Raw genomic sequence first — 89707 nt, 5'->3', positions numbered from 1 at the left:
TGATTAATCCTAGATCTGAACCTTACAAGTAAAATTTAAATTAAACGGACTTGAAATGACATCAGAAGACTTAGACAAAATTTTAAAAATGAAGTGCCCAAGAACGCAAACACCGCTAAAAAGAGTCATAGTTGGTAAAGTTCCTGTCTATTACAGCAAAGCATGTGGCGGTGTCTTACTCGAAAATCAAACATTAAGTAACTTTGAAAATCCGCAAGAAAAAAGAGGGAATGTGTTAGCAAAGCACCTTAGCCAGTTTCATTACGAGCTCGATTCTCTAAATAAACGGATTTCCTGTCCTAAATGCCCTGATACCGTGATGTTGCGCAGGTTTTATAGCCCGCTCCATGCGGTAGAGATAGATGAGTGCCCAAGCTGTGGTGCAATTTGGTTAGACACTGGCGAACTAGAAAAAATACAGTCATTAATGCTAAATGAAAAAGAACGTGCACTGTTAAGAATAGAGCTAATGAAAAAACATGAAAGGATTGAGGTAAAGGGCATGCCTCATACTCATGATAACTGGAACAAACGCGGAGATAAGGTCGATGCTTTTTTTGATTTAGCATCATACATCTCTAACAGTTGGTAGGTTCAACTACTTATAGATATATACTCGTTCGTAAACGGGTACTCATTTCGGGACTGACTTACCATGAAAAGCACACTGTCTCTTGCGCAATATGTTAAAAAACGAAATGGGGTTCCATTAGGGGCAAGTGGCTCCATGACAAACATGCTTTCCCGCGCTTTCGGAGCAAGGTCCTTTCAGGTGTTTTGGCGGCATTGGAATCCTATCTGGGGTTACTATTTATCGCGCAATATTATGCGTCCACTTGCGAGTTTTCTGCCTGTTTCTTTAGCTATCCTTGTTACATTCCTTGTCAGCGGTGCTCTTCACGATATCGCAGTATCAATTATAAAGTGGAAAATCGTTTTATTTTTCACGCCGTGGTTTGGACTAATGGGCTTGGTAGTTATAGTTTCAAAAGCGGTCGGGATATCGTACGGCCAGTTTAGTTGGATTGCTCGTGCAATAATTAATGCATCGCTAGTATTTGTCTCGTTAGGTATAACGTACTTTTTGGAGTCATTGTATGCTTAGCAACATACATTCAAATATACATGGAAAGTAAAATGTGGTTTAACGATGTAGAGTTAGAATCTGAAAATATAACGCTTACTCCCTTAACAATGGGACATGCTGACGCCTTAGTGAATGCAGCGACGGACGGTGAATTGTGGAAGCTATGGTTCACCTCTGTACCAAGCGCTGAAATTATTGATGACTATATTACGTCAGCATTAGAGCAGAAAGCCAAAGGGCTATCGTTACCGTTCGTGGTTATAGACAAAGCGAGCGGAGAGGTTATCGGCTCAACACGCTTTTGTAATGCTGACCTTTTAAATCAAAGGGTGGAAATTGGTTACACCTGGTACAGCAAAAGCTATCAGAAAACATCATGCAATACCGAATGTAAGCTACTTCTTCTTACCCACGCTTTTGAAAGTCTCGGAGCTATCGCTGTAGAGTTCAGAACAAACTGGCATAACCAAGCTTCACGTACTGCTATTGCGCGTTTAGGTGCTAAACAGGATGGTGTGCTAAGGAATCATCAAAGATTGCCAAATGGTGGTTATAGAGACACCGTTGTATTCTCAATTATTAATACAGAGTGGCCCTCTGTGAAAGAGAACTTAAAGTTTAAATTGTCAGTGCGTTGCTAACACAATGTTCAACATTAAATAGGCAATTAGGGTTACATTTTTATAGAGTCAGCAATCATGCCCCCTAATGTTAAAAAGTTTAATAACAATAAAAAGCAGGAGAGAACATGCACCCAAATAGACATGCTATAGCTTTCGGAAGTCTAGTATTTTTGGTGGTATCAGTTGTATTGATTATTGCAGCATTATTTTGGGGTTGGCCAAAATACAAAGTATATAAAAAAGAGATGGACGGTATTGCCGCACTAAAAGAAGCAGAGTGGAGCAAACAAATACTGATTGAAGAAGCCAAAGCTAGAGAGCAGGCGGCCCTGATGCAGGCGAAAGCGAGAGTAACATTGGCTCAAGCAGAGGGTGAAGCGAAAATTGTACAAGCTAAAGCTGAGGGACAAGCGGATATTGAGCGTGCAAAAGCTGCTGCTGAGGCTAATAGAATCATCGGTGAATCTCTTAAGGGAAATGAAGAATACCTTCGTTACGTATGGATTAAGGGGCTTCAAGATGGAAAGGGTGAACGCATCTATATTCCAACCGAAGCTGGTCTTCCAATACTTGAAGCGGGTAAAGCAGGGAATTAATCGTTGGCAGTAGCTAAAAAATGTAATTCTTCCATTTGAAATTAGCGTGGGGCCGCTAAAGCTCTCGGCTGTTCGCAATCGACTTATAAACTATAGAACAAACCGCAAGGATGAAGTCATGAGCAGACCCAACTTTTCAAGTTATACCATTGAAGAATTATTAGACTGTAAGCAAAATATTGACAAAGAGCGCTGGCCTGAACGCTATCAAGAAATACTCGATGTCTTAGCTTCACGCGTCGAAGACCCAACTAATAAGGCCGAGCATGACGAGCTTATTTTCACTTCGTTTTGTGAAGAACTAAGAGACGACTTAACGATTACTATCGATGATAACCTCTGGCCTATCATTACGTTTTTTTCAAAGCGCTTAAGGCGTAGCGTTCCGAGTACCTTTCTTGATGAAGTTTGTCCAATATGTGCTGGTGAGTTAAACATTACTCAGCGGCTCGGTAGTTGGAACATTGCTTGTGAAAAGTGCGATATGTCGTATTCTATTCGTGAAAGACGCGCATATTTTTAGCTTTTACGGCATCTACGATATAAGTTGTATCTCTTAACTAGCGACAGAGAAAAATCAATGGAACCCATCAACAAGTTCTGCCCTAGATCTGGCAAACCAGTAAAGCCTGACTCGCTTACAGAATACAGGGGCTATACCGTTGGCTTTTGTAACCCTGGGTGCAGTAGCGATTTCGCCAAAAACAGCGACGAATGCGTAAACGATACCCAGTACTTTGATGTGTTAATTAAAGAAAGGTATGGAAAATAAACGCTTAAAAGCGTTCTTCTCGCAAGTACCTAATGGCTTTAAGATGGGACCGAGATTTGACTAAAATTTTAATATTCGGAAACTCCGGTTCTGGCAAATCTACGCTAGCGCGCCGTTTGTGTGAAACACACGGTTTAGCACATTTAGACCTCGATACCCTTGCATGGAAACCTACAAGCCCGCCAGAAAGGAAGTCGATTAAAGAATCGGAACAAGAGATCCGAGCTTTTACCGCTTCTAATAAAACCTGGGTAATTGAAGGGTGTTACACAGACCTGCTTAAGCTTGTAGAGGCACAGTCTACTGAAATAATATTTATGAATTTACCCGTTGAGTTGTGTATTGGTAACGCGAAAGCACGGCCTTGGGAGCCCCATAAACACAAGACCAAACAAGCTCAAGATGATAATTTATCCATGTTAATAGACTGGATTGGCCAATATACAAAAAGAGACGATACGTTCTCTTATACTGCACACAAGCAGTTTTATGAAAACTATAGCGGCAGTAAGAGAATGATTACGCAAAATACCTCAGACTTAACAGCATAAACCACGTTATAACCGCACACAATGCGATAGCTATTTCATATACTACAACGAGTACGGGCATTCACCCGCAAACTAAAGCGCTAATTGAACTGCAGTATCAAACATTAGAAGTGTTAGAAATTAAAGGTGGTAAAGTGGCAGTGATAAGAAAGTATGAGGAGTAGTGGTAAGACGTTGAACTTAATGTTACTTTTTCACCGAGATTTTGAGTAGAGATTAGTATTTATGAAAAATTGGATTTTTATCTTTGCCGTTTGTTTTCTTTTGATTGGCTGTGCCTCTACTAATAAGCCACCGAAGTCAGCTGGGAAAGGCATGTTGTTAATGTCTACAGATACTAGCTATATTGTTGACGGTAAGCAGATTGATAGAACCAATGGTGAAGCTTTCCTTTCTGCGATAGATGCAACAGGTTTTAAAAAACTAATAGTGATTGAAAGAGATATAGAGCACCTTTTAACGCTGCGAGAACAATTAAAAGCTAAGGGATACTCACTTTACTACATTGACAGTGAACGGCGTGTTAAAGCAGTTTCTTTATAGAATTATAGAACATACCGGTACTATGCAGCAGTTATGAGCACACTTCTCACTCCCGTGTTCCTTCACATCGTTTGGTGTACCTTGCTTTATGCGTTATTAACCGTAACTCGCGCACCGGCTGTGTGGGGAGTGGGGCAAAGCAAAAACGGCTCAAACCTTTTTCACACTATTCAGCCTAAAATCAGCGCGAACTTAAGCAACCAATTTGAATGGCCGATATTTTTTCACATTGCCTGCGTGTTGCTTATCGCAACGGGTGAAGCAATAGATAGTATGCAAATCTACTTGGCTTGGGTGTTTGTGATTGGCAGAGTGCTGCACAGTATTGTTCAAATATTTACAGATAACATCAGGTTGCGTGGTATGGTGTTTACCATCAATTTTATTGCAGTGTTGGCTATGTGGACCTTGATTTTTATTGGTGAAATTGGCTTATAGTCCCGCCGTTAGACGAACGAGAATACCGAGTAAAGGGCGTCGTTAGCGACAAAATTAAAAGACAGCCACTATTCAACAAAAGCACTTGTGATTGAGCACGTATAAGGATTTAGGGCAATAAAGTTATGGAAGACGTTTTAGAACCACTGGGCCGCTTTATACTTCGGATACTCAAGTGGATAGTCGTAGAGGCTATCATTGAATTTGTTTTAAAAGGTACAGGTCACGTGGTACTTAATCTCTTAACATTGGGTAAATATCCTCGTGCGGGAAGAGATGAAGGAAGAACCGTTGCTGTTGGTTTTGTTAGCTTAATAGTTGTTTTTGTTTGCCTTGTACTGATTGCGTAATATCTAAAAAGGATAGTTTCATGAATATGAATAAGTGGGCGAAAATACGAGAAAAAGGCAAACAGCGCTTCGTTTTAGTAAACGGTGTTTTGGGGTGGGGCGTGTCTACAGCCATCCTCTGGGTCTTTTTGATGGAATTTCTTGAACCATCGGAAAATATTTGGGTACGCCCAATTACTGCTTTAATCATCTTCCCTATTGCAGGTGTCGCTTTTGGCCACTTAATGTGGAACAAATCTGAGAAGGCTTACGCAAAAGCAACGAGTAATACTCTGTAACTTCTCTAGGCTGGCTATTTACTTATAACCCAGTAAAGTAAAAGTTCTAAATTCTACAAGCTAATTCAGAGAAGTACATGGAAGTATCGAAAACAAGTATTCAAAAAGCAGTCGCGAAGAATATCATCTCTGAACAGCAGGGCATTGACCTCTACAGCTTCTTTCAGGCAGAAAGCCAGCATGCTCCCGCTTTCACCTTTACTCACATTCTTTATTATCTGGGCGGTCTTATCGCTATTGGCGCCATGACTTTGTTCATGAATTTAGGGTGGGAAGAGTTTGGGGGGCTGGGGATCATCTTCATATCATTGCTCTACGCTGGCGTAGGGTTAAAACTTACTAACTCTTTAGCAAATAAAAACCTAATTATTCCTGCAGGTATTTGCGCAACATTTGTCGTATGTCTAACGCCGATTGCTATTTATGGTTTTCAGCAATGGCTTGGCCTTTGGCCCGAGGACGATACAGTCTATCGTCAGTTTCATACACGCGTTAAATGGCTGTGGTTGTACATGGAGCTAGGCACATTGGTGACCGGCATGATAGTAGCTTGGCGCTACAAGTATCCGTTTTTGATAATGCCTATAGCAGTAACACTGTGGTACATCAGTATGGATGCTGTCATGCTTCTCATCGACCAAGACGATATCTGGAATTCCTATACATGGGAATTTCGCGCACAAGTATCCATGTACTTCGGCATGTTTATGACCTTACTGGCTTTTTGGGTTGACTTGCGGTCAAGGCACACTGCCGACTACGCATTTTGGTTATATTTATTCGGCGTTATTGCGTTTTGGGGCGGGCTTACTAGCCAAAACTCAGACAGCGAAGTTTCAAAGTTTTTCTATTTCTGTATAAACCTAGTCCTAGTAGGGCTAGGCGCATTATTGGTTCGAAAAGTATTTGTGATATTTGGCGCATTAGGCTGTTGTTTTTATCTTGGGCACTTAGCATCCAACGTGTTTAAGGACAGTTGGCTTTTTCCCATTGCGTTAACGGCAATTGGGTTAGGCGTGGTGTATGTAGGAATATTATGGCAAAAAAATGAAGTTAGGATCACTCGTAAGGCCCGTAATGCGTTGCCAAAGCCGGTTCAGGAACTTTTAGAGAACAGACTAAAATAAAAAACTTAATTAAACGCCAGGGAGTAAATAAACGCTCTTTAATCGTGATAGCAGTAGGTATTGAATAATAAAAATAAACAATAGCATCGGCGAAAGCAGATAAATTATCTTAGAAAAGTGGCAAATACGAAAGGTAGCAAATATAAATGTCAGATAAAAAAGAAGAATTCAAAGACCCTACAAACCTTATAGCGTGGATTAAATACTTTCTATGCTTTCAAGTTGTTCTGGCTTTTGTGGCTATCGGCTCAAATTTAATGGAGTACCAGCTTTTAACAGACTTCCAAAACGGCGTTTATTTTAGCCAAGAAATGGCGGTGGCCGATGCGGAAGCTAATGACATGAGGCAAGCCGTTATTGCTTTTTCTTACCTTGGCGTGTTTATCGTTTCTGGCGTTTTAATTTTAAGATGGATTTATCAAGCAAATCAAAATGCACGTCAATTTGGTGCGATAGATATGGTGTTTTCGCCAGGCTGGTCGATAGGTTTTTATTTCATTCCCATTGTTTCGCTGTGGAAGCCCTATCAAGCGATGAAAGAAATCTGGCAGGCAAGTCAAAACCCAACTAATTGGCCAGTAGAAAAAGTAAGCTCTATCTTGGGAATCTGGTGGTTTTTCTGGATTGCGAATAGCATGGTGGGGCAGGCGGCATTTAGAATGTCTAGAAGAGCGGAAGAAATCTCTGAAATTATGAATGTGAACTTGGTGTCACAGGCCTCAGAAGTTATTTCAATTCCTTTAGCATTAGTAACCTGGTTAATGATTAAAAAAGTTTCTAATGCTCAGTTAGCAATGCAGGAGCGAAGTAATGAACAGTCAGAAATTGACGAAGTATCAAACCTAGAACCAGCAAAGTGAAATTCAACAGCATTTTCTCGCTAAAATTATGATGGTTAATCAAATGCCAGCCATTAAAGATGGTCAGTCTGTAATGGCGATTGGTGTAGTAAAATCTTGATAACATTGTTTATGTAATAAAAAGGCTGGGTGATCTAATTCTCCTACTCAATCAAATAAATGATAAAGTTGAATCACAAAACTGTGATTAGGGAATAACATGGACTTTCTTTTTAACGTATTGATTTGGGTAGGCGTGGTTATCTTCGCCATTTTTATTATTGGTTTTATGGCAGCAGCGAAGCTGAATAAGCGCCAAGATGAAAATAATGATTAAAGGCATGCTAAGCTTGCTTTAAAAGCTGTAAGGCCAATTGCAGGAAAGTAATAAATATTTTCACCCCTTTTCTTTAGTTCCTCCGTTTAGTGAAAAAAGGGGGGAACAATATGCAAACAACAATCCTACCACGCGCTAACTCACAAGGTCTGGTACAACCTAGCCTACTACCTTTCGCAAAAGCGCCTTTCCAGAAGCGGGCTATCAACGCAACCACTATTGCTCTTGCAGGGGGAGTGGTTACTGCTGGTTTATTCGTTTTAATGGCAGAGCTGATAAGGCAAGATAAGGTGAATATAAGCGAAGCGCCGCCTGTGTTTTTTGAACCCATCATCTATCAGCCTGAAGATCAACGAACTATTACTAAAAAGCCCATTGCGCCTATTGAGCAAGTCATCAAAACGCCGCCGCAAAAAAAGGTCGAGATCGACCCTGAGCCAAATGACGGCCCAGGTAATTTCGAAATAAACACACAGGTTCCTAATACGGCGTTAGATTTATCAATAAATCTCAATAGTGCTCAAAGTGATATGCAGGCTACGCCTCAGTTCAGGGTTGATCCTACGTATCCGCCAGAGGCGAGTCGAGATGGTGTTGAAGGTTGGGTAAAGCTTGGGTTTACGGTAAGTGCTAGCGGCGCTGTATCGGATATAAAGGTATTAGATTCTGAGCCCAAGCGTGTGTTTGACAGAGCAGCACGCCGCGCGCTAAAAAAATGGAAGTACAAGCCTAAGCTGGACGGCGGTAAACCTGTTAGTCAACCGGGTATGGTTGTAGTATTAGATTTTAAACTAGAACAATAAGGATAGCCTATGAGTATAGGCGCAAGCTTGCAAAGCCTGTTTCAAGGTAAGCGCGAAAGAGCGCTGGGAGTGAGTGAAAGGCTAATGCTGCAATATAGCGCAAAAGGTGATGAAGCATCGTTAGCCGCACTTTTTGATTTACACAGTACCAAGCTATTTTATTTTCTTAAGGTATTAAGCGACAGCTCCATAGCTGAAGATATATGTCAGCGTACATGGATAAAAGTTATTGAGCACCGCCATTTATTTAAAAGCGGCGATAATTTTCAAGCTTGGTTGTTTACCATTGGAAGGCGAGCCCTTATTGATGAATTCCGTAAAAACGCCAAGCTTGAATATAGTAACGAAGCTGTAGAAGCATTTACCGTTTCTGAGTTGGTAAAGCACGCGCAGTCTTCGGTAGAAGATGACGTGGCTAAAGGGTTAGAAAAAGACGTTTTAAAGCATGTTTAGCGCAATTGCCTTACAAACAGAAAGAGGCGCTCTCACTGCAGTTTGAAGGTTTTAGTTTATCGCAAATAGCTGATATGTGCGGCGCTCAAAAAGAAACGGTTAAAACACGAATTCGATATGCTAAAGACAGTCTTAAAATTATGCTGGAGAAATTGTAATCATGTCTATCTCAGATAAAGAACTACAAGAAGCGTTCAGACGCAGCCAGCTGGTACAAAAGCAAAATGATTTAACAACTCAAAAGGCAAACGCGCGGGTACGTACCAATGTGCTCGGACATAACAAAGCTAGAGCAAACGGAAGTGACACAGAACGTATGTTCGCTGCGGCGTTTTCGTATCTCCGCGCCTATTTCGCGTCATCAACTCTTCGATTTACCGCTGTGGCTTTCGCTATTGTTGCCATGCTCGGTGTGTACAACATCGGAACATTTCAAAGCCGTCACTCGCAAGGTATGCAAACTGCTGCACATAGTGTAGATATTGTTCATTATCACGGTTTTGAAGGTGAAGATGAATTGTTGGCTAATAATCTCAATGACGACTATCAAGCCCGCTTTAATGCCTATACTCGCCAATATGTAGAGAGTAGTTTGGTTGCTAGAGCTGTTTCTCAGCAGCCAGCTACATTGCAATCGCAAGATGGTTATTGGCTATTGGTGAATTGTAAAAATCAGCAAGTTATCGTTTCTGAGAGTCTTATTACATCGTTGAATATCAATGGTCGTATAGAGGGGGATATCAACGTAGGGACTCAAGTTGCGCTAGGATTCGATGGTCAGGGAAGAATATTGTCTATTAAACAGTCTACTAAGCCGTTAATGTGCTGATATATAAGTGCGTCGTACAGATGTATAGAAACGCAAAAACGAGGCTGGCTGGTTTGGAAGCGGCCTGAGCCTCGTTAAATGCAGAATATGATTATTTAAAATTACTTGTCTAAATCGTGCGCCCTAAAGGCATTGGGAAGCAATTCGCCGATGGTGGTTTCAAACTTCTCTCCGCTTTGACTAACCATGGTTACCGGGGTTTCATCTGGCGCGAACTCTGCAATTTTTTGTCTGCAACCGCCGCATGGAAAACAAAATTCTTCGTTTGGGCTGGCAATAACGATGTGTGAAATGCGCTTCTGGCCTTGCGCAACCATATTGCCAATAGCAGTGGCTTCTGCACATTGCCCTAAAGGGAAGGCCGCGCTTTCTACGTTACACCCAGCAAAGGTTTCTCCACTCGGGGTAAGCACTGCGGCACCAACTTTAAAATTGGAATAAGGTGAATGAGAGTTTTTCTGTGCGTTAAAAGCAAGTTGTGATAGTTGTTCTAAATTATTTTTCTTCATAGCTACCTGTGTTAACCACCCAATACGCTTTACTTTTATCATCAAATGCGAGAAGGTTGGCGGCATTAGCGCCGCGACAAGCGTATACTTTATACTCAGGCGGTTTTTTCTTTTTTTATAGAATGCTTTTTTACCATGTGCAGAAACGTTAGTCTCATCTTTTTTTCTTTATTCGCTGCTATTTTAACCGGTTGCGCGCAAACACCTCCTGTTTCTGAAAGACCTCAAATGGGAAATCTACTTTTAGCAGAGCCTGCACCCGTTAATCCACGTTCTGAAATGGCCATTGTTCGCTACAACCAAGTGCTTACCAGCCCTGCGCTTTCCGACGAAGATAAAGCAGAATTGCACTTTCAGCGTGGCATGCTTTACGACAGCGTTGGCCTACCGGGTCTCGCTCAGTTCGATTACACCCAGGCCATCAACTTTAAGCCAGACTTGGCCGAAGCCTATAATTCTATGGGTATACACTACATTCAACAAAGTGACTTTATTCAAGCGTACGACGCGTTCGACTCAACCCTTGAAATTAACCCAGAATATGATTTTGCGTTCTTAAATCGCGGGATTGCGTTGTACTACGGGGGCCGTGCTGAGCTTGCAACTAACGACTTAAACCTTTTTTTTGAAAAAGATGATAGTGACCCGTTTCGTGCATTGTGGGCCTATTTCGCTCACCACGATGTGTCTGCGTTAGAAGGGCAGACTTACCTAGCTTCAATTCGACCAACGTTAGATAACGAGCATTGGGCCACGACATTAGTCGACTTGTTTCTAGGTACTGTTACCGAAAATGACGTACTGAATTCTCTGTTAGACGGCGTGAAAAGCCAAAAAGCACTCACAGACAGGCTTTGCGAAGCGTATTTTTATCTGGGTAAGTTTCATATGCAACAAGGCAACAGTGGCGTGGCATCTAACTACTTTAAACTTGCGCTAAGCACCAACGTGTTTGATTACGTTGAACACCGATACGCTCGAATGGAGCTAAACCGCTTGCGCGATAGAGCATCGAGCGCGCCGGTAAGCGAAGAGTAATCGACCAAGGTTATGCGAGGCTTATTTTTAGCAGTGTTCGCACTGCTTATTGTTGCGGGCGACAGTGGACGTTACATTCCTCAGTTAATAGCAAACGCCCTGAGCGTGATCCAGCCGATAAACGATAGCGAAGGGCTAACACCTGCCAGCTCATCCAATAACGAAGCCCCAAGTGTATCAACCCCTTTAGCCACTCAAACTGATGAAGCACTAGCGCTACTTTGGCTTGCGGCCAAACAAGGCAGCAAAGACGCTCAGGCTACATTACTCCAGCAGTTTGAAGCAGCATATAATGCCAAATTTTCCTCAACTCGCGGCATCGAGCAAGCTACCGCTACGTATTACTTAGAAAAGTTGGTAAATCTTGAAAATGCAGATGCTGCCTGGCTGCTTTACCAAATACTTGGCGAAGAGGGAGCATCGCAGCGCTTTATGCGTTTGGCGGCGCTAGGTGATGTGGCCGAAGCCCAGCTTGCTTTTGCAATGTCTACTGAGTCGCCAGAAAAGCGCGAGAAGTGGCTGGTTCGAGCGGCGTCGCAGCAATACTTACCTGCGCAAGCTGCATTGGCAGACTGGTACTTGCTACACGGCCAACAACATTTGGCCAAGCCACTTCTAGCGGCCACAGCGACATTAGATATGCAAAGCGCGTTTAAATATGCGCGATTGTTGTGGGATGAAGGTGAACATCAACAAGCGAAAGAACATTTTACGTTTGCTGCTAAACAAGGGCATGCGCAGGCTGAAAAGGCGTTAGAAGCTGTGCAACTTTACACGCCGTACACTTTAGGTCAGTTGGCAAGTCAGCCCACACCGCCAACGTGGTTAGATAACCCTGACTGTCTCCAGCGTATACAGCCATTTGCCACTAGCTTAGCTACCATTATGCGTGCTCACAGCCTTTATAGCTCGTTCAAAGCGGATACACGGCTTCAAGCGCTTTCAATATGTTTAGCTAAGCCTATCTGGCTTCAAGCCGATGCCCTTAACTGCCACCCGAATTACCAAAATACGGGGGTTTTAGGATGCAATATTACTCCTTTATCGAACATTGCTAAAAAGCATAAATTTAGTCACGCTGTTGTGGTTTCAGAGCAGGGGAAAGCCAACGTTCAAAATGGTGTAATGTATTTAGATATTAGTGATGCCTATTCTGTGTTTGTCCATGAGTTGGCACACTTTGCCGGTTTTGCTGATGAATATCCTATTGGGCGCAGCATGGCGAATAAGCTTTGTGACGAGGATGGCATTAGCGATTTTATGCCACCGAACCTGATCGTAGACTCTGAGTATTGGTACGCACCTCATAAAACGGTAGAGGGTTGGTTAGCAATAGACCCTAATACGATCATTGCGCGGGCCAAAACCTGCTCGGTACTGGGGAAAAACAGCTATAAACCCAGTCGCAGAATAACGTTTATGGAGCATCACGATAGCGGTGTCATACCGCCTCTCTATCTAGTGTTGTGGCAGCAGCAGTTAGAAAAAGAAAACGCACAGCGACCAATTTCTATGAATTTCTTCCAAGCATTTCATCGCAATGGCAATCAGAAAGAAGCGGCGCATTGGTTGGCGGAATATGAAACCTTTAACGGGCAGTAGCCGTAAATTTGTACCTAACAAAGCTCAAAATTACTCTGCACTTACCTAATACAGGTGAGTGCAGAGCATATCAGATACAACGCAGTCTACTTATTGAGCGTGTGTTTAAGTTCTCGAACCCACATAGACGTAGCACCGCAAATCGCAACCGGCATGATAATAAAGTTGACGACAGGAATAAGCGAAAAGACATTCACCATCATACCAAAAGTCAGTGCTTTACCTTTGTGTTCGCCTAGGTGCAATCGCATGCGAGTGAAGTCGACCTTATGATTGTCGTAAGGGTAGTCGCAATACTGTATAGCCATCATCCACGCATTGAACAAAAACCACAGCACTTGCCCAATGATGGGTAAAAAGATGAAAAGCAGAAGGAAACCGATTGCCCGGGGGATGTACCAAATAAGCTTAGTGAGTTCTCTGCCTACGGTACGAGGGATGTCCTTTACAAGCGACATGACACCTTCATCACCTAAATCTTGACCGGTAAGATGGCGCTCAACTTTTTCAGAGAGTACGCCGTTAAACGGTGCGGCAATCCAGTTCGCGAGTGTGCCGAAAATAAGCGCGAATATTAACAAAACACTTATAACCGCCAAAGGCCACAAAAAGAAGCTAATGGCTGTTTTAATCCAACCGAGCCACTCTGGGACAAGGTCGATGACATAGGCAATGCCCATTTCAATTTGACCAAACAGAAAATAAAAGGCCACTGAAAATAGCACTAGATTTATAGTAAGGGGCACAAATACGAAACGCTTTAGCCCTTTCGTTTTGATAAGCGAAAAGCCTTCAAAGAAATAATGTACACCACCTGAACTCATTAGGACTCCTTTTGCGTTTTAAGTATTTAAATGCTCTATCATACGCTTACTGGGTTGCGTATGCCTAACTTGCCGAAATGGTAATTGTTACAAGCTGTTAGATTTGGTAGAGTCGATGAATAATAACAAAAGAATCTTCCGTGTGATTGTATCATTTCTAACCCATCAGCTTTTTCGGCCGGTTTTTGTGCGATATCGCCTGCCAGCTCTGTCTCTCAGAGGGTTGATGCGTGCGGCTTAAAAAGATAAAGCTAGCTGGGTTTAAGTCCTTCGTAGAGCCAACCACTATCCCGTTTCCAGGTGAAATGACGGCGATTGTAGGTCCCAACGGCTGCGGTAAGTCCAATGTTATAGACGCGGTACGTTGGGTGCTTGGTGAAAGCTCTGCCAAGAACCTTCGTGGTGATGCCATGACAGACGTCATTTTTAATGGTTCTTCTTCGCGTAAACCGGTTGGCCAGTGTAGTGTTGAATTAGTTTTCGACAATAGTGCGGGGCGCATTGCGGGCGAATTCGCCAATTATAACGAGTTGTCGGTTAAGCGCCTCGTGACTCGAGATGCTACCTCTACCTACTTTTTAAATGGCACTAAGTGTCGAAGACGGGATGTAACTGACTTATTTTTAGGTACAGGACTTGGGCCGCGCTCGTACGCCATTATAGAGCAAGGTATGATCTCGCGGCTCATTGAGTCTAAGCCTCAAGAGCTTCGAGTGTTTATTGAAGAGGCTGCGGGCATATCGAAGTACAAAGAGCGCCGGCGAGAAACCGAAAACCGTATTAGACACACCCAGGATAATCTTGAGCGCTTGAATGATGTGCGCGACGAGTTAGGTAAGCAGTTGGAAAAGCTACAACGCCAAGCTGCCGCCGCAACACGTTATAAAACGCTTCGTGCACAGGCAAGAGAATTAAAAGGTCAGCTTGCTGCTATTCGCTTTTTAAAGAACAGTGAACACATAGAGACCTTGCAAAAACAACAGCAAGCTTTGCAGGTCGAGGTTGATGATTTAACTGCTCGGCTTCAGGGCGATGAAGCAGGGCTAGTGTCATACAAGAATAAGCAAGGCGAAACCAAGCAGGCAATTGACGACTTGCAACAGCAGTTGTTTTCAACAAGCAATGCGATAACTCGGCTAGAACAAAATGCACTTCACGCTAAACAGCGCAAAGCCCAAGTTGAGCAAGAGTTATCTCGTATAAATGAACAGCATGAATTGCTAAATCACTCTATCGCCGAGGCGCAAGAAGCGCTAGCCGTGTCAAATGATGCGCTTGATACTATCGAGCCTGAAATAGCGTTAAAAGAAGCCGAACTTGAACAAGCAAAAGAGCGCTTCGAGGATGCCGAGCAAGCACTTAGAGAGTTTAATATAAAAGCTCGAGAGCAAGAGCAAACCTACAATCAGCTTCGCCAAAACGTGCAGCAATGCCACAGTCAGATTCAGTCAACGATGAGCATGCAGCTTCGCACCTCTCAGCGCATTAGTGAATTAAACGATGAACTAACCCAATTAGATGATGAGGACTACGCGTCTCAGATAGCGCTTGTTGTTGGGCAAAGCGAAGAAATTAGTGCTCAGATTGACGAAGATAGCGACAAAATCATCAGTATTAGCGAATTGGAAAACGAACAAGAAAGCCTTGTTCAAGCACAACAATCAAAACTTCGCACAGTACAAGGTGAACTGCAAACCGCCCAATCAACCAAGTCTGCCTTAGAAGCACTTCAACAAGATGCCATGAGCAGCGAAGATATTGTTTTAGAAGGTGTTGAAAAATTATGGCAGCAATTTAGTTCAGGGGCTGCACTGGCACCGTGCGTTGAGTCTATTTTACAGCACGTAAAAGACCCCGTTGTCGCTAAATCCCACGGTATTTATGACTTGCTATCGCAAATAGAAAGCGTACCAAGTGGTGTGAAAGTGTTTACTGGTGAAGCGTTTGTAACTAACGCCAAGCCCGGCACGCTAGCAGACGCACTGTTGCGTGAAGAAGGTGCGCCCACACCAAATCGTCGCGTTCCTGCTATTTTCAACGATATTTACCTTTGCTACGATGATGATGAACTTATACAGCTTATTGGTAATTGTGCGTTACATAAAGAGGGAAATCAGGCAGGGAAGGCTCATAATGGGACCGGTGAACTGCGAGGTAAGGAGAGCCAGGGTTGGGATAATTCGCGCATTAATGGTTGCGCCAGCGTCATCTCGCCAACTGGCTTGTGGGCAAGCAGTCAATGGGTGGTAAGACCGGGTAAAGCAAATGACGGTGCACTGCAGCGCGCCAACAAAATTCAGGCATTGAGCGAATCAATCTTGCTTAGCGAAAGCGTGCTCGATGAAGTAAACATGTCTCTAAACACTGCCCAGCATGCGTTAACCGCTACAAAAGCGCAAAAACAGGCGTTACAAAGCGCCTTGAGCGAAAAAGAAAATCAGCTTACACAATTTAAAAACAAGCTATCGCTACTTGAAATGCAGCAAGCGCAGCAGTCCACACGCGCGGAAAAGCTCAATCAAGAACTGAGTAAGCAAAAGCAAATGCTAGCGAAAGAAGAAGAACAACTCTCCCAGCTATCTGAAAAATTAGAGCTTCAAGAAGCGCAGATTTTAGAGCATGAAGTTCATATTGATGAGGTCAACAGTAAGCGAGAGTCTAACGAGCGAAATACCACCGAGTTAAGAGCCCGAGTTGATAACTTAACATCACAAAATCATGAGCTTGCATTAAAGAAGCAACAGCTAGAGAACCATCAGAATTTATACAGCCAACAGGTGTCTCGGAACCTTCAACAGCGTGACGAATACATTAAAAACAAAGACAGGCTAACAAAGGAACTTTCTCAGCTAACGTCGCCTCAAGAAATACAGGAAGCCGAGCTTCAAACACTATTAGAAGCTAAAGCAGAGTTAGAGCAATTAAAAGCCTCTAAGCAACGGGCTTTGGAAGATATCGAGCAATGGCTGCGAGAAGCAGAGAAGGGCCACCAGTCCCTTGGCAAGGATATTCAAGCCCGGCAGACCAATATTGATAAATTAGCTATAGATATTGAGGGCTACCGCGTTCGGGCAAATACCATACTCGAGCAGCTTGATGAAACCAAACAGTCTTTAAAAACGATTTTGGAAACTTTGCCAGACGAGGCGAATGAAACGGGATGGCAAGATGAACTTGAGAAAACCCAAGCAAGTTTGCAGCGTCTAGGAGCGGTTAACCTTGCGGCCGTTGAAGAATACGAAACCCAGTCTCAGCGCAAACAGCATTTAGATACACAGCATCAGGACTTAACGGACGCGCTAGAGACACTGCAAAGTGCCATAAGAAAAATTGATAAAGAAACGCGCACGCGATTCTCAAATACCTTCGAGCAAGTTAACGAAGATTTAAAAATGCTATTCCCTAAAGTCTTTGGGGGCGGTTCAGCGTACCTTGCACTTACCGACGATGATTTGTTAGAAACGGGGGTGACGATTATGGCTCGTCCTCCTGGCAAGAAAAATAGTACGATTCACCTCTTAAGCGGTGGAGAAAAAGCATTAACCGCTTTATCATTGGTGTTTGCTATTTTCAGATTGAATCCAGCACCATTTTGTCTGCTGGATGAAGTAGATGCACCATTGGATGATGCAAATGTAGGCCGCTTTTGTAATTTAGTGTCAGAAATGTCACAAACAGTGCAGTTTATTTATATCACCCACAATAAAATAGCGATGGAAATGGCCAGTCACCTTACCGGTGTTACCATGGCGGAACCTGGGGTTTCACGTATGGTAGCGGTAGATGTAGACGAGGCAGTAGCCTTCGCAGAAGCATAACAAAGGGCGAAAGAAATTAAATGGAAGATCAATTACGTCTATTTTTACTCCTTGGGGGCACGGTTTTCATTATTGCCGTGTTAGCACATGGTATTTGGAAAATTCGTAAGAACAGCAAGCCTTCAGAAAAAGCGCGTGTTGAGCCACGCCAGTGGAGCGACATGGACGATGACGTTGAAAATGAATTAAATAACGAACAAGAAGGCTTCGACGAGTTAGGGGTAGGCGCTGTAAGAGTGGTTAGTCATGCTAAAAGCGCTTCCGACGAGCCGGCTACGCCTCGTGACAAGCGCGCTATAGAAGAGACTGATAATGTGTTTGATACTAAGGAAGACGATATTGCTGGTGCTCACCATATGAACGCTAATAGTCAAGACAGTGAAGTAGACACCTCGGGCTTATCTAAAGCTAGTAGTAGTGATACCAATGAAGAGCTCGATGCGCCAGAAGCGCAACCAGAAGAGCCAAAGCTTTACGGTTCAGTGGTCACCAACCCGAAACCGCATATGTCAGGGCAAGCTCGCGCCAATGAGACGCCTGCACAGAGCGGGTCTAAAAAGGCTGGAGATAATGACTTCCCTGAACCACCGGGTTTTCTGCTTCGTGAAGGAGAGAGTGATGACGCTGCGGGTGAAGGGCATTCCGAGAATACACAGTCAGCGCACATACATGAAAGTAGTAGAACTGATTCGGCGCACTCTGGGGAAAGCGTGCATTCGGATAATGAACAAGCCGTTTCATCTGAAGCGCAAAACACTACTCGAGTAACGGCTGCCGATGAGCCGCCGCGTACAGAAACAAAACGCGCGGCGCAAAAATTCTACGTAGATCCCACGCAAGAAGAGGAAGAACACCAACCCCACGCTGAATCGAGTAGTCAGCGCGACGTTGCCGACTTTAGTTTAGACGCGCCGCAAGAGTCTTTTGCCTCAAACAACAAGCAAGAAGAAAGCGGACAGCCTAAGCGCTTTTCTCGTTCAAAGCGAAACAAACCAGGTATTAAAAAGCGAGAAGAGCCAAATTTTGGTGATGATCAAATGCGCATTGATTTTGACACCAGTGAGGCAAGTGCATCTGATTATGAACGTGAAAGCTTTAGCGCAGATCATGATGCAAGCCGTTCGCAAAATACTGAGCGATCAAGTGCTAAAGGCGAGGCGAATACACCTCAACCTGAACAGGAAGTGTTAGTGTTGAACGTAAGAACGCCAGAAGGTGAACCAATTTTAGGTGCCGCGCTACTGCCTATGTTGCTTACTCTTGGCTTCAAGTTTGGCGATCAGGATATATTCCATCGACACGTCAACTCTAACGGCAAAGGCCCGGTATTATTCAGCCTTGCTAACATGTTTAAGCCCGGTGTTTTTGATATCGACAACCTTGAGAATTTTGAAACACAAGGTATCTCACTGTTTATGATATTGCCCATAGAGGGTGACCCGCATCAAGTGTTTAACATGATGCACAATGCAGCGCGAAAACTGGCTGATGAATTCGGCGCTCAGGTTTTAGATGGGCGTAGAAGCGTATTAACCAAACAGGGCCTGCAGCAATATGTTGAGAAAATTCGCGAATTTGAACGCAAACGCATGATTGCGCGTAGCTAGCCACCATTAAGCAGCTAAACGCGTTTAGCCTTCTTTGGCTTTAATAGTTGGCAGCGTTGTTAAAAAGGACTTGGCTTATACCCAAGTCCTTTTCTGTTAATAAGCGAAGTTTGGACATGCTTATTAATGGGCATTTTGGCTGAGTACTTTAAAGCCACGTTCAGTATACAGTAACCATTGGTTTGTTGACCTTTGCTATACATTGTTAAACTTTTAATTATTTAAATGGCGTGACCACAATTCCATGTCTGACACTTTAGAACAAGCTCGAAAAAAAGTTGCCGAACTGCGCAACACCTTAAACGAATATAACTACCATTATTATGTATTGGACGACCCCTCAATACCCGACGCGGTATACGATAGGGATATGCAGTCACTTATTGCGCTTGAAAAACAGTATCCTTCTTTACAAAGCCCTAATTCCCCAAGTCAAAAAGTGGGGGGGGAGGCATTATCGGCATTTGAGCAAGTCACCCACGACGTGCCTATGCTTTCGCTTGACAATGCTTTCGATGAGGAATCTCTTCTTGCTTTTGAAAAGCGTCTCAAAGATAGAATAAAAGACACATCAAGTTTGCATTTCAGCTGCGAGCCTAAGTTAGATGGCCTTGCCGTAAGTATCCTTTATGAGAACGGTGAACTTGTTCGTGCGGCCACACGAGGTGACGGTCAAGTCGGTGAGAATATTACGGCGAATGTACGCACTATTTCTAACGTGCCGTTAACGTTGCGCGGAGACGCTCACCCCGATCGCGTAGAAGTTCGCGGTGAAGTATTCATGCCTCGCGAGGGCTTTGCCAAGTTAAACGAACATCAGAAAAACGCCGGTGGTAAGGTGTTTGCCAATCCACGGAATGCCGCAGCGGGAAGTTTACGTCAGCTTGATTCAAAAATAACCGCTAAACGCCCGTTGATGTTTTATGCATACTCGCTAGGCGTAGTACAACCTGATAACTTTACGCTACCTACCACCCATAGCGAACGTCTCTCACAATTAGGTAAATGGGGGCTGCCCTTGTGCCCCGATATTGATACAGCTGAAGGTGGGCGAGGCTGTCTCGATTACTATCATCATATATTAGAAAAGCGTGACAACTTACCTTACGACATAGACGGCGTTGTCTTTAAAGTTAACCGTATTGATTTACAGGCTGCGCTAGGGTTTGTAGCACGTGCGCCAAGGTGGGCAATTGCACAAAAGTTTCCTGCCCAAGAAGAAGTGACTAAACTGCTTGATGTAGAGTTTCAGGTTGGCCGTACCGGTGCAATTACCCCTGTCGCAAGGCTTGAGCCCGTCTTTGTAGGCGGTGTAACCGTGTCAAATGCGACCTTGCACAACCAAGATGAGATTACTCGTTTAGGCGTTAAAGTGGGTGACACTGTGGTTATCCGTCGTGCAGGTGATGTTATTCCGCAGGTGGTGTCTGTGGTTGATACAAAACGTACAGGCAGCGAAACCGACATAGCTTTTCCCAGTCAGTGCCCTGTGTGCGGCTCACAAGTAGAAAAGCTTGAAGATGAGGCAGTTGCTCGTTGTACGGGTGGGTTAATCTGTGCAGCGCAGCGCAAACAAGCGCTGAAACATTTTGCTTCTCGAAAGGCATTTGATATTGACGGTTTAGGGGATAAATTGGTCGATCAGCTAGTTGATGCCGATTTAGTTCATAGCCCTGCTGACTTCTTTACTCTATCACTTGGTGATGTAGTTGGTTTAGAACGCATGGCTGAAAAATCAGCGAGTAAGTTGTTATCCTCTTTAGAGGCATCTAAACAAACTACCTTAGCGAAGTTTCTATACGCACTTGGTATTCGAGAAGTAGGGGAAGCGACAGCAGCTAATTTAGCGGCGCACTTTGAAACCCTCGATGCAATTCGCGACGCGTCGATAGAGGCGCTGGTTGAAGTACAGGATGTGGGCGAGATAGTAGCAACACATATATTTAACTTCTTTAATGAGTCACACAATACTGATGTGATTGATGCGTTGTTAAAAGAAGGCATTAACTGGCCTGCGATTGAAAAACCTGACGCGGATAACTTACCGCTTGAGGGTAAAACCTGTGTGATCACCGGAACGCTTAGCGAAATGGGCCGCTCGGATGCTAAAGCGCGCTTACAACTCTTAGGGGCTAAAGTGGCGGGTTCGGTAAGTAAAAATACCGATTTTCTAGTTGCTGGAGAAAAGGCAGGCTCTAAATTGACGAAGGCCCAAGAGTTAGACGTTGAGGTGTGGGATGAAGCCAAACTTATTGCTTTTCTCGCAGAAAATGAGAAATAACGTGTCTTAGCTAACACCGTGAATTAGATAACACCATGAATTAAAAGGCACCGTGAATCAAAAAACGCCACTTCAAAAGTGGCGTTTTTATTTTTACGAATGACATTAAAGAAAAAGCACTCGGTTACATTTAAAAAAGTGCATTCCGCACGCTTGTAACATATCGCCTTTAGGCTTGTTGGTTACGCAACTGACGACGTCTCTCCCACGCTTTTTTGACTTGGAAGCGCCATACCCAATTTAGCGAAAAGTAACCCGCTAAGCCGAAGACCACTGAGCAAATACCACAGCCGACAAGGAACGCTGGGCCTATGGTGTTTATGCTTTCAACCACCCATTGCCAACTAAATTGAAATTCAAAATGCTCAGGTTTGGTCCCAAGTACAGTAGTGCCGACTTTGTACGCCCCATAGAATATAGGAGGAATCGTGAAAGGGTTTGTTACCCAAACGGTGGCCACTGACAAAGGTAAATTAGCCCGAAAGGGAATGGCTAAACCGGCAGATAACCACATTTGAAACGGCACAGGCCAAAAAGCGAAAAATAAGCCAATACCAAAAGCCCCAGATGCTGAACGACGGTTTAAATGCCACAAATTTGGTTCGTGCAGAACGCTACCGAATATCTTTAAAGCTTTGTTTTGCTTAATACTTTGGTGGTCTGGCAAAAAACGTCGAATAAATTTCTTAGGCATAAATATCAATGCATCTCGAAAATAAAATCAAAAATGACAAAACGTGGGTTATTGCAACGTGCTTTGTGCACATGTCACGTTCACTAATTGTCAATTGCTACGTGATAACATGGTCAATCGTATCACAATTTGGTTAAGCTGTTTTTGCGCTGGCGCAATAAGTGCGGTTTTTTGGTACCGACTTCCCAGCGCAAACACCATGGCAGTGATGATTGCCATAAACGTCGTAGCAAGCACCATCCCTATGCTTTATCGACGTAAAAGTCGTGCGTGCCAACACACCGCTTTCGAAGCACTGCTGTGTTGGATTATAAGTGGTCTGCTTACAGGTGTACTTTGGGTGGCGAGTGTAGGGCATTTTTACTACGCTTGGCAACTGCCCGAAGGGAAAATTCAACAAGATGTCACAATTTCAGGCCAAGTTGTGTCAGGAGGCTGTGTTTCTTCGAACACAGACGCGGTTCAAGCTCACTTTCAATACTTTGTTACCATTGAATTACTTAACAATGAGCGCACCGCTGCGTTTTTAAATAGGGCTCCGTTTTCAGCGTTTTTTAGTCAATACACGAGTTTTAACGCGCGGCTCTCGCATACCGTATATTCAGGCGCGCAAAACCAAAAACCAAGCTACATCTACCCACAGGGAAGAGCGTCGATAGATCTGCGTTCGAATGACCAAGGTAACCGGCAGCACGATATAAAAACGGTTGCCGGTGAAAAGGGCAGAAATAACATTAAGGCGCTAAAAAAACCGGCTACCTGTTTGCACAATGGTGACAGGTTTACTGCGGTAGTTAAGCTTAAGCCCGCTTACGGCACGGCCAACCCGGTTGGGTTTAATAGGCAGCAACAATTCGCGAGTAAACTCATCCATGCTACCGGGTACATCAAATCATTAGATAATAAAAAAACACAGCATAGTCATAATGAGCGATTTGGTTTAGGGAAAACCCTCGTGGGTTTAGGCCTTGATTATCAAAGGTGGTGGCTTGCCTTATTACTTGGCAATAAAACCGAATTAACTGATACCGACTGGGAGCAATTACAACGCACAGGTACTGGGCACTTGTTTAGCATTTCTGGCATGCACTTATCGATTATTGCTGGTGTTTGTCTGCTGATCATTAACCCCGTAGTGCTTACCCTAGCAATGGTCGCTAGCGCGTTAGGGAACATTCACGCAATCTTTAAATTGCGTGTTTTAAGCCTGTTTAGCCCGCCACAAAGGGCAGCCTTGCTAAATAATACAGGCAATGATTGCACGCGTATTGGGGGGCAAGTACTCATCGCACCGGTAAGGTTGATAGTATTATCCTGCACTGTCTTAGCGTGTTTTTTGTATTCAGGGTTAAGCGGTAACGCGCTTCCTGTGGTGCGGGCTTTCATATTACTAGCCTTAGGCTGCTTGTTATCTGTTTGCCAATTAGCATGGCGGCCGTTGAACATTGGTGTCGCTATGCTTGCCCTTAGTCTGTTGATATTTCCTTTATCCATGTTAAGCGCTAGCTTTTACCTTAGCGTTGGGGCAGTGGGGTGTATATGGTTTCTTATCACCGCTTTTGGGTTACAGCGTAATGCTTGGTATGTTGTTTTGATAAAACTTCAGCTGGCGCTTACCTTCATTATGATGCCGTTAACGCTCATTTGGTTTGGTAGCGCTAGCTTCATCGCCCTTGTCGCCAACTTAATTGCCCTTCCTTTTGTGACACTTATACTTCCCATAGGCCTCCTCTCGTTATTGGCGATTCACTTTTATGACAACACTGTTGTGGCGTTCTTAGGATCGCTCATACTTAAACAAAGTGACTATTTGTTTGGCTATTTACTCGAATTTTTAGCCTATTTAAGCGAGTATGAACTCAGCCTTGTATATGCGCCTATAGAAAGTGGCACAGCGCTATGTTTTTTAACGGCTATTGTCGTGACTTTCTTGCCAACGTGGCGCTATAAAAACGTGTGCGCTGTGTTACTGTCGTTGCCTCTAATTGTTGAAGTCTGTTGGTGGGTATCGCCAAATGATAGTGCCTGGACGTTGCATGTACTCGACGCAGGGCAAGCGACCGCGCTAATGGTGACTAAAGGCAATAGAGCTATAATTATCGATTCAGGTGCGAAATACAACGGTAAGGCCGTTACCGCCACACACGCTATGATGCCTTTGCTAGATAAGCTTCACATACGTCATATTGACCATATTATTCATACACACAGTGATAACGATCACGCAGGAGGCGCAGATACTTTTAATACTCATCCTAACGCGCAACACGCTAAATGGTACTCACCTACGCGAGGCTGCGAGCGCGGCAAAACCTTTAACTGGCAGGGTTTGCACGTTGACTTTCTTTGGCCGCTTAAGGGAAATAAGAAAAATACGAACGCCACTTCTTGCGTAGTGAAAATAGCTAACTTTGCAGGAAGTGTGCTTATACCAGGGGATATTGAGAAAGAGAGCGAATATGCGTTGATAACGCGTGAACTAGAGAGTCAAACTAACGCATTGCACGCAGATGTGCTGGTTGCTCCGCACCACGGAAGTAAAACGTCTTCTACGAACGTTTTTATTGAACAGGTATCGCCTTCGGCTGTTATTTTTACGCAGGGGTATGAAAACCGCTGGCAGTTTCCGGCTCCAGTGGTGTTCGCACGTTACCAAGAAAACGGCGTAGCAACTTATCTAAGCAGTTTTCATGGATATATCAGCGCTACCTTTGAAGATAAAGGGGTTACAGTTAACACCCAGCGCGGTAATTACAAACGCCGTTGGTATTTAAAGGGCAGGTCGCCTCGTCATTTACCCTCGTTCCGTTAGCGTGTTCTAACGCAAACGTACGTTGAGCCGTAATTTTTGCAATGCCGCTCATCCTCAATTGAAACACTGACCAAAGAACAACATTGTGTTGGTTTTATCGTTAGCCTTTAAATAGCAAGCGAGTGACCACACATTAAGCACTTAGCTGGCAGACTAATCAATTTTGCCGCTATATTAGTGAATTAGAGAGAGAACGAGTACAATATCCGTAACGCGTTTTAGTTAACGTTTCAAACAGGTTAAAAAAACTACATGCAACAAGCCGACAACTCGGATTTTCAAATAAAGCGCTTTTTGAATTATCTCAAAGCGTACAAAGTCCCGTTCGTATTTGCCATTATCGGAATGATTGGTTATTCCGCTGTTGATACCTTTGTATTCGCTCAGCTCCAGCCAATGATTGATGAATCGCTAGGCAAGAACGATCACGATTACCTTCGTTTAGCTGCTTACGCCATTGTGCCGCTGTTTTTGCTTCGCGGTACGTTTAATTTTATGGGCAGTTACACGCTTAGCTGGATTGGTGCGCAGGTTGTCATGCGCATGCGACAACAGCTGTTCGACAAATATATTCATTTACCTGTGTCTTTTCACGACAATCATTCTGTGGGTGGGTTAATTAGTAAGGTTACTTACGATACCGAGCAGGTAGCTAATGCGTCGGGCAAAGCGTTGCTTACCCTTGTCCGAGAGGGCGCTCTTGTTATCGGTCTGCTTTGCGTAATGTTTTATTACTCATGGCAATTGTCGTTAATTTTTCTTTTAATTGGCCCTGTGGTTGCTGTTATTGTCTCTTTCGTTAGCAAGCGTTTTCGTGTTGTGAGCAAAAACATACAGCACTCTATGGGTAACCTTACCTCGTCGGTCGAGCAGGCGGTGAAAGGGCATAAGGTAGTGATCATGTTTGGCGGTCAGGAAATAGAGCAAAACCGTTTTAAACAGAAAAACAACCACAATCGACAGCAAACCATGAAGCTTTCCGTCACATCAATCCTAAGTGTCTCGTCTATTCAAGTTATTGCGTCGATAGCGCTGGCGGTAGTGTTATACATTGCCAGTACGCCGGGCATGCTCGAAAAATTAACCGCGGGTGTGTTTATCAATGTGGTGTTTTGTATGGTAATGCTGTTGAAACCATTAAAACAGCTCACCACCATTAACAATCAATTTCAAAAGGGCATGGCTGCCTGCGCCAGCATCTTCGAAATACTCGATGAAGCTGACGAAGAGGACAGTGGCCGCACAAAAATAGAGCGAGCAACTGGCAAGATAGAATTTGATGACGTTACCTTTTCATACCCCGGCAAGCATACGCCGGCACTATTTAATGTTAGCTTTACGGCAAACCCAGGACAATCGGTTGCACTGGTTGGGCGTTCAGGAAGCGGAAAATCAACAATTTCATCGCTGCTTACGCGTTTTTATGTGCCGCAAGAGGGGCAGATACGTTTAGACGACATGCCGCTTAACGACGTAGACTTAAAAGCATTGCGCGCTCAATTCGCCGTGGTATCGCAAAATGTCACGCTGTTTAACGATACCATTGCTAATAATATTGCGTACGGTGCACGCCAAAACGTGTCTCGCAAAGAAATTGAAAATGCGGCTAGAATGGCCCACGTAGAAGAGTTTCTTGCAAATTTACCGGATGGGTTAGACACGGTGATTGGTGAAAATGGTCTAATGCTTTCCGGCGGTCAGCGCCAGCGTATTGCCATTGCAAGGGCTATTTTGGCAGAAGCGCCCATACTTATTTTAGATGAAGCAACCTCGGCGCTAGACACCGAGTCGGAACGCTTAATTCAAGATGCCTTGGAAAAGCTACAAAAGCGTTGTACTAGTATTGTGGTGGCACACCGGCTTTCAACCATCGAGAATGCAGACTGTATTATGGTAGTTGAGCAGGGGCGTATTATTGAAAAAGGTAAGCATGATGAATTGCTTGAAAAAGGCGGTCATTATGCGCAGCTCCACGCACTTCAATTTGGTGAGACTAAGTGAGCCAACCACAAAGTAAAACCCTGCACGACAATTGGTATTTTGGCCATGGATTAGTATGGCTGCTCGCACCTTTTGCTCTGCTATTTTACTTTGTTTCGGCAATTCGACGTTTACTGTTTAAAGTGGGTGTGAAAAAAGTTTTCAAAGCCGAAGTACCCGTTATTGTAGTGGGTAATATTTCGGTGGGGGGAAACGGCAAGACACCCGTTGTGTTAGCTTTAGCCGATTATTACCAAAGTCACGGCATAAAAGTAGGCATTCTTAGTCGAGGTTATGGCGCTAAATCAGCGGTTTACCCCCGACGAGTAAACGGCGACGACAATGCCGCAGAGGTGGGGGATGAGCCTAGACTACTGGCTATTAGAAGCCAGTGTGATGTGGTTATTGACCCAAATCGCGCTCGCGGCGCCGCCTATTTAACTGAAGAATTACAATGTGAATTGATTATTTGCGACGACGGACTGCAGCACTATGCATTACATCGTGACATTGAGCTTGTTGTTATGGACGATAGGAAAGTAGGGAGCGGTTATTTGCTTCCTATGGGCCCTTTGCGAGAGGGGCAATGGCGTTTAAGCACCGTGGATGCGTTAATTCACAATAGCCGCTCCATGCCGACGTTTGACCATGCCGTCGCCCCGCAATTTTTAATGACACTGGTGCCTGGCGATTTTACATCGGTATCTAACCGAGTAAAAACTTGTACGGTTGAAGAAATAAGAAAACAGGTACCTTGTAGTGCGATTGCTGGAATTGGGTCTCCCCAACGCTTTTTTAATCAGCTAAGGGATATGCAAATAACGTTATCACATACGCAGCCTTTGGCCGATCATCACGCGATGACACCTTCTGATATTCCTCAAGGTACAGTCTTGATGACCGAAAAAGATGCAGTAAAGGCGGCGTCATTCGCTCATGAAGCATGTTGGTTTTTACCCGTCAGCGCTCATCTCGCCCCAGACTTTTTTAATTTAATAGACGTAAAACTTGCAAAAGCGGGTTTAACGTTTAACAAAACGGACAGGAATAATAACAATGGCATTTGATAAAAAGCTTTTAGAGGTCTTGGCTTGCCCCGTATGCAAGGGAAAGTTAGTACTAAACGAAGATATGACGCAATTGGTATGTCGGTTTGACCGCTTAGCCTTTGATATTAAGGACGGCATACCTGTTCTTATTGAGAGTAAAGCAACCGCTTTATCTTTAGATGAAGTCGACGCTACACGTTAATTCAGTATTTGTCTTCAGCGTCAGTTAAAAGCTTTGATTAAAGGCAGGAAAGATATGTCATTCACCGTTGTTATTCCCGCACGTTTCGGTTCAAGCCGCTTTCCAGGTAAGCCATTAGCGCTTATTGATGGAAAGCCCATGATTCAACACGTAGTAGAACGGGCTAAAGAGGCGGGCGCGGAAAACATAATAGTGGCAACAGACGATGAACGTATTCAAAACGTTGTCGAAGGGTTTGCTCAAGTATGCATGACGTCTGTGGATCACCAGTCGGGCACAGAGCGCATAGCAGAAGTTATTCAAACGCAGAATATCTCTGGGGATACCATTGTAGTGAACGTCCAAGGGGACGAGCCATTTATTCCCGCTGAAAATATAAAACAGGTTGCAACTAATTTAGCTAACGCGCCTCAATGTCAAATGGCCACGCTTTCCACTCCGATTGTGAGTGTCGCGGATGTATTCAACCCAAACATAGTGAAAGTGTTGGTGAATGAAAAAGGGGAGTCTATCTACTTTTCACGCTCGCCCATTCCATTTGAACGAGACTATATGATGGCGAACCCAAACAAAGCGAATACGGCCCTTTATAATCGTCATATTGGGATTTACGCGTATCGCGCCGACTATGTAAACCAGTACGTTAATTACGCGCCCAGTGCTTTAGAACAAATCGAGTCACTCGAGCAACTTCGGGCTATTTGGTACGGTGATAAAATTCATTGTGAGGTAGCCGTAGCGCCACCACCTGTTGGAATTGATACACCGGAAGATCTGGAACGCCTTTTAGAGACTATATAAAAACCAGATGGCTTTTGGAAAATGGTTTACCACGGCGTATTGTCGGTTAAAAGCCATAAAAGGCGCCATAAAAAACGCTAGAATCAAGCATGCCGAACAGGCAAGAAATCTAAATAACGCATATACACAGTAACAAGGGAATCGTTATGAACGTAGTTATTACGGGCGGTAATCGCGGTATAGGGCTTGCGCTTACCAAGCAATTTAAGGCACGTGGCGCAAAAGTCTATGCCACGTGTCGCAATAGTTGTGATGAGTTGAACTCTGCAGGCGTTACCATCATCAAAGGCGTTGATGTCTCTCAACCTGAAATGCTGGCAGAAAAACTCGCACCATTAATGGATGTGAAAATTGATTTGCTCATTAATAACGCTGGGGTTCTGGGCAAAGAAAGCCTAGATGACTGGGACCCAAACACCATAGATTATCAGTTCCGTGTTAATGCCATGGGGCCGCTTCTTGTTTCCCAGACTCTCTTACCGGCGATGGCAGACAACAGTAAAATCGCGATGATCACAAGTCGTATGGGATCGATGGCTGATAATGGCTCCGGTGGTTATTATGGCTATCGCATGTCTAAAGCTGCGTTGAATGCAGCCTCCGTATCTTTGGCAAACGATCTAAAGCCAAGAGGGATTGCTGTAGGTATTTTTCACCCTGGGTTCGTGCAAACTGAAATGGTTAATGGTGCAGGCGATATTGATGCTGATACGTGCGCCGAACGTTTGTCGCAGCGTATTGATGAGCTTAACGTGGATAATGCAGGGCGCTTTATACATTCAAATGGTGACGAGCTACCTTGGTAGTTTTCACGTTGATGACCCAGTAACCGAGGTATAAAAACCGAGGTATAAGGTATGAAGAGTAGATAAAATAAAACCCTATCGTAAATACGCCACCGATAGGGTTTCTAGACTTAAGCTTTTTAGCTGTTAGGCTCTAGTGCAAAGTGTAAGGCTACTCTGCGCCTTCCGTTGCACGCGCTTCTTCATCGTCTTGGTCTTCAGACAGTACAGCCCATACATCGTGCTCGTTAGCGTGAATGACTTCAGCCCATACACGATCGCCCGGTTTTACATCGTAAACCCCGTTTAAGTGAACGAGGCCGTCCACTTCAGGTGCATCGGCATACGTTCGCCCTACCGCACCTTCGGCGTCAACGCTATCAATAACCACTTGATACTCATTACCAATTCTGGCTTTTAATCGCGCAGCGCTTATTTCACCCTGAACTTCCATGAAGCGCGCAAGGCGTTCTTGTTTTATATTTTCTGGTACTGGGTCGGGTAGGTCGTTTGCTCTTGCCCCTTCAACAGGTGAATAAGCGAATGCACCAACGCGATCAAGCTGGGCTTCCCGTAGAAAGTCTAAAAGTTCTTCAAACTCTTCTTCTGTTTCTCCTGGAAATCCAACGATAAACGTAGAGCGAATTACCAATGACGGGCATTGTTCACGCCATTTTTTAACGCGCTCTAGTACTCTTTCTGCACTACCTGGGCGCTTCATAAGTCTAAGAATGCGCTTATTGGCGTGCTGGAATGGAATATCAAGATAAGGCAGAATTTTACCATCATTCATCACTGGAATGAGGTCATCAACATGGGGGTAGGGGTAAACGTAGTGAAGGCGTACCCAAATTCCCATTTCACCCAGTTGCTCGCAAAGCTGTTGCATGTGAGTCTTCACCGGCATGCCGTTCCAGAACCCTGTTCTGTGTTTTACATCTACACCGTACGCACTGGTATCTTGAGAGATAACCAATAGCTCTTTCACGCCCGCCTCTTTTAATCGTTTGGCCTCATCAAGCACGTTGCCTACAGGGCGGCTAACTAAATCTCCACGCATTGAGGGGATAATGCAGAATGTGCAGCGGTGGTTGCAGCCTTCTGAAATTTTTAAATATGCGTAATGGCGGGGCGTTAGTTTCACACCGTGATCAGGAATAAGATCTGCAAACGGATTATGCTGAGGCTTCGGTAAATGCTCGTGTACTTGCTCTACTACCGTCTCGTATGCATGAGGGCCGGTAATAGCCAAGACATTTGGGTGTAGCTCTCGAATTTCGTCTTCTTTTACCCCTAAGCAACCCGTTACAATAACTTTGCCATTTTCTTTTAATGCTTCACCAATGGTATCTAACGATTCTTCAACTGCGGCGTCAATGAACCCACAAGTGTTGACGATAACGAGATCAGCATCGTTGTAGGTAGGCACTACGTCATAACCTTCGGTGCGAAGTTGAGTAAGAATACGTTCAGAATCAACCAAATTCTTAGGGCACCCTAAGCTGACAAAACCAATTCTGCTACCTACACCTTGTTGTGAAGATTGATTGTCACTCAGTACTTTGACCGGTGTTTCAAGCGTTGTGGTTTTGTTTGCGACTTTGTTTGGATCAAACGTTTCTACTGTCATCTAAAATATCACCCGAAAAATGACTGTGCTTAAAATGGCCGCGGATTATACAGGAAGTCATACCAATGCGCAGTAGTTTTAGGTTACAAATGCGCTTTTAGCTAGACAAAGTTCAGCAGGGGTACAACCAACGTTACCGCGTTAATTAAAGGCTAAGCGCTATATTTTTAAAAAAGCCATTATTATTCATGAAAAAAGGTAACGCGGCGCGGTAGAGGCGCGGTCTGACATTTTGCGACCTTTTAAATAAAGGGCTATGAGAAGAAATACTAAAACCCTGCCTGTTTAAAATTTTGAAGTTATCCCCACTTTAGTATCTTCCTGATACAAAACTTCAATAAAGAAGCGTATTAAGCGCTGTTCAAAAGTGGAAATGAAAAAAGTGAACCCATGTTAAAACTCCCACTTTCTTATTACGACGAATCTGGGCGCATCCTTCCTCCTCGTTGGCTGTATAGCGTATTTATTCTTTTATGCATCGATTGGCTAGCGTTTATCTTTTCCTTAGCGTCTCGAACACAAACCAGTGAGTTACTTGCGTTTTTCTACCCACAAAAAGAAAGTTTAGGTCTTGGGCTTTTGGCAAGCCTACCGGTTTTTCTGGCACTGGTGTTAGTCAGTCAGCGAGAGAGACTGTGGAAAAAAGGTTACCTCAACTGGCGCCGTTGGGTAATTCCGCTAGCACAAATTGGCGTGGTATTATTGCTGTGTGTACAACTCTATTATGCTATGCATCATCATTGGGGGTTTGAATACATTACCGGTGTTAAAATGGCATTCTATAGCATTGCGCTTTATGCCATATCAAAAAGCCGTCACTTGAAGTGGATGGTAGAAGATTGGAAAGCGCCTAACCCTTAAAGGTAAAGGCGCTTAACGAGATGAAAGGGGCTGGCCCTTAGTGATGCGCTTTGTGGTTGGCAAGGGCCTGTTCATAATAAGCAAACACACTAATTTGACTATCGTTAACCAGGCGCTCGTAACAGATTCCAGCGAGTGCATACGTATTATCGCCCACTTTTAAAAATACTGAAGGCGCTTTAGGGTTAGATTGATCGTAAATCCACTCACCATCTAATTGCGCTTTCAAAATCTCACCTATATACGCGCCAAAAATATTGCAGATGGTAAAGACCGCTTCGTCTTCTAGAGCTAAGTCGTGGTATTTATCAACAAAGCTAAGCAGAACGTCATCAACTAAAGCAACACTCTCTGGTGAGTTGTCGAGTACTATATTGAACTCATCGGCTGCGGTTACTGCTGCGTCTTTAGCGCAGTCTGACATTAATTTATTGAGTTCATCTGGTGACATCTTGTTCTCCTTCTCACCGAGAATGGCATTGGTATTGTAACCAATAATTGAATAAGTAAACCTGGTTGCTAGTCAAAATTACATTAACTTGCGCATAAAATTAGCTGATAGAAAGCGTTTTGTTTTCATTAACAGAAAATGCGCTACATCGAGCAAACGCGCACTAAGCAAGCCCTTACTGTTTGGTAGCTATTGTGCGTAAGTTATCGGCCAAAGTCTATTTTTGTCCAGTTAATCTGTTAATCACACTCGCCGCTGCGAACATACCAAATGTCGCAGTAACAGTAACAACAGCCCCAAAACCGCCTGCACAATCGAGTCGAGTTCCTCCCTCCATTGCCGACTTGTTATAGCACACTGAGCCATCTGGTTGCGGGTAACGCAACTGCTCAGTAGAATAAATGCATTCCACACCAAAGCGGCGCTTAGGGTTCTTGCTAAAATTGTAGTTTCTGCGAAGTTCACTGCGCAATTTGGCAGCTAGCGGGTCTTGCGTCGTCTTAGCTAGGTCGCCTTTGGTCACCTGTGTGGGGTCTATCTGGCCGCCAGCGCCACCTACCGTAACAATAGGGATTTTGTTGCGTTTACAGTGAGCAATCATAGCGGCTTTTGCACGTATGCTGTCAGTAGCATCAACCACTGTATCCATTTCTTTGGTCAAAAGCGTGGCTGTATTGTCAGGCGTGACAAAATCTTCAACACAGTTTACTTTGCAATTAGGGTTTATTAGCGCAATACGCGACGCAATGGCCTCGACCTTGGGTTCGCCTATCGTATTTGAAAGTGCGTGAATCTGACGGTTTGTGTTAGTAACGCAAACATCGTCTAAATCAATAAGTGTGATTGTGCCAACGCCCGAACGGGCTAGCGCTTCGGCAGTCCAACTTCCTACGCCACCAATACCTACTACGGCGACGTGGCTATTGGCTAAATTATTGGTTTGTTGTGCGCCGTACAAACGCACAATACCACCTAAACGAGGATCATCAGACATGCTTTACTTCACTTAACAATTAAACAATACGGACGTGGGTTAGCGATAAAACGCGTAAACACACTAGCAGGGCGCGCATCATCTCAAAAGTGAATACCAAAGATCAATACACTCCAGTTTTTTCGAATAATAAATCCGATTTTAAGCAACATACGTTCTACACAATACATGTTTTAATAAACTCATTGTGTAATGAGATAGAAAAAAGGGGCAGGCAAATGGGCTTACTCGTTGACGGAAAATGGCAAGATAAGTGGTACGATACCAGTAAAAGCGGTGGGAAATTTGAACGCCAGGCATCCAAATTTCGTGACACAGTTAACAGCGATGACAGCGGAACATTCACAGTTGAATCAGGCCGTTATCACCTATACGTATCTTTAGCTTGTCCATGGGCGCATAGAGCACTCATTTTTAGAAAGCTAAAGGGGTTGGAAGCGCATATTGATGTCTCTGTTGTTCACCCTGAAATGCTTGATAACGGGTGGGAGTTTAAAGACTACCCTGGGGCAACCGGAGATAAGCTTTACGGGTTTGATTATGCCCACCAGATCTACACGAAAGCCGAACCCGAAATAACGAGTCGTGTTACCGTTCCCGTTTTATGGGACAAACAAACCGAAACCATCGTTAATAATGAATCGGCCGAGATCATTCGCATTTTCAACAGTGGATTTGACGCACTCACTAACAACAACGACGACTATTACCCTGAAGCCCTTCGCGAAGAAATCGATACCATTAACAACATGGTATATCACGACATCAATAATGGTGTGTATAAGGCGGGGTTTGCTACAACACAAGAGGCTTACCAAGAGGCGGTGAATGCTTTGTTCCATGCTTTAGATATGGTTGAAGAAAGACTGAGTAAACAACGCTATTTGGTTGGCAGTCAAATCACCGAAGCCGATTGGCGTTTATTTACCACGCTAATTCGCTTTGACGCGGTTTATCACGGTCACTTCAAATGTAATAAGAAGCAAATTGCAGATTATCCGAATATATTCGGCTATATGAAAGAACTCTATCAGGTGCCGGGTGTTGCTGATACGGTGAATTTTGATCATATCAAGAGACATTATTATTACAGCCATACCATGATAAACCCAACGCAAGTCATCCCGGTAGGGCCCGAGCAAGACCTTATGTCGGCCCATGGCCGCGAAAGTATCGAGTAATGGCTTTTTAGTAAGAATTTAAGGTAGGTACAAGCTATGTCGTTCACAGTTAACGCGCAAAAAACGATAGAAAAAGTCGTCACGGGTATGCCAACCAGCGACGGTGCAGGCGTGTCACTCACACGTATCATCGGCCAGCCCGATCTGCCTCGATTAGATCCATTTCTCATGCTAGATTTTTTTGGTTCAGATAACCCTGGTGAGTATATAGCGGGTTTTCCACCTCATCCTCATCGAGGGTTTCAGACCGTTACCTATATGCTTGCAGGTAAAATGCGTCACAAGGACTCTGTGGGTAATGAGGGCGTGATTGATGCAGGGGGAATTCAATGGATGAACGCAGGCAGAGGCATTATTCATGAGGAAATGCCGGAGCAAGAAGAGGGTTTATTGCAAGGCTTTCAGTTGTGGGTAAACCTACCCGCAATTGAGAAGATGTCAGCGCCCAACTATCAAGATATTCAGCCGGATAGTGTTCCAATGGCGCACATTCAAAATGCAGACGTAAAAGTATTAGCAGGAGCGATTGAAGGAGTACAAGGGCCTGTTAAGACAACCGCCGTATCGCCCACCTTTTTAGACGTGGCATTGAAAAGCGGGCCTTCTGAAATTGCCATGAATTCAGATGAATCTGCATTTATCTATGTTTACGAAGGTGATGTCGTCGTTAATAAAGGTGATCAGGGCAACGAAACTACTCTGGAACAAGGAGAGCTTGGCGTTTTATCACAGAAGGGAACGCAGCTTTGTGTTTCGACTGATACGGAATGTAAGTTTATAGTAGTATCGGGTAAGCCTATTAACGAGCCTGTGGTTCAATATGGCCCTTTTGTGATGAACTCTCAGCAAGAAATTGTTCAGGCGTTTAATGATTATCAAAGCGGTGTATTAGCAAAGTAAGGGCATAAGCTTTTTTACTTTAGAACCGCTTGGCTTACAACAGGCACTTTCCTATTATTCAAAATAATCGTCATTAACGTGCCTCTTAAAACCGCGTGTACTATGAGTTAACGCGCTAAGTACGCGCATTTGAGCCCGTATGTGGGCAATTGCTGCCTTTTCACAAATTGAAATAGTAATTCACTCCCCCTAATGATTTAATATCACTATGTTTAAATACATGTTTTCTTCTCTTTTACGATGTCATCAAAAAGGCGCTTAGCGCTTTAAGGTCGTAAAAAGCATTAAAGTAATCATAAATAGTTAAAACACAGGGAATTTCGATCCAAATGGCAACCCCAATTACCTGCTTTAAAGCATACGATATTCGTGGCGAACTTAACTCACAGCTAACCGAAGAGGTAGCGTACCGAATTGGCTATGCTTTTGCTCAAGAATTAAATGCGAAAACCGTTGTCGTTGGCAGTGATGTGCGTCTTACGTCCACGCCATTAAAACTAGCGTTAAGCGCAGGCCTCATAGACGCTGGTGCAACCGTTACTGACATTGGCATGGCAGGAACCGAAGAAATTTATTTCGCTACAAAGCACCTTGGTGTGGACGGCGGTATTGAAGTAACAGCAAGCCACAACCCCATCAATTACAACGGCATGAAGCTGGTAAAAGCGGGTTCTGTTCCTATTAGCGGTGACACAGGCTTAAACGCAATAAAAGAGAAAGCGGAAGCGTTAGGCGACGATTACGTGTCAGAACGGTTAGCGCACTACACTAACGGTGTAACGATCGATGCCGACGCGTTCTTTAACGGTACTGCTCATGTAAACGAAGTTAAGCTTTCTAACACTGGTAAATACGCGGTTAAGTCGTGTATGTCTGACTATGTTTCTCACATGCTGTCTTATGTGAATTTAAGTAATTTTACGCCGCTAAAAGTTGTGGTGAATGCTGGTAATGGCGCCGCAGGCCCGGCACTAGACGCTATCGAGAAAGAAATGAAGTCGCAGGGCGTACCCATTGAATTTATAAAAGTACACCACGACGCAGATGGTACATTTCCAAACGGTATTCCTAACCCATTACTACCAGAAAATCGTGCCGATACTGCTGATGCGGTTAAAGCGTCGGGTGCTGATTTTGGTATCGCGTGGGATGGAGACTTCGACCGCTGTTTCTTGTTTGATGCAGACGGTGAATTTATTGAGGGATACTACATTGTTGGCTTGCTGGCTGAGGCGTTTATCGAGAAAAATACCGACAGCAAAATTATTTACGACCCACGCGTGTATTGGAATACAGAAGATATTGTAGCGAACGCGGGCGGTACCCCCATCAAATCAAAAACCGGTCATGCGTTTATTAAAGAACGTATGCGCAAAGAAGATGCGGTGTATGGCGGAGAAATGAGCGCGCACCACTATTTCAGAGATTTTGCGTACTGTGATTCAGGTATGATCCCTTGGCTACTCATTGCTGAACTTGTTTGCGTGAAAAAACAAACGCTAGCAAGCATGGTTAAAGCGCGTATTGAAGCGTTTCCATCATCAGGTGAAATCAATAGCAAGCTTAAAGATGCTGACGCAGCACTTGAGCGTGTAACGAGTAAATATAAACCTCAGGCTAGCGTTATAGATACAACGGATGGCTTAGGTTTAGAATTTGGAAACTGGCGCTTTAATTTGCGCAAATCGAACACTGAACCAGTTATTCGTTTAAATGTTGAAAGTAAAGGCGACATTGCCTTGATGGAAGAGAAGACAGAGGCGCTGCTTACACTTATTCGCGATGAGTAATCATCGCGATTAACGGCAGTTTGTTCATTTAAGTCATGTGAAAACGATAGGGCGACAATACTTTTAATAGTTTGTCGCCTTTTTTGATTTGAGAAAATAAAATCATAAAAAATTCAAAAGCTTAGTCTGGTTACGTGTAACCGATATAAGTTTTTTAAGATGACTAACGCGCAAATAATTTACGTAACGTGTTGGCTTTTTTAAGCGATTAAATAAATCATCCACGCGTGGCAAACTACCACAACGCTAGTTAGCCCCATACGAAGGCTAATGTAGCTTACCACTTGCTCTTTAGGTAGGCTAAGGGTGAACTTGTCATACATGAGCACAGCCACATAGCTTAATGACAATACACCAAACACTTTGACATCATTTGAAAATACCAAGCACAGCCAGCCGATAATGGTAGGCAACATGGCAATGAACATCTGTTTGTCATAACGCTGATTGCTAATTGCATCCCACCAATGAATACCACCGAAAAAAGACAACAATACGGCAGAGTACTGTACAAAATAAACCGCACTTTGAGTAAGGGGCAATAAATTGAATTGGTATGCTAATGGCATAGCGACAAAGGGGATAAGACCTGCAATACCTAGCAAAACGGCAGAATAGGGCATTGATGTTCCTTTAATACAAATTTCTAAAACAAAAATAGCGCCATAGAGGCGCTATTTTTACTATCAAGGGTAATACTTAGTTCCGTATTACTTGATTGGCGTGTACTTACGCTGGCTGTGACCAGTGTATAACTGACGAGGACGACCAATTTTTTGCTTAGGGTCGCTCATCATTTCATGCCAGTGAGAAATCCAGCCTACTGTACGAGACAGGGCGAAGATACAGGTAAACATGTTTGTAGGAATACCAATGGCTTTTAGTACGATACCTGAGTAGAAGTCTACGTTCGGGAACAGTTTCTTCTCTGCGAAGTAAGGGTCGCTCAACGCAATTTTTTCAAGTTCCATTGCTACTTCTAGCAGTGGGTCTTTCACGTTAAGTTCGCTCAATACTTCGTGGCAGCTTTCACGCATTACTGTAGCACGTGGGTCGTGGTTTTTATAAACACGGTGACCGAAGCCCATCAGACGGAACGGGTCATTCTTGTCTTTAGCACGAGCAATAAACTCAGGAATGCGGTCAACTGTACCGATTTCTTCTAGCATGTTAAGACATGCTTCGTTTGCACCACCGTGAGCAGGTCCCCAAAGTGACGCAACACCTGCCGCAATACACGCGTAAGGGTTAGCGCCAGACGAACCAGCAAGGCGTACCGTTGAGGTAGACGCGTTTTGCTCGTGGTCAGCGTGAAGGGTAAAGATACGGTCCATCGCACGCTCTACAGCAGGGCTGATTTGAAATTCTTCTGCAGGTACAGAGAACATCATGTTCAGGAAGTTAGCTGCATAGCTTAGGTCGTTACGTGGATATACGAAAGGCTGACCGATGTTGTATTTATAACACATAGCAACAAGGGTAGGCATTTTCGCAATTAGACGGTGAGCGCTGCGAACACGCTGCTCTTCGTTAGAAACGTCTAAATCACTGTGATAGAACGAAGACATAGCGCCAACGGTACCACATAGCATTGCCATAGGGTGCGCGTCGTTGCGGAAACCGTGGAAGAACATGTTAATTTGTTCATGTACCATGGTGTGACGAGTAATTGTCTCTTTGAATTCTTCGTACTGTTCTTTTGTTGGTGCATCACCGTGAAGAAGCATGTGACAAACTTCAAGATAGTCTGCGTCACGCGCTAGTTCTTCAATAGGGAAACCGCGGTGTAATAATACACCTTGAGCGCCATCAATGTAGGTAATTGAAGACTCGCAAGATCCTGTCGCCATAAAACCTGGGTCGTACGTGAAATAACCGTGTTGGCCTACCGTACGGACGTCGATTACATCTTGTCCTTCAGTGCCAGACAAGATAGGAAGCTCGATTTCCTTACCGCCGGCTTTAAGAATGGCTTTCTGATCTGCCATAAAATGCTCTCCTCAGAATGGTTCTGTTTGCAGCGAAAACGGACGAAAATATCCGCTTCGTTGGGAAAAGTGGGCGTATTTGTACTTTATTATGCACCAACAAGTCAATTTAATTGCATATTTGAACAATAAATATTCCAAATTGCTTAAAAAAATACTAGCAATCGGATAACGATTAATTAACTTGCTGGGAATTCACTTTGCCCGATACGGTGCAATTATCAATGGCTTTTCGACAAAGGTAAACCACCGAACGATAAATATATTAACAGGTTAGTTTAAAAAGTAATCTTTTGATGAGGAATAATTACCCATACAGATTAAAAGTGCTTAATTTCTTATTGATATGCATAGTTATTCCTAGTGCCTGCTGTTAAACTTCAAGACGCTGTAATTGCAAGCGTTTCGACATGTTGCGCTCAATTTTGAACTCTTTTTAATCAAAATAATGACTATAAAAGTACAGATAAAGACTAAAGTCTTACTACGGCACAAAAAATTGTAATTATATACTACGCTGGATATACTCAGCGGTGCTTTGGAATCGGAATAATTATTCTGTTACAAGCATTAAAGAATAATTCACAAATTGTTAACAACTCAATGGATGAGGCAATTAACAGGTTAAAAATCGAATTCACTTACTCAGGACATAATAAAGGTAAGAAATTCATTATCCCCTACGGATTAAACAGGCATACATTGTGAAAAAGCAAAGACCAGTAAATTTAGAACTCAATACTATTAAATTTCCGCCCTCTGCTATTTCGTCAATTCTCCACCGTGTAACCGGTGTTGCAATGTTCTTCGCGCTTCTTTTCGTTATTTGGGCTTGGGCAGTTTCTGTTCACTCGGCTGAAGGTTTCGCGAACGTACAAGCAATCATGGACGGTTTCCTTGGAAAATTTGTCGCAATTGGCACAGCCTCAGCGCTGACGTATCACATTCTAGGCGGCCTAAGACACGTTGTTATGGATTTAGGTCACTGGGAAGAACTAGAGTCGGGCAATACAAGTGCTAAAGCAGTTATCGCACTTTGGGTTGTACTGACCGTAGTACTGGGAGTTGCATTATGGTAACCAACCAAGCAAGCATAAAGCGTGACGGCGTACAAGACTACGTATCTCTTCGCGCAACAGCAGCGATAATTTTCGCGTACTCGGTTTTCATGGCGTGGTTTTTTATTACCACCGATAACTTAACGTTTATCGAATGGCGAGGTTTGTTCTCTGGCCTAGCTATGAAAGTTTTCACATTGGCAGCACTAGTAGCAGTGATGATCCACGTGCGTATCGGCCTTTGGCAGGTACTTACAGACTATGTTAAAGCGACAGGTCTACGTGCGGTACTACAATATATATTAAATATCATCGCGTTCGGCTACGTAGCTGTGGGCCTATTCGTATTGTGGGGAGTGTAAAATGAGTTTACCCGTTCACGAGTTTGATGCAGTAGTAATTGGTGCCGGCGGTGCAGGTATGCGCGCAGCACTCCAGATTTCAGAGTCTGGTAAATCTTGCGCTCTGCTTTCAAAAGTATTTCCAACCCGTTCTCACACTGTGTCTGCACAAGGTGGTATTACCGTAGCATTGGGTAATTCACACGAAGACAACTGGGAATGGCACATGTATGACACCGTAAAGGGGTCAGATTATATCGGTGACCAAGACGCTATCGAATACATGTGTAAGACAGGACCTGAAGCAATCATTGAGATGGAGAACATGGGTCTTCCTTTCTCTCGCTTCGAAAACGGTAAAATTTACCAGCGTCCTTTTGGTGGTCAGTCTAAGAACTTTGGTGGCGAGCAGGGTGCTCGTACGGCAGCAGCGGCTGACCGTACCGGTCACGCACTTCTTCACCTTCTTTACCAACAAAACGTAAAGAATAAAACAAAAGTATTTTCTGAGTGGTACGCGCTAGATTTAGTGAAAAACCAAGACGGTGACGTAGTAGGTTGTACAGCAATCGACATCGAATCTGGCGAAGTAGTTTACTTCAAGTCGCGCGCTGTTGTACTTGCAACGGGTGGTGCAGGGCGTATCTATGCGTCTACCACAAACGCACACATCAATACCGGTGACGGTGTGGGTATGGCGCTTCGTGCAGGTGTTGCAGTTCAGGATATGGAAATGTGGCAGTTCCACCCAACGGGTATTGCTGGCGCAGGTACATTGGTTACCGAAGGTTGTCGCGGTGAAGGTGGTTACCTACTAAACAAAGACGGCGAGCGCTTCATGGAACGTTATGCGCCAAACGCGAAAGACCTTGCTGGTCGTGACGTTGTTGCGCGTTCAATGATGACAGAGATTCGCGAAGGCCGCGGTTGTGAAGGCCCATGGGGTACACACATTAAGCTTAAGCTTGATCACCTTGGTAAAGACGTTCTTGAATCGCGTCTACCTGGTATCCTTGAGCTATCCCGTACGTTTGCACACGTTGACCCAGTAAAAGAGCCAATTCCAGTAATTCCTACTTGTCACTATATGATGGGTGGTATTCCAACGAACGTTGATGGCCAATGTCTAACGGTTGATGAAAACGGTAACGACAAAGTTGTTAATGGTCTATTTGCTTGTGGTGAGATTGCTTGTGTATCGGTACACGGCGCTAACCGCCTTGGCGGTAACTCGCTACTTGACCTTGTTGTATTCGGTCGTGCGACTGGTTTACACCTTGGTAAGACATTATCTGATATGGCCCCAACGCGCGACGCGTCAGAATCTGATCTTGAAGCGTCAATGGCTCGTTTCAATCGTTGGGAAAATTCAGAAAAAGGCAAGGGCGAAGACCCAGTCCAAATTAAGAAAGATTTGCAAGAATGTATGCAGCTTAACTTCTCGGTATTCCGTGAAGGTGACGCAATGGCGGAAGGACTTAAAGAGCTTAGCGAAATTCGTGAGCGCCTCAAGAATGCTCGCCTTGACGACAAGAGTTCAGACTTCAATACCCAACGTATAGAGTGTTTAGAACTTGATAACCTTATGGAAACCGCGTACAGCACGGCAGTAGCAGCGAATTTCAGAACGGAAAGCCGTGGCGCACACAGCCGCTTCGACTTCCCGGACCGAGATGATGATAACTGGCTATGTCACAGCATTTATGATCCGAACACGGATAAAATGATTAAACGTGAAGTGAATATGGCGCCTAAGCTTAGGGAAGCATTCCCGCCTAAAGTGCGTTCATATTAAGAGAGGCAACGATCATGCAATTAACTTTTTCGATTTATCGTTATAACCCAGAAGTAGATGCGAAGCCTCGCATGCAAGACTACACTCTAGAAGTAGAGGAAGGTCAAGACATGATGGTGCTAGATGCGCTACTTGCACTTAAAGAGCAGGATCCGACGCTTTCTTTCCGTCGCTCATGCCGCGAAGGTGTATGTGGTTCTGACGGTGTAAACATGAACGGCAAAAACGGCCTAGCATGTATTACTCCACTTTCTGCGCTGGGCAAAGGCAAAATAGTCGTTCGTCCACTTCCAGGTCTACCTGTTGTACGTGACCTTGTTGTTGATATGACGCAGTTCTATACACAGTACGAAAAGATTAAGCCTTTCTTAATTAACGACAGCAAGCAGCCGCCGGCTCGTGAGCACCTTCAGTCACCTGAAGAGCGCGCTAAGTTAGATGGTTTATATGAGTGTATCTTATGTGCATGTTGTTCGACGTCTTGCCCATCATTTTGGTGGAACCCTGACAAGTTTATCGGTCCGGCCGGTCTACTTCACGCTTATCGATTCTTAATTGATAGCCGTGACACTGCGACAGAAGAGCGTCTTAACGAGCTTGACGATGCATTCAGCGTATTCCGCTGTCACGGTATCATGAACTGTGTAAGTGTATGTCCTAAAGGATTGAACCCAACAAAAGCTATTGGCCAAATCAAGTCAATGCTTTTACAACGGGCTGTTTAGTACTATAGTCTGATAACTTCCTAAGTTATAGATGCGATACGCTAAATAGCCATCCAATAAGGATGGCTATTTTTTTATATATTCTCCGTTATAACACTTGGTTATGCTGAGAATAACCTTATAATACATCTTGATTGTTAACTAGATTTTATAAAACGTAGCAAGGCAAATTAAATGCAAGAAAGCGTGATGAAAGCGTGGTGGGATTCCTCGCACATGGCAGGTGCCAACGCTGCCTATGTTGAAGAGTTGTATGAAACCTATTTAGAAGACCCGCAAAGTGTCTCTGAAAATTGGCGACAAATCTTCGATAACCTCCCCAAAGTCGATGGCGTAGAGTTAGAAACCAATCATACAACTATTAAGAATCAATTTAGGCAACTTGCTGCGTTAGGGCCAACCGCCCGCATGTCTAGTCCGTCTTCTCCTTCTGCTAATGTCTCAGACGACAGGCAAGTTAAAGTCCTTCAGTTAATTAACGCGTTCCGCTTCCGCGGTCACCAACACGCAAACTTAGACCCACTTGGTCTATGGCAGCAAGAGCGTGTGCGCGACTTAGAACTTTCTCACCACAGCCTATCTGAGCAAGATTTCGATTCGGTTTTCAACGTGGGTTCTTATGCTATCGGCAAAGAGTCAATGCCACTTGGAGAACTGTTTAAATCGCTTAACAGAACTTACTGCGGCTCTATCGGTGCAGAGTACATGCACATTACCGACACTGAACAAAAGCGTTGGTTACAGCAAAAGATAGAATCTGTTCAGGCCAAGCCTGAAATTTCTCGTGATGAGAAGTTAGGTATTCTTAAAGGCCTTACTGCGGCCGACGGCATGGAAAAATACTTGGGTTCTAAATTCCCAGGTGCAAAGCGTTTCTCTCTAGAAGGCGGCGATGCGCTAATTCCTATGCTTAAAGGCTTGATCACAAAAGCGGGCACTGCGGGTACCAAAGAAGTGGTTATCGGCATGGCTCACCGTGGTCGATTGAACGTATTGGTAAACGTACTGGGTAAAAACCCGTCAGTACTGTTTGACGAATTCTCTGGTAAACACGACGACTCGCTAGGTGCGGGTGACGTGAAATACCACGCCGGTTTCTCTTCAGACTTTGCAACGCCAGGTGGCAATGTTCACCTAGCGCTAGCGTTTAACCCGTCTCACCTTGAAATTGTTAACCCGGTAGTTATGGGGTCGGTACGCGCTCGTTTAGCACGTCGTGATAACGACACTAACACAGTGTTGCCAATAACTATCCACGGTGACTCTGCTATTGCGGGTCAGGGTGTAGTTCAAGAAACCTTTAATATGTCACAAACTCGCGGTTTTGCTGTGGGTGGCACCGTTCGCATTGTGGTAAACAACCAAGTTGGCTTTACCACGTCGAAAACAGAAGATACCCGTTCAACGCAATACTGTACCGACATCGCGAAAATGGTGCAGGCGCCAATTTTCCATGTTAACTCAGATGACCCAGAAGCGGTTGCCTTTGTTACACAGCTTGCGCTTGAGTATCGCAACAAGTTTAAGAAAGACGTGGTAATTGACCTTGTTTGTTACCGTCGTCATGGTCACAACGAAGCGGATGAGCCGAATGCAACGCAGCCGTTGATGTACCAAAAAATTAAAAAGCACCCTGTACCGCGTGTGCTATATGCTGACCAACTTATAGCTGAAGGCGTAATTGAGCAACGGGATGCAGACCGCTACCTTGAAGAGTATCGTGAAGCGTTGGATCACGGCGCTTGTGTTGTAGAAGAGTGGCGTCCAATGACCGAGCACAGTGTTGACTGGTCTCCGTATCTTGGACACGACTGGGATACGCCTTACGATGGCGCACTTTCAGTTGAGAAGCTTAAAGAGCTAGGTGAGTCAATCACTACTATTCCTGAAGATCATAAGCTTCAGTCTCGTGTAAATAAGCTGTACCAAGACCGTAAGGCTATGGTTGCAGGCGAGAAGAAGTTAGATTGGGGGATGGCTGAAAACTTAGCCTATGCCACTATCGTTGACGCCGGCGAAGATATTCGCATTACGGGTCAGGATTCTGGCCGTGGTACTTTCTTCCACCGTCACGCGGTATTACACAATCAAAAAGACGCATCGACGTATATGCCTCTGCAGCATATTCGCGAAGGTCAGGGTGAAATTGAAATTTACGACTCTGTGCTTTCGGAAGAAGCAGTAATGGCATTTGAATACGGCTATGCGACGGCAGAGCCAACGTGCCTGACCATTTGGGAAGCCCAGTTTGGTGACTTCGCTAACGGCGCACAGGTTGTATTCGACCAATTCTTAAGTTCAGGTGAAGCAAAGTGGGGCCGTTTGTGTGGTCTAACCGTTTTACTTCCACATGGTTATGAAGGTCAAGGCCCAGAGCATAGTTCTGCACGCCTTGAACGTTTCCTTCAGATGTGTGCTGATCACAACTGGCAAGTGTGTGTGCCTTCTACACCTGCACAGGTATACAACATGCTTCGTCGCCAAGTGGTTCGCCCAATGCGTAAACCGCTTATCGTCATGTCGCCTAAGTCATTATTACGTCACCCAATGGCGGTATCTTCGTTAGAAGAGCTAGCGGAAGGTAAATTCCACAACGTGATAGATGAAATTGACGACATTGATCCGAAGAACGTGAAGCGTGTTGTTATGTGTTCGGGCAAGGTTTACTACGATTTGTTAGACCAACGCCGTAAAAATGAGCAAACAGACGTTGCAATCATCCGTTTAGAGCAACTTTATCCATTCCCACAAGAAGAATGCGCTAAAGTTGTGGCACAATACAGCCATGTAAAAGATTGGGTTTGGTGTCAAGAAGAGCCTCAAAACCAAGGCGCTTGGTACTGTAGCCAACACCATTTCTGGCAAGCAATTCCAGATGGTGCGAAATTAACATATGCAGGCCGTGATGCATCCTCGTCACCTGCAGTAGGTTATGTATCCGTTCACAACCAGCAACAGAAAGCCCTGGTTGAAAACGCACTCACAATTAAATAAGGAACAGTAATGACAATTGAGATAAAAGTTCCGGTTCTACCTGAGTCAGTTGCCGATGCCACCATTGCAACCTGGCACGTTAAGGCCGGTGACGCAGTTAAACGAGACCAGAACCTGGTTGATATTGAAACTGATAAAGTGGTTTTAGAAGTTGTGGCGCCAGCGGACGGTACAATTGGTGAAATCCTAAACGAAGAGGGTGCAACAGTTTTAGGCGAGCAAGTAATCGCAAAGCTAGAGAAGGGCGGCGCAGCTGCAGCTTCTGAGCCGAAAGCTAAGAGTGAGTCTAAAGAAGAGTCTAAAGAAGAAGCTGCTCCAGCGGCTTCTGGCAAAGCATCTGACGTGAAAGTACCTGTTCTTCCAGAATCTGTTGCTGATGCAACTATTGCTACTTGGCATGTTGCGGTAGGCGAAGCGGTGTCTCGTGACCAAAACTTGGTTGACATTGAAACTGACAAGGTCGTACTTGAAGTGGTAGCGCCTGCAGATGGTTCTCTTGCAGAAATCATCGCTGAAGAAGGCGCAACAGTGACAGCTGAAGAAGTTATTGCCAAGTTTGTTGAAGGCGCTGCAGGCGGTGCATCAGCACCAGCGGCTTCAGAAGAGAGCGATGACAACGACGAAAGCAGCGATGCGCTTAGCCCATCTGTACGTCGTCTTCTAGCTGAGAAAGGCGTAGATGCGTCTAAAGTTAAGGGTACGGGCAAAAATGGCCGTATCACTAAAGAAGACGTTGAAAAGTACCTAAAAGGTGGTGACAGTGCTCAAAAATCAGCGCCTGCATCAACCGAGTCAGCGCCAGCGGAATTGCCAACGGGCAACCGCACTGAGAAGCGTGTACCTATGACGCGTCTTCGTAAAACAATTGCTAATCGTCTTCTTGAAGCGAAAAACTCAACAGCAATGTTGACTACGTTTAACGAAGTCAACATGAAGCCTATTATGGACCTTCGTAAGCAGTATCAAGAAAGCTTCGAGAAACGTCACGGTATTCGTCTTGGCTTTATGTCTTTCTACGTGAAAGCCGTAACTGAAGCGCTTAAGCGTTTTCCTGAAGTTAACGCGTCTATCGACGGTGATGATATTGTTTATCACAACTATTTCGATGTATCGATTGCTGTTTCTACACCGCGTGGCCTTGTGACACCAGTACTTAAAGATACTGATACACTGGGTATGGCGGGTGTTGAAAAAGGAATTAAGGAACTAGCACTTAAAGGCCGTGACGGTAAGCTGTCACTCGCTGAACTACAAGGTGGTAATTTCACAATCACCAACGGTGGTGTGTTTGGTTCACTAATGTCTACACCAATCATTAACCCGCCACAAAGCGCAATTCTTGGTATGCACAAAATCCAAGATCGCCCAATGGCAGTTAATGGCAAAGTAGAAATTCTACCAATGATGTACCTAGCGCTTTCTTATGACCACCGTATTATCGATGGTAAAGAATCGGTAGGGTTCTTGGTAACCGTTAAAGAGATGCTAGAAGATCCAACACGTCTATTACTAGACGTTTAAGGTTTTCATCTCGCGGAATTGTGGTTGGGTGCTTCGCATGCGTAAGTTTGCTTAGCACCTAACGCAACGCTGATATTTGCCCTATAATATCAGTCAAACTAATCAAGTCGCATTTGCGGCTTTTGTCTTACTAAAAATCGGATAGAAACACCATGAATTTGCATGAATACCAAGGTAAGCAGCTATTCAAAGAATACGGCTTGCCTGTTTCTGAAGGATACGCAGCAGACACTGCTCAAGGTGCTGTAGAAGCCGCTGACCGAATCGGCGGAGAAGAGTGGGTAGTTAAGTGTCAGGTACACGCGGGCGGTCGCGGTAAAGCTGGCGGTGTAAAGCTAGTTAAAAACAAAGACGACATTCGCGCTTTCGCTGAAAACTGGCTTGGCAAAAATTTGGTGACTTTCCAGACTGACGAAAACGGTCAGCCTGTGAGCAAAATCCTAGTTGAATCTTGCACAGATATCGCTAACGAGCTTTACCTTGGTGCAGTAGTTGACCGTACAACCCGTCGCGTTGTATTTATGGCATCTACTGAAGGTGGCGTTGAGATTGAAACTGTTGCAGAAGAAACCCCAGAGAAGATCCTTAAAGCTGAAATCGACCCAATCGTAGGTCCTCAGCCTTACCAAGCACGCGAAATGGCGTTTGCTCTTGGTCTTTCTGGCGTTCAAATTAAGCAATTCACTCAAATCTTCCTTGGCCTAGCTAAGATGTTTGAAGAGCTTGACGTTGCACTTATCGAAATTAACCCGTTAGTTATCAAAACTGACGGTAACCTACACTGCCTAGACGCAAAAGTAGGTATCGATGGTAACGCGCTATATCGTCAGCCTAAGCTGAAAGATATGCAAGATCCTTCGCAAGAAGACGCCCGTGAAGCTCACGCAGCTCAGTGGGAACTAAACTATGTTGCACTAGACGGTAACGTAGGTTGTATGGTTAACGGTGCTGGCCTTGCAATGGGTACTATGGACATCGTAAACCTACACGGCGGCAAGCCAGCTAACTTCCTAGACGTTGGTGGCGGCGCGACTAAAGAGCGTGTAGCTGAAGCATTCAAAATCATCCTTTCTGATGACAATGTTAAAGCGGTATTGGTTAACATCTTCGGTGGTATCGTACGCTGTGACATGATCGCAGAAGGTATTATCGGTGCGGTTAAAGAAGTTGGCGTAGAAGTACCAGTAGTAGTACGTCTTGAAGGTACCAATGCAGAGCTTGGCCGTGAAGTTCTAGCGAACTCAGGTCTTGATATCATTGCTGCTGAATCGCTAACTGATGCAGCACAGAAAGTTGTTGCTGCAGCGGAGGGCAAATAATGTCTGTATTAATTAATAAAGATACTAAAGTAATTTGCCAGGGTTTCACTGGCGGTCAGGGTACATTCCACTCTGAGCAAGCAATTGCTTACGGTACGCAAATGGTTGGTGGTGTAACACCAGGCAAAGGCGGTACTGAGCACTTAGGTCTTCCAGTATTCAATACTGTACGTGAAGCGGTAGAAGCAACTGGTGCAACTGCAACAGTTATCTACGTACCGGCGCCTTTCTGTAAAGATTCAATTGTTGAAGCTGCAGATGCGGGTATCGAGCTAATCGTATGTATCACTGAAGGTATCCCAACGCTAGACATGCTTTACGTTAAAGAATACGTTGAAGCTAAAGGCGTTCGCATGATTGGTCCAAACTGCCCAGGTGTTATCACTCCTGGAGAGTGTAAAATTGGTATCATGCCTGGTCATATTCACAAGCCTGGTAAAGTAGGTATTGTTTCTCGCTCTGGTACACTTACGTACGAAGCGGTTAAGCAAACTACAGACGAAGGTTTCGGCCAGTCTACCTGTGTTGGTATCGGTGGTGACCCAATTCCTGGTTCAAACTTCATCGACATCCTTCAGATGTTTCAAGACGACCCACAAACTGAAGCTATCGTTATGATCGGTGAGATCGGCGGTACTGCAGAAGAAGAAGCGGCTGCGTTCATCAAAGAGAACGTAACTAAGCCAGTTGTTTCTTACATTGCAGGTGTTACGGCGCCTCCGGGTAAGCGTATGGGTCACGCTGGTGCAATCATCGCAGGCGGTAAAGGTACTGCTGATGAGAAATTCAAAGCACTAGAAGACGCAGGCGTTAAAACAGTACGTTCACTTGCCGAAATCGGTAAAGCGCTTCGCGAAACTACAGGTTGGTAAGCTAACGCTTAACAATTTTGTGATAAAAGCCCGCTTTAAGCGGGCTTTTTTGTGCGCGCTTATTAACAACTCTGCAGAAATGCATGTAACAAAATTACAACTATCTGCCGTAAAAGCCCCGGTAAATCCACATTGTGTTGTTAAATTACATAAAGGCCTGCGTATCCTTTGTTAACGGCGTGTTGCACAAATTTTATTGAATACGTATGCAGGCAATTGTGTAAACCCTAGGTCCTCTATAGCATTATGCCGACGAGATGTATTGTCATTTAATTGTCATAAGAACAACAAAAAGACAACAACTATAACCGTATGGGACACCCGTTTTATGAAACAATTTAAACCCAACCTAATTAAAGCTGCGCTTATTTCAGGCGGTATGGCGTTTGGTAGTGCACCAGCATTTGCACAAGATGCAAACACTGATGCTGTTGATGAAGCAAATCTTGAAGTAATTCAAGTGAGCGGTATTCGCGGCAGCTTACAGCGTGCTCAAGCAATCAAAATGGATAACACCTCAATTGTTGAAGCGTTATCAGCAGAAGATATTGGTAAGCTACCAGATACCAGTATTGCAGAATCAATCGCACGTCTTCCTGGTGTAACTGGTGAACGTCGTAACGGTCGTACAAGTGGTATCTCTGTTCGTGGTTTTAACGAGAACTACGTTGGTACGTCACTAAACGGTCGTGAACTTCTAGGTATGGGTGATAACCGTGGGGTTGAGTTTGACCTTTATCCAACGGAAATCATTTCAAACATTCTGGTATACAAAACACCAGAAGCGGGCATGACTACCCAAAATATCGGTGGTTCAATTGACCTTCAAACGGTTAAGCCTCTAACGGCAGAAAGCACGTTTACCGTAAACGGCACGTTCGAAAAGAATGCTGAAGACTCTCCAAACCCAGATTTTGACAACGACGGTCACCGCATTTCTGTTAACTTTGTCGATCAATTTGCCGACGATACCATTGGTTTAGCGTTAACTGTTGCGAGCATGGAGTCGCCGCGCCAGGAGCAATACTTCCGCGGTTGGGGTTATGCAGATGTCGGTTTTGATAGTGAACTACGTGATTTGGATTCAGTGGAAGTACCTGCTGGAACTGTAGTCCTTGGTGGACATGACTCATTCCAGCGCTCAGCGATGCTTGAACGTGATTCAATAGCGGCAGTAGTTGAATGGGCTCCAACTGATAAATTGAATATTCAGCTAGATGCTCTTTACATCGACTTTGTTGAAAATGATGTGCGCCGAGGCGTTGAAGAAGGTGGCCCTGAGTGGGGCCCTAATCCGTATGTAATTACCGGTGTTGAAAATGGGCTTGTAACGAGTGGCTATACAAATGGCTTTTATAGTGTCGTTCGAAATGATGCGCGTCAACAAGATGCTGACTTAACAACGGTTGGTGTTAATGTCGAGTATCAAATTAATGACTCATGGACAGTAGAGCTAGACTACTCCACTGGTAAAGTAGAGAAAGAGATCATAGAGGTAGAGAGCTATTCTGGTGTCGGTCGTGCCGGTATTGACGGACGTCCCCTTACTGCACGCAGTTGGGAAATGACGTCTTCTGGCGTACTGTTTTCTGACCACCCAACCATTGCACCGGTTGACCTTACCGACCCAACACTTATTAGCCTTGCAGGTCCGCAAGCCTGGGGAGCACCACCTTTACTAGAGTCTGACGGACAAGACGGCTTCGTAAACCAACCGTTTTTTGAAGAAGAGCTTGATACCCTTCGTTTCGACGTTAAGGGTTATGTAGATTGGGGTGTGGTAACAGGCCTTTCTGCAGGTGTTGTTTACTCTGACCGCTCAAAATCTAAAGATAACAATGGTGCATATCTTACAGCGCCTTCTTATCCAGATGATGCAGCAATTCCCGATGTGCTTGGTGTAACTAACCTTAATTTTATCGGCATTAATGGTGTGCTTGCATATGACTCACTGGCGTTATATGAAAGTGGATATTACATTGAAAACGATGCGAGCCGTGTTCAAAATGACCGTCTAGGTGATACTTACACCGTTGATGAAGAACTACTTACTTTATACACCAAACTAGACCTAGAGATGGAATTTGGTGATATTTGGGTGCGCGGTAACGTAGGCCTGCAAGTAGTAAGTGCGGATCAAGAATCTACAGGCTTTGCTACTACATCAGATACAGTAGGGTACACGATTGCAAACCCTATATCGGGTGGCACTGATTATACAGATGTGCTTCCAACACTTAATTTATCTGCAGAAGTTGCTGAAGGTCAATTTGTACGCTTGGGCTTAAGCAAAGTAATTTCTCGTCCTCGTATGGATGATATGCGTCCGAATACACAAGTTACATTTGCTTTCAATGACGGACAGATAACTAGCGATAGGCTTGAAAATGGCCCATGGAGTGGTAGTGCGGGCAACCCTGAGCTGCGACCACTTGAGGCTAATCAATTTGACTTGGCGTACGAAAACTACTTTGCGGATACGGGCTATGTGGCTGTGTCTTTCTTCTATAAGGATATAAAAAACTGGCATCGCGACACTTCAATTGTAGAAGATTTTAGTGAATTTTATATTCCAGATTTGCACAAAGGCTCTGAAGGTCAAACTCCAGTGCTATTTGAGGGGCAAGTTAACCGAGTATTGGATGGGTTCGAGGGGTTTGTGCGTGGTTACGAACTTCAGGGTTCACTACCCTTTGACATGATCCACAATTCACTCGAAGGTTTTGGCTTGTTCGCGAGTGCAACCTTCATGGATGGTGAAGTTGACGCGGCACCTGGCCAAACTGAAACACGTATTCCTGGCTTGTCTGAAGAGTCGTACAGTATGACTTTCTTTTATGAAAATGCTGGCTTTGAGTTCCGTTTGGCTGCAACAAAACGTGATCAGTTCCTGACTGAGGAAAGAGGTACAAGTCTTGCGCTTGTTGATGCAACAAAGCAAGGCGGTACGCTTGTTGATGCACAAATTGGCTATGACTTTAGCGAGTCTGGTATCGAATATCTAGAAGGCCTACGTGTTACTTTACAAGCACAGAACCTGACCGATGAAGATGATATTCAAGCGTCCGCGGCTGACGGCCGTCAAATCACGCAGTTCCAAACTTATGGAACGAACTACTTGCTAGGATTTAACTACAAGTTCTAATTTCTTCGTGTGTGTAAAGCCACCTGCTGCTTTTTGTTTTAGCTTGTGCTAAAAGAGAGAGCAAATGGTGGCTTTTCTTTTTGTATGAAAGGAACCCTTCAAAATTTTTGGTACGAATTGCGAGAAGTTTATGCAAGATCCTCATAATAAACCGATAAAGCGTGTAGTGATTGCCGGCGGTGGAACGGCTGGTTGGTTAGCTGCATCATTAATGAAAAAGGTGTTGGGTAAAGCAGTTGATATTACTCTGGTTGAATCTGAAGCGATTGGTACGGTCGGTGTTGGCGAAGCTACCATCCCCCCAATACGCCTAGTAAACCAAGTGTTAGGTATCGACGAAGCACAGTTTCTTCATGATACTAAAGCAACGATAAAACTTGCTATACGGTTCGAAAATTGGAAAACGAAGGGTGAAAGCTACTATCACACCTTTGGTGCGCCGGGCAAAAGCATGGCATTTTGTCATTTTCATCACTATTGGGTAAAGGCGCGCCAGCAAGGCCTAAAAGACGACCTGTGGGATTTTGACCTAAATTACCATGCCGCTGAATCGGGACGATTTGCGCAGATAAATGCCAAAGACCCAGTCGTTGAGCTACCTTTCGCCTATCATTTTGACGCCAGTTTATACGCTCAGTATTTACGAAAGCTGAGTGAAAATATGGGGGTTGTACGCAAAGAAGGTAAAATTTCACGTGTTCAACGTTTTACCGACAGCGGTTTTATTCAAGCACTTCACTTAGAAAGGGGGGACGTGGTTGAAGGGGACTTATTTGTTGATTGCACGGGCTTTAAGGGGCTATTGATAGAGGAAGCGCTGGGCGCTGGCTACGACGATTGGTCTCACTTACTTCCTTGTGATAGTGCCATTGCTGTACCGTCTGAGCGACATGAAAAAACCGCGCCTTACACGCGCTCTATTGCCCACGATGCGGGTTGGCAATGGAGGATCCCACTGCAACACAGAAATGGTAATGGCCACGTATATAGTTCACGCTATATCAGTGATGATCAGGCCTGTGAAACCTTGTTGTCAAACTTAGATACCAAACCATTGGGCGACCCTAAACTGATAAAGTTTACGACGGGCAGACGACGTAAGCAGTGGTACAAAAACGTAGTAGCAGTAGGTCTATCAAGTGGATTCTTAGAGCCACTTGAATCTACCAGTATTCACCTCATTCAATCTGCAATTGTTCGCTTAATTCAGTTGTTTCCCCACAACGGCTTTGCACCGAGTTTGGAAACGGAATATAACAAGCAGTCTGAATTAGAGTTTGAACAAATCAGAGATTTTCTTGTTTTGCATTACACCGTAAATGAGCGAACCGATAGCGCCTTTTTCAATGATATGCGAAATATTACTTTACCCGATTCCCTTGCACATAAAATTGCGTTGTTTAAAGAAAGCGGAAATCTGCTACGAGAACAAAATGATCTATTCCTTGAAAGCTCATGGCTACAGGTCTTGTACGGTCAGGGGATTACTCCTAAGGATTATCACGGTCTGGTAAACAGTGTGCCTGAAGTTCAGTTAAATCAAATGTTAACAAGGTTGTTGGAAATCAAAAAAGAGCCCATTGCTAAGTTGCCGACACATGACGAGTATATAAATGGGATGGTTGCAAAGTATAAGCGCGCAATGAGTTGAATAATTTCATATGGTTAGAAGTGCTGCGAACGAACGCATTAGCTAACTAAACAGGTAAAGGATAAAGCAGCCAAAAGGCTGCTTTATTCGTTTTTAAGGATGAATTGTTACAATTACGCTGGTTTTTTACTGGTAAATTAAAAATATGTTGCGCCGATGTAAATGAATACGTATGCATAGCATTGCTCCCTTTTTATACAAAACAGTAGTATTTGGTGTTGAACCATAAGAGGCATTTTTGGGGGTGGTAGTCCTAAAAGTGTCGATAATAAACAAGGAATGGGACACCAATGAAAACATTCAAACCCAGCACTATCATGGCGGCCTTGATAAGTAGTGGGGTCGCGTTTAGCGCAGCTCCTCTTTATGCCCAAGAGTCACCAGACACCTCAATAGACGAAGTTGAACGACCACAAGAAGATACCCTAGAGCGTATTGAAGTACGTGGTTTTAGTACCAGCTTGATCCAATCACTAAACCAGAAACGCTTCTCCGATACGGTTTCTGAACAAATATCTGCAGACGATTTGGGCGGACTTCCCGATGTGTCGATGGCGGATGCACTGACCCGCTTGCCGGGTATCTCTGCGGTAAGAACCGGGGGGCAAGCCGCGCAGATAAACATTCGTGGTCTATCCGGTGACTTTGTGTTTTCTACATTAAACGGTAGAGAGCAGGTATCGACCAGCGGAAGCCGGGCAATTGAGTTTGATCAGTATCCTTCAGAGCTTATTAGTGAGGCGGCGGTTTATAAATCTCCCAAGGCATCGCTTATTGAGGGGGGTATAGCGGGTACGGTAGAACTTAAAACTGCATCACCACTTGCCATTGAAGAGCAGCATAAATTCAGCGCCAACATGCGTGGCATGTACAACGATAGAGCGTCAGAGGTGAGTGATGCTACAGAGTATGGACATAGACTGAGTTTTTCATATCAAGGTAAATTCCTTGACGATACGCTAGGTGTATCACTAGGTTATGCTCGTTTATTCCAACCGAGCGTTTCTACTCAATTCATTGGTTTAGCTTATAACGGTCAAGTTGATGTAGACGGACTTGAAGGTGATATAGACGGGCCAGCAGATTGCCCCAATTGTGAACTCATTTCAGAAGGCTTTGAAATGCAGCACAAGGGCGGGGAAGAGACTCGCGATGGTTACGTTGCCGCGTTTGAATGGGCACCTATCGATACCTTTACACTTAAAGCTGATGCTTTTATCTCGAAATTTGACTCCGAAGCCTTTGCACGTGGGTTTCGCGTTAATCTAGGTGGAATAAACGCTGGTATAACTAATCCTGTAGTAGTAAACAACAGCGTAATTGGCGGCACATTTTCTCGTGCAGACAACAGCTTTACCCGTGTTGAGTTGGTAAACGACGACAATCAAGATTTCGACAGTGTTACCAACTTGGGCGTGAATGCTAGTTGGGAGATATCGCCAGATTTAGCGGTTCAGTTTGACGTCTCCCGCTCAAGTGCTGAAAGCGACTTTAGAAACGGCTTACTGTGGTCGCTTGTTGGCGAAGACGCGACAGCGGCAAACCCCGTGTTCGACGAAAACGTTCAAATTTCTTATTTGCTCAACGGACTAAACTTACCTGATATCGGTTTTAATCAAAGTGATGCTTTTACAGACTTAGACCGTGTAATGGTAAGTAAATACGGCATTTATCCGTATGAAAACAAAGATGAGTTAGACGCCTATCGCGTAGACTTCCAATATTATGTCGATGTGCCAATCATTTCAGGCTTTGAATTTGGCTATCGTTATTCAGACCGGGAATATAACAATGACCGCTCTGTGTTTGAATACGGCAATGACAGTGCATTTTCAGTCAGCGAACCGCCACTTCAGTTAACTTCTGATATGGTCGAAGAGGTAAATTGGAGCGGTGATTTTGGTTATTTTCCAAGTTATCTTTCCGTTGATCTAGACAGTGCACTTAATGCTTGGTTTCCAAACGGTAGGCCACACCCTGTTCAAACGTGGGGACCTGGCGCTGCCGGCGTTATTAATGGTCCAGGTACAGGGCCAGCTACTGCGTGGACGCTACAAGAAAGTGGCGATGTATTTGAAACTGTGAATTCTGCTTACTTGATGGCAAACATTAATACAGAAATTGGCAGTATTCCTGTTACAGGTAATGTTGGTGTTCGTTACGTTAAAAGTAAACAAAGTTCAACGACGCTACAGCGTGCTACTCAGTTAATTGAAGACCTTGAGACCGGAACGTCGGTTGAAGTTAGTGACCCTACGGCTGGTGCACAAAACATTATCGACGATGTTGGTCTTATTAATAACTTCTATCGACCGGCGCTACTAAGCCACGAATACTCGGACGTACTGCCATCGATTAACCTGAATTTCAAACTTACTGATGATACTCAGCTTCGTGTGGCAGCCGCGAAGGTGATGGGCAGGGCGCCTATCAACCGTTTCGCTGCGAATGCGTCAACCACTATTGAAACGGTCACTGCTTTCCAGGACCGAGACTCTGGTGAGATTACCTTGTCTAATCCTACCGCAAGAGTTAGCGGGAATGCGCGAAACAGCCCGTATTTAGAGCCATTCTATGCAACTCAATACGACGTTTCGTGGGAGTATTATTTCTCAGATACGGAAGGCGCATTAGTTGTCGCTGGCTTTTATAAAGACATTGAATCGTTCGTAGAAGACATCGAAATAGAGCCTTATGATTTTGAAGCAAACGGCATTGTAATTCCTGACAATGTAAGTGTGCCGGTTTACTTGACGCCAGAGTTTGCAGGACAGGAAGCCGAACTAGCGCTTGATGAAAATGGCGACCCTATCTTTATTACCGTCCCTACTGAAAATGGTAGCTACAGCACAGCCGTAAACAATGCCGAAGGCGGCTATATTCGCGGTTTAGAAATCGCCTATACGCAAATTTATAGCATGCTGCCTGGTATGTGGTCAGGCTTAGGCGTTAGCGCAAGTTACTCTTACACCGAAAGTGAAATTCAACGCACGCTAGGTGATGACGTGTATGCCGCTAACTTACCAGGTCTTTCTGAAAACGTTGCTACGCTAACCGTGTTTTGGGAATACGAAGGTTTTGAAACTCGCTTGTCTAGCCGATATCGCGACGCATTTGTTTCGCAGCAAGTAGCGGTAAACGATCAGGTGGTTAATTTTGATGAAGAATTGGTTATTGATTACCAAGCGTCGTACGAGATTAACGACAATTGGAGCGTACTATTTCAAGTTAACAACCTAACAGACGAGCCAACGAAGAGCTATTTCTCATCAGAAGAGCAAACCGGCACTATCCAATACTTTGGTACGCAATATTACCTAGGGATGACATATCAACTATGAAAAACAGCATCTTAGGTAATTTATTTAGCAACACGAAGGAATATTCGGTTGCCAAAAGTAGCGAAAAAATTCAGGAGAATTCTATGTTTACTAAAAAAAGAGTAGTGCGCGCTGCGTTACTCGTAGTAGGCGCATATACACTTGCAGGTTGCGGTGGCTCGGGCGTAGAGTCGGGCACGAACGATCTGCTTACCTGTGAGGTTCCAAATGTACCTAATTCAACCGGTACGGCTTGTGAACCGCCACCACCTATTCAATGCGATGCGCCGCTCGTACCTAATGAAGCGAACGATGCATGTGAAGCCGGTGCTGATCCAAGTTTACCTGCACCTGTATTTACCCCTTCATCTAATCAAGCTGTACTTTATTATAATCGGGCTGCTGTTGACGCTGATAACTCAAGTAACGATGCAGCTTATGAAGGCTGGAGACTACATACTTGGAACAATGACGAGTGTGATGCTTATGCTGACGCAGACACGGATTGGGCCAACGGTCGCATTCATAGCGGTATCGATCCTAACTATGGTGCGTATTGGATTCTAGACCTTAAAGAAGGGTATGGAAGCTGTCACAATTTCATCATCCACAAAGGCACTGACGATGCCGGAAAAGAAATGGGGGGCGGAAACTTCCAGGGTTCTTTAGTACAAGATGATGAAACATTTGTACGCATGAATTTTACCCTCTCTGGCGAGGCAACCATATTCGAGTTTCCTATCATGTCTCTTGGTCCTCAGCCTGTTGATATCGAGGGTTTTGGCGCGCATTGGTTAGATGCCAACACTATTTTATGGGACGTACCTGAAACCGTTTCAGAGGTGAAACTTCACTATTCAGCAGAGGCTGACTTAGAGAGTACGCTGGAAGAGGGTATTAACGGTACTCAAGTAACGTTAATGAGTACAACACTTACCGAAGAGCAATCTGCCCGTGCGCCGCACTTATCTGCTATGCAGGCTTGGGAAGGCGACTGGTCGGTTGAAGATGCTAAAACCGTGTTGACGACACAAGCCGTAGTAGGGGGTTACGATGCTGACGGTGCGCTTGTTGTTGCGACCGGGATCCAACTGGCTAACGGAATAGACGCACTATATACGCTCGGTGAAGACGATGCTGACGAAGCTCAACTTGGTGGTATCTACTCTGATACAGGTATTACTGCCGCATTGTGGGCGCCTACTGCTTCAAATGTTGATCTTCTGATTTATAACGACAACAAGACATTAAGCCAACGTATTGATATGGTTCGCGATGATACGTCTGGTGTCTGGCGTCATGAAGGCGATATGTCCCTTGACCGTCAGCTTTACCGTTATGAAGTTACCGTCTATCACCCTATTACGGGGAATGTAGAAACGCTGCTTGTTACAGACCCATATTCTGTGTCACTAAGCACAAACGGCCGTTTCTCTCGCTTCGTAAATCTAGCTGATGATGATTTAAAACCACAAGGCTGGGATACTCATACTATTCCGACGGTTGAAAATTATGAAGATGCAGTCATTTACGAAGGGCACGTTCGTGACTTTAGCGTACGTGATATGTCTACGTCTGAGGAAAATAGAGGTAAATACCTTGCCTTTACTGAAGAGGGCACAGCACCGGTTGAGCACCTTAAAAAGCTTGTTGAAGCAGGGCTTACTTACTTCCATATACTCCCAGCAAATGACATTGCAACCATCGATGAGGATCCAACAAAAACGGTAGATTTATACGATACGGTAGGCAAACTGTGTCGCTTAAATAGCAGTGCTGCTGTATGTGAAGAAGAAAGCGCTGATGCATTGCTAATTGACGTTTACAACGGTTACGATCCTTTATCTCAAGCGGGTAAAGCTCAGCAGCTTACTAATGATTTACGTAATCTAGATACATTTAACTGGGGCTATGATCCTCATCACTTTAACGCGCCGGAAGGCAGCTATGCGTCGAGTGCAGAGGGTGTAGAACGCATTGTAGAAATGCGCGCCATGATCCAAGCACTTCACGAGATGGGGCTACGTGTTGCACTTGATGTAGTCTATAACCATACCAATGCGTCGGGTGTTTTCAGTAAGTCAGTATTAGACAAAGCGGTACCGGGCTACTATCACCGATATGAAGTGGATACGGGTGCGATTGTTCGTGAAACGTGCTGTGATGACACAGAGCCTCGCAATGTCATGATGGAAAAGTTCATGGAAGACTCGCTGCTAATGTGGACTGAGCATTATAAGTATGATTCATTCCGTTTCGACATCATGAGCCAAGCTACAAAAGACACTATGGTACGCTTGCGTGATGCAGTCCAAGCTATCGATGCTGACAACTATTTCTACGGTGAAGGCTGGACTAAAATAGACCGCGGTTACGAGCAAGCGAGCCAGCTCAATATGGCTGGTACCGAGATTGGTACCTATAACGACCGTATTCGCGAAGCTATTCGCCAAGGCGCTATCTTTAGGCCGGAAGATGAAGGGCTATTAAGCGCGCAAGACCGTGTAAAAATGGGCATGATCGGAACGTTAAAAGACTATGTTTTGGAGACGTCTTCAGGAAGTGCAGGCGCTACCAGTAACTTAGGCGGCTATGCAGAAGATCCTGCGGATATCATTAACTACGTGTCGAAGCACGATAATGAAACATTGTGGGATCAGTTAAACTACACGCTTCCACAAGATATTACTCTAGAACAGCGGGTTCGTGCCCAAAATGTAGCAATGGGTATTAATCTAGTGTCTCAGGGAATTCCATTTTTACAAATGGGCGGCGACATGCTTCGCTCAAAATCAATGGATAGAAATACCTATGATGCGGGCGACTGGTTTAACTACGTCGATTTCACCTACGAAACGAACAATTGGAACGTAGGTTTACCGTTGGCACAAGACAACGAAGCCCGTTGGGAAGAAATGGGTGAATTCATTTACAATCCAAATCGCGCGGCCTCAATGGCAGATATAATGTTTGCCTCTGATGTGTTTGCAGAATTGCTTAATATTAGAATGACAAGTCCGCTGTTTAGATTAACCACCGCTGAAGACATCATCGACCGTATAGGTTTCCATAATATTGGCGAACGCCAGCAGCGTGGTCTTATAGCGATGAGTATTGATGACGGCATATCTGAAAACAGCGAAGTACCTCGCCAAGATTTAGACATGATGAATGATGCGGTTATGGTGCTAGTGAATACAGGGTATGAAGAGAAGTCTATCACGGTAAACACAGCAACAGGTTTTTCGCTTCACGCCACACAAATGAATTCTGTCGATGCTGCGGTACGCGGCGCCACATTTGTAGAAGGTGAAGATGGTAATGGAACCTTTACCGTTCCTGCACTAACTATTGCTGTGTTCGTAAAACCACAGTCTGGAGCCCAAGGTTATGGACTATCAGCGTATGCCACGTCTGGTGCGCCTGATGTTGTTCCTTACGGCGACACCATCGCTTACCTGCGTGGAGATATGAATGGTTGGTCAACGGATGATGCATTTGCCTATCAGGGTGACGGTAAGTACACCGTAACAGCTACACTTGAAGGTGGCGTTACATATGGATTCAAATTCGCATCTGAAGATTGGAGTACAGTGAACTTTGGCGCAGCGGATGGTGAAGAAGGTACGGTAATAGCGGGTGAAGAAAAGGTTCTTGCACGTACTAATACCAACCTTTCATTTACACCAGCGACGAGCGCGACCTATCTGTTTACTATTGATGCGACTGATAGCGAAGCACCAATCCTTATGGTTGAGAACGAAGAGCCCTATGTTGGCACACCAGTGTATCTTCGTGGTGCAATGAACGACTGGGGTACGGCTGAGGAGTTTGCTTACCAAGGCGGACGTGTTTACACTTTCTCTCGTGATGTTGAGCCAGGGACTTACGAGTTTAAGGTTTCTTCAGAAGATTGGAATACCGTGAACTTCGGTGCGATCTCAGCCGATGATTCAGATCGCAACCTTGCGCCTGGTCAGACATTGGGACTCGCCGCCACTAACGACAATCTTATTTTGAACATTGAAACCGCAGACCGCTATGTGTTCGTATTCAACGTCACTGATTTAGATGCGCCAACCATTGGTGTATTTAAAGAAGCGTTTTGGGGCGACACTCAAGTTTATATTCGTGGTGGTATGAATGGCTGGGGAGCGGTCGATATGTTTGAATATCAAGGAGAAGGTGTTTATACCGCAGACATTGAATTGAGCGCAGGTAGTATTGAATTCAAAGTAGCTTCTGAAGACTGGTCGACAGTAAACCTTGGCTGTCCGAACGATGCAGCAAGCAACGTAGTAACGCCTAGCGAGCCGAAAATACTTGGCGCAAGTAACAATAATCTCATGATTGAAGTTGCGGAGTCTGGGCTTTATGAATTTAAAGTGTCAGGCCCTGATGGAAATGCGCCAACGTTAACGATAACGATGAAATAAACGACCTCGTTATGAAAAAATTGTAAAACCGCGACATCGTTCGCGGTTTTTTATTTTGGTACCTCTTTTAACATGGCACATCTCTTGTACTTTGAAATTCTGTAAAATCATGTAGGATGAAGTTTGTCATAGGTGGTCTTACCAGATAAAAGCGTATTTCAAAAGGAGATGGAAAATGAAAAGTGCACTGGTAGTAGAAGGGGGCGCGATGCGTGGCATATTTGCAGCTGGCGTACTCGATAAATTTATGGAGCATGATTATTACGCGTTCGATTTCACCCTGGGGGTTTCGGCGGGCGCAACTAACCTCTCTACGTATGTATCTAAAATGCCGGGTTTGAGTAAAACCATCATTACTCAATATGCCACCAAACGAGAATTCTTCAGCCCATTACGCTTCATCAAAGGCGGGCATATGACGGATGTCCACTGGCTTTGGCATCATTCAAAACAGTCTATGAATATCCCTGCACCTGGCGAGAAAAGCTGCATGCCCTTGTTTGTTGGAATTACTAATGCAGACTCTGGAGAGTGCGAATATATTCAAGCGACAAAAGATAATGTAGACGATTTGATGGTGGCATCATGTGCGTTACCAACGGCGTACCGCGATGAAATAACCATTAACGGTACGCGTTATTTAGATGGTGGTGTCGCTGACGCTATTCCCGCTATACAAGCGTATAAAATGGGGGCGAGAGATATTACTGTAATCTTGTCTCAACCCGTGGGTTTCACGAAGCCTGAAGTTAAATCGCCATGGTTGATGCAAAAGATGTACAAAAACCAACCCGCATTGCTTGAAAAAATGCTGCAACGGGCCTCCATTTATAACGACACCCTTGCGTTTCTTAACAGCCCTCCTAGCGACTGTACCATTCGCGTAATTGCACCCGATGAGGCGTTTTGTGTAAAACGGTTAACCATGGACAAAAAGAAACTTTTAAAAGGTTACGGGCAGGGTAGGCGTATGGCAAGGCGCTATCTTAAGCTTTCAAGTGGGAACGGTTTTAGACATCAAAAAAAGGTAGCGTTGTAAAAGCAACCTATCTTTATCAATTATTTGTGTCTGCAAACAGCAACAAATCGAACAAAAGCCCACGTTTCTACTGGGCTTTTTTGTTAACGTTAAAAAATTTGCTATTTTTCAGATTCTTACGATGTTTCTTTTTTGCAACAGCTGCGGGGAGTAAGTTGCTTTAACGTGTCTGAAGTGAATTATTCTTAAACGTATCACCGCCTACTTTCCTTAAATTTTCCCTCGAATACTAACCGGCTGCCTACTTTTAACGCTATTGCGTTGAAAAGACTAAACCCTAAGCCTCTGATCTCATGACTATTTACATAATTGTCACCGTGTAGGTATGTAAAGTTTGCACGCATTGTGTAATTCTTTCATTAACTTGGTCTGCAAATTGCTCAATACGATGTGTATGCACACGTGAGAAATGTCGCGAAGTAATCTGACATTAAAAAATTAGCTTCTCGTCTCGTTGTAGCCTTAAAACATAAGAACAAGTAGAAAAATGGGAGAACGTGGGGCCTTCTTATAAAATCGGTAAAAATAGCGCGATTAGCGCTTATCTAGGCTTTAGAGTGTTGAAAATGCGCTGTTTTAGAGAGCGCTTATTATACTTAAGGTTACTTTTTACGCGTTGATCTAGAAGCATTAAGTCATACGTGGCACTATCAAAATTAAATAAGAAAAAAACAAAAAACGTGCAAATAAAAAATCAAAAAATATCAATTGGGTTAGTGAACCCTAAAAATCCAGTAAATGTTGCATCAATTCTACGAGCGGCGGGTTGCTATGGCGTAGCGAGTGTATTTTACACAGGCCAGCGCTATCGCTTCGCTAAGGATTTCAATGCAGACACTAAAGCGTTTCATAAAACCATTCCAACGATAGGTGTAGATAACCTGCGCGATGTTATTCCGCAACATGCGTCTGTCGTTGCAGTGGAGTTAGTAGAAGGCGCAACGCCGCTTCCCTCATTTGAGCATCCGGAAAATGCGTTTTATTTACTTGGTCCGGAGGATGGAAGTATTGGTGAAGACATCTTGTCTTGGTGCGATCACGTCGTGTACGTGCCCACCTATTCGTGTATGAATTTAGCGGCCACTGCAAATGTATTACTGTATGACCGCTTAGCGAAGTCTGATTATGTAAGCGGGGATGCGCTTATCAGACAAAGCCGAGATACCAATAACAAAGCAAAAATAAATTAAACGTTAACTAAAGGCTGTCGTTGCGACCAGGAAGTTACCCACAAGCCTAATAACAAATTAATTCAGGGGAACTTTACATTGAAGATAAGAACAGTGAATGCAATGCGTGCATTTAACGGTGCTGTATTAAGCACATTAAATAAACTGCCTACGCAACTTTCAAAAGTGCTTCCAAAACGACTTTCGCTTGAGCAAAGTATTTCCGATTTCTTCTTTAGCCGTTATGAACTAGTGATTGCTAACGAAGAAAGCGAAAAGCAAGAAAGTTATAAAACACGGCATAAGGTTTATTGTGAAGAGATGAACTTTGAGCAAACCAATGCTACTGCTCTTGAAAAAGATAAGTTCGACGACCGCGCTATAAACTGCTACATCAAACATCTTCCAACAGGGGAGTGCGCAGGTACAATACGTTTAGTTTTACCGACCAATGCTGGTCTTTCACTTCCCTTAGAAGAGAAATGCAAAGATGCATTTAAAGACGGTACGTTACTTCCCTCTAATTTAGCACCGCAAAGTGTATGTGAAATATCGCGTTTAGCGATACCAAGAGAATTTAGAGTACGCCAGATGCGCTCTAAGATTTTGCCCTCAGAGAAGTTAGAAAAAGCTAAAAAGAAAAGTACTACATCGTTTAACCTAGAACATTTTCCCTATCTTTCTATCGCGCTTTATTTAATGGCAACCAGCGTATGTCAGCACCTAAATGTAGAGCATGCCTATGTACTTATGGAGCCAAAGCTTGCGCGACGTATGAAAGCATTTGGTATTCATTTTGAGCCTGTGGGTGAGGCTATTGAGTTTAATGGCAAACGAATGCCATATCGATTGTCGCCTAGCGTGCTTCTTGAAGAGATTGCAAAGCCTTTAAAAGGTTTTCATATGAAGATTCACAATAGACTACAAAACGCCCTTCAAGCTATGGATACTTCACTGGTACCAACTGTACAGTATACACCGCAACCCCTACGCGTTGCGCACGCAGCCTAGTTAGTATTTAATATCTAACAGCAGAAGCCGCCTACACTGGCGGCTTTTTTAGTTTTGAATACGTATGCATGTTTTTTAACAAACGGTTAACGCGTATCCTGTTGGCATTATTAATAGTTACTATGATGATTACAATGCCAAGAATTCAACGTCGTTTTTGTCTCAAACCATTATCTTTTGTTGTGCTTTCCATTGGACTGGCTGCGTGCTCAGGTCCATCACCCTCTCAAAAGTCAGTAGCTGGAGAAGCGACCTCGACAACTGCTAACTCAACGCAAAATGCAGAGATGATTGCACCTAATACTTCTGACAAAACACAGGGAAAACCGGTTGTATACCAGGTTTTTACTCGCTTATTTGGCAATACTAATAACGCTAACCACCCCTGGGGTTCGATAGAACAAAACGGAGTTGGAAAGTTTAGTGATTTTACGCCCCAAGCGCTGGCAGCGATAAAAGCCCTAGGTACTAGCCATGTTTGGTATACAGGTATTCCGCACCACGCCGTTATTAACGACTATACCGCGTTTGGTATTTCAAATGATGACCCAGATGTGGTTAAAGGCCGCGCAGGTTCACCTTATGCGGTTAAAGATTACTACAATGTTAACCCCGACCTTGCCGATGATCCGGCCAAGCGTTTAGAGGAGTTTGAAGCTCTCATTGCCAGAACGCATGATGCGGGAATGAAAGTTATCATCGATATTGTGCCTAATCACGTGGCCCGCGACTATGAATCACTGTCAGCCCCAGAGGGAGTCAGCGACTTTGGTGCCCATGATGATACCTCTGTGGAATATGCCCGCGACAACAACTTTTATTATGTTGTTGGCGAAGCGTTTGAAGTTCCTGATGGCGGCGACTATAAGCCCCTTGGTGGTGACAGTCATCCCTTATCCGATGGCAAGTTTGATGAGTTTCCAGCTAAGTGGACGGGTAATGGGGCACGTGCCGCTCAGCCCGATATTAATGACTGGTATGAAACCGTTAAGGTTAATTATGGCGTAAGGCCCGACGGTACATATGATTTCCCAACCCTACCTGAAGGTTTTAGCGAAAAGTCTTTTGCGGAACATGCGGCGTTCTGGGAAGGAAAAGACGTACCGGATTCCTGGTACAAGTTTAGAAATATAGCGCATTATTGGCTCGATAAAGGGGTAGACGGGTTTCGCTATGATATGGCCGAAATGGTACCCGTTGAATTTTGGTCATTTTTAAACAGCAGCATAAAACAAAAGGCGCCAGACGCCTTCCTGTTGGCTGAAGTTTACCAACCAGATAAATACCGTGCTTATATCCAGCAAGGTAAAATGGATTATTTGTACGACAAAGTAGGTTTCTACGATACGTTGAAAAAGATTATGCAGGGCAGTGGTGCAGTAAGTGATTTGGTCGCTATCCATGAAGAAGTTCGCGATATTGCGCCACATATGCTGCATTTTTTAGAAAATCACGATGAACAGCGCATAGCCAGCCCAGATTTTGTCGGCGACGCTGACAAAGGAAAACCTGCCTTAGCCGTAAGTGCACTAATTAGTAGCGCTCCTACCTTGCTTTACTTTGGACAAGATGTTGGTGAAGACGGTAGCGAAGAGACTGGGTTTGGCGATCCAACACGAACCACTATTTTTGACTATGCAGGCGTACCGGCTCATCAACGTTTTATGAACAACGGCAAATTTGATGCAGGGCAGTCAACAGAGAAAGAAAAAGCGTTGCATCGCTTTTATAAAGACGTCATGAACATCGCTACAAGCAATAGCGCAATTACTGGGCGTTATCAAAGCCTGCATGCCCTGAACCTAGGCGTTGAAGGATCTGCGTATTCTGAGCAGCAGTTTGCGTTCATAAGAGAGAAAAACGACCAAGGTTTTATTGTTATTGCTAACTTTAGCGATAACGCTACAGGCCCTATTTCACTGACAGTACCGGCTTCTGCGATAGAAACCGCGGGCAACAAGCTTGAGCTTAAACCTTTACTTTCTCATGACGGTTTAACGCTTGAGCAGGGCGAGGTGAACTACCGCGCTACAACAACGTTAGACGCGTTGGAAACCAAGGTGTTTGCTTTTTAAGCAAGCTCCGTAAGTTTCATTAAGTTAGCGCAGGCGTACAACGTGGAAGGCTATTGTTTTTTACATGGTATTTTGACCAGGTATTCTTAAAAGGTCTTCGGTGAATACGTATGCAGAGCGTTGGTATGAATAAGTGTACACGGTAGTATCTCGATATAATCTTGTACTTAACGTATTTTTAACATTGGTGTTCATGTGTTCAATTTTAACAGCGTAAGCCATTCTATTTGTTTAAACCGCTATCGCGCGTTACCGTTAATTCTCACTTCGGCTATTTCACTAGCCGCGGTTCCCGTTTATGCATTGCAGCAGGGTGAAATTGAAGTATACCCACCTAATTGGTGGGCAGGTATGCAAAATCCCGAAGTCGAGTTGATGATTTACGGTGAAGACGTAGCTGATGACGCCGTCTCTCTTGCTACGGGAAATGTAAAAGTTAGCCGAGTTAAGGCACTTGATAGTGAAAACTATCTTTTCGTAACGCTTGATACTTCAGGCGCCCAGGCGCAAGACCTCGTGCTTACATTGACTGACAATGATAGAAGCCAACGTACGGTGCATTACCCGCTTGAAAAACGCAAAGAAGGCTCTGCATCAAGAAAAGGCTTTGGACCAGAAGACGCTATCTACCTTATTGCACCTGACCGCTTTGCAAATGGTAATACCGCAAATGATAATGTTGACGGTTATCAAGATAAGGTAGACCGCCAATTTAAAGGTGGCCGTCATGGCGGCGATATCCAAGGTATCGTGGACAACTTAGATTACATTAAAAGCATGGGCTTCACGCAGATTTGGACCATGCCTATGCTTGAAAATGCGATGGACAAGTACAGCTACCATGGCTATTCAACCACAGATTACTACAACATTGACCCGCGCTTTGGTTCTAATGACGCCTTTATAGATTTCAGTGAAAAAGCAAAATCCGAAGGGGTTGGCGTTATCATGGATATGGTGCTTAATCACATCGGTAGTAATCATAAGTGGATGGAAGATACGCCATCAAAGGATTGGATCAATAATGAAAGAAAGTTCGTCGGCACCACCCATAAACGAGAATCTCTGCACGACCCTCATGCCATAGAAAGCGATATCAAAGGGTTTAGCGATGGGTGGTTTGTGCCTACGATGCCAGATTTAAATCAACGCAATCCACACTTGGCGAACTATTTAGTCCAAAATGCTATTTGGTGGGTAGAGACTGCAGATTTAAGTGGTATTCGTGTAGATACCTACTCTTACCCTGATAAAGCGTTTTTAAGTGAATGGACAAATCGCTTAATGGACGAATACCCTAACTTTAATATCGTGGGTGAAGAATGGTCTGTAAACCCCGCAATCACGGCCTATTGGCAAGCGGGTAGTCAGCGCCACGATGACTATGATAGCGCGCTACCATCCGTGATGGATTTTCCATTGCAGGCTGCCGTTGTTAAAGCATTAAATAGCGATGAAAGTTGGAACTCTGGTTTTATTACGGTTTATGAAACCCTGGCTACCGACTTTTTATATGGCGACCCGAACAATCTGGTTATCTTCCCCGATAACCACGATATGAGCAGAATCTATACGCAACTTGGACACGATAAAGCCAAGTGGAATATGGCGATGACTTTATTGCTTACAACCCGAGGGATCCCACAGGTATTTTACGGAACGGAAATTCTAATGGGTAACGAAGGCAGTGACGATCACGGTATTATACGCTCTGATTTCCCTGGCGGGTGGCCTTCAGATAGTGATAAAAACGCCTTTACGGGTAAGGGGCTTAATAACGATGAACGTTGGGCTCAGCAGCGCATTAAAGCCTTATTGCAGCTGCGCCAAACATACCCGCAACTATTTCAAGGCAAGTTAAAGCACTATGCGCCCGTTGACGGTGTTTACACCTATTTTCGAGAGGCTGAAAAAGGGGCTAAGCGCAGTGCCCAATCAGATAACGGAAACAATGTTGAAAAAATCATGGTAATTCTTAACAAGAAAGCGGTAGATTTGCCTTTATCGACCTACACAGAAATGCTTAAGACCAACGATTCGATAACAAGAATAAGTGACGGTAAAACGTTCAAGTCAACAGATACCATAAGCCTGTCTGCTATGTCAGCTAATGTTTTCATTGTGCGTTAACGGTATCCATTAAAATAAAACAATAAATAGAGTAAAGTATGCAAGCAACTCAACCACGCCTTTCTTTTTGGCAAATATGGAACGTCAGTTTTGGCTTTCTCGGTGTTCAATTTGGTTTTGCACTGCAAAACGCAAATGTTAGTCGCATCTTGTCAGACTTAGGGGCCGATTTACACTCACTCTCTCTTTTCTGGCTTGTAGCGCCCATTATGGGGCTTATTGTACAGCCCATCGTTGGTTCAGCTTCAGATAGAACCTGGAACCGTCTAGGCAGACGCCGCCCATTTATTCTAGCAGGCGCTATTGCAGCAGTATTGGGAATGATTCTGTTACCAAACGCCCCGCTATTTGTGGCGTTTCTTGCGCCCATGCTAATGGGGGCATTGATGGTGGCACTAATGGACGCATCGTTTAACGTGTGCTTCCAGCCATTTCGCTCGTTAGTTTCTGACATGGTACCGCCGTCGCAACGCAATGTTGGGTACTCTATCCAATCGCTACTTATCAATATTGGCGCTGTTATCGGCTCTATTCTTCCTTTTGTCCTAACGAACGTCATTGGTCTTGAAAATACGGCACAAATGGGGCAGGTTGCTCCTTCCGTCATTTGGGCGTTTTATATTGGCGCAACAGTGTTGTTAGGTACTGTCATTTGGACCGTGATCCGCACTAAAGAATATGCACCCGAAGACTACAATCGTTACAAAGGCCTTAGCGAGACAGCTTCTGTAACAACTGAAGAGAAAAAGGCGCCGCTAGGGCAGCGTCTGGCTGAGTTTTTTACACTGGTAAAAGACATGCCAACGACCATGAGGCAATTAGCTGTAGTGCAGTTTTTCTCTTGGTTTGCACTGTTTATTATGTGGGTTTACACCACGCCAGCCATTACGCAACATATATGGAACGTAGATAAGCAATGGTTTGACCCTACTTTTATCGCAGCAGCGCCAGTTGTGCCGGAAGCGATAGTTATGGCTAAAGGTGCCGCAGGTGATTGGGTGGGGATCTTGTTTGCTGCCTATTCTGTGTTTGCCGCCATATTTTCTATTTTTCTTGCAAAGCTTGCAGATAAATTCGGTCGTAAAACCGTTTATGCCGGTTCCCTCGCATTAGGCGGTATCAGCTATGTAAGTTTCCTGCTTTTCCAAGACTTAAACATGGTAAACGTTAACCTACTTATCACCGAAGTAACGGTGCCGCTTGGCGCTGTTAAGTTACTTATTCCGATGATAGGTGTAGGTATCGCGTGGGCGGCCATTTTAGCGATGCCATACGCTATGCTTGCGGGTGCACTACCTGCAAATAAAACGGGCGTTTACATGGGAATATTTAATTTTACCGTTGCAGCGCCACAGATTGTCTCGGGTTTAACAGCTGGATGGATTTTAAGTAGCGTCTTCGATAACGATGCTAAATACATCATTGTTGTAGCGGGTGTGTCTATGTTGATTGGAGCTGCCTCAGTCTTTTTTGTAAAAGAAGCCGATAAGCAAGACCTTGAAGCAGCAAAGGGAGCGTAATATGAAATTTAATCGGACAGCTATCGCGTTGACTGTAGCAGGTGTACTTTGCTCAGCGTGCGCAAGCACTGTAAATAATGAAGTAAGGTCAAAGGTTGCCGCTGACCGTATTGTCGGTACGGACACGCCGTTTGCCAGTGAAGCGGTGTACTTTGTTGTTACCGACCGATTTGTTGATGGCGACCCTTCAAATAACCATGAGACACAAGGTGGGGAATACCCCACTTGGCAACTTCCGCTTGAAGGCCCTGAGGGTAAAAAAGCGTACGTGGGCTACATGGGCGGAGATCTAAAAGGCATTTTAAACAATGCTGATTACATCAAGGATATGGGTTTCACTGCAGTGTGGATGACGCCTGTTCACGATAACCCTGATTACGCCTTCAATGGCGATGAACCTATTACCTATGGTGGCGCCTTTAAAGACGGTGGCAAAACAGGGTATCACGGTTATTGGGCAACAAATTTCTACAAAGCCGACGAGCACCTTGTTAGTGATGATTTAAGCGTGAGGGATTACACCGCTAAAATGAAGGCTAGCGGGTTAAAATCGGTGTTTGATATCGTGGCAAATCACGGTACACCAAGCTTTACGATGGAGGAAGACTTACCTGGGTACGGTGAAATTTATGATAAAGATGACAACTTGGTTGCTGATCATCAAAATTTACCCCCTCAAGAATTAGACCCAGAAAACAACCCGCTTCACCGTTTTTTTCATGACTATCCTGATTTGGTAAAGCTGTCGAACCTTGATGATGAGAACCCTGAAGTTCGTGATTATCTCATAAATAGTTATCTATATTGGATTTCACAGGGCGCCGATGGCTTTAGAATTGATACGATTAGACACGTTCCCCACGCTTTTTGGCGAGAAGCTTCCGATAGAATTAGAGAGCGTTACCCAGACTTCTTCATGTTTGGTGAAGCGTTTGATTACGAGGCCAATAATATTGCTCAGCATACACTGCCAAAAAATGGTGGGGTAAGCGTTCTTGATTTTCCGATGCAAAAAGCCATGGTCAGCGTATTTGAAAAGCCACTGGAAAGCGATTTTGCTGATTTAGAAAATGCGTTACATCTTACGCATGGACCTTACCATAACCCGTACGATTTAACGACGTTTTACGACAACCATGATATGGCGCGTATCAACGCGACGGACAATGGTTTTATTAACGCACACAACTGGTTATTCACGGTAAGGGGAATACCTGTGGTATACATGGGTTCTGAAATCGGGTTTATGCGCGGCACTGCAGAACATGCAGGGAACCGTAATTACGTAGGGCAAGAAAGGTTAGATGCAGCGGTTAATCATCCTATTCAACAAGCCTTAACCGACATAGCAAACGTTCGTAAAAATACGCCTGCTTTACAACGTGGTATTCAGGTAAATGTAGCGCTTAGCGGGCACACGGCAGCGTTTTACCGAGTGATTAATACGGAAGAAAGCCAGCAAACTGCTCTGGTTCTGCTTAATAAAGGCGATAGTGCACAGACGTTTAATGTTAATCAATTCATCCAGTCGGGTAACTGGGTTGAGCAGTTAACGGGGCGCGAATTAACCATTGCTGAAGGCGGGAAATTAAGCGCTACTGTTGAACCAAACGGGGTGCAGGTGTGGCTGCGCGAAGGGAAGGTTGAGAACGAGGCACTGCTTGCTCAAATTAAGTATCAGCTATCGCGTCAGTAAAGGTCTGTTATTTTTTATTACCTTGATGTTATCGCGTGACGCCCATGCTTTAACGAACATTCAGGTGATACTCACCTGATTACTGATACAAAAAAGCCCCGATAGACATTTTTCGGGGCTTTTTATATTCGCTACGTCACTATTCAATAACGATAACTAACGGTCAACTCAACTGCGCTATTCGCTACCACAAGATTGGCGAATAATAATATCAGCAGGCATTAAGTAATCTTCTACCTCTTCATTATTAATAGCTTTAAGCAGTGTATTAACAAGTAATTCGCCGGCAAGCTTCGTATTTTGCTGAACCGTGGTTAGCGAAGGCGTGGTGTATGCTGACACCGCAATATTATCATACCCCACCACGGCTACATCGTCGGGTACATTGACTTTAGCTTGCCTAAGCGCCCTAAGCACGCCCATAGCGATAAGGTCAGATGCACAAACAATAGCTTGAGGCAGCGCTTTGTTTTGAAGTAGCGATTTTATGGCTTCTGAGCCTGCATCTTCTGTTGAATTCGCGTTTTCTTGCACACTATTTTTATCCAGGCCATGAGCCATAAGGGTTTCAAAATATCCGTTATAGCGCGCTTTGAACTCGGGGGCATGTTCACCATTGTCACCAATAAAAGCAAACGAGCGTTTACCTAATGCAATCAGGTGTTCAGTGATGCTTTGACCACCTTGGTAGTTGTCACACCCAATGCTAACGCCCGGGTGGGCTTCATCAGGTGCACCCCAGCGAACAAAGTGCGTACCTTGAGATTCAAGCTGTGCAACTTTGTTTTGGTAGTCGGTGTAGTCACCATAACCCAACAAAATAATGCCGTCAGCTTTATTAGAATCTTCGTATTCTGCGTGCCAGTCATCTTCTAAGTTTTGAAAAGACACGAGGAGGTCATAGTTAGCCTGAGCGCAGGCTCGAGTAATACTGCCTAGCATTGCCAGAAAAAACGGGTTGATCATTGAGTCATCAGACGTTGGGTCTTCAAACAAGAGTAAGGCAATTGTACTGCTCTTTTGCTTTCTCAAGTTACTTGCGTTCTTATCAACTTTGTAATTGAGTTCCCTAGCAATACGCTGAACGCGGTCACGAGTTTCTTGATTAACCAACGGGCTATTATTAAGTGCCCGAGAAACGGTTGACTGTGAAACCCCTGCCAGATGGGCAATGTCAAAAGAGGTTGCTTTTTCTTTCATAAATACCATGATTTGCTGCTACGACTTTGTTGTCGCTGCACGTAGATTACCATATTTTTCTTTTTACGCGCGCTTTTTGAATGCCGAAAGCGGGAATCGTAACGCAATGGCAAGCAAAGGCGTAGTGTACCTGTGTGGCTTATCAACGCGGTGCATACATTTACTCTTAGGTTTGCTGGATCGCTGCTAATTCAACCACTTGTTATGCTTCTTTGAATAAAACATGGTTGAACCAATTGTGACAGTGTTATACTCAAACAGATTTTGAAATTATACGTGCATAAGGGGAACCTGCGAATGGCCGAGACTGAACACCGTCCGACCAATTTTATCCGTCAGATTATTGATAAAGACCTGTCTAATGGTCTGCATGACGCTATTAAAACTCGATTCCCGCCGGAACCAAACGGGTTTCTTCACATAGGCCATGCTAAGTCTATCTGCCTAAACTTCGGTATTGCAGAAGACTACACCGGGTCTTGTAACCTTCGCTTTGACGACACTAATCCAGCGAAAGAAGACATTACTTTCGTTAACTCAATCAAAGAAGACGTAACCTGGCTTGGGTTTACGTGGGATGGCGAGGCGCGCTATTCATCAAACTATTTCGATCAACTTCACGCTTATGCGGTTGAACTTATTGAAAAAGGCTTAGCCTATGTAGACTTTTCTGCGCAAAACGTTATGCGTGAAATGCGTGGTACGTTGAAAGAGCCAGGCCAAAATAGTCCTTATCGCGATACAGACGTGGAAACAAACCTTAAAGAGTTCGCCAAAATGACAGCAGGCGACTACAAAGAGGGCGAGTGTAGTTTACGCGCTAAAATAGACATGACATCGCCATTTATGTGTATGCGCGACCCTGTAATCTATCGGGTTAAACACGCTCATCACCACCAAACAGGTGATAAGTGGTGTGTCTATCCGATGTACGATTTTACCCACTGTATCTCTGACGCCATTGAGGGTATAACACACTCTTTGTGTACACTAGAGTTTCAAGATAACCGTCGTCTTTACGACTGGGTAATTGAAAATATTTCTATCGACTGTACGCCCCGTCAATACGAATTTTCTCGTTTGAACTTGGAGTACACGGTATTAAGTAAACGTCGTCTTATTCAACTGGTAGAAGAAAACCACGTAAGTGGTTGGGATGACCCGCGCATGCCTACAATTGCGGGCTTGCGTCGTCGTGGTTACACACCGGGTTCTATTGTTGAGTTTTGTAAACGAATTGGCGTAACTAAAATGGACAATATGGTTGAGATGTCCATGCTAGAAGCCTGCATTCGCGATGACTTAAACGCTAATGCGCCACGTGCTATGGCGGTACTTGACCCAATAAAGCTCGTTATCGAAAACTACGAAGAAGGGAAGACCGAAACACTCGTTGCGCCAAATCACCCTAACGATGAAAGTATGGGTACGCGTAACATTGGCTTTAGTCGTGAGGTTTACATTGAAGCGGAAGATTTCCGTGAGTCGGCTAACAAGAAATTCAAACGCTTAGTGTTAGAAAAAGAAGTACGACTACGCAACGCCTACGTTATTAAAGCTAATCGGGTCGAGAAAGACGAAGAAGGGAACGTTACCACAGTATATTGTACTTACGATCCTGATACATTAGGTAAAGATCCAGCCGATGGCCGCAAGGTCAAAGGCGTTATTCACTGGGTAGATGCGGCAACCGCACAAGCGGCAGAATTTAGACTTTATGACCGCTTATTTAATGTGCCAAACCCAGCGGCAGAAGAGAACTTTACCGACGCAATTAACCCTGAATCTCTCGAAGTTAAGCAGGGCTGGGCAGAAGCTGGCTTAATTGGAAATGTGCCAGAAGTAGGTGCATGGCAATTCGAACGCACGGGCTACTTTTGTGTAGACAAAGACAGTACTGATGCAAAACCGGTGTTTAATCGCACTGTCGGCCTAAGAGACACATGGGCTAAAATAGGCGAATAATCTAGTTATATACGCCACATGTATCGGCTTCATTGTTAAAAAAAACCGCTTAAGCTAGCTTAAGCGGTTTTTATTTTTATATTGGTAGCGCTCGTTTTTAATTTAATAGATATCGTGTGTACGCGCTATTTTCTTGGCTGACAATCGAGTGACTGCCCGTTAACTTCGATGCTGTCATTCCCCATTAAGTAAAGATACATAGGCATAATATCTTCAGGCGTTTTTAATGTATCTGGATTTTCTGCCGGAAACGCTTGAGCGCGCATTTGCGTGCGAGTACCGCCAGGGTTGATACAATTAAACCTTAGTGTTTTGTTCTGGTACTCATCGGCGAGGGTTTGCATAACGCCTTCTGTCGCAAACTTAGAAACCGCATAGGTTCCCCAAAACGCACGGCCTTTTCGGCCTACACTCGATGTGGTAAAAATCACTGATGCATTCTCGGCTTTCTCTAACGCCGGAATGAGTGCTTGAGTCATGTACACCATACCATTTACGTTAACTTGCATCACGTCTTGCCACTCTTCGGCGTCGATATCTTTAAATGCGCTTAAATGCCCAAGAATGCTTGCATTGTGTAGCACCCCATCTAGACGGCCGAACTGGTCAATAATCGTCTGGGTCATCTGCTGATAGTGAGAGGGGGTAGCACCTTTAATGTCTAAGGGGACAATCGCAGGCTCTTGGCCACCAGCTGCAACAATGTCGTCATAGACGGCTTCAAGTTTTGATACAGTACGGCCTAATAAAATACAAATAGCGCCATGAGCAGCATAAGTTTTCGCGGCTTGTGCACCAATCCCATCGCCGGCACCGGTGACAAGAATCACTTTGTCGCGTAACAAATCTACTGGTGCGTTGTAATCGTTCATCGTATTCCTTTAAAAGGTTAATTTTTCATTCGCGAAAGTCGAAGCTTGTTGCCCTTTAATAAGTTTTAAAGGTCAGTAACGCTTCGCTTTTTAAGTCCCCAGATCATACTCAGCCTGACTCACAAGTAAAACATTGAATGAAAAAACTCTTCAAACGTAAAAAAAGTTAACATTAATAGTTAACAAAACTTTGCAAAGTTGCAACAAAGTCAATAAGATTGAGGAAGATACAACTGGTCTAACATGTTTAAAACTATTAACTACACCTGTAAAGACAGGATAGTGCAGGCTACTTTTATAAGAGTTGAGTTTTAGACGCAGAATAACAACAATGCTTGTAGGGAGTAGAGATGAGAAAACTCGTATTAAGTTCCAGTGTGGCCCTTGCGCTGGGTCTAGCAGGCTGTGGTGGCTCCGATGAAACCCTTTCCGACATTCAGGCCGAAACAGAAGTCCAAACCCCATTTTCGCGGATCCTTTTTGACCCAGCAGCAGGGAACCTCAACATTCCAAACGACCTTCTTATGCTTCCGGGCGATGACGGTTTCTTCGATTACACACTAAATATCCCAGTGGCTGACCCCACAGACTTTGCTGACCCGCAAAATGCGCTTAACGTGTTAGATGGGTGGTCTACTCAGCACCCGTTCGTTATCAACGTAGAAACACCGCCGGGTGCTTCGTTAGACGAGAGCACGCTAGCATCTGGCGTATTGTTGTATGAAGCAACGCTAGGTCTTGACCAAAGCGACCCAGATTGCGCGCAAATCACCACGCCATCAGCGGGTTGTAAGCTTGGTGACCAACTTACTTTCGGTGTTGATTATGTATTAAGCCTTGCTGATAGCAACACGATTACTTTTGTGCCTTTAAAACCACTTAAGGCTGCGCAAGGTTACATGTTGGTCATGACTACTGATTTGAAAGATTCTTCAGGCAAGTCAGTACAAGGCTCAACTACGTGGGACTTGGTAAGGCAAGATATTAATGCCAACCCTTTAGGAAGCGATGCACAGCTTCAATTACAAGGTTTAGTTAATTCTTTAGTTAACCCTCTTCTAGGTGCCGGCTTTGCCCGTGAAGATATTACTTATGTGTCTGCTTTTACCACCCAATCTGTTGCTAATTCGCTAGATACGATTAAAAAAGTCATGATTAGTGGTTTTGCTCAACTTGCAGCAGGCGGTGATCCTTCTGCGCCTTCAGCACTACCGGCGATTACAGTTGGTGATGCAGCAGTAGCGCCAAATGCAATGGAAGCACTAGGGCTTGTAAACTCTACGGTTGTTGCAGGTGCGGTAGAGCAGGGCAAACAGGGGTTATCTGAGCAAGTACAGGCTGCCATTGATGCAACTGATTTTAGCGCGTTGGAAACGTGTGCAGGTCTGGCTGGTACAGTTTCTGGCCAATTGTCTGCGCAGTGGGGCGCACTAAACGACTTTGCTGTTGGCGTATCTACGGGTATCTTGGCGCAAGCAGGTCCATTCTGTGCGGCACAGCGCTTAGAGGGTAATATTGCACTGCCTTATTTCCTAGGTGTTCCGAGTGCTGAAAACCCATTAGCACCAGTAAATGACTTCTGGAAAGCAGCGTGTGATAGCGGCATTGTGCTAGCAGGCGCACCGCAAGAATTGCTTGCTAATGCTGAGCCAGGTCCAAATGCAGAAATGTGTTCTTCTCTTGGCCTTGCCGATGTTCGCATTAATGGTGAAATGCTAGATAGCGCTAGAAACATTACGAAGTTCAATCCATATCCACAGCCTACCGGCGGTAACATGGGAACGGAGACGCTAGACGTGCAGGTAACGATTCCTGATCCAGCCATTGCTGGTGTACTAGGTTTCCCAATTAGTATGCCAGAAGCAGGATGGCCGGTCGTTATTTTAGCGCATGGCATTACTAGTCAAAAAGAAGATATGCTTGCCATTACGGGTACGCTGTCGCTGGCAGGTATTGCGTCTGTAGCCATTGACCAACCGCTACACGGTAGCCGTGGCTTTGATTTAGATGGCGATGGTACTGACGACCTTAACGCTACAAGCGTAAGCGCCACGCACTATATGAACCTAGCAAGCCTGCCTACGGCGCGGGATAACTTGCGCCAAAGTGTGTCTGATCTTCTTGGCTTACGTTTAGGCTTAAATGCAGTGATTGATAATACAACAACACAGAACGTTAAGTTCGATATGGGTCGTGTTTCAATCATGGGGGTTTCTTTAGGGGCCATTACTGGCGGTAATTTCGCTGCGGTTGCAAATACATCAATGGGCGGTGATTTAGCAGCACTTGATGGTATGTTTGCTGTTAGAGAAGCGTCTCTTGAATCACCGGGAGGCGGCGTGGCACAATTCTTACTAGAGTCTGCTGCTTTTGGTCCCCTGATCAAAGGGTTACTGCTTTCACAGGCATCAGAAGATTTTGTTGCTCTATTACAGCAGTTGTATGAAACAACTGACGTAAACGAAGAACAACTTGCAGCGGCAGTCGCTATCTTTGAAGAGGCGTTAACAGAAGAACAGGCTGCTGAAGTAAATGCGGTATTTGCTGAGTTTGCTTTTGCTGCTCAAACCGTCATGGATGCGGGTGACCCAACCAACTATGCACAAACGCTTGGTAGTAATACGCCTGTTCACATGATGACGGTAGTAGGTGATGGCAGCGAAGAGAACTTGCCTGACCAAGTAATTCCAGTGTCTACAGCCTTACCACTGTCGGGCCAGTTACCGCTAGCTGCTACTATTGGCCTAGAGCAGGTAACAACGACTCAAGGGCCAGGTACTGACCCAATTAGTGGCTTGGTATTGTTCAACAGTGGGGCTCACGCATCTAGCTTAAGCCCAGCGGCGAGCGCAGCGGTTACTACCGAAATGCAAAAAGAAGTGGCTGGCTACATAGCTTCAGATGCGTTAGCGTTACCTATCTCTGATGAAAGTGTGGTTGCAAACTAAAAGTGCACGTTACTTTGGTAACAAGGTGTAGTTAAAACAACACCATTAAACAATGTTATAGCCGGTTTAAAGTGTTTCTTTAAACCGGCTTTTTTGTATATAAATTATAATGTTGTTTGAAAGTTGCAGGTTGTTAATGTAGTGTTAACAGAGGTCAGATCAGTATAAATCTCTCTGCGTAACACACTCATTAAAAAAACGTGTGAGCAGCATAGAAAAGGGCCTATTCATTCATCATTAGGGAAAACATGCGATGATTAATAAAACCACGTTTACTAGTAAACGGACGCTTATTGCACTTTCTCTCACAGCGCTTCTAAGTGCTTGCGGAGATAACGACAACGATTTTTCAAACATACAACAGCCGGCACCAACGCCCCCAACTTCACCAGCGCCAGCACCTGAGCCTATTCCCGCTTTTTCACCTGACGGAACGTTATCGGCAGACGTAACCTGGACTAAGTACGGTGTGCCTCATGTTAAAGCCGATACTTTAGAGAGCATGGCCTACGGTGTTGGCTATGCTTTTGCGCGTGACAATTTATGCGTACTGGCCGATCAAATTCTTAAATATAATTCAGAGCGTGCTAAGTATTTCGGACCGGATGCAGTACCAGGCAGCGGAGACTCAGAGCATCTCATTAATGATTTTGGTTTTATAACTTTAGGCATAAGAGAGCTAGCAGAGGAAAACCTCCCCCGGTTATCTGCAAACTCACGAGCTATGTTTCAGGGCTATACTGCTGGGTACAATCGCTACTTAAACGAAACGCCCGTAGATGAGCAAGATCAAAGCTGTGCAGGTCAGCCTTGGGTTACTGAAATCGACAGTGTAGACCTATTAACCTATTCATTAGGCGTAGCGCTGCTACCTGGTGCCGCTAACTTTTTAGGCCCAATGTTTATCGCAGCGCCTGAAGGGGAAAGTTACTTACCAACCCCAACTGCATCTTCAACTGAGTCCACGGCGTCCATTAAGATCGCTCCTACCGTTAAGGTGCCCGATCGCAATCCGCAGGAAATGGGCTCAAATGGGTGGGGTTTAGGCAGTGATAAAACAACGAATGGCAAAGGCATGGTATTGGGTAATCCACACTTCCCACATACTGGCAACCTACGTTTTTGGAACTTTCATGCGCAAGTTCCCGGTCATTTAAACGTAACGGGGGGCTCATTAATGGGGTTACCTGGGGCAGTGAACATTGGTTTTAATGAAAACGTCGCGTGGACACATACCTTTTCCACGGCAGAACATTTTGTGGTTTATCAACTAACGCTAGATGAAAACGACGAAGCAGGGCTAACCCATGTTGTCGATGGTAACCGACGTACTATCTACGAAAAGCCAATGCAAATCGACGTGGCTGTGGGCGGTGGACAAACAATAACGCTAGAAAAAACGGCTTATTATACGAATTATGGCCCTATGATAGAGGTGCCAGGTAATTTTGATTGGAGCGACACCAACGCGTTTGCAATAAAAGACGCTAACTTGCCTAACTTTGATATTGTCGACCACTGGCTAGCCATGAACATGGCCACGTCAATGGACGAGTTCAAACAAGCCTTTAAAGACTATGACGGGGTAATATTTAACAATACGATGGCGGCTTCTAGCGACGGCCAGGTATTTTATATCGATGATTCGACGGTGCCGAATTTAACAGAAACGGCTATTGAACAACTCACCACTAACCCGTTGCTTATTCAGACGAAGGCTGCTGCGGGTTTTACGGTCTTACCCGGAAATATTTCTCAGTTCGACTTCGAGGGGCCTGTACCTTACGAAGAAGCGCCTAAATACGAAGGAACAGATTCAGTTCAAAATTCAAATGACAGTTACTGGCTGACAAATTTGAATTCACCTATTGTTGTGAGCAACCCGCTTTTTGGTAATGTCGACAACCAGCAAAGCCTGCGTTCACGAATGGGGCAGCAGTTTATCGAAAATGAAGCGGGGAGTGACGGTACCTTTACGCCACAAGAAGTAGAAGGTTTATTGTTTAACAACCGAAGCTACTTGGCTGAAAATATTTTACCTTCTTTATTAGAGGCGTGTGCGAATCAGGGCGATACGCCTGTGAATGTAGACGGTACGGCAGTGGATATCTCTGTATCTTGTGCTGCACTGGAAGACTGGGATGGAACCATGAATCTTACCAGTACCGGCGCTCACGTCTTTAGAGAGTTTGCGTTCCAATTTAACCAAGCGCCACAGTGGGAAACACCGTTCTCATTGGAAATGCCAGTAACCACACCTTCAGGCTTAATGCAAAATGATGTAACGCTTCAGCAATTAGCGCGTGCAACGCAGGTAATTGAAGAAGCAGGTATTGCTTTTGATGCGCCACTTGGCGATGTGCAGTTTGTTGAACGTAGTCTTCCTGATGGAACGGCTTCGGGTGTAAAACTGCCGTGGGCTGGCGCACACAACATTGAAGGTGGCTTTAACGTATTCGATGTTAGTAGCAATAGAAATGGAACGCTGTTGCCTAGACATTCCTACGAGACAATAAACAACAATACGGCAATGAGTGCCCAAGCCGAGGGTTATCACATTAACTACGGCACGAGCTGGGCTATGGTAATCAATTTTACCGATGAAGGCCCGAAAGGCCGTGGTATTTTGACGTATTCTCAGTCTCGAAAATATGGCAGTGAACACTTCTTAGACCAAACTCGCCTCTACTCAACGCAACCAACGCTACGAGATATCTATTTTACGGAAGAAGAGATCGAGGCCAATAAGATTGAGCACGTTACACTATCGTCAGACTAAGGTGAGACTGGTATTATAGCGCAATGAAAACAGCGACTTTGCCATTTATTGGTAAAGTCGCTATTTACGTGTTGGGTAGATAACGTTGCTTACCCGTTTATTTTACTAGGAGTAGAGTTTGGAGTTTTTGTACGAATACGGTTTGTTTGTTGCCAAAGCAGTAACACTCGTCGTTGCTTTTATCGTGGTTGTATCAACCATTGTCGGTGTGGCAAGTAAGCAGAAGCAGGGGAAAGGCCAACTTGAAATCGTGTCTATTTCTGAACAGTTAAAAGACATAACGAATTATGCAAAGCAGGTACTTTTAGATAAGAACGCGCTTAAAAAACTGGCAAAGGAACAAAAGAAAGAAGCTAAGGCAAAAAATAAGGAAAAGGGCGTAGACGCGAACAAGTCCCGCTTATACGTCATCGACTTTAAAGGCTCGATGGACGCAAACGAAGTTGAACATTTACGCGAAGAAGTTACCGCTATTCTTTGTGTTGCTAATAAAGAGGACGAAGTGTTAGTTCGCCTTGAAAGTGGCGGCGGTGTGGTACACGGGTACGGACTTGCAGCATCACAGCTTCAGCGTATTAAAGAAAAAGGCCTTAAGTTAACTATCGCTGTGGATAAAGTAGCGGCGAGTGGCGGCTATATGATGGCGTGTGTTGCTGATAAATTACTTGCTTCTCAGTTTGCTTATATTGGCAGTATTGGCGTTTTGGCGCAGCTTCCTAACTTCAATAAATTGCTCAAGAAGAATGACATTGAGTTTGAGCAACACACCGCCGGTGAATTTAAACGAACGCTGACGATCTTTGGTGAAAATAACGACGAAGGTCGTGCCAAATTTAAAGAAGAAATTGAAGAAATTCATGTTCTTTTTAAAGACTTTGTTCAAAGCCAACGCCCTGATATGAACATTGACAAAGTCGCTACAGGTGAGTACTGGCCTGGTATCAAAGCTAAGACGCTAGGTTTGGTCGACGAGATAACCACATCAGATGATTATATTCTCTCTCATTATCCAGCACGGGAAATATTTAGCGTTAAATATTCAGTGAAGAAGAACGTCGCTGAAAAGCTAGGTATGTCAGCAGCAAGCGTTGTTGAAAGGGTATTTATGAAATCAATGAGCAAAGCGCGTCACTGGTTTTAACGCAAGCGGTACGTCTGCGCTTTAAGGGCGCACTATGCTGTTTTTTTTACGGCTTTTGGGGTGCAGACGTAACGTAATTAATTAACCTACATAAAGATAATAAAAAGAATATGGCACGGCATACTAAAAGCGATATTGTAGATGCGGCAGAGTTTCTGTTTTCTCAAAGCGGGTTTACACAAACCTCCATGCGAGATATTACTGCAAGAGCCGGCGTCAATTTAGCGTCGGTTAACTATCACTTTGGCAGTAAGAAAAACCTTATTCAGGCGGTATTTAAGCGCTACTTTGACCATCTAATGCCGCAAGTACAGTCGTGCTTAGCTGAAATTCAGCCTAGTAAGGGGGCAAAAGGGGTAGAGCAGCTGCTGTATTCACTCATTCCCCCAATGTTAGACTTAAACGAATTGTCGCCTCAGGGCACCGCCACCTTTGTAAAACTTCTTGGCCGCGGGTATAACGAAACCCAAGGCCATTTGCGTAAGTTTATAATGACTGATTATGGTGATTGTATTAGAACACTTGTGAATGCCATTAGGCAGTGTTTGCCAGACTTGCCTGAAGAGGAGTTATTCTGGCGTCTTCATTTTGCAATGGGGAGCTTTGTATTTTCAATGGCATCAAGTCAGGCATTGACAGAGATAGCCGAGTCGGATTTTCACAAGCACGTCAATATCGAAGAGGTGATAAACCACCTTGTTCCGTTTGTTGCACAGGGCTTAGCCGGCAGGTAATCGATATATAACGGTTTTTTTTTGCGAAAAAGCCAAGATTACACCTACAGTTTGTATCTGCCTGTAGGTGTAAAACCAATATACACCGTTAAACATATTTTTAACGGGGTAAAGTGGCTCCTGGTACTTCTGCATTAAGCTTTTCTGCCCAAAAATCTTTCACAGAAAAACCTGACTTTGCTGGACCAGATGCTTTTTTCTTACTCGGTGTAGACGAGGCTTTGGCTTCTTTCTTCGTCGTTGTTTGTGACGACATCGAATCTACCATTTCCTGAAGCTGTGCTAAACGTACATTTTTACCACCATCAACACTGTACCAGCCACTTTTAGCTTCTATGTTAGGTGCTTTGCCGTGGGCTTTTTTATAAGCGTCAGAAAATGCAGCGATTACCGTGTCTTTGTCTAAGTTTGCCATGCTTTTTTGCTCTTTATTTTGTTAAGATGACGAACGAATAATGACTTACCTGAACACCAGATACGCGTTAAACGTAAAGGCAACGTTTACAGCGGAAAGCCTAAAGGCGCAGTGCACATATGCAGCGCCTATGTGACAACCAGTATCTCGCGCTTATTTCAGTTAAATAGCAGGTAATTTCATAAACGTTCGCTACATTTTATAGCGTTTTTTAACCTATTTGTCTAACTTTCCACCGGAGGACCTGTGTCTATTAATAACCTTGAGCTGAAAAACTATCTCGATGGCGTTCTAAGGGCGAATGAAATCAGTGACTACTGTCCAAATGGCTTACAGGTAGAGGGCACAGGTAAAATTAAAAAAATTGTTACTGGTGTTACCGCATCTCAAGCGCTTGTTGACGCCGCGATAGACGCTGACGCAGATGCCATTATCGTTCACCACGGTTATTTTTGGAAAGGTGAGTCGCAGACCATCACGGGTATGAAAAAACGCCGATTGTCCGCTTTACTTGCTAACGATATCAACTTATATGCCTACCACCTTCCTTTGGATGTTCACCCTGAATTTGGCAATAATCGCCAGCTGGCGTCTTTGTTAGGTATTCAAGATATTCATGCAGTTAGCCATGTTAAACCGATTGGCGTAGTGATGCAGGGCACGTTAGAAGATGAAACCGACGGTGTGACGTTGCAATCTACACTTCAGCAAATACTAAAAAGAGATGTGCTATTAGAAGGTCCAACGTCAAAACCCATTACAACACTGGCATGGTGTACCGGCGGTGGTCAGGGTTTTATTGAACAAGCTGTTGAACTTGGTGTCGATGCTTTTATTACCGGAGAAGTATCGGAACAAACTGTCCATACAGCCCGAGAAATGGGAATAACCTTTTTAGCAGCCGGCCACCACGCTACCGAGCGATACGGTGTTAAATCTCTTGGAGAGCATATTGCTGAACACTTCGACGTAACGGTTGAATTTATCGATATTGATAACCCAGCTTAGCTGTAATTGCACAATATGAAGAACGACCATATATTTGACGGCATCGCAGAAAAGTTCGCAAACAACATTTATGGTACAACGAAGGGCAGGCTTAGGCATACTTTGTTGTGTGATGTACTTGCGCCATATTTAGCCCGGCCGTTAAAAGCCATTGAAATTGGTGGAGGAACGGGCGTGATGACTGCGCATATTGCTGCAATGGGTCATGACGTTGTCCTTACCGATGCATCAAGTGATGTTCTATCGAAAGCCGCCCCTTTGCTCAACGCCAGCGATAATATACGAATTCGACATCAGTACTTGCAGGAAATAGATGATTTAGCAGCCTATGATTTAGTGGTTTGCCATGCGGTATTAGAGTGGTTAGATGCCCCCTTCGATGCTATCGACTTTATTCATAAGAATATGAAACGTGGCGCACGCCTTAGCCTGAGTTTTTTTAATCAAGACGCAAACCTATTTGCAAATGCGATTTACGGTAATTTCGATTACATTGCTAAGGGCATGAAAGCGAAAAAGCAGGTGAGGCTAAACCCAAAACAACCGCTTGGTGCAATGCGAGTTGTAGACTATTGTGAATCTTTGGGGTTTAAGGTGTTAGACAAAGCGGGGATCCGCTGCTTTCACGACTATATGCGGGATATTAGTCATCAAAATAGTAAGTTTGATGAATTATTAGCGCTTGAACGGCAATACAACAAAATGCCGCCGTACCTGTGGTTAGGTAAATACTTCCACCTTATTTTAGAAAAAGGTTAAAGTCTATTGCTACCGCTTAGTATGTTGTCGATGGTTGTATTGGCAATTTCTTCTAGGGCTTCTTCGGTGAAGAAGCCCTGGTGGCCTGTTATCAACACATTAGGAAAAGTGGTTAACCGTTGAAATACGTCATCTTGAATGATTTCTTGGGAATGATCGACAAAGAAGAGTTCAGATTCACGTTCGTATACATCTAGCCCTAAATATCCAATTTTTCTTGATTTTAGGCCCTTTATTATCGCATCGTTATCGACTAAGCCCCCTCGGGACGTGTTAATAAGCATGACACCGTCAGGCATTTGGGCAAGGCTACTTTCGTTGATGATGTGATGACTATGTTCATTAAGTGGGCAATGAAGCGTAACTATCGCGCTCATTGCGAATAGTTCGTCAAGAGAGACATAATGCGCTCCCATTTTCTTTACGCTTACGTCTTCTATAGGGTCAAAACAAAGCACGCGACAGCCAAAGCCTAACAATATCCGTATTACGGCCTTGCCAATTCTGCCGGTGCCGATTACACCTACCGTTTTATTATGTAAAGTAAACCCTATCAACCCGGCAAGGTTAAAATTACCCTCTCTCACGCGATTATACGCTTTATGGGTTTTACGGTTTAATGTCAGTATAAGGGCAAGGGTATGCTCGGCAACGGTTTCAGGGCTATATGCAGGTACACGGCTTACTGAAATGCCTGCTCGGGTAGCAGCATTAACATCAACGTTATTAAAACCTGCACAGCGAAGTGCAATATGCTCTACGTCGGCGTGCTTAAGTGCGTCAATTGTTTCTGCATTTACGTCATCATTAACAAATACCACGACGTCAGAAAAACCTTTACAACTTACCGCCGTTGAAGGGGTTAAAGGGTGTTCAAAGAAAGTGGCTTCTATACGGGGTTGCAGCGTTTTATTACGTTCACAAAGTAAGGCAGTGAAAACCTGTTTTTCATACGGGCGGGTGCTGAAAAACACAACTTTTCTGCTACTTTCACTGTCAGTTTCAATTTTGCTCTGGCTCATAACGCTCCCTCGTAGTATTCGATAAACGCAATTTAAAACATACAGTGAAGCTAGATCATTCGCTATTCCTTTCTAATAGTTCTGCGATATCGCTATCGATGGAAGAGGGCTTTATGGTCGGTGCGTAACGTTTTAATACTTTACCTTCTGCGTTTATAAGAAACTTAGTGAAGTTCCATTTTATTCGCTTAGACCCTAACAGGCCGGGTGCTTCGTTTTTTAATGCCTCAAACAACGGGTTGGCGTCTGGGCCGTTAACGTTAGTTTTTTTAAACAGTGGAAAAGACACACCAAAATTAAGCGTGCAGAATTGTGCAATGTCTTCATCACTTCCCGGCTCTTGGTGTCCGAATTGGTCGCAAGGAAAACCTAATATTTCAAAGCCTTTGTCATGATACTTTTTATAGAGCGCTTCAAGCCCCTCATATTGCGGCGTAAAACCGCACTTGCTGGCAGTATTCACTATAAGCAACACCTTCCCTTTGTATTGTTCCAAGGTGGTTTGCTCGCCGGTATTTAGCGTGAGGGAATGCTGATAGAGTTCCAAAGTCATTTTCCTATATTTTTGTTGTTGTTAAGTCTGTTACTCTTAGGTAAACCAAACATCGTTGATTCTATCTAGAGTATATTTTGTATGAGTAATTTGAAAGTGAGTTTTCTGGGTTTAGGGGTTATGGGCTTTCCAATGGCAGGGCATTTAAGCAATGCAGGCTATTCGGTTAATGTTTATAACCGTACCGTACAAAAAGCCTTAGCCTGGGCAACCCAATATCAAAAGGGTGGGGCAAATGTTGCCGTAAGTGAAACGGTAGCCCATGCATGCGAAGCAGCCGATATCGTATTTATGTGCGTTGGCAATGATAACGATGTAAGAGAAGTGGCCACGCAAGCATTACAAGTAATGAAACCGGGTAGTATACTTGTTGACCACACTACGGCATCTGCCGATATAGCGAGAGAACTGTACGCTGCGTGTAAGGAAAAGAGCGTAGGGTTTCTTGATGCGCCTGTGTCAGGAGGTCAAGCGGGGGCTGAAAACGGCCAGCTAACGATAATGGTAGGGGGCGATGAAGATAAATATAACAAGGTCGAGCCTGTCATGGCTCACTATGCTCGACACAGTCAGCTACTCGGCAAAAGTGGGAGTGGTCAGCTTGCTAAAATGATGAACCAGATTTGTATAGCTGGCATTGTACAGGGCCTCGCCGAAGCCCTACATTTTGGACAAAAAGCGGGGCTGGATTGTAACGCCGTCGTTGATGTAATAAGCAAAGGTGCAGCCCAATCATGGCAAATGGAAAATAGAGCTAGCACCATGTTAAGCAACAGCTTTGATTTCGGCTTTGCAGTAGATTGGATGCGTAAAGATTTGAGTATTGCGCTAGATGAAGCGCGAAAAAACGGTTCTACGCTAGCGCTAACCGCCTTGGTTGATCAGTACTACGCAGATGTACAAAAGCTGGGTGGAGGCCGTTGGGACACGTCGAGCTTACTTACACGGCTGAAATAATTTAAAAGACTACGTCATTGTAAAGGGGCAGCGCTAAAGATATATTTCAGGTGCCCCTTTTTTGTAATGATGGCTTAAACCCTTATAACCAATAGCTAAAGTGCGTGTTCTTGC

Annotated in this window: 72 protein-coding genes (1 of these 72 cut by a window edge); 58 read left to right on the top strand and 14 right to left on the bottom strand. The window is 44.4% G+C overall.

Translation table 11 applies throughout. The features are described from left to right. The first annotated feature begins 55 nt into the window (after window positions 1–55). The 16 genes from ACTRWF_RS08245 to ACTRWF_RS08170 all read left to right on the top strand — a co-directional run bounded on the left by ACTRWF_RS08245 (window position 56) and on the right by ACTRWF_RS08170 (window position 9626). Entirely contained in the window at window positions 56–592 is a 537-nt protein-coding gene (locus tag ACTRWF_RS08245; protein ID WP_462835365.1) for a zf-TFIIB domain-containing protein, read from the top strand. A 63-nt stretch (window positions 593–655) separates the two neighbouring features. Next, window positions 656–1105 carry an acyltransferase gene (locus ACTRWF_RS08240; protein ID WP_462835364.1) on the top strand — a complete coding sequence of 150 codons (450 nt, stop codon included), beginning with the start codon at window positions 656–658 and terminating at the stop codon, window positions 1103–1105. Between the two features lie 32 nt (window positions 1106–1137). Continuing rightward, window positions 1138–1728, top strand: coding sequence for a GNAT family N-acetyltransferase (locus ACTRWF_RS08235; RefSeq protein WP_462835363.1), 591 nt, complete (start codon window positions 1138–1140; stop codon window positions 1726–1728). A 107-nt stretch (window positions 1729–1835) separates the two neighbouring features. Next, window positions 1836–2306: an SPFH domain-containing protein gene (locus ACTRWF_RS08230; RefSeq protein ID WP_015067176.1), complete on the top strand. Its 471-nt coding sequence runs from the start codon at window positions 1836–1838 to the stop codon at window positions 2304–2306. A 118-nt stretch (window positions 2307–2424) separates the two neighbouring features. Continuing rightward, complete coding sequence (locus tag ACTRWF_RS08225) at window positions 2425–2829, top strand: hypothetical protein (RefSeq protein ID WP_015067177.1); 405 nt, start codon at window positions 2425–2427, stop codon at window positions 2827–2829. 305 nt (window positions 2830–3134) lie between these two features. Next, window positions 3135–3629, top strand: a complete 495-nt coding sequence (locus tag ACTRWF_RS08220; protein WP_462835362.1) for an AAA family ATPase — start codon at window positions 3135–3137, stop codon at window positions 3627–3629. Between the two features lie 225 nt (window positions 3630–3854). After that, on the top strand, window positions 3855–4172 hold the full coding sequence (locus ACTRWF_RS08215) for a hypothetical protein (RefSeq protein ID WP_462835361.1): 318 nt from the start codon (window positions 3855–3857) through the stop codon (window positions 4170–4172). 33 nt (window positions 4173–4205) lie between these two features. Continuing rightward, window positions 4206–4610 (top strand): MAPEG family protein, encoded by a 405-nt coding sequence (locus tag ACTRWF_RS08210; RefSeq protein WP_462835360.1) that lies wholly within the window; start codon window positions 4206–4208, stop codon window positions 4608–4610. A 125-nt stretch (window positions 4611–4735) separates the two neighbouring features. Then, window positions 4736–4960 carry a hypothetical protein gene (locus ACTRWF_RS08205; protein WP_157316046.1) on the top strand — a complete coding sequence of 75 codons (225 nt, stop codon included), beginning with the start codon at window positions 4736–4738 and terminating at the stop codon, window positions 4958–4960. Window positions 4961–4980: 20 nt separating this feature from the next. Further along, window positions 4981–5238, top strand: coding sequence for a hypothetical protein (locus tag ACTRWF_RS08200; RefSeq protein WP_015067183.1), 258 nt, complete (start codon window positions 4981–4983; stop codon window positions 5236–5238). 77 nt (window positions 5239–5315) lie between these two features. Then, window positions 5316–6365: a DUF2157 domain-containing protein gene (locus ACTRWF_RS08195; RefSeq protein ID WP_462835359.1), complete on the top strand. Its 1050-nt coding sequence runs from the start codon at window positions 5316–5318 to the stop codon at window positions 6363–6365. A gap of 146 nt (window positions 6366–6511) precedes the next feature. Further along, a complete protein-coding gene (locus ACTRWF_RS08190; RefSeq protein ID WP_462835358.1) occupies window positions 6512–7225 on the top strand; it encodes a DUF4328 domain-containing protein in 714 nt (237 codons plus the stop codon). 426 nt (window positions 7226–7651) lie between these two features. Further along, window positions 7652–8344: a TonB family protein gene (locus ACTRWF_RS08185; protein ID WP_462835357.1), complete on the top strand. Its 693-nt coding sequence runs from the start codon at window positions 7652–7654 to the stop codon at window positions 8342–8344. A gap of 9 nt (window positions 8345–8353) precedes the next feature. Further along, window positions 8354–8797 carry a sigma factor gene (locus tag ACTRWF_RS08180; protein WP_462835356.1) on the top strand — a complete coding sequence of 148 codons (444 nt, stop codon included), beginning with the start codon at window positions 8354–8356 and terminating at the stop codon, window positions 8795–8797. Window positions 8798–8802: 5 nt separating this feature from the next. Beyond that, on the top strand, window positions 8803–8955 hold the full coding sequence (locus ACTRWF_RS08175; RefSeq protein ID WP_462835355.1) for a sigma factor-like helix-turn-helix DNA-binding protein: 153 nt from the start codon (window positions 8803–8805) through the stop codon (window positions 8953–8955). A gap of 2 nt (window positions 8956–8957) precedes the next feature. Next, a complete protein-coding gene (locus ACTRWF_RS08170) occupies window positions 8958–9626 on the top strand; it encodes a hypothetical protein (protein ID WP_462835354.1) in 669 nt (222 codons plus the stop codon). 101 nt (window positions 9627–9727) lie between these two features. Here ACTRWF_RS08170 and cdd read toward each other — a convergent pair whose 3' ends face one another. Continuing rightward, window positions 9728–10135 carry a cytidine deaminase gene (cdd, locus tag ACTRWF_RS08165; RefSeq protein WP_334060511.1) on the bottom strand — a complete coding sequence of 136 codons (408 nt, stop codon included), beginning with the start codon at window positions 10133–10135 and terminating at the stop codon, window positions 9728–9730. A 135-nt stretch (window positions 10136–10270) separates the two neighbouring features. On the opposite strand from cdd, the gene nlpI reads away from it, so the two are divergent. After that, complete coding sequence (nlpI, locus tag ACTRWF_RS08160) at window positions 10271–11173, top strand: lipoprotein NlpI (protein WP_012518334.1); 903 nt, start codon at window positions 10271–10273, stop codon at window positions 11171–11173. Between the two features lie 12 nt (window positions 11174–11185). Beyond that, on the top strand, window positions 11186–12775 hold the full coding sequence (locus ACTRWF_RS08155; RefSeq protein ID WP_024016288.1) for an SEL1-like repeat protein: 1590 nt from the start codon (window positions 11186–11188) through the stop codon (window positions 12773–12775). An 86-nt stretch (window positions 12776–12861) separates the two neighbouring features. Here the strand turns inward: ACTRWF_RS08155 and cysZ are convergent, their stop codons facing one another. Further along, complete coding sequence (gene cysZ / locus ACTRWF_RS08150) at window positions 12862–13599, bottom strand: sulfate transporter CysZ (protein ID WP_015067193.1); 738 nt, start codon at window positions 13597–13599, stop codon at window positions 12862–12864. Window positions 13600–13829: 230 nt separating this feature from the next. On the opposite strand from cysZ, the gene ACTRWF_RS08145 reads away from it, so the two are divergent. The 3 genes from ACTRWF_RS08145 to ligA all read left to right on the top strand — a co-directional run bounded on the left by ACTRWF_RS08145 (window position 13830) and on the right by ligA (window position 21305). Continuing rightward, entirely contained in the window at window positions 13830–17417 is a 3588-nt protein-coding gene (locus ACTRWF_RS08145) for an AAA family ATPase (protein ID WP_462835353.1), read from the top strand. Window positions 17418–17437: 20 nt separating this feature from the next. After that, on the top strand, window positions 17438–19024 hold the full coding sequence (gene zipA, locus ACTRWF_RS08140; RefSeq protein ID WP_462835352.1) for a cell division protein ZipA: 1587 nt from the start codon (window positions 17438–17440) through the stop codon (window positions 19022–19024). A gap of 244 nt (window positions 19025–19268) precedes the next feature. After that, complete coding sequence (ligA, locus tag ACTRWF_RS08135) at window positions 19269–21305, top strand: NAD-dependent DNA ligase LigA (RefSeq protein WP_462835351.1); 2037 nt, start codon at window positions 19269–19271, stop codon at window positions 21303–21305. 169 nt (window positions 21306–21474) lie between these two features. Here ligA and ACTRWF_RS08130 read toward each other — a convergent pair whose 3' ends face one another. Continuing rightward, on the bottom strand, window positions 21475–21999 hold the full coding sequence (locus ACTRWF_RS08130; protein ID WP_012518341.1) for a DUF2062 domain-containing protein: 525 nt from the start codon (window positions 21997–21999) through the stop codon (window positions 21475–21477). 109 nt (window positions 22000–22108) lie between these two features. On the opposite strand from ACTRWF_RS08130, the gene ACTRWF_RS08125 reads away from it, so the two are divergent. The 6 genes from ACTRWF_RS08125 (at window position 22109) to ACTRWF_RS08100 (ending at window position 29649) form a co-directional block, all read left to right on the top strand. Next, window positions 22109–24811 (top strand): DNA internalization-related competence protein ComEC/Rec2, encoded by a 2703-nt coding sequence (locus tag ACTRWF_RS08125; RefSeq protein ID WP_462835350.1) that lies wholly within the window; start codon window positions 22109–22111, stop codon window positions 24809–24811. Between the two features lie 252 nt (window positions 24812–25063). Beyond that, entirely contained in the window at window positions 25064–26812 is a 1749-nt protein-coding gene (msbA, locus tag ACTRWF_RS08120) for a lipid A export permease/ATP-binding protein MsbA (RefSeq protein ID WP_462835349.1), read from the top strand. Then, window positions 26809–27858 carry a tetraacyldisaccharide 4'-kinase gene (lpxK, locus tag ACTRWF_RS08115; protein WP_015067199.1) on the top strand — a complete coding sequence of 350 codons (1050 nt, stop codon included), beginning with the start codon at window positions 26809–26811 and terminating at the stop codon, window positions 27856–27858. The genes msbA and lpxK overlap by 4 nt, the downstream gene beginning before the upstream one ends. Beyond that, the gene (locus ACTRWF_RS08110) at window positions 27848–28042 is read left to right on the top strand and encodes a Trm112 family protein (RefSeq protein WP_012518347.1); all 195 of its coding nucleotides are present in this window, start codon (window positions 27848–27850) and stop codon (window positions 28040–28042) included. Before lpxK ends, ACTRWF_RS08110 begins: the two co-directional genes overlap by 11 nt. Window positions 28043–28096: 54 nt before the next feature. Next, a complete protein-coding gene (kdsB, locus tag ACTRWF_RS08105; protein ID WP_278384018.1) occupies window positions 28097–28843 on the top strand; it encodes a 3-deoxy-manno-octulosonate cytidylyltransferase in 747 nt (248 codons plus the stop codon). A 146-nt stretch (window positions 28844–28989) separates the two neighbouring features. Continuing rightward, on the top strand, window positions 28990–29649 hold the full coding sequence (locus ACTRWF_RS08100; protein ID WP_015067201.1) for an SDR family oxidoreductase: 660 nt from the start codon (window positions 28990–28992) through the stop codon (window positions 29647–29649). Window positions 29650–29800: 151 nt separating this feature from the next. Here ACTRWF_RS08100 and rimO read toward each other — a convergent pair whose 3' ends face one another. Further along, complete coding sequence (gene rimO, locus ACTRWF_RS08095) at window positions 29801–31258, bottom strand: 30S ribosomal protein S12 methylthiotransferase RimO (protein ID WP_278384016.1); 1458 nt, start codon at window positions 31256–31258, stop codon at window positions 29801–29803. 390 nt (window positions 31259–31648) lie between these two features. On the opposite strand from rimO, the gene ACTRWF_RS08090 reads away from it, so the two are divergent. Then, the gene (locus ACTRWF_RS08090) at window positions 31649–32119 is read left to right on the top strand and encodes a DUF2919 family protein (protein ID WP_012518351.1); all 471 of its coding nucleotides are present in this window, start codon (window positions 31649–31651) and stop codon (window positions 32117–32119) included. A 37-nt stretch (window positions 32120–32156) separates the two neighbouring features. Here ACTRWF_RS08090 and ACTRWF_RS08085 read toward each other — a convergent pair whose 3' ends face one another. Next, window positions 32157–32570: a hypothetical protein gene (locus ACTRWF_RS08085; RefSeq protein WP_015067202.1), complete on the bottom strand. Its 414-nt coding sequence runs from the start codon at window positions 32568–32570 to the stop codon at window positions 32157–32159. A 217-nt stretch (window positions 32571–32787) separates the two neighbouring features. After that, a complete protein-coding gene (tcdA, locus tag ACTRWF_RS08080; RefSeq protein ID WP_012518353.1) occupies window positions 32788–33564 on the bottom strand; it encodes a tRNA cyclic N6-threonylcarbamoyladenosine(37) synthase TcdA in 777 nt (258 codons plus the stop codon). A gap of 218 nt (window positions 33565–33782) precedes the next feature. On the opposite strand from tcdA, the gene ACTRWF_RS08075 reads away from it, so the two are divergent. From ACTRWF_RS08075 to ACTRWF_RS08065, 3 genes are all read left to right on the top strand, one after another. Beyond that, window positions 33783–34745, top strand: coding sequence for a glutathione S-transferase C-terminal domain-containing protein (locus ACTRWF_RS08075; protein ID WP_462835348.1), 963 nt, complete (start codon window positions 33783–33785; stop codon window positions 34743–34745). Window positions 34746–34781: 36 nt separating this feature from the next. Beyond that, window positions 34782–35645, top strand: a complete 864-nt coding sequence (locus ACTRWF_RS08070) for a pirin family protein (RefSeq protein WP_020743548.1) — start codon at window positions 34782–34784, stop codon at window positions 35643–35645. 329 nt (window positions 35646–35974) lie between these two features. Next, entirely contained in the window at window positions 35975–37435 is a 1461-nt protein-coding gene (locus ACTRWF_RS08065; RefSeq protein ID WP_278384011.1) for a phosphohexomutase domain-containing protein, read from the top strand. Between the two features lie 200 nt (window positions 37436–37635). Here ACTRWF_RS08065 and ACTRWF_RS08060 read toward each other — a convergent pair whose 3' ends face one another. Together ACTRWF_RS08060 and ACTRWF_RS08055 are read right to left on the bottom strand one after the other, a co-directional pair. After that, window positions 37636–38058 (bottom strand): DUF3429 domain-containing protein, encoded by a 423-nt coding sequence (locus ACTRWF_RS08060; RefSeq protein ID WP_012518357.1) that lies wholly within the window; start codon window positions 38056–38058, stop codon window positions 37636–37638. 87 nt (window positions 38059–38145) lie between these two features. After that, window positions 38146–39423, bottom strand: a complete 1278-nt coding sequence (locus tag ACTRWF_RS08055) for a citrate synthase (RefSeq protein WP_024016298.1) — start codon at window positions 39421–39423, stop codon at window positions 38146–38148. 704 nt (window positions 39424–40127) lie between these two features. Between ACTRWF_RS08055 and sdhC the strand changes: the two genes are divergently transcribed. The 19 genes from sdhC to ACTRWF_RS07960 all read left to right on the top strand — a co-directional run bounded on the left by sdhC (window position 40128) and on the right by ACTRWF_RS07960 (window position 73240). After that, window positions 40128–40502, top strand: coding sequence for a succinate dehydrogenase, cytochrome b556 subunit (gene sdhC / locus ACTRWF_RS08050; RefSeq protein ID WP_015067207.1), 375 nt, complete (start codon window positions 40128–40130; stop codon window positions 40500–40502). After that, window positions 40496–40843, top strand: coding sequence for a succinate dehydrogenase, hydrophobic membrane anchor protein (gene sdhD / locus ACTRWF_RS08045; protein ID WP_012518360.1), 348 nt, complete (start codon window positions 40496–40498; stop codon window positions 40841–40843). The genes sdhC and sdhD overlap by 7 nt, the downstream gene beginning before the upstream one ends. Before the next feature lies 1 nt (window position 40844). Then, window positions 40845–42617, top strand: coding sequence for a succinate dehydrogenase flavoprotein subunit (gene sdhA, locus ACTRWF_RS08040; protein WP_015067208.1), 1773 nt, complete (start codon window positions 40845–40847; stop codon window positions 42615–42617). Window positions 42618–42631: 14 nt separating this feature from the next. Continuing rightward, complete coding sequence (locus tag ACTRWF_RS08035) at window positions 42632–43342, top strand: succinate dehydrogenase iron-sulfur subunit (protein ID WP_020743551.1); 711 nt, start codon at window positions 42632–42634, stop codon at window positions 43340–43342. 174 nt (window positions 43343–43516) lie between these two features. Next, on the top strand, window positions 43517–46336 hold the full coding sequence (locus ACTRWF_RS08030) for a 2-oxoglutarate dehydrogenase E1 component (protein WP_012518363.1): 2820 nt from the start codon (window positions 43517–43519) through the stop codon (window positions 46334–46336). A gap of 9 nt (window positions 46337–46345) precedes the next feature. Further along, a complete protein-coding gene (gene odhB / locus ACTRWF_RS08025) occupies window positions 46346–47857 on the top strand; it encodes a 2-oxoglutarate dehydrogenase complex dihydrolipoyllysine-residue succinyltransferase (RefSeq protein ID WP_015067210.1) in 1512 nt (503 codons plus the stop codon). Between the two features lie 152 nt (window positions 47858–48009). Then, complete coding sequence (gene sucC / locus ACTRWF_RS08020; RefSeq protein WP_012518365.1) at window positions 48010–49176, top strand: ADP-forming succinate--CoA ligase subunit beta; 1167 nt, start codon at window positions 48010–48012, stop codon at window positions 49174–49176. Further along, complete coding sequence (gene sucD / locus ACTRWF_RS08015) at window positions 49176–50048, top strand: succinate--CoA ligase subunit alpha (protein WP_025255209.1); 873 nt, start codon at window positions 49176–49178, stop codon at window positions 50046–50048. The genes sucC and sucD overlap by 1 nt, the downstream gene beginning before the upstream one ends. A 328-nt stretch (window positions 50049–50376) precedes the next feature. After that, complete coding sequence (locus tag ACTRWF_RS08010; RefSeq protein ID WP_278384200.1) at window positions 50377–53193, top strand: TonB-dependent receptor; 2817 nt, start codon at window positions 50377–50379, stop codon at window positions 53191–53193. Between the two features lie 130 nt (window positions 53194–53323). Continuing rightward, window positions 53324–54844, top strand: coding sequence for a tryptophan 7-halogenase (locus ACTRWF_RS08005; RefSeq protein WP_462835347.1), 1521 nt, complete (start codon window positions 53324–53326; stop codon window positions 54842–54844). Between the two features lie 290 nt (window positions 54845–55134). After that, a complete protein-coding gene (locus tag ACTRWF_RS08000) occupies window positions 55135–58185 on the top strand; it encodes a TonB-dependent receptor (RefSeq protein WP_458724173.1) in 3051 nt (1016 codons plus the stop codon). Between the two features lie 83 nt (window positions 58186–58268). After that, window positions 58269–62600: an alpha-1,6-glucosidase domain-containing protein gene (locus ACTRWF_RS07995; RefSeq protein ID WP_462835346.1), complete on the top strand. Its 4332-nt coding sequence runs from the start codon at window positions 58269–58271 to the stop codon at window positions 62598–62600. Window positions 62601–62775: 175 nt separating this feature from the next. Then, the gene (locus ACTRWF_RS07990) at window positions 62776–63639 is read left to right on the top strand and encodes a patatin-like phospholipase family protein (RefSeq protein WP_015067215.1); all 864 of its coding nucleotides are present in this window, start codon (window positions 62776–62778) and stop codon (window positions 63637–63639) included. A gap of 680 nt (window positions 63640–64319) precedes the next feature. Next, entirely contained in the window at window positions 64320–64829 is a 510-nt protein-coding gene (locus tag ACTRWF_RS07985; RefSeq protein ID WP_041912888.1) for an RNA methyltransferase, read from the top strand. 78 nt (window positions 64830–64907) lie between these two features. Continuing rightward, window positions 64908–65819 (top strand): PEP-CTERM/exosortase system-associated acyltransferase, encoded by a 912-nt coding sequence (locus tag ACTRWF_RS07980; RefSeq protein WP_462835345.1) that lies wholly within the window; start codon window positions 64908–64910, stop codon window positions 65817–65819. A gap of 125 nt (window positions 65820–65944) precedes the next feature. Next, on the top strand, window positions 65945–67894 hold the full coding sequence (locus tag ACTRWF_RS07975) for an alpha-amylase family protein (RefSeq protein WP_020744918.1): 1950 nt from the start codon (window positions 65945–65947) through the stop codon (window positions 67892–67894). A gap of 195 nt (window positions 67895–68089) precedes the next feature. Continuing rightward, window positions 68090–70024: an alpha-amylase family glycosyl hydrolase gene (locus ACTRWF_RS07970; RefSeq protein WP_462835344.1), complete on the top strand. Its 1935-nt coding sequence runs from the start codon at window positions 68090–68092 to the stop codon at window positions 70022–70024. Between the two features lie 38 nt (window positions 70025–70062). Further along, on the top strand, window positions 70063–71544 hold the full coding sequence (locus ACTRWF_RS07965) for an MFS transporter (RefSeq protein ID WP_015067220.1): 1482 nt from the start codon (window positions 70063–70065) through the stop codon (window positions 71542–71544). Between the two features lies 1 nt (window position 71545). Further along, window positions 71546–73240, top strand: a complete 1695-nt coding sequence (locus ACTRWF_RS07960) for an alpha-amylase family glycosyl hydrolase (RefSeq protein ID WP_462835343.1) — start codon at window positions 71546–71548, stop codon at window positions 73238–73240. 177 nt (window positions 73241–73417) lie between these two features. Here ACTRWF_RS07960 and ACTRWF_RS07955 read toward each other — a convergent pair whose 3' ends face one another. Continuing rightward, window positions 73418–74440, bottom strand: coding sequence for a LacI family DNA-binding transcriptional regulator (locus ACTRWF_RS07955; RefSeq protein WP_015067222.1), 1023 nt, complete (start codon window positions 74438–74440; stop codon window positions 73418–73420). Between the two features lie 297 nt (window positions 74441–74737). Here ACTRWF_RS07955 and glnS point away from each other — a divergent pair, with 297 nt between their 5' ends. Further along, a complete protein-coding gene (gene glnS / locus ACTRWF_RS07950) occupies window positions 74738–76405 on the top strand; it encodes a glutamine--tRNA ligase (protein ID WP_462835342.1) in 1668 nt (555 codons plus the stop codon). A gap of 125 nt (window positions 76406–76530) precedes the next feature. Here the strand turns inward: glnS and ACTRWF_RS07945 are convergent, their stop codons facing one another. Beyond that, the gene (locus tag ACTRWF_RS07945; protein WP_462835341.1) at window positions 76531–77277 is read right to left on the bottom strand and encodes a YciK family oxidoreductase; all 747 of its coding nucleotides are present in this window, start codon (window positions 77275–77277) and stop codon (window positions 76531–76533) included. Between the two features lie 350 nt (window positions 77278–77627). Between ACTRWF_RS07945 and ACTRWF_RS07940 the strand changes: the two genes are divergently transcribed. The 4 genes from ACTRWF_RS07940 to ACTRWF_RS07925 all read left to right on the top strand — a co-directional run bounded on the left by ACTRWF_RS07940 (window position 77628) and on the right by ACTRWF_RS07925 (window position 84879). After that, window positions 77628–80225 (top strand): VolA/Pla-1 family phospholipase, encoded by a 2598-nt coding sequence (locus tag ACTRWF_RS07940; RefSeq protein ID WP_462835340.1) that lies wholly within the window; start codon window positions 77628–77630, stop codon window positions 80223–80225. A gap of 253 nt (window positions 80226–80478) precedes the next feature. Beyond that, window positions 80479–83004: an acylase gene (locus tag ACTRWF_RS07935; protein WP_020743563.1), complete on the top strand. Its 2526-nt coding sequence runs from the start codon at window positions 80479–80481 to the stop codon at window positions 83002–83004. A 118-nt stretch (window positions 83005–83122) separates the two neighbouring features. Continuing rightward, window positions 83123–84145 carry a protease SohB gene (gene sohB / locus ACTRWF_RS07930; RefSeq protein ID WP_020743564.1) on the top strand — a complete coding sequence of 341 codons (1023 nt, stop codon included), beginning with the start codon at window positions 83123–83125 and terminating at the stop codon, window positions 84143–84145. Between the two features lie 110 nt (window positions 84146–84255). Then, the gene (locus tag ACTRWF_RS07925; RefSeq protein ID WP_462835339.1) at window positions 84256–84879 is read left to right on the top strand and encodes a TetR/AcrR family transcriptional regulator; all 624 of its coding nucleotides are present in this window, start codon (window positions 84256–84258) and stop codon (window positions 84877–84879) included. Between the two features lie 100 nt (window positions 84880–84979). Here ACTRWF_RS07925 and ACTRWF_RS07920 read toward each other — a convergent pair whose 3' ends face one another. Further along, window positions 84980–85294: a hypothetical protein gene (locus ACTRWF_RS07920; RefSeq protein WP_012518386.1), complete on the bottom strand. Its 315-nt coding sequence runs from the start codon at window positions 85292–85294 to the stop codon at window positions 84980–84982. 246 nt (window positions 85295–85540) lie between these two features. Between ACTRWF_RS07920 and ACTRWF_RS07915 the strand changes: the two genes are divergently transcribed. Further along, window positions 85541–86302 (top strand): Nif3-like dinuclear metal center hexameric protein, encoded by a 762-nt coding sequence (locus ACTRWF_RS07915; protein ID WP_071951526.1) that lies wholly within the window; start codon window positions 85541–85543, stop codon window positions 86300–86302. A gap of 15 nt (window positions 86303–86317) precedes the next feature. Beyond that, entirely contained in the window at window positions 86318–87061 is a 744-nt protein-coding gene (locus tag ACTRWF_RS07910; protein ID WP_462835338.1) for a methyltransferase, read from the top strand. On the opposite strand, the gene ACTRWF_RS07905 is transcribed toward ACTRWF_RS07910, so the two are convergent. Then, the gene (locus ACTRWF_RS07905; RefSeq protein ID WP_071951527.1) at window positions 87058–88083 is read right to left on the bottom strand and encodes a 2-hydroxyacid dehydrogenase; all 1026 of its coding nucleotides are present in this window, start codon (window positions 88081–88083) and stop codon (window positions 87058–87060) included. The two genes, ACTRWF_RS07910 and ACTRWF_RS07905, sit on opposite strands and share 4 nt — an antisense overlap. A gap of 55 nt (window positions 88084–88138) precedes the next feature. Next, window positions 88139–88630, bottom strand: a complete 492-nt coding sequence (locus ACTRWF_RS07900; protein ID WP_071951528.1) for a glutathione peroxidase — start codon at window positions 88628–88630, stop codon at window positions 88139–88141. 87 nt (window positions 88631–88717) lie between these two features. Here ACTRWF_RS07900 and ACTRWF_RS07895 point away from each other — a divergent pair, with 87 nt between their 5' ends. Then, entirely contained in the window at window positions 88718–89593 is an 876-nt protein-coding gene (locus tag ACTRWF_RS07895; RefSeq protein ID WP_015067229.1) for an NAD(P)-dependent oxidoreductase, read from the top strand. A 95-nt stretch (window positions 89594–89688) separates the two neighbouring features. Here the strand turns inward: ACTRWF_RS07895 and ACTRWF_RS07890 are convergent, their stop codons facing one another. Further along, window positions 89689–89707: the final stretch of a response regulator gene (locus ACTRWF_RS07890; protein ID WP_462835366.1), read on the bottom strand. The gene runs 1565 nt beyond the window's last position; only the last 19 of its 1584 coding nucleotides appear in the window; its start codon lies off the right edge, out of view; the stop codon is at window positions 89689–89691.

The sequence above is a fragment of the Alteromonas sp. G5_S2_22_S1 genome (assembly GCF_054968525.1).
This window is presented reverse-complemented; position numbering and strand designations above follow the sequence as displayed.

Excerpts from the sequence above, each read along its gene's own strand:
- ACTRWF_RS08230 (WP_015067176.1), top strand. The coding sequence starts at position 1,836 with ATGCACCCAAATAGACATGCTATAGCTTTCGGAAGTCTAGTATTTTTG.
- ACTRWF_RS08005 (WP_462835347.1), top strand. The coding sequence starts at position 53,324 with ATGCAAGATCCTCATAATAAACCGATAAAGCGTGTAGTGATTGCCGGC.
- ACTRWF_RS07910 (WP_462835338.1), top strand. The coding sequence starts at position 86,318 with ATGAAGAACGACCATATATTTGACGGCATCGCAGAAAAGTTCGCAAAC.
- ACTRWF_RS08000 (WP_458724173.1), top strand. The coding sequence starts at position 55,135 with ATGAAAACATTCAAACCCAGCACTATCATGGCGGCCTTGATAAGTAGT.
- ACTRWF_RS08185 (WP_462835357.1), top strand. The coding sequence starts at position 7,652 with ATGCAAACAACAATCCTACCACGCGCTAACTCACAAGGTCTGGTACAA.
- ACTRWF_RS08100 (WP_015067201.1), top strand. The coding sequence starts at position 28,990 with ATGAACGTAGTTATTACGGGCGGTAATCGCGGTATAGGGCTTGCGCTT.
- kdsB (WP_278384018.1), top strand. The coding sequence starts at position 28,097 with ATGTCATTCACCGTTGTTATTCCCGCACGTTTCGGTTCAAGCCGCTTT.
- ACTRWF_RS08060 (WP_012518357.1), bottom strand. The coding sequence starts at position 38,058 with ATGCCCTATTCTGCCGTTTTGCTAGGTATTGCAGGTCTTATCCCCTTT.
- cysZ (WP_015067193.1), bottom strand. The coding sequence starts at position 13,599 with ATGAGTTCAGGTGGTGTACATTATTTCTTTGAAGGCTTTTCGCTTATC.
- ACTRWF_RS08225 (WP_015067177.1), top strand. The coding sequence starts at position 2,425 with ATGAGCAGACCCAACTTTTCAAGTTATACCATTGAAGAATTATTAGAC.
- ACTRWF_RS07965 (WP_015067220.1), top strand. The coding sequence starts at position 70,063 with ATGCAAGCAACTCAACCACGCCTTTCTTTTTGGCAAATATGGAACGTC.
- ACTRWF_RS08030 (WP_012518363.1), top strand. The coding sequence starts at position 43,517 with ATGCAAGAAAGCGTGATGAAAGCGTGGTGGGATTCCTCGCACATGGCA.
- ligA (WP_462835351.1), top strand. The coding sequence starts at position 19,269 with ATGTCTGACACTTTAGAACAAGCTCGAAAAAAAGTTGCCGAACTGCGC.
- nlpI (WP_012518334.1), top strand. The coding sequence starts at position 10,271 with ATGTGCAGAAACGTTAGTCTCATCTTTTTTTCTTTATTCGCTGCTATT.
- ACTRWF_RS07955 (WP_015067222.1), bottom strand. The coding sequence starts at position 74,440 with ATGAAAGAAAAAGCAACCTCTTTTGACATTGCCCATCTGGCAGGGGTT.
- ACTRWF_RS08235 (WP_462835363.1), top strand. The coding sequence starts at position 1,138 with ATGTGGTTTAACGATGTAGAGTTAGAATCTGAAAATATAACGCTTACT.
- ACTRWF_RS07975 (WP_020744918.1), top strand. The coding sequence starts at position 65,945 with ATGATTACAATGCCAAGAATTCAACGTCGTTTTTGTCTCAAACCATTA.
- ACTRWF_RS08240 (WP_462835364.1), top strand. The coding sequence starts at position 656 with ATGAAAAGCACACTGTCTCTTGCGCAATATGTTAAAAAACGAAATGGG.
- sucC (WP_012518365.1), top strand. The coding sequence starts at position 48,010 with ATGAATTTGCATGAATACCAAGGTAAGCAGCTATTCAAAGAATACGGC.
- ACTRWF_RS08170 (WP_462835354.1), top strand. The coding sequence starts at position 8,958 with ATGTCTATCTCAGATAAAGAACTACAAGAAGCGTTCAGACGCAGCCAG.
- ACTRWF_RS08210 (WP_462835360.1), top strand. The coding sequence starts at position 4,206 with ATGAGCACACTTCTCACTCCCGTGTTCCTTCACATCGTTTGGTGTACC.
- ACTRWF_RS08090 (WP_012518351.1), top strand. The coding sequence starts at position 31,649 with ATGTTAAAACTCCCACTTTCTTATTACGACGAATCTGGGCGCATCCTT.
- ACTRWF_RS07960 (WP_462835343.1), top strand. The coding sequence starts at position 71,546 with ATGAAATTTAATCGGACAGCTATCGCGTTGACTGTAGCAGGTGTACTT.
- odhB (WP_015067210.1), top strand. The coding sequence starts at position 46,346 with ATGACAATTGAGATAAAAGTTCCGGTTCTACCTGAGTCAGTTGCCGAT.
- ACTRWF_RS07945 (WP_462835341.1), bottom strand. The coding sequence starts at position 77,277 with ATGAACGATTACAACGCACCAGTAGATTTGTTACGCGACAAAGTGATT.
- sdhD (WP_012518360.1), top strand. The coding sequence starts at position 40,496 with ATGGTAACCAACCAAGCAAGCATAAAGCGTGACGGCGTACAAGACTAC.
- msbA (WP_462835349.1), top strand. The coding sequence starts at position 25,064 with ATGCAACAAGCCGACAACTCGGATTTTCAAATAAAGCGCTTTTTGAAT.
- sucD (WP_025255209.1), top strand. The coding sequence starts at position 49,176 with ATGTCTGTATTAATTAATAAAGATACTAAAGTAATTTGCCAGGGTTTC.
- ACTRWF_RS08200 (WP_015067183.1), top strand. The coding sequence starts at position 4,981 with ATGAATATGAATAAGTGGGCGAAAATACGAGAAAAAGGCAAACAGCGC.
- ACTRWF_RS07940 (WP_462835340.1), top strand. The coding sequence starts at position 77,628 with ATGAGAAAACTCGTATTAAGTTCCAGTGTGGCCCTTGCGCTGGGTCTA.
- ACTRWF_RS08125 (WP_462835350.1), top strand. The coding sequence starts at position 22,109 with ATGGTCAATCGTATCACAATTTGGTTAAGCTGTTTTTGCGCTGGCGCA.
- cdd (WP_334060511.1), bottom strand. The coding sequence starts at position 10,135 with ATGAAGAAAAATAATTTAGAACAACTATCACAACTTGCTTTTAACGCA.
- ACTRWF_RS08205 (WP_157316046.1), top strand. The coding sequence starts at position 4,736 with ATGGAAGACGTTTTAGAACCACTGGGCCGCTTTATACTTCGGATACTC.
- ACTRWF_RS07935 (WP_020743563.1), top strand. The coding sequence starts at position 80,479 with ATGATTAATAAAACCACGTTTACTAGTAAACGGACGCTTATTGCACTT.
- ACTRWF_RS08070 (WP_020743548.1), top strand. The coding sequence starts at position 34,782 with ATGTCGTTCACAGTTAACGCGCAAAAAACGATAGAAAAAGTCGTCACG.
- ACTRWF_RS07905 (WP_071951527.1), bottom strand. The coding sequence starts at position 88,083 with ATGAGCCAGAGCAAAATTGAAACTGACAGTGAAAGTAGCAGAAAAGTT.
- ACTRWF_RS08075 (WP_462835348.1), top strand. The coding sequence starts at position 33,783 with ATGGGCTTACTCGTTGACGGAAAATGGCAAGATAAGTGGTACGATACC.
- tcdA (WP_012518353.1), bottom strand. The coding sequence starts at position 33,564 with ATGTCTGATGATCCTCGTTTAGGTGGTATTGTGCGTTTGTACGGCGCA.
- ACTRWF_RS07920 (WP_012518386.1), bottom strand. The coding sequence starts at position 85,294 with ATGGCAAACTTAGACAAAGACACGGTAATCGCTGCATTTTCTGACGCT.
- ACTRWF_RS08215 (WP_462835361.1), top strand. The coding sequence starts at position 3,855 with ATGAAAAATTGGATTTTTATCTTTGCCGTTTGTTTTCTTTTGATTGGC.
- ACTRWF_RS07895 (WP_015067229.1), top strand. The coding sequence starts at position 88,718 with ATGAGTAATTTGAAAGTGAGTTTTCTGGGTTTAGGGGTTATGGGCTTT.
- ACTRWF_RS07925 (WP_462835339.1), top strand. The coding sequence starts at position 84,256 with ATGGCACGGCATACTAAAAGCGATATTGTAGATGCGGCAGAGTTTCTG.
- ACTRWF_RS07990 (WP_015067215.1), top strand. The coding sequence starts at position 62,776 with ATGAAAAGTGCACTGGTAGTAGAAGGGGGCGCGATGCGTGGCATATTT.
- rimO (WP_278384016.1), bottom strand. The coding sequence starts at position 31,258 with ATGACAGTAGAAACGTTTGATCCAAACAAAGTCGCAAACAAAACCACA.
- ACTRWF_RS08130 (WP_012518341.1), bottom strand. The coding sequence starts at position 21,999 with ATGCCTAAGAAATTTATTCGACGTTTTTTGCCAGACCACCAAAGTATT.
- ACTRWF_RS08065 (WP_278384011.1), top strand. The coding sequence starts at position 35,975 with ATGGCAACCCCAATTACCTGCTTTAAAGCATACGATATTCGTGGCGAA.
- ACTRWF_RS08035 (WP_020743551.1), top strand. The coding sequence starts at position 42,632 with ATGCAATTAACTTTTTCGATTTATCGTTATAACCCAGAAGTAGATGCG.
- ACTRWF_RS08180 (WP_462835356.1), top strand. The coding sequence starts at position 8,354 with ATGAGTATAGGCGCAAGCTTGCAAAGCCTGTTTCAAGGTAAGCGCGAA.
- ACTRWF_RS08190 (WP_462835358.1), top strand. The coding sequence starts at position 6,512 with ATGTCAGATAAAAAAGAAGAATTCAAAGACCCTACAAACCTTATAGCG.
- ACTRWF_RS08110 (WP_012518347.1), top strand. The coding sequence starts at position 27,848 with ATGGCATTTGATAAAAAGCTTTTAGAGGTCTTGGCTTGCCCCGTATGC.
- ACTRWF_RS07995 (WP_462835346.1), top strand. The coding sequence starts at position 58,269 with ATGTTTACTAAAAAAAGAGTAGTGCGCGCTGCGTTACTCGTAGTAGGC.
- glnS (WP_462835342.1), top strand. The coding sequence starts at position 74,738 with ATGGCCGAGACTGAACACCGTCCGACCAATTTTATCCGTCAGATTATT.
- ACTRWF_RS08010 (WP_278384200.1), top strand. The coding sequence starts at position 50,377 with ATGAAACAATTTAAACCCAACCTAATTAAAGCTGCGCTTATTTCAGGC.
- ACTRWF_RS08195 (WP_462835359.1), top strand. The coding sequence starts at position 5,316 with ATGGAAGTATCGAAAACAAGTATTCAAAAAGCAGTCGCGAAGAATATC.
- ACTRWF_RS08155 (WP_024016288.1), top strand. The coding sequence starts at position 11,186 with ATGCGAGGCTTATTTTTAGCAGTGTTCGCACTGCTTATTGTTGCGGGC.
- ACTRWF_RS08085 (WP_015067202.1), bottom strand. The coding sequence starts at position 32,570 with ATGTCACCAGATGAACTCAATAAATTAATGTCAGACTGCGCTAAAGAC.
- ACTRWF_RS08245 (WP_462835365.1), top strand. The coding sequence starts at position 56 with ATGACATCAGAAGACTTAGACAAAATTTTAAAAATGAAGTGCCCAAGA.
- sdhA (WP_015067208.1), top strand. The coding sequence starts at position 40,845 with ATGAGTTTACCCGTTCACGAGTTTGATGCAGTAGTAATTGGTGCCGGC.
- zipA (WP_462835352.1), top strand. The coding sequence starts at position 17,438 with ATGGAAGATCAATTACGTCTATTTTTACTCCTTGGGGGCACGGTTTTC.
- ACTRWF_RS08055 (WP_024016298.1), bottom strand. The coding sequence starts at position 39,423 with ATGGCAGATCAGAAAGCCATTCTTAAAGCCGGCGGTAAGGAAATCGAG.